This window comes from Wohlfahrtiimonas populi, from assembly GCF_002006795.1.
In the GTDB taxonomy this organism is placed as follows: domain Bacteria; phylum Pseudomonadota; class Gammaproteobacteria; order Cardiobacteriales; family Wohlfahrtiimonadaceae; genus Wohlfahrtiimonas; species Wohlfahrtiimonas populi.
Genome location: NZ_MVDN01000002.1, coordinates 115,343 through 230,685 on the forward strand (window position 1 = coordinate 115,343; position 115,343 = coordinate 230,685).

A 115,343-nucleotide genomic window follows, 5' to 3' on the forward strand; every position below is an offset into this window, starting at 1 on the left:
TTATGCCAATGAAATGGGTGCTGATTATATTGCAACAGGCCATTATGCTCGTACAGCGCTCAAAGATGGACAAGCATATCTATTAAAGGGCTTAGATAACAATAAAGATCAAAGCTACTTTTTGCATTTGCTGAGCCAAGCACAGATTAAGAATGCACTCTTCCCTGTTGGACATTTAGAAAAACCTCAAGTCCGTGAATTGGCTTTAAAGCATAAGCTCATCACTTATGACAAAAAAGATTCCACGGGTATTTGCTTCATTGGCGAACGTGATTTTAATGAATTCATTGGTCAATACATTGTATCTAAACCTGGTGATATGATCACTATAGATGGTGAAAAAATTGGTGAACACCAAGGCTTATCATTTTACACAATTGGTCAACGTAAAGGTTTGCATATTGGTGGCGTGAAAAACTCATCAGGTGAACCATGGTTTGTTGTGGAAAAAGATATTGAGCATAATCGTGTAATTGTGGCTCAAGGCGAGCATGAAGCTTTGTATAAGCAATCATTAACAGCACGTGATGTTCATTGGATCAATACCAATATTGATTTAGAGAATATCAATCAAAATCTCACAGCAAAAATCCGCTATCGCCAACAAGATGAAGCTTGCTCCATCCAATTTTTAGAAGATGGCCGCATTTCTGTTGATTTTAAAGATCCACAACGCGCAGTTACACCAGGACAGTCTATTGTGTTTTATCACGATAATATTTGTTTAGGCGGTGCAATCATTGAGCGATAAATTACCACTCAATCAAATAAAAAACCAAGTGAATTCACTTGGTTTTTTTATTTACTCTTATCAAAATCCTCGATATCGATTATTGCTCAAACTATTTGTTTGATATCCATAAATAGCATCTCGCCACATACTATCTGTATCTTGCCCAAAATTACCTAGCCCTTTGAGTTCAAATTGTAAATAAGCTTTCCATTCTTTATTTTTATCTGTTAAGTTATTGCGATAATAACGTGCCGCCACACGAGTTGCAACACAACAATCACTATATTCAAAGCCAACAAATGAATCATTCAATCTGTGCTCTTCCAAAGCATAATTGTAACGACCCACAATCGCCCAATTGCTACTAATTGCCCAGTAAGATGTGATATCTAAATGATGCGTAATATTATCATTACTATAATTTGGGTCTCGGTAATAACGCTGACCAATGTTAATAATTTTACGATCTTCTGGCTGATATCTTAAGTCATAAGATAAACGTGTTGTTTTTTTACTACTTGGAGACCATTGCCATGTCACACGACCAGAAAAATCTTCTGTTAATTGCACATTACTTTCAATAAACCATTCTGAGCTACGATTTCTATCACAATGTTCTGCAACATTAGAAGCCCCTGCATACTGGCTATAGCATTCAGATTTTGTTGGTAGATCTTTTTCAGTTGTAATACGAGGATCATCAATGTAATAGATCTGACCAGCTGAAAATCTAAAATGCTCTACGCCTGTTTCTTCATTAATAAAACGTGTTGTTAAAGCTGTTGTAATTTGATTCGCATTACTTTGACGATCTGCACCTGTGAATTGATTCGTTGCAAATAAACTATCAAAACTTGGCGTCACAGAACCTGTATCAAAAATTGGGATATCAGATTGATTACGATAAGGCACATATAAATAGAACAATCTTGGCTCTAGGGTTTGAACAAAATTACCACCGCCAAACATGCTGCTGAAACTTGTATTTCGTTCAAATGTTATGCCTGTATCAATGCTGAATATAGGTAAGCTTCTATGCAATGTATCTGGCTGATTTGGGTGTTTGTAACCTGCAAAATCTTGATACTTTAAATCATAATGTGTGAAACGATATGCTAATCTTGGCTCAAAGAATCCCCATGAATTTTCAGCTCTAAAACCAACATAGGGCATTAAATCTATACGTACACCTGATTTTGGTCGATCAGGTAATTGACGTGTTACATTCGTTGTAAAGTTTACTGCCTCACCATAAAAACCGTAGAAAATACCATTATCTGTCATCCAATTACCATTGAATAATAATTGTGGCATACGTGCATATGGATCATTAGGAATCACATCACGATCCAACACTTGAAAGTGTTGAAACCTTAGTATCGATTGCCAATTATCGTTTGAATACGTTAATTCACCTATACGCTCCAAGTTTGTTTTACTCAATAACCCTACTGCATCTTGAATGTCTTCCGCATATTGATCATCTGATACTTGCTGAAAAAGAACGCGACCACGTAATTTTGGCATTAAATTTAATTGCTGCTCAAAGTATACAGACCAACGAGTAGAATCATCTTTTTTATAATTAGGATTACCTGATGAAAGCTCCGTGTTATAACGATTATTCTCATCCTTTCTAAATACATTATCATGTGGTAATAATTCTAAACGCAATGTTGATGACTGCCATTTACTCAAATATCGTGCTTCTGCACCTAAAATTAACCCTCGTTTGGTGTAAAAGCCTGGAATCAATGTCATATCAAAATTAGGTGCAATATTTACATAATACGGTGCTCGAACCGATAATCCTCCACTTTTATCCATCGAAACAACCGGGAACAAAAAGCCTGTTTGTCTACGATCATCAATGGGAAATGAGAAATATGGGGAATATAAAACTGGCACACCAAACACAGATAATTTAGAATGACGAGCAACGCCACGGCCACTTTCCTCATCTAAATGCAATTCATCCGAAGATAACTGCCATACTTCTGTACCGACTGGACAAGTTGAATATGTTACTTGCTCAAAATCTGACGTGCCATCATTTTGGCGATTAATTGCGTAGCGTGCTTTACCTTGTGCTTCAATCTGGTGCATGTAATAAGTAACATCTCCACCTTCATATTCACGATTATTTAAATATGATGTAAAACTACTTGATTCTATGACCGCTGAATCTGAAGAATAACGAATATTTTGATCTTTCCCTTGAAGAATATTTTTCTCACGATCCAAGACCAAATGATCCGCATCAATACGAGCATTACCATAGTAAGCAACGATATCTTCTTTAATATTAGAAAACTGTTCATTACTATCAGCATATTTACCTGATAAATAAACAGTTTCACTATCCATCATATTGGATGACGGCTGAATATATTCAGCCAGCGGGCTAATTCTACATGCACCAAAAGCACCTGATGGTGGTGATTTTGCCATCACTGGTGCTTGAGCTAAACCTAAAATAAGCGCAATGTAGATTTTTTTTCGTTGGCTGATATTTTTCATGCTGCCTTGACCTTAAATTTAGAAATCCATCAATGCAACAATATCGTGGCCATTGATTTTATCGCGACCTTTTAATTCTGTAAGTTCAACTAAAAATGCACATCCAACGACTTCACCGCCCAATTTTTCTACGAGTTTAATCGTTGCTGCTATTGTTCCACCTGTTGCTAAAAGATCATCACAAATCAAAATTTTTTCACCAGGTTGAATTGCATCTTTATGTAACTCAATCAATGCAGTACCATACTCCAATGCATATTCCACACATTCAGTTTCACGTGGTAACTTGCCTTTTTTACGCGCTGGCACGAAACCAACATTCAAAGCATAAGCAACTGGGCAACCCACAATAAAACCACGAGCCTCAGGCCCTACAATTTTTTGCACATCTTTAGCTTTGGCAAACTCAACAATTTGATTCGTTGCATAGCTATAAGCTTCACCATTGCCTAATAATGGCGAAATATCTCTAAAGATAACGCCAGGTAATGGATGATCAGGAATACTGATAATATAATCTTTTAAATTCATGGTTAAAAACCTATGTTATTAGCCTGGAGGCCAGCTCAATTGACGACCTGCTAAAATATGCATATGAATGTGATTAACAGTTTGACCACCATCTTCATTACAGTTCATCACTAAGCGATAACCTTTTTCATCAAAGCCTAGTTCTTTAGCAATCTTCTTAGCTGTTAAAAATAATTTTCCCACTAAAGCAGCATCAGCTTCTTCAATATCATTCACTGTTGGAATTTCTTTTTTTGGAATGACTAAAATGTGTTCTGGTGCTTGCGGGCTAATGTCACGAAATGCCAACACTTCATCATCTTCATATACAATGTTTGCTGGAATTTCTTTATTGATAATTTTTGTAAAAATTGTACTCATTATCGCATCCTAAAATCGCTGTCTTGCTCTAAAAGCATGAGAAAGTGTACTGCTATCTAAATACTCTAATTCACCGCCCATTGGAACACCATGTGCGATTCTTGTCACTTGAACGTTATAAGGCTTAGCGATTTCATCAATATAAAATGCTGTTGCTTCCCCTTCTACTGTTGGATTTGTGGCAAGAATAAGTTCTTTGATAACACCTTGTGATAATCGCGCTTCCAATAAATCCAAACCAACGTCTTCTGGACCAATGCCATCCAATGGTGATAAATTGCCCATCAATACAAAATACAAGCCTTTGTATTCCACAGATTGAGATAAAGCAAAAACATCCGCAGGATTTTCAACCACACACAATAATGATTCATCGCGTGTTGGATCGCTGCAAACTAAACAAATATCCTCATCTGTTAAATTGCGACATTGAGTGCATTTACGAATATCCGTCATTGCACCATCAATTGCTGTACTTAATTTCTGCGCACCATTTGGATTACGCTCAAGCAAATAAAGCGCCATTCTTAGCGCTGTTTTTTGCCCAACACCTGGCAGGATTCTTAAAGAATCCACCAGATTTTTAAGCGCTTTTGGATAAAGCGAACTATTCATTAGAAACCTGGTAATTTCATACCAGCAGGCAATTCAAAACCACCTGTTACAGATTTCATTCTTTCTTGAGAAGTTGATTCTACTTTTGCTAAAGCATCATTAAATGCTGCACCAATTAAATCTTCCAACATTTCTTTATCATCTGATAATAAAGAATCATCGATTTCGATCTTACGAACAACATGACGGCATGACATTTCAATTTTCACTAAACCAGCACCAGATTCACCCCTTACATTGATATCAGCCAATGCTTCTTGTGCTTTCATCATATCTTCTTGCATTTTCTGGGCTTTTTTCATCATCCCAGCGATACCGCCTTTCATCATAATTGATAGTTCCTTCACTCAAAATTTATATTATACACTATTCATCCGCTAGCATTAGCGTTGAATCGATTACTGTTGCCTGACATTCATTCACTAACAATTGAACCACTGGCTCATTCTTAATTTGTGCCAAAGCATTAACTTTTTTAGCTTGTAACTCTTTGTCTGCTCTATGATTAAAGTCATCTTCAACCATCTCTGTTTCTACGGCTAGTATTCTACATTGAATCTCTTGATTTAATGCTTTACCAACTGCATCTGCAATATTTTTTTCGGCATCTGGAATATTGAACGCGTGATCTGACACAGAACGCTTCAACGTTAAAACATTATTACTGAAAGAATCAAATACCAAGTTACGCACGATCCCCAAGCTTAAGCCAATAATATCCAAATTACGCACAACTTCCAGCCATTCTTCATTATTATTTAAAGTCATGGATATTGCAGGCTCAGCAATGACCTCAATATTTTCTATGGTCGCTTCATCCGCTATCACAGGCGTAGATTCATTTATTTCAGCATCAATCCATGGTGGAATAATATCTTCCTCTACCATTTCTTGTACAACTGTTTGAGCTTGTTGTACAACAGGCTCTGCAATATTAAGCTTTTCAGCCACTAGCGCAACTTCAACTATTTCTTCAACAATTGGCGCTGGCGTAGCTATTGAGGGCTCAGGTTCAGATTGAACTTCATTCAAAATATTAGCAAAAGATGGTTGTGCAGCTGAATGAGATTGCGCAACTGGAGTTTGTACCGTTGAAATTTCTTGCGACACAGGTGCTTGAGTCGTAACTCTTGGCGCGATTTTTCTAGCAGGCGCTGAATGATTACCATTTGGCGTAAATAATAACATGCGTAGCAATGTCATCTCTAAGCCCATCAAAGGCTCAGGATGAATTTCTAAATCTTTACGGCCATGCAAGGCAATTTGATAATACAATTGCAAATCTTCAGCTGACATTTGTTCAGCCAAATCAATCCACTCTTCTTGATGTGTATCATCCAAATCTATAAAGCTATGATCAATCTGCAATAATGTTAATTGGTGGAAAGTATCGATCAATGCTTCCAACAAAGCAAAAGGATCAGCCCCCGAAGAAATCACTTGTTTCGATGCTTGCAATAAAGCTGTTTGATCTAAATTTGCTAAAGCTTTTAAAATCAGCAATACATATTGATCATCGATCAAACCCAACATTGTTTGAATTGGTTCAAATTGCAAATCACCATTGGTATAAGCAATGCCTTGATCCAATAATGACAAGCTATCACGCATACTGCCAGCGCCAGATTTAGCAATTAATTCTAGGCCTTTTGGCGAATAACTAATTTGCTCTGCATCCATGATCATAGACAAATGATCTTTGATCTCTGTCGCAGGGATTTTTTTCAAATGAAAACGCAAGCAACGAGATAAAACCGTCACAGGTAATTTTTGTGGATCTGTTGTTGCTAGAATAAATTTGACATGTTCAGGTGGCTCTTCCAAGGTTTTCAATAGCGCATTGAAGCTACTATTAGATAACATGTGTACTTCATCTATCAGATAAACTTTATAACGACCACGAGTAGGTGCATATTGCACATTATCTAGAATTTCACGAGTATCTTCGACTTTAGTACGCGATGCCGCATCAATTTCAATTAAATCAACAAAGCGACCTTGATCAACTTCTTGGCAAATACTGCAAACGCCACAAGGATGAGAACTAATGCCCTCTTCGCAGTTTAAAGATTTTGCTAAAATTCTTGCAAGCGTAGTTTTACCAACACCGCGAGTACCAGTGAGTAAAAATGCGTGATGAAGACGATTATTATCCAACCCATTTGTTAAGGCGGTGACAACATGCTTTTGCCCGACAACTTCGTGAAAGTTTTTTGGACGCCATTTTCGCGCCAAGGCTTGTGTTGCCATATTGGATGAACTCCTTTTTACCTGCCTAAAATGGAGATGACCTACACCAGCAGACCCTCTGCACGCAAACCTAATACGTGTGCTGCTTCCTTCCGGACCTGACACGGTGCGTAATAATTCACTGCGAGGAAACCAATGTAGGTCACCATAATAATTTTTGGAGGCTGAACCCAGAATCGAACTGGGATCCACGGTTTTGCAAACCGACGCATTACCACTATGCTATTCAGCCTATTTGGAGCGGGAAACGAGACTCGAACTCGCGACCCCAACCTTGGCAAGGTTGTGCTCTACCAACTGAGCTATTCCCGCTTTGCAAATCAGAAGCGTATTATAGGCAATTTAACTGAATGGTCAAGGTCAATTATTGCTCAATTCTAATTTAAACACTTCTGAAGCTTTATTCAGTATCCATTCAGCGTTTTATTCGCTAGAATCGACCTTAGTTTTTGCAAGACCACAATAATAGAATAAATTAACAACGAAAGAAAGAGAATATGAAACGATATTAAGATAATTTTTTCAGGCATTATTCTACCTAATTATAATATTGAGCAGGTTAAAGCTGATATTCAGAAAATTTTAAAGCTCTCTGATGCACAAACAAGCGCTTTCTTCTCAGGCAAACCCATTATATTAAAAATGATCTCCCCTTTGAGCAAGCCCATTCTATTAAAACTGCATTGGAAGCTAAAGGTCTCTTAATTAATATAGAAGAGTATTTCTATTACCCAGAACCTGAAATAATCCCACCAATACAAAACACTCAACCCATCTCACAGAAAAGATCGATTGCACCTAAACAACGTTTTAATCAGAATACAGATCATTATCCACGTAATGTTTATCTTGGCGAAGAAGCACCGCCTTTCTTTAGCTTTTCATTTGAAGGCCGTTATGGACGTTTGAATTTTATCAATGCATTGTGGGCAAATTATGGCGTTACCTTATTACTAGTATTTATATGTGCTTATATTAGTGGATTCATGAACTCACCAATTCTCACAATGTTTAGCATTGGTATTGTGATCATTATTATGCAATTTTTTTACATTCGATCATTTTCATTACGTTTTCATGATTTAAATAAGTCTGGCTGGCTAGGATTATTAGCTTTATTAGCCTTCATTCCTGCCATTGGCGGATTAATCGTCTTAGTTTTAACCATATATCTCATGGCATCCGCAGGCACGATTGGTGATAACGATTATGGCGAACAACCAGAAAAAGGGCACATTATAGGTTTAATCATTACTTGCATCTCTCCCATTGCCTTAGTTGCCATTTTAATTGCCTTCGCCATCCCCGCTTATCAAGAATACACTCAGCGTACTTATGCATCTGAAGGCTTAGCATTGGCCTCTAGCGCTCAATCTGCTGTTATAGATTATTATAGAGAGCACAACCAATATCCCACTTCTAATCAGCAAACAGGGTTACCTGAAGCACGCAACATCCAAAACCATGCTGTCTCAGCTATTGAAGTTAATAGAAACGGCAATATCACTATCCAATTCAATGATAAATTGCAATATGACACAATTATCGTGACTCCACATATAAGTGCTGATAGTGTTCAATGGCGATGCAATCAAGGGACTTTAAGCCAAAGATATCGCCCTCTGAAATGTAGAAAATTCGACTAATATTTATTACACGTGCAAAAATAATCCAACTTAGCCTATACCAAAGAGCTCATTGTGATTATAATGCTCACAATATTTAACATTCCGTATTTTTATGAGGTGCATTATGGGATCATTTAGCATTTGGCATTGGATCGTAGTTTTAGTAGTTGTATTGGCTGTATTTGGCACAGCAAAATTACGTAACATCGGTGGCGACTTAGGAACTGCATTGAAAGGTTTCAAAGACGCAATGAAAGAAGATGAGAAAAAAGAAGAGCAAAAAGTTGAAACTGTAGAGCACAAAGCTGAAAGCAGCGAAGCAGAAACGGTTGCCAAAGAAAGCAAAAAAGACAACGCTTAATCATCTTATTGAATCACAAATAATGTTTGGTATTAGCTTTGGCGAATTCGCCATCATCTTTGTCGTCGCTTTGGTTGTCATTGGCCCACAAAAGTTGCCTGAAACAATCCGCACAGTTGGCTCGTTGATTAATAAAATCCGTTCTTTCACTAACCAAGTGAAAGATGATGTCTCGAAAGAATTTCAAGTGGATGACTTGAAGCAATCTTTCATGGATACAAGAGACAATTTTACGAATCAAATTAAAGATACAGCACATTTAGATGAAGTGAAAAAATCTCTTCAGGAAGCGCGCAACGCGACAGAAAACTCCATTAGAGATTCTCAGCAAGCTTTGGATCACAGCATTCAACCTAATGTTAAGATTCAATCCAATAAAGCTGATATTGAACACAAAGAACATAATCATGAAACTCATGCTGATCTAGCTGATTACTATGATTATCATGATGATAATGTGATGACAGAACCGCCCAAAAACTACAGCGCTTCCGTACACTATCATGCACATTCGATTCAACCTGAAAGCATCGAAGCTTTACAGAGAATCTGCCAAGCTCGTCAATTCGAATTATTCTCTCAAAACGAAGAAGAGAAGCTATTGACTTACCAATTAAAGTATTCAAAACCTCGTGAATTAAAGAGCTTATCCAACATTATGGATAATTATTACGACACTTTAGTTGAACTCAACCATCAATAATCTTATGCAACCTACCGATACTATTTTTTCTGAGAAAAGAAAAAAGACAGATTTCGTTTTCAATGAAGAAGTTGTCAATGTTTTCTCAGACATGATCAAGCGCTCTGCGCCTGGTTATCCTATGATTATTGAGCAAATTGGTCGCTTTGCACCTTTATTTGCAGAAGATAATTCTAAAATCTATGATCTTGGCTGTTCGTTAGGCGCTATCTCTAATGCGCTTCGCCATTCGATTAAAACTGAAAATACAGAAATCATTGCGATTGATAATTCAGCGCCTATGATCGAAAAAGCCACTCAGTTCTTTAAATTACAAGATCAAGTACATGATGGCTTAATTCCCATTCATTTGAAACAAGCTGATATCACACAAGTGAACTTTGAACCTGCATCGATTGTTGTTTTAAATTTAACTCTACAATTTATTGAACCTGATGAGCGCTTAGCACTTTTATCTAAAATTCGTCAAAGTTTGTTGCCAACAGGCGCACTATTCTTATCTGAGAAAACCTATTTTCATGATCAAGAAGAGCAAACTGTGTTGGATGACATGCATTTAGCATTCAAACGTGCCAATGGTTATTCTGAATTAGAAATCGCCCAAAAACGTGAAGCGATTGAAAATGTAATGCGCATTGATTCTTTTGAAATTCATAAAGAGCGCCTACATCAAGCTGGATTCACACGTGTTTATCAATGGTTCCAATGCCTTAATTTTATCTCTATTGTTGCCCTACCTTAATATATTATGATTGATTACTCTACCATTTCTGATTTTTATCGCAACACTGACTTAAGTGCATGGGCACAAAAGCTCGATACTTGGTTACCACAGCATATTGCAGAGAATATTCATGGCAATTTTGATGAATGGCAAGCAATTTTAGATCAATTACCTAGAGTCGAAAATCTCAGCATTGATCTAATCAATGGTGCAATCTTAAAAGGCCACACAGATGAAGCAGCTTTAGAAGCATCGCTTCGCAAATTAATGCCTTGGCGCAAAGGTCCTTGGCAATTTTGTGATACTTTTATCAATACAGAATGGCATTCTGATTGGAAATGGGAGCGCGTTGCACCGCACATTGATTTGAAATATAAAAATGTCTTAGATGTTGGCTGTGGCAATGGCTATTATGGCTACAGAATGTTGGGCGCTGGTGCAAAATCTGTGCTTGGCATTGATCCAAACTTCCTATTTTTATCTCAATTTAAAGCATTTAAACATTACGCACCTGAATTACCCATTTGGCAATTACCCATTGGTTTAGAAGCAATCACAGAAGAACTAGAATTCTTCGATGTTGTATTTTCTATGGGCGTGCTTTATCACCGCCGATCACCCATTGATCATTTAAGTGAGTTAAAAAAACTGCTCAATAAAAAAGGCACTTTAGTTCTAGAAACAATGGTGATTGAAGGCGATGAAAACACTTGCTTAATTCCTCACGATCGCTATGCACAAATGCGCAACACTTGGTTTATTCCATCCGTTAAAATGCTAGAAATTTTCTTAAAGCGTGTTGGCTTTAAAAATATTCGTTGCGTGGATTTAAACCAAACATCCATTGAAGAACAACGCAAAACTGATTGGATGACTTATCAATCATTGGAAGATTTCTTAGATCCCAATGATCACAATAAAACGATTGAAGGCTATCCTGCACCACTGCGCGCTGTGATTATTGCTGAGCAGTGATGCAATCTCTCATTAACCCACTTCAGGATTCACCCAGTTTTCCTCAGGTTTTTCTTCCTTAAGTGCGTTAATGATATTATCAACCGCGCATTTTGCCATAGCATAACGAGTTTCCACTGTTGCTGAGCCTACATGAGGCGAAAGTAAAACGTTATCTAGCTTCAACAATGGGGAATCCATTGGCAATGGTTCAACTTCGTACACATCCAAACCTGCCGCCCTGATAGTTTTTGCCTGCAAAGCTTGAATCAACGCAGCTTCATCAATCACTCGGCCACGCGCACCATTGATTAAAATGGCTGTAGGCTTCATGAGTGCTAATTTTTCTGCAGTAATTAATCGATCTGTTTCTTTCACCAAAGGCACAATCACAACAACAAAATCAGATTGCTTCAATAACTCATCTAGATCACAACGTTTAGCTTTATATTCAGATTCTACATCTGCATGATATGAACGATTGTAATACAGCACATTCATATCAAATCCACAATGAGCACGCTTTGCAATAGCCTTGGCAATCCTTCCCATTCCAATAATACCAATGGTTTTGCCATAAACATCTGTACCATAATATTCAGGCGCTATCCCTTTTTTCTATTGCCCATTATGAATGTATTGAGACAATTCCGCTGTTCTTCTTGCTGTCGCCATCAATAATGTAAAAATCAGATCTGCTGTACCTTCTGTTAATACAGTAGGCGTATTCATCAAGCGAACTTTTCGTTGGCTTAAAGCATCTAAATCATAATTATCAAATCCAACAGATATTGTGGATGCTGCTTTTAAATTGGGCGCCTTTGCCAAAAATGCTTCATCGATACGAGTTGCCATATTAGCACCAATCATACCATCCGCATTTTTCATAGCATCCATAAACGCTTCAGGATTGGCATCGGGACTTTTATCAAAAATCGTCAGATTAAAGGTTTGCTCTAATCTCTCTTGTTGATCTTGCGGAATAGAACTGTACAGTACAACATTTTTCTTCATGCTGAATCCTCATAATACTCATTAATGGGAATGACTTAACATCAAGGCTAAGCATTCAAGCATAACGAACACCATGAAAATGCACAACTATTACTATGACAAATAGAAAAGCCTTTAATTATTGCTAATTAAAGGCTTAAAATTTTGGAGCGGGAAACGAGACTCGAACTCGCGACCCCAACCTTGGCAAGGTTGTGCTCTACCAACTGAGCTATTCCCGCAGAAAGTGAAGTAATTATAGCGAGATATTTTTAATCGTCAAGTGTAAATCCTAAACAATTTACATTTTATGTGAGACAATTTCACGTTCGTCATTCACTTCAATTTGGAAAGGTGCAGTTTTGAAACATCTCTCTTTAAAGACATTTACTATAAATATTCTATTCATTCTACTTCTAACATTATTCAGTGCGCAAGTTCTTCAAGCCCAGAGTTTTTCTAATTCACTCATACAAAATAAAGAAGCATCGCCTAGCCTTGTTGCTGCACAGCAAGATTTCCTACCCCCTTTTGAAGTGTTCAAACCTCAAATATTTAAAAATAGTGATAATGAAATTTCATTAATCTGGGAAGTGAACTCAGATTACTATTTATATAAAGATAAAATCTTTGTAAAACCTTTAAATCAAGGCGTCAAAATCAAAGAGATTATTTGGCCTGAAGCCATCATGCATGAAGATGAATTCTTTGGGCTACAGCCAATTTACGATCACAGTGCTGAGATGGTGATTGAATTTGAAAAGCCTCTCACTGATATTCATACATTACATTTAAACATTGAAGCACAAGGCTGTGCGAAAGCTGGCTTATGCTTTGCACCCTATGATTGGGATCAATCTGTTGTTATGAATCCTGATATTGACAAAGCCGATCAACTCATCACAGAAGAAACTAGCATTGAATCAGATGATCATTTATTGAATGAACATGATCGCTTAGGGGCATTTTTAAAAGAACAAAAATACTTAGCATTGCCATTGTTCTTTTTATTGGGTGTTTTATTAACGTTCACACCTTGCGTGTTACCAATGTTACCGATTTTATCCGGCATTTTAACTGGTGAAAAAAATCTCACTAAATCTCGTGGCTTTTTGATTTCCTTATCTTATGTCCTTGCAATGGGCGTTGTTTACACAATTCTCGGTATGATTGCAGCTATGTTAGGTAGTGGATTGGCCGCAGCATTCCAAAACAAATACGTTTTAATTGGCTTTGCCCTGCTTTTTGTTGTGTTATCTGCAAGTATGTTTGGCATGTATCAATTACAAACACCAAGATTCATTCAAAATTATCTCAATAAATTTGCCAACAAATCTAAAAATGGAACATATGCAGGTGNGCGTGTTACCAATGTTACCGATTTTATCCGGCATTTTAACTGGTGAAAAAAATCTCACTAAATCTCGTGGCTTTTTGATTTCCTTATCTTATGTCCTTGCAATGGGCGTTGTTTACACAATTCTCGGTATGATTGCAGCTATGTTAGGTAGTGGATTGGCCGCAGCATTCCAAAACAAATACGTTTTAATTGGCTTTGCCCTGCTTTTTGTTGTGTTATCTGCAAGTATGTTTGGCATGTATCAATTACAAACACCAAGATTCATTCAAAATTATCTCAATAAATTTGCCAACAAATCTAAAAATGGAACATATGCAGGTGCTGCAATTATGGGCGCATTATCAGCATTGATCGTTGGCCCTTGCGTGACTGCGCCATTAATTGGCATTATTACCTTAATTTCACAAACACAAGATTATGTCTTAGGTGGCTTTGCTTTATTCACTATGAGCATGGGCATGGGCGTACCTTTATTAATCTTAGGCGTTTCTTCAGGTTACTTATTACCTAAAGTTGGCCCTTGGATGAATGCCATTACGGAATTCTTTGGCTTCATTATGTTAGCAATTGCTGCTTATTTCTTGGGCCGAATCTTGCCATATTTCTGGGAAAATGCCTTATATGCGATTCTTGCCCTTTCATTGACTATTTGGTTTGTGATCAAGATTTTCAAATCCAAGCAATTACCTCAATTCTTTTTAGTCCCTGCATTGATCGCATTAGGCTTTGCTGGATTTTATGGCTATGAAAGTTTCCAAGTGAAAGAACGCCCTGAATTCATCAATGTTGTTGGTCTCAATGGTTTAAACGAAGCACTACAAAATAATGAAGGCAGAGTTTCAATGTTGGAATTCAATGCTGAATGGTGTGTTTCTTGTAAAGAACTCGAAAAATACACATTCAGTGATCCAGAAGTAAAAGAGCGTTTAGCAAAACTCAACTTCTTAATTGTGGATGTCACAGAAAATAATAAGATTGATCAGCAAATTCAGAAGCACTTTGGAATCTTCGGGCCACCTGCGATCTTATTCTTTGATAAGGATGGCAATGAAATCCCTGAATATCGCGTGATGGGCTATGTGCCTGCTGATAAATTCCGTGATCATTTGGACTATATTTTGTCCAAACATCCATCCAACTAAAATATTATAAAAATTAAGGGTTTTACCCTAGATTGATTAATTAAGCTCATCTATAATGATGAGTTTAATCATCTCTATCTACCTAGTTAAAAGCACATTTAACTTCGCATGAACAAATCTATTACCAACATCTATCGTTTTTTCTTCACTTACGATTTCACTATGGGCTTGTATAAAGGCATTGGTGTCTTTTTGCCTGTATTAATTGTGTATTTATTAGGTGGCGAGTCTAAAAACTTAGTGACTGTTGGTTATGCTAGCTTAACCATCGGCATTGCGGATCAAATTGGCTCATTCAAACATAAGCGCAATGAACTCTTAGTCACATTAGTGGGTACATTGCTCATAGCATTTTACTTTGCACAGTTTGATGGTTTTTCTCTACTCTTTATCATTTCTCTATCCATTGTTGTATTTTTCAGTAATTTCATCAGTTGCTTTGGCGTAAAAGCCAATACCATTGGTTTTACCTTCATATTCATCGCGATGATTACTGGGCGAAACACATACGAATTTACTGAATATGTCATCGACTTTGCCTTTGGTTCGATCTTCTATGTCATTTATGCCTTAATCTTTGCCAAATATTTTGCGGATTATATTTTAAGACAAACACTATCAGCCTGTTATACAAGGCTCTCCAAGTATCTTCGTGCATTATCAGAATGCTATCGTCAAAATAGTGATTTGGATAAAAAATTTGCTAACTTGATTGAGTCACAAACCTTCTTGGTATCTGATCTTCAACAAGTGCGTGATTTGCTATTTCGTGCACCGAATCGTCATGACCCAAAAATTATTAAAATGGCAGGTGAATTAACACTATTAACGGATATTTATGATCGCTTAGTTGCGCCTTATCAGGACTTCACCACGATTCGTCAATCTTACGAAAACTCTGATATTCAGATTTTCTTCCGTGATCTTTATTCCAAAGCTGCCAATAACTTAGATGAAATGGCAATGTTTACATTGGGTGGCGGTGAAATGATTCGCCGTTTAGGCTTTAAAGCGGAATTGCGTGCATTAGAATACGAATTAGAAATCCTAAAGAATCAAAACTTAGATGGCTCTGATTTGGATGCTTATCATGTATTAGCCGCACATTACCGTAAAGCTTGGGTAATGAATCGCCAATTGGATAAAATCAGACAGTTATTATTAGACCAAACAGAAGCTCCTGCTTTGGGTGATAATTTCAAAAAACATATTTCCCATAGTTATTGGTCTTGGAGCATTTTCAAAGAGAATCTATCGCTCTCTTCCGATTACATGCGCTTCTCTATTCGCACAGCCACAGCAATGTTCTGTACATTAACGTTTATTAACTTGGTATTGGAACAAAAACAGATTCTCGGCCATAGCTTTTGGATTGCCTTTACCATTATGACATTGATGCGACCAGGTTTTAGCATCACAAAAGAGCGCAGTCGTGATCGTATCATGGGCACAATTATGGGCTGTGTTTTAGTTGGTATCATCATCTCTTTCCATCCGCCAATCTCATATATCATTCTCTATATCTTTATTGGGGTGATTTTAAGTAATGCTTTGGGCGGCATTGACTATAAATTATCGGTGATGTTCACAACGCTATATGTGCTTTTAACCTTAAACGTTGGTATTGATACATCAGGTTTAGCATTGGCTGCTGAACGTATTTTAGATACTGCAATCGGTGCGGTGATTGCTATTGTATTCACCATCTACTTTTTACCCTCTTGGGAAAAACGAGAGGCCCCAAGATTAGCTGAACGCATTCGCTTCCATACTTATGATTTACTAGAAACATTGGAAAATGCTTGGATTAAACGCACAGCTGATTCATCGGACTTTTATGTCAAATTGAAAGACACACAAGCACTGATTATTCAGCTATCCAACTCATTAACACGTATGCAAAAAGAGCCACAAAAATTCCATGGTGATTTCCATTACTACAATGAATTTATGATTCGCCAACAATCTGTATTGTCACAATTGGCGATTCTAGGTTATTCATTGGATCAATTAGCTAAAGACCCAAAAGACATTCCTGAGTTTGCAGAATTGATCATGTTGACGAAAATGCGTTTAGATCCATCCATTCCAAGCAGTGAAAATACTAAACCATTCACTGGACAAGAGCTGAAACCATTAATTTGGATGGTGGAAGCGAATACTTAAAGCTGACACACATCAATAAAAGATTGATTCACACGATTTAACTGCATAAAAATCAATCACTTTTTATGATAAAAAAGGCTTATTTGCCTCTTTTTTTGTATTTCTCTTGATCTACATTAAATCATCAATATTCCATAAAGCCTGAATTTGACTAAAATTCAGGAGTTATCACGATCAGTTTTCATCTGCTATAACCTAAAGATTTAAATATCTTTAAATCACAATAAAAAAGCCTGCAATGCAGGCTTTTTAGATTCGATATTGAAACTATGGATTAGTTCAATGTGCAACCTACTGAGAACAATACAGCAGCAATACGTACAGATGATTGAATTGCTTGTGTTGTTACTTGGTGATCACGTAAGTTTTTCTCATGTGAATCCATACACATACCACAACCATTCACCGCTGATACAGCCATTGAAGCCAATTCAAACGTTACTTTATCAACGCCTGGGTTTGCCATGCTATTCATACGTAAACGCGCTGGGATTGTTGCGTATTCTTTGTTGCTTGTTAAGTGAACAAAGCGATAGTAGATGTTGTTCATGCTCATGATGCTGAATGCAACTTTAGCCCCATTCAACTCTTCTTCTGTCAAAATTGGTGCTGCAAAAGCTTCAATATTCTCAATTAACACTTTTGACTTTGTGCTCAAAGCTACTGCTACAGCAATTGCAGCGATCTGCTTTTCAGTCAAACCTTCTGAGCCTGCTTCGCTTAATACGTTGCTCAAGTTCAAACGCATATCTTTAGCATAATCTGGTAACATCGCTTTTAATGCATCAACTGACATATATAACTCCTTAATAGATAAAAACAGTATTTTTGACTAATTCCTAAAACGTGCAGCTATTATTAATAATTTTTATGGAAAAGTCATATTGATAATCTTGATCGAGATGATAAATAACTTCAAATATCAACAATACCTCAAATAGGATTGTCTTAACAGCTTCTTTGCATATAATAAACGAGGATTATTCAAGGCTTGAAAAATTACTTTCTGGCAACATGTTGTTAGAAGAGGTTATCAAACTAAAGCCGAATTTATAAATTTTAGTAATTTGTTTAACAAACTAAGGAGTGGAGCATGAGTCAAATCGACAGTTTACAATCCAAAGCAACGCTGAAAGTTGGTGATAAAGAGTTCCTATATCACTCAATCCCTAAAGCGGCTGAAACATTGGGGGATGTTTCTAAGCTACCTAAATCAATGAAGGTACTTTTAGAAAACTTACTTCGCTACGAAGATAACAAAACTGTTAACTTACAAGACATCGAAGCAATTCGTGATTGGTTGAAAGATCGTAAATCTGATCGTGAAATCCAATATCGCCCTGCTCGTGTATTGATGCAAGACTTCACAGGCGTTCCAGCAGTTGTAGACTTAGCTGCAATGCGTGATGCGATGATCAAAGCAGGCGAAAACCCAGAAAACATCAACCCTTTGTCACCAGTTGACTTGGTCATCGATCACTCAGTAATGATCGATAACTTTGGTAACAACCAAGCGTTCACAGCGAACGTTGATTTAGAAATGGAACGTAACGGCGAGCGTTATGCATTCTTACGTTGGGGTCAAAAAGCATTTGATAACTTTAGCGTAGTTCCTCCTGGCACAGGTATCTGTCACCAAGTTAACTTGGAATTCTTAGCAAAAACAGCTTGGGTTTCTAAAGTTGATGGTAAAGAATGGGTAATTCCAGATACATGCGTAGGTACAGACTCACATACACCAATGGTAAACGGTTTATCTGTTTTAGGTTGGGGTGTTGGTGGTATTGAAGCTGAAGCTGCAATCTTGGGTCAACCAATTTCAATGTTGATTCCTGAAGTTGTAGGTTTCAAATTGACTGGTAAATTACGTAGCCACGTAACAGCAACAGACTTAGTATTAACAATTACACAAATGCTTCGTAAAAAAGGCGTTGTAGGTAAATTCGTTGAATACTTTGGTGATGGCTTAGCAGAATTACCATTGGCTGACCGTGCAACAATCTCTAACATGTCACCAGAATACGGTGCAACAGTTGGTTTCTTCCCAGTGGATCAAATCACGTTAGATTACATGCGTTTAACTGGCCGTTCAGACGATACAGTTGCTCGTGTAGAAGCTTATGCTAAAGCACAAGGTTTATGGCGTAACGCTGGTGATGAGCCAGTATTTACAGACGTATTAGAGTTGGATTTAGGTACAGTTGAAACAAGTATCGCAGGCCCAAGCCGTCCACAAGATCGCGTAATCTTGGCTGACTTACCAGCAACAAGCAAAAAATTCATCGCTGATGGCGTTGAAAACCCAGAATTAGCAGTAAACATCACTTTAGATGGCAAAGCAGAACAATTACACCACGGTGACGTTGTATTCGCAGCAATCACATCTTGTACAAATACATCAAACCCAAGTGTAATGATGGCAGCTGGTTTAGTTGCTAAGAAAGCTGTTGAATTAGGTTTGAAACGTAAGCCATGGGTGAAAACTTCATTGGCACCAGGATCTAAAGTTGCAAGTGAATACTTAGAAAAAGCTGGCTTGATGAAACATCTTGAAGCAGTTGGTTTCTTCTTGACTGGTTATGGTTGTACAGCTTGTATCGGTAACTCTGGTCCATTGATTCCTGAAGTTGCAAAAGCAATTGATGAAAACAATATGACAGTTTCAGGTGTATTGTCTGGTAACCGTAACTTCGAAGGCCGTATCCATCCACAAATTCGTGCGAGCTGGTTGGCTTCTCCTCCATTAGTTGTTGCATACGCGATCGCAGGTTCTACAAACATTGATTTGACAAAAGATCCTATCGCTCAAGATGCAAACGGTAAAGATGTATTCTTGAAAGACATCTGGCCATCCAACGAAGAGATCGCTAAAGAAGTATTGATGATCACTAGCGGTATGTTCCAAAAAGGTTATGAAGGCGTATTTGATGGCGATGAACAATGGCAATCAATCGCTGTAACAGATAGCGAAACTTATGAGTGGGATAAAAAATCTACTTATGTTCAACATCCTCCTTATTTCGAACACATCGATCAACCAATCCAAGCTTTGAAAGCAATTGATAAAGCACGCGTATTGGCTGTATTTGGTGACTCAATCACAACGGATCATATCTCACCAGCAGGTTCAATTAAGAAAGATTCACCAGCAGGCCGTTACTTGATCGAACACGGTGTTGCACCAGAAGACTTCAACTCATATGGTTCTCGTCGTGGTAACCACGAAGTGATGATGCGCGGTACGTTTGCTAATATCCGTATCCGTAACAAGATGATCCCTGGCATCGAAGGTGGTTTGACTAAGTACTTACCATCTGGCGAAGTAATGGCGATCTATGACGCTGCTATGAAGTATAAAGAAGATCAAACACCATTGATTATCTTAGCAGGTAAAGAGTACGGTTCAGGTTCAAGCCGTGACTGGGCAGCAAAAGGTCCTAACTTATTAGGCGTTAAAGCTGTAATCGCAGAAAGCTATGAGCGTATTCACCGCTCTAACTTGATCGGTATGGGCATTTTGGCACTTCAATATAAAAACGGTGACAATGCTGAATCATTAGGTTTAGATGGTACTGAAAGCTTCCACATCGAGTTCAATGATGACATCAAACCTCATCAAGACATCGAAGTAGTTGCAACTAACCCAGCAACAGGTAAAGAAACTAAATTCACTGTATTGTGCCGTATTGATACATTGAACGAAGTGGATTACTTCAAAGCTGGCGGTATCTTGCACTATGTATTGCGTGACTTGATCGCTAAAAGCAAAGCAGCTAAATAATCAATTTTAGCTAACCAACAAAAAACCCATCTTAATGATGGGTTTTTTATTACTACAAAATAATTTTCAATTACTGAGCAACATAGCCCCCATCAACGAGCACAGAAGTCCCATTCACAAAGCTTGCACCATCACTTGCTAAGAACAGCACAACGCTTGCCACTTCTTCTGCTCTACCTAATCTACCAATCGGATGATCTTTAATAAGTTGTTGTTTGACTTCATCACCTAAATGCTTGAGTAATGGTGTATCAATGTAACCTGGGCACACAGCATTCACACGAATGCCTTGAGATGCATAATCAATCGCCAATGTTTGTGTTAAGAGCTTCACGCCACCTTTTGATGCTGCATAAGCTGTCACACCATGTTTGCCAACCCAACTATGAATCGAACCACAATTTACAATGATGCCCTTTTTATTTTCTTTCAACCAATGTTCGATCGCAAATTTATTCAATACATAAACAGCTGTTAGGTTGATATCTATTGTACGTTTCCATGCATCAATGGCTAATTGTGCGACTGGTGCATCTGCTGCGATGCCAGCATTGGCAAATACAATATCCAAGCCACCAAATTTATCAATCGCATATTGTACTAATGCTCTATTCTCTTCTTCATTGCGTACATCAATTTTGAAAAATACAGTTTGATAACCTTTGCGATTAAAATCATCACTCACAGCTTGTCCATTATCTTGCAAATCAGCGATCACAACCTTTGCACCTTCTTGGCAAAATGCTTCAACTGTTGCATAGCCAATGCCACTTGCGCCGCCTGTAATGATGACAACTTTGTTTTCAAAGCTCATAGAATTATCTCCTTATTATTCTGATTTTAGGTGTAAATAATGAATGATCTGGTTCCGACTACCACGCCAGATTAATGTCTTATCTGCTTCTGATTCTATAAATTGACCATCTATCAATACATCAATATAACTCAAAAGCACTTTTTGCTCATCCGTTAAATCTTGCAATCGATAGCCTGTCCAAACCCAAACATCTTTATTAGGGCATTCATTTTTCACACGTTGCAATAATTTTAAAATCGCTGGCAAATTATCAGGCAATAAAGGATCTCCACCTGATAATGATAAGCCTTGGCGCTTAATGTTTGTATCTTGTAAATCCTGAATAATTGTATCTTCCAAAGATTCATCATAAGGCTTACCTGAATTAACCTTCCAAGTGCGTTTGTTATAGCAACCTTGGCATTGATGAATACAGCCAGACACAAACAACGTGCATCGTGTGCCTGGCCCATTCACAACATCCACAGAGTAATATTTATGATAATTCATTACAAATGCTTCACTCTGCGCTTCACTTCCTCTTGTTTACCTTGATTAAATGGCCTTGCATCTGGGCTTCCTAGATAACCACAAACTCGGCGCGTGACTGAAACTCGATCGGGATTAGAATTTCCACAATTGGGGCATGTAAAGCCTTTGCTTTCACAAGAGAATTCGCCTGTAAAGCCACAATCGTAACATTCATCAATCGGCGTATTTGTGCCGTAATATGGCACGCGTGAATAGCTATAATCCCAAACATCCTCAATCGCCTTTAAGTTATGCTGTAAATTAGGATATTCGCCATAACAGATGAAGCCACCATTCGCAAAAGCTGGATATTTTTCCTCAAAATCCAACTTTTCATAAGGATTCACACTTTTTTCTACATCTAAATGGAAGCTATTTGTGTAATAACCTTTGTCCGTCACACCATCAATCACACCAAATTCTGCCGCATCCAATCGGCAGAAACGATCACATAGATTTTCGCTTGGCGTGCTGTATAAACTAAAGCCATAACCTGTTTCCGCTTTCCACTCATCTACTTTTTTGCGGAGATATTGAATCACTTCAACACCTTTGGCTTGTTTCATTGCATCATCAAAAGGATGGGTTGCTGTGCCATATAATGCTTGTAACATTTCATGTACACCAATATAGCCGAGTGAAATGGAAGCTCTGCCATTTTTAAAAATTTGAGCAATGCTATCATCTGCTTTCAAACGAACACCACAAGCGCCTTCCATATACAAAATAGGCGCAACACGCGCTTTGACTGTATCCAATCGTGCAATTCGTGTTAACAATGCTTGCTTACAAATATCTAAACGTTGATCCAATAACTGCCAAAATTTAGCTTCATCATTCCCTGCTTCAATTGCAATTCTTGGTAAGTTCAAACTGATCACGCCGAGATTGTTGCGCCCTTCATGTTGCTCAATGCCATTTTCTTCATAACGACTTAAAAAGCTTCGGCATCCCATTGGCGTTTTGAACGAACCTGTGACTTTCACCACTTGCTCGTAATTCAGAATATCTGGGTACATTCGTTTCGAAGCACATTCAACCGCCAATTGCTTAATATCATAATTGGGATCGCCAGATTTATGATTGATCCCATCTTTAATCGCAAAAACCAATTTCGGGAAAATCGCCGTTTTAGCTTTTTTACCCAAACCTTTCATACGCACTTTTAAAATGGAATGTTGAATTAGACGAGATTCCTCACTTGTACCTAAACCAAAGCCAAATGTAACAAACGGCGTTTGTCCATTCGCTGTGTGCAATGTATTCACTTCATATTCTAAAGATTGAAATGCATCGTAACATTCCTTTTCAATGCGCTCTTTAGCATAAGCTTCTCGGTTTTGAATACCCCAATCATCCGCAATTTTCAAATGCTTTTGATAGCTGATAGTCACATAAGGTGCGAGCACTTCATCAATACGATTAATGGTTGTGCCACCATAAATATGGCTTGCCACTTGTGCGATGATTTGCGCTGTCACAGCTGTTGCAGTTGTGATGGATTTAGGTTGTTCTATTTCCGCATTGCCCATTTTAAAGCCTTGGCTCAGCATCCCTTCTAAATCCACCAACATGCAGTTAAACATTGGGAAAAATGGCGCATAATCCAAATCATGGTAATGAATTTCACCGCGCTCATGGGCAAGGCTTACTTCTTTAGGCAACATATAACGAATGGCATAATGCTTTGTAATGATTCCTGCTAACAGATCACGTTGCGTTGGGATCACTTTACTATCTTTATTGGCATTTTCATTCAAAATTGCCGCATTGGTTTGATCCACTAAGCCTTTAATGTCTTGGTTTAATCGGCTCTTTTGCTCGCGAATTTTATCGCGATCATGGCGATATTCTATGTAACAGCGCGCCATCTCTTTATATGGGCCAGACATCAAAGCATTTTCAACCGCATTTTGTATTTTCTCTATCGCGATCGTTTGCTGATCTGTCACTGCTTTTGTTACTAGTTGTGTGGCATGTTGGCAATATGCTTCATCATTCACATTGGAAGCTATCGCTGATTTGTATATTGCATCATAAATTCGTTGTTGATCAAATGGCATTTGGCAGCCATCACGTTTTATTACAATCGTCATGTTGTTCACTCCAAAACTCAAACTTACAGAAAGGAATAGAACAACATGATAGGAAACCCAACCATAAAAAACAGTCAAAAAATGTTAGTACGTAAAGCTAAAAAGCCATTGAAATCACAGCAAACATAGCCAATATGAATCCTCGCTTGCATTTACAAGATGAGAATATTCTTATCTATATTCTTGTTCTGTTTGACTCTTATCAACTGACGAATAGTTAGTTGGTGATGATCCTGTCATATTTTTAAAAAAGGTAGAAAATGCACTATCATTGCCAAAACCTAATGTTAATGCGATATCCATCATACTTCTCTGCTCGCTCAGTAATTCTATGGCACGAAAGAGTCGCCATTGCTGTCGCCATGATTGATAATTTAAACCTGTTTCCTTCAAAAATATGCGTGTAATGGTTCGTTCACTCGCCCCAATGTGCTTAGCTAATTCTGACAATGGCGGTGCATAAGTTAATAGATCAAATTTCTGGATACGATAATCTTTCGGTAACTCTAAATAATGTTCTTCACGATCTGCTAATTTCAATTCATCCCACAACACCAATAACCAATGCGCACCTCGAGAAGGCAATTGCCAATCTGTTGCCCAATCAGATTGCGCAATTTCTTCCAGAATACATTTTAATAATGGTGAACAGCTCCATGTTGCAGGCTCTTTTGGTAAATTAGGAAAAGCTTTGGTATCAATATAAATGGAGCGATAGCCCACAACTTCTGTGAAAAATACGCAATGAGGTTGATTTGGTGGTAACCACACAACCNTCCAGAATACATTTTAATAATGGTGAACAGCTCCATGTTGCAGGCTCTTTTGGTAAATTAGGAAAAGCTTTGGTATCAATATAAATGGAGCGATAGCCCACAACTTCTGTGAAAAATACGCAATGAGGTTGATTTGGTGGTAACCACACAACCTTTTGTGGTGGAATGACAGAGAGTTTTTGATTGATAACAACACGCATACTGCCTTGCTGTGCAAAGAGTAATTGCCCTTTATTGTGCTGATGCTCACCAGAGTTATGCTTCGCCAATTCAGATGAAATACCAATGATGGGCATTGCCATTGTATCTGGATCAAAAATTGCATCCGCTTCTATCCATGCCATTGTATTGTCCTGTAATTTTTGATTATTTAAATAATACATATCATGTTTTAGAAACTAATGATCTTTTATTCAAATCAATCACAATAACTTTTATTGAATCTATCTTCGGCCATTCATGTGCAATACTGTGCCAATATTCTTGTAAAGCTCCTTCTAATTCACTTAAAGTAACTTGCTTGCCATTTATCTTCCATGTCTTCTCAATATTCTGTGCAACTAAAAGAAATATGCCACAACCTGCCGTTTCTTCTCGTAAATAATCTCCGATTAGTTGGTTCCTCAATCTTTCACATAGATCATTTCCACTCCATTGTTTATCTAAAATTTTAAGCTCAACAGGAACGGAAGTAATATTTGGCTTATCAAATCTTATATCGGGGCGCTGACCATTAGCAATTTCATATTCTTGTGAAATTGTATATTTTCCTAGGGATTCTTTACCTAATTGCCCTGCAATTAAAATTCTCATTTTCGTTTCATTCTCAACTGCTTGCCACGCAAAAAATGGACTATCATCACCATTTTCCAACCAATCTTTTAATGTATGTATTTTTATGAGTGCTAAATCAAATAACTCTTTATGATTTTTAGGATCTATAATTGCCGATCGCTCTAATTCTAATACTTGATCAATGCTAAAAGGATCAAAATTACCACAAGATATAGCAATTCTATATGTAACCTGATGCATCCAAATCGCTCTACTTTGACTAGATTCTTGATTAGCTAATTCTTTGATAGCATGGTAGCTTTCAGAATCTGCTATTTCACTCAAATACTGAAAAATTAGATATCGAGAATCTTGAGCATTATCTCTTAAAGTTGGTGAATAAACATCGCCATTAGAACGATCAATGTCAGCTTCTGTTTTTATATATCGATGAATAATTAGATACAGTTGTTTTAAATATTTAGCAGTCCTTATTATTCCTCTACCTGCACGTCCATTAATTGCAAATTGATCTGCTCTGCCATGATTCATTAGGTTAGTAATAAATATTTGAGCTGCAAGCTCAACCTCTTCTGTTGGTAATTCTCCTAGCCACTTCTCTAAAAGCTTAATCCCCTGCTCAGGGTTACTATCCACTAATAACGCATACCAAAAAGCTTGATCTTCAATTTCATCTTTAACAAGCCTTCCAAATGCTAAGTCTGAAAATTGTTCAGGTTTGATCTCACCATTTAATAAGATTCCCAAAGTGTATTTGCGTGTATTACCTAATAAAGGTATTTGATTTCCTAATATATAATTTAATATTTCTAAAGCTAAATCTGCGTGTAACCACTGAGCAGTATAAAGTACATTACTTAATAAATTTTCTTCAGAATTTTGTAATGCCCAAATAGTTTCTTTCATTACAGCTTTAACCGTAGCTTTGGGAAATACTTGATACATTCTTTCAAACCATGTGGGAAAACCATTTATTTCCCAAGTAATATATCGAAGTGCATTTTCTACTTCATCTGCATTTAAATTATTTGGAAAACTCTTATCTTCTCTAGATTCAATTTCTAATCCTGTTAATCCAAATACCAATTTAGTAGGAATACTACCTTTCTCAATATTTTCCTCAGAATTTAATTTTGGTTTATACATCCTCCAAAACTTAGTAACAGAATCATAATATTTATACGCTACTATTTCTCCAAACTCAGAAATTAAAGACTTCCAATTAGTATATGCCATTCCCCATGAAGTATGAGAATTCGCTGTTACTTTACACTCATACATTAATAAAATGTGATCATCTATTAACTCTCCACTTAAACGATTAGGATCATTACATAAAGATTTAACCCATTCCTTTTTTGCTAGTTTTTCTTGGTGATTTTGTTCAATAAACTTTTGTTTTTGTGCCTCGTATTCTGCTTCTAATTCTATAGTTTCATGACTCTTTTTCATTGTTGGTGGGTTAAGCCAAATATTGAGCCTTTCTTCTAACATAGGATATTCGGTAGATATATCTTTGAGCTGTTGTACCATCCATATAGGATTGTCATTCTGAGAATAAATCTTAAACGCTCGGTTAAATGCTATCAATTTATCATCCATTAATTGCTTAGTTTGAACATAACCAACTAATCTTTCAAAATCATTGATGCCAAAAGACCAAAAACATCCCATCCAAGAAATCGACCAATCATCCCCTATACTAGCATTCTGATAATTTCTAACTGTTTCAATTGATTGCCAATATAATTGATCATTTAATTCTTGCCACATTGGGATGATCCGTTCTAATTCATGTTTTTCATCAGAAATGGAATATTCATAGCTTTCAACAAAATCTTGTTTATACTCCAAAGCCCTTACATGAATTAAAACAGCAATTACTTGTGGATCAAGCATAAGAATACTTTTCAACTTCAACAGGTGAATTACTGTCTTCAGTGTTATTTTCACTAACCATGAATATTTTTCAGAAATATAACAATATTCATTTTGATAAAATGGCTTTGTAAACAATAAAGTTACTAGACCTTTCAGTAGTTGAAAAGATGAAATTTCATCGCATTCTTCTAAAAATCTCACCAAAATTTGCATTAATCCACTTGGCTCATATTTTTTAGGCCGATTTGCTTTCTCTAATGAAGTTAGCAATAGTTGGATAATTTTGGCATCGGGTTCAACATGAGCTATTAATTCAACTAAAACTCTATGATCTAGCTCAACAGTAAATTCATTCAATTTATGCCATATTTCAATTTGCCCCTCTGAATCACTGCAATCCATAATTGCTCGTACACATACTGCTCTTGTATGAACATCATTATTAATGTCTAATGCTATGGGAAATAAAGAAGATAAACATTTGGTCATCTTTCCTTTCCAAACCAAACGAGCTAAGAAGAAAATAACATCTTTATTGCTAGAATATTGCTGAATTAATATATCTGTTTTATTTTCTATATCTTTAGACGCAATTCGGGCAATATCATCGTTATGAATCATGCCATGATATCCTTGGCTACTTGCAATTTTATCAACTAATTTCTCAAGAAATTTTTCTCTATCATCCAGGGTTAATTGAAAAAAATCACCGCCCTCAAAAGCTATTTCAGGCTGTATTTGTAAAATTTTAGATCTTAGTTTTTCATCATAAGGAATTAGCCAAGGCAAAATTGGGCGTAATAAAGGTGTAATAATCTGCTCTCTAAATTGCTCACGAATAAACAATGACTCGATTCCAAACCTATTATCTGCATTTAGTAATTTCTTGAACCATTGTGCAGTTAAAAATTCACGTATTTCTCTATGGCGAAATCTAACTGCTCCATAAATTACATCATTAAAAATTGCTGAATTGACCAAATGATCAATACTATCTTTATCCCATTCTGGTAATAATTCAGATGCATCAATGCATTCATTATTATTTGGAGAATTAGGCACTCTGATATTAGATTTACCTGTTAATGTAACCATTGATGCTATACGCTGAACACCTTCTTCTAATTTATCTCGACTTAGCGCCGCTTGTATGGTTCTATCTTCGTTATGTTTATTCAACAAACAACTATAAATATTATGCTGAATGACTTCTGTACGTGACCCAAGCTTTTTATCATCTTTCCATTTTTCAGTCATAGTTTCTAAATCAAACGGGCGCTCTGCTAAGCTAATGAGATTATATTTTTGTATTTCATCTAAAAATAATTTTATATTTTCAACTGACCTCACTGAACAAAATTGTTCAATTTGTGATCTATTTAATGGGCATAACGTATAAACTTTTAATGAACTTTTTATTCGTTCAATATTTAAGTTTTTTTGTGAATAAAATAAGTTTTGATCCTGTAAATTATTCTGATTATCTTCCTGTAGAGAAGTAGATTCTATTTCACCCAATTGATCATTATTATCATTTTTTGGAACAGAATATAGTAAGTTATAATTCAATAGTTCTTCTTCTTCTCTAAATCTCCAACTATATGGACGACTAGAAATATAGATATGACAACGGTGCGCACCTAATTTTATTTTTCTTGAAAACCTTCGTATTGCATCATGAAACTGCTCCGAATTTTTTAAACGAGCTTCATCTACTGAATCTAAGAAAAACCAAGCTTCATCTGTAGATTGTAGCCATTCATCAAATGAATCTTCATCACCAACTAAAAAAAACTCTATAAAGTCTTTATCTAAAATTTTTTCTATCCTAATGAAAAAAGAAAATTTGCCTTCTGCCTCTAATTTTTTTGCTTGTTGTATAAACTCAGTAGTTTTACCTGCACCCGCTTCGGCTAATATGACTGTTCTGTATTCTAATAATAAGGATTCCCACTGTAATTTATCACTATAAATAGATTCTGATTGATACTCAAAATGCTCATCTGTTTTATTACGTGGTAAAAGAGAAAATTGCCTATCAAGCTGAATATAGTTCGTCATATATAAATAACCATTCCTAAGTTAGTACTACAGTTTTTTTGATTATTTAATCACAACTCACCCTTTTATCAAGCCATCGCCCACAAATAACAGTAATTATCATTTGCATTTAGTAATGATATACAGCAAGATATCACCACATTTAAAAGGGAGAATACGTTATGCAAGTTCATAGAACTGTTGTGCGAGTCGCTCGCAAAGAATTCTTAACACCAAATTATCTTCGCATTGTATTGAAATGCGATGACATTGAACATTATAAAGATGTATCTTTGGGCGTAAACAATAAATTGTTCATTCCGCCACAAGGCAATGCAACTGTAGAAATGCCTATTTACAATGAAGAAACTCGTAAATGGGACATTGAAAATGAAGCCAATCGCCCTGTTGTACGCACTTATACGCACCGCGATATTGATCTAGATGCTAAAGAATTAGTTGTTGATTTTGCAGTTCATGAAGGTGATTCGGTTGCTTGCCAATGGGCAATGAATGCAAAAGCTGATGATCAAGTGGGCTTAGCCATGAAAATGAATCATCGTGATGTATTAGTAGAAGCAGATCATTATTTGTTTGTAACAGATATGACAGGAATTCCTGCGGTATCAGCATTGGTTGCACAAGTACCAAGCCATGCAAAAGTGACAGTGATCACAGAAGTGATGACCAAAGAAGATGTATTGCCTGAGCATTACCAAACAGCGGCGGATTTAGATTTGCATTGGTTGATCAACGCTCATCCTGAAACAGGTAGTGATTTGTATGATTTAACCAAAACAATGGTGGATTTAATGCCTGCATCGCACTTTGTTCACATCACTGCTGAATTCACAACGGTGAAAAAGCTACGCGATTACTTACGTAAAGAGAAAGAGTGGACATCACGCGAATTCTACGCTTGTGCTTATTGGCAGATTGGCAAAAAAGAACACGAAGAACGCGAAAAACGCATGGATTAAGATAGTTTAATTTCTATCATTCTACTTTCAAATATCCTCACTTTTTAGGTGAGGATATTTTTTATGCTAGTATTATAAGAAAACTTGTCTGAATTTATAATAATATTGTCTTAGATTATAAATTAAGCAAAACTAAGAAAGATTATCATTATTGCTTTCAAATAATGGTAATTTTTATGAAACAGACCTTATCTCTTCCCTTGCTGATTGCATTAATGATGTTTCCGCAAATTGTGGAAACTATTTATAGTCCAGCACTCACAGATATTGCAACAGCCTTTAATGTGAGCCAAAGCGACGCAGGACAAACATTATCCCTTTACTTTATTGCCTTTGCATTTGGCGTTGTGATTTGGGGTTATAGCTGTGATTGGTTAGGCAGAAAGCCAACAGTATTAATCGCTCTATTCCTTTATGGCATTGCTTGTGTTGCAGCAATTTTTGCAACGAGTTTTGATCTATTATTGATGTGTAGAATGCTTATGGCATTTTCAGCAGCAATTGGTTCTATTGGAACACAAACCATCATGCGTGATCGCTTATCAGGCGAAACATTGCGCTATGTATTTTCCATCATGGGCATTGCCTTAGCGATTAGCCCAATCGTTGGGATGTTATTAGGTGCATTGATGGTGAGCTTTTCTGGCTATCATGGCGTGTTCATTTTATTGATACTTATGGCTATTGTACTATTGGCTTGGGTTGCGCTCATTTTGCCTGAAACAAAACCTGAACATATCAGCAAACCACCATTTTTCGCGACATTGAAAGAAATGTTATGTGATCCTTTCATTTTGAAAAATGCATGTTTAATCGGCTTCTTGAATATTGCCCTATTCGCTTACTATCAATTAGCACCGTTTATGTTTGAACAATTAGGATTGAATCATACATTATTTGGTTTAAGCGGCATTTTATTAGGTTTAGGCTCATTTTTAGGTGCCTTTTTGAATAAACGTTGGATTCAAAAATATGCATTCAGCAGTGAAAAACTAGTCACAATTGCGAGCATTATTTTATTAATCAGCAGCACTTTAGTGTTAATTTTCCAAAGCCAATGGTTTTTCGTTTTGCCAATGGTTGGCGTTGTGATGGCTTATAGCATTGCAATCCCAAATATTTTGGCAAAAGCTTTGATGAACTATGGTGATAAGCTCGGTACAGCTGGCGCAATTTTGGGATTAATGTATTACTTAATCATCGGCATTGGTTTGATGTTAGTGGCTTATGCGCAACATTTAGGATTGAGTTTAATGATTTTGAGTGTTTTGGTTTTCATCACTCAACGCATTAAAGCATAGATATCTTTCATCTTTCCTGAAGAATTTCTCAGTAAGGTTTATAATTATCGCTATTTATTGATAATTCTATTCTTTGATGAAAGGTCAAATGTCTTACTATCGTTACTCAGAACCCAAAATCGGCCGTATGAACCAACTAAAAATCACCCAGAAAACTTCTGCGGGTGTAGTTTTAGATGGTGATATTTTACTGCCAACCAAATCCATTCCAAGAAGTATCCCTGCAAATATCGGGGATATTTTGGAAGTGTTTGTGTATATCAATGCACAAGGAAAATTAACTGCAACCACACAAAAACCATTCACAGAAGTTGGCAAATTTGCTGATCTTCAAGTAGTTGAAATTTCAGATTATGGCATTTTCTTGGATTGGGGTTTACCAAAAGACTTGATGCTGCCTTACAATGAAGAAGTAGGCACTTTAGCTATTGAAGATTTTGCGATCGTTTATACATATATGGATGATCGTTCACAGCGCATTACAGCTACAATGAAGTATGACAAATACTTGGATCAAATCCCACATAGCTACAAAGAAGGCGATGAAGTGATGCTTTTGATCGAAAGCAGAACGCCATTAGGCTTAAACGTCATTGTGAATCATGCTCATCGTGGTTTGGTATTTAAAAGCGACATCAACTATGATGCACAAATTGGTAGCGAAGTGACTGGTTACATCAAAAATGTTCGTGAAGATGGCAAATTAGACATCCTATTGCAACCTGTGATCAAAACAGCAGAAGATCGCAACAGTTTAGAATCTAAAATTTTAGAAGCTTTAAAAATCAATAATGGCTCATTGCCAATGAGTGATAAGAGCGCACCTGAAGAAATTCAGCGCCGTTTTGGTGTAAGCAAATCATCTTTCAAACGAGCAATTGGTGGTTTATTTAAAGCTCAAAAAATCAGAATTTTGAAAGATAAAATTGAATTAAACGATTAAGTAAGATCAAAAATATTTACTTCAAAATATCCTCTCATTCTTAAAAATGTAGAGGATATTTTTATATGAGGATTAATAACATTATGGAAAATTTAACTGTTAAAAAAAATACCAATGAAATAATTGTGAAGTATTTAGACCAAACATTAAAATATTTCGTAGTACCAACATCATGGTTATGTCTTCTATATATTTTTATATTGTCTGTTAATAATAAATATTACAATGAGTTAAACATACCTCTTAAAGTACTGGAATACTCTTTATACGATCAACTTTTTGATGCTGGAAAGTTTTTAATATCAGCTTATCTCATATTAGGTCTTATTTTATTTTCGAGTAGTTATATTATATATAGAGTCATAACTCTATGGTATGCGAAACTAAAAACTACTAGCAATATTTATATATATATAATTACTTGTTCCTTTCTTCCATTTATTATATTTTTCCCTAAAGAAAATGAAACCATTGATTATATATATATTATTGAGTCTTTAGGACTTACTTTTTTCTTAGCTATTTTATTTAAGCTAGCAGATCTTGCGCAAAAACAACCTATTATTTCTATAACTACTTTTATCAAAAATTTAAAAATAGCTGATTTTGTCAATGTTTCTTCTAAAATAGATAAAAGAAAGATTAAAGACAATGATACAAACATAGTAATTAAAGACCCTGTTTTGTCTGCTCTAATAAGATTTTATTTAATCACAACAGTAATAGCGATATTGGCGCTAATCTCTTTAAAGACAGGGCAAGTGCTAGCAATGCAAAGTGTTGAAAGTACTAGAAATAGTATTCTTACACAAAATCAGAAGTATAAGGATAATCTTGTCGAAGTAAATATTGATAATAAAAATGTAGAAGCATATTTTATGGGCTGTGGTTCCAATAAATGCATAGGACTTCAACTATTGAGTGAAAAAAATGGTAATCAAGATATAAAAAAAATCAAAACACATGTATTTGATATAGATAAATACACTAAAATTTATACTCCAGAACAATAAATTTATTATTTCATATCCTCTCATTTTTAAAAATGCAGAGGATATTTTTTTATTCAAACTTTATTCGTAATTTCCATTACACTGATCAATCTTAACTCGATCATTATTGATCACCGCATTTGGAATAAATCATGAATCAAGAACTCAGAGGGCATACGCTCGCCCTGCTCACTATTCTGTTATGGGGCACAACTTTCGTTTCCACTAAAATCCTCTTACACAATGATTTATCACCGATGGAGATTTTGCTCACGCGTTTTGTGATGGGCACATGCTTCTTAATGCTACTGTTTCCAAAGCGATTAAAAGGCACAACATTAAAGCAAGAAGCATATTTTGCAGTCGCAGGTTTATGCGGCATTACGCTCTATTACTTATTTGAAAATAACGCGCTCATTTATACATTGGCATCCAATGCCGCATTGATCGCATCCACATCACCATTCTTCACTGTATTGCTCGCGCGTTTTTTCTTAAAAGATGAAACCATTCGCCCACAATTTTATTTCGGTATGGTTTTATCATTTGTTGGCGTTGGCTTAATGAGCTTTAGTGGTGCCACAGAATTACAGATCAATTTAAAAGGCGACTTTTTAGCATTATTGGCTGCAATCATCTGGTCGTTCTATTCTATATTCTCTAAGAAAATCAGCTCATTTGGCTATAACACAATCCAAACAACTCGCAGAACATTCATGTATGGCATTTTATTCATGTTGCCCATCATTCCATTTGCAAATGTTGATTTCAATATTAATCACTACCTCAGCACAACGGTGATTTTGAACTTAATGTTTTTGGGTTTAGGTGCTTCTGCCATCTGCTTTGTTACATGGAATTTAGCGTTAAAATCATTAGGTGCAATCAAAGCAAGTTTATACATTAATGCTGTGCCGATGGTCACTGTGATTTTATCTATGATCGTATTGCATGAAAGGCTCACTTGGATGTCTGGCACAGGGATTGCACTAGTTTTAGGCGGATTATCAGTATCGCAATTTAAAAAGCGTAGCAAAGTGATTATTCACAGCGATTCACATCAAAAGTAGATTGTTTTGTCACTTTTCAGTATAGTTCACACATTATTTGATTGAATTATATTGAGAATCATCGTGGCTATCCAAAACTTTTCTGAACTTTCCTTACCAATCGCACAATTAGATAACCTAAAAGACTTAGGTTACTTAACAATGACGCCGATTCAAGCCGTTGCATTGCCTGCAATTTTGAATGGCAAAGACATTGTGGCACAAGCAAAAACAGGGAGCGGAAAAACGGCAGCTTTCGGCATTGGTTTATTGGAAACAATTGATGCAACACAATTCTCTACACAAAGTTTAGTCTTGTGCCCTACGCGTGAATTGGCAGATCAAGTGAGCAAAGAATTGCGCCGTTTAGCACGTTATATTCCTAACTTAAAGATCTCTAGCATTTGTGGCGGTGTTCCTGTTGCTAGACAAGTGCATTCCATGAGCCAACATCCACCGCACATTGCGGTTGGTACGCCAGGCAGAATTTTGGATCACTTAAAGCGCAATACATTGAGCCTTAAAAATATCAAAATGTTTGTCTTAGATGAAGCAGATCGTATGCTTGATATGGGCTTTGCGGATGAAATGGATGCCATTATTAGTTATGCACCTAGAAAACGTCAAACTTTGCTATTTTCAGCAACTTATCCTGAAAACATTCAAGCCATCAGCTCACGCATTCAACATAATCCTGTGATGGTTAAAATTGAAGAAACGAAAGCGGATGAACCAAAAATTGATCAATCTGTTGTATTGCATGATAACAACAGCGAAAAAGATGCATTAGTCGCCAAATTATTGTATCGCCATGAGNTATTTTCAGCAACTTATCCTGAAAACATTCAAGCCATCAGCTCACGCATTCAACATAATCCTGTGATGGTTAAAATTGAAGAAACGAAAGCGGATGAACCAAAAATTGATCAATCTGTTGTATTGCATGATAACAACAGCGAAAAAGATGCATTAGTCGCCAAATTATTGTATCGCCATGAGCCAGAATCCACTGTGATCTTCTGTAACACAATCGCCGCTTGTATCGAATTAGAAAACTATCTCTATTCACAAGACATTGATGTTTTATCTCTGCATGGTGATTTAGAGCAACGTGATCGTGACCAAGTATTATTGCGCTTCAGCAATCGCAGCTGCCGTGTTTTAGTGGCGACGGATGTTGCTGCACGTGGTTTAGACATTGCAGATTTATCCATGGTAATCAACTATGATTTACCATTTGATCCTGAAGTTTATGTGCATCGTATTGGTCGTACTGGCCGTGCAGGTAAAACTGGTATCGCTGCAAGTTTAGTGTTAGCTTCTAAATTACATCGCTTGGAAGAAGTAGAAACTTACATCGAAAAATCTATTCCTAAATATTCAGCGAATGATTTGAAAGATGTGAAGCCAATTTCATTGATCGCACCAATGGTGACAATTGAAATCAGCGAAGGTAAAAAATCTAAAATCAGCGCAGGCGATATTTTAGGCGCTTTAACATCCAAAGGTAAAATTGCAGGTAAAGATGTGGGCAAAATCAACTTATTGCCACTACAAGCTTACGTTGCAGTTTCACGTAAATATGCGAAAGAAGCTGTGGATCAAATCTGGAAATCCCCAATTAAGGGCATTCGTTGCCGCGCGAGAATTGTGGGCGAATAACTCACAAGGAGATAAATATGAACTATATTCTACAAGTTGATTTCCCTTATACTGGCCCTTGGGGTGATGAAATGACTGCTGCAATGCATGATTTGGCTCATTCTATCGCTGAAGAATCAGGCTTAATATGGAAAATTTGGACAGAAAATAAAGATGCCAATGAAGCTGGTGGTATTTATCTATTCAACAATATTGCGGATGCAGAACATTATTTAACAATGCACTCTGCACGCTTGAAATCATTTGGCATTCCACATGTGAATGGCAAAATATTTGCAGTGAATGAAGCTTTATCTAAGATTGATAAAGCACCATTGTAAGATACAGAAAGCCAGCAAACGCTGGCTTTTGTTTTATTCTGCTAAAGCAAAATCCACAGCTGCCATTGCATGGATTGTGGTTGTATCAAAAGTTGGCACGCTGAACTCAACATCACCAATCAGCATACAAATTTCTGTGCAACCTAGAATAATCCCTTCAGCACCTTCTGCAATTAATTGATTTGCGATCTCAATGTATTTTTGCTTAGAATCTTCTTTGATAATGCCACAGCATAATTCATTAAAAATCACTTCATGGATGGTTTTACGCTCATCTGATGCAGGCACAATCACATCAATGCCTTGATCTTGTAAGCGTGATTTATAAAAATCCTGCTCCATTGTGAATGCTGTACCAAGCAAACCTATTTTTTTAATATTTCTTGCTTTTATCGCAGTCGCTGTTGCGTCTGCAATGTGAATGAAAGGAATATTGATGGCATTTTCAATATGTTCTGAAACTTTATGCATTGTATTCGTACATAGAATAATACAAGATGCATCAGACTTTTCTAGTGCTTTTGCTTCATAAGCCAAGATATTCCCTGCTGCTTCCCAGTCACCTTTCTTTTGTAGCACGGCAATTTCTGCAAAATCTACACTCGTTAGAACAATCTTTGCCGAATGCAAACCACCTAAACGCTTTTGTATGGCACGATTGATCTGTTGATAATACAAATCAGTCGATTCCCAACTCATTCCGCCAATTAAACCAATTCTTTTCATCATTGCTCCTAATCCAGATTTTAAATATTTTTACCCTATCTTTGTATCACATTCCATGATCAACAAAATAGAGCCTGATTAATTTCATTTTATTCTTTAATTTCTGTATTGACAGAAAATACAAAAACAAATAATCTATGATCATACTAAATCATCAGGAGATAAAAATAATGATCATTCTCTTAGGTAGCACTGGCATGGTTGGCTCACACATCGCAGCAGCTTTAAAGCAACAAAATCTAGAATGTTGGTTACCCAATCGCATTGAACTCACACAATTGGATAAACTCAGAGATTTAATTAACCACGAATCGATTATTATCAATGCAATTGGTATTGCACCTGGCTTTGGGGAAACCAAGCACAAAGCCGTTTATGAAGTACAAAAAAATTTTTTGGATCGTTGTATAGAATTGGGGGTGAAGAAAATCATTTCACTCTCAGCACTCAGCCAATATCCTAATCCAACTGAAATTCCTTACCTCAAGTATAAATATGCATTGGATCAACATTTATTAGATAGCAATATCACAAGTTACATCGTGCGCCCTTCCTTAGTTTATGCAGAGAATGGCGCAAGCACGAAATTCTTTAAAAAGCTTTCTAAACTGCCGATTTTAGCTTTCCCAAAAAATCCCAATTATGCAGTTTCACCCATTCATATTGATGATTTAGTGAACTTCATCATGACCTTATTGCCGTTAAATTTACCTTCACAAATCTTTGAAGTAGGTACAGAAATTATCACATTGGGCAATTATTTAAAACGCTTCAATTCTAAACTCATCGTTCTGCCATTGCCTGAATGGATGATGGCAACCTCCATGAATGTGCTTGGTACAGTGATGCCATCCATCGCAGGTAAATACGCTTTTTCATTATTGCGTGCTGGTAGTGTCAATACACGCGATGATTACCAATCAATCATGGGGAAAAAAGCGAGGAAAATATGACAACACATAAAATCTATCGCATCAGCCAAATCACATTGGGCATTGTGTTCATCGCTTCAGGATTGATTCCACTGTTATTGAGCGATCCCGTTGCACGCTTGCAATTATTAGATCCTTTACCATTCCCAAAAAGTTGGCAAGAACCACTCTTTTATGGATTAGTTGCGATGGATGTCTTATTCGGAATCATTGCACTGCTTCGCCCTTCTCATTTTATTTGGGCAATGCTTTTTATCATTGTTTTGGGTTACACAATCATCATTACTGCTTTTGCACCTGAAATTTGGCGCGAGCCTTTTGGCACATTGTTGAAAAACCTTCCGATTCTCTCACTACTTTGGATCACTTATTCATTGGAGGAAAATCGCCATGTTTAATGCTTATTATGTCTTAAAATACTTCCACATCATTTCATCGTTATTAATGGTTGGCACAGGCTTTGGGAGCGCATTGTATGTGTTTTTAGCGAATCGCTCAGGCAGCTTACAAGCACAATATTTTGCCAATCGTACCGTTGTATTTTTGGATTGGGTAATCACAACACCAACTGTGATTATTCAGCCAATCACAGGCATTCTACTTGCCCATGTGATGAAAATGAGCTTATTATCCGATTGGTTTTTAAATATCTATTTGATGTACATCGTTGTCGGTGCAGCTTGGTTGCCTGTAGTTTGGCTACAAGTCAAAATGAAGCAAATGACAGATCAAGCCGTACATAATAACGAACCTTTAAACCCAAAATACAAACTCTATCAAAGAACTTGGGAAATTTTGGGTTACATTGGATTCAGTGGTGCTATGATTATATTCTTCTTAATGGTGACAAAAATGTCATTGATCTCATTTAGCTAGATAACGATTCACAACATCTGGTTGATCTGTATTAATAACATCAACACCTAATTCCCATAATTGTTGCCATGCATTTGCTGTATCTGGCGTTCCCCAAAATCGGAAAGGCTTACCCATTTGGTGCGCTGCATCAGCAACTGCTTTAATCTTTACTTGATCCTCTTTAGGAATTTCGCCGTTACCATCCCAAGAAGAGTAAGGCTTAAATGCCAAACTAATCATGCTCACTTTATCCCATGCTTTCTCATTATTCACAGGTTCTAGAGATTGATAATCCATTTGGATATAACTAGGTAGATTCACATAACTTTCGATTGGCGTACGATTGCCTGAAATCACAAATGTTACACCACTTTTTTCGATGGTTGGCTCATACTTTTTTAACACTGGTAATAACAAATCGAGAGATGTTTGTGCATCTGATTTCATATCTACCAAAAAATGGATTTTCTCTGTTTCCCCAATGCTTAGATCTACAGCTTGTTCTAAAGGCTGCAAATACAATGTTTCAATAGTTCTGCGTTTATCAATCACATCATCACCATGAGAGACGTATAGTGCACCATCTTGAACCACTAGATCCACTTCTATGGATTTTGCATTGCTACTGTATGCATACCAAAAAGGTACGACTTGCTGATAATCATTGTGTGAATGAATCATAGGTTGCTCTAAAATGGGTTCAGCAAACGCCAGACTATTCATCAATACACAACCTGCCAGTAATGTTAATTTTTTCATGTAAAGCATTCCATCGATCAAAGAAGGCGACACTATACAAAAGAAATATTACAATAAAATGACAGCTGATTTGAGAGAAACATTTATGATCATAATCCGACCTGAAACAAATCGAGACATTCCAGTTATTGAAGCACTGATATTGATTGCTTTTAAAGACCATCCTCATCAAGATCCACAAAAAGGCACAGTTGAACATTTAATTATTTACCAATTGCGCCAAACGAATGCATTAACCATTTCATTAGTTGCAACAGAGGATAATCAAGTTGTTGGGCACATTGCATTTTCGCCCATCACAATTGATGGCAAGGATCAAAATTGGTTTGTGCTGGCGCCTGTTTCAGTTTTGCCTTCACATCAAAATCAAGGCATTGGTAAAGCATTAATTCAGGCTGGCTTACAGCAATTAAAAGATCAAAATGCGAATGGTTGTGTTGTTTTAGGCGAGCCTGATTATTATCAGAAATTTGGCTTCCAAGCACAAAATGCATTAGTGGTTGATGGCGTTCCGCAAGAATATTTTATGGCAAAAACTTTATGTGCTGAAAAAATTCCACAAGGCAAGGTACAATTTCACCCTGCTTTTTCAGTTTAAAACTGTCTAATTTCTCATATGTGCAGGGCGCCATTCATCGAAGTTCAAGCGCCCTTGCCTATAATTTAACTAGTAATTATATTCTAAAGATTCAGGGTGCATTACAGTTTCAATCCCCATTTCTAATAACCCCTTTTGCAAGGCTCTATATATCAACAAAGTACTTGGAATTTCATAAAGTCTTCTTCCATTAACTGATTGATGCGAAAATACAGACACCAATTGCTCTTTAGATACATTGAAAGGAAAACTATATGAACGATCATAATTCCATTTCTTCAATAAACTATTGCGTACTTTTAACGATCTATAAATAATAGAAATAATCCATCCATCAAGTTCTTCAAGCTGCTTCTCATCATTTACTAAGGGATAAAAACTCATAATTCCTTTAAAATAAAGATGTTTTCTCCTACCTGATAAATAGTCATAAATTTGTTTCTTATCTAAATTGCCATATAAGTAGCGACGAATTTCACAAATAGCAGAAAGCAAATTACTATCTCTACCATTAGCTGGAATATGTTGTCCAGCTAATGATTGACATTTCAATGGCTGTATTAAATTTTTATAGAGTAAATAAGAAATTTGTTTTTTAATTTTCAGTAATGACCTTGATTTAATTGAAATTTTATCAACAGATAAGCTATAACCTAAAAAATCTAAATTAACTTTGGACTCAATTTCAGATGGAAATCCTGGTTTTGTTAATAAAGATATCCCTGATGATTTAGCAAGATTAATCTTAACTTTTGCTTCTTTAGAAAAATCATTTATTAAGTTTACAGCCTTGCAAATTTTATTGTAATCTGTCGACCAAACAATCGTATCATCTGCATATCGGGAAAATTTCAATCCTTCTCTCTCAAAATTTTGATCTAATTTCCAACAAGTCAAATTGGCTAAAAATAAACTAATAGATGTTCCTTGAGGTATTCCAGTTTTTCTCGATTTTAGAAAAGATTTAATAATAAAAATTTCTTCCGAACTAATATAAAATCCATTTTGATCGAACTGATTATATAAGAATGAATGTGAGATAGAACCAAAAAAATCAGAGAAGTCAAACTCTGCTACAAAAGTTCTTTCATTTCTTTTTAAATCTACTGATATATCTTGTATCGCAAAATGCACATTCCTATCATTTCTATATGCATATGAAAAAGAGCTAAATCTATGTTTATTTTTGGCTAACAATCTATTAAAAAATAGTTTAGAAATAGCAGCATCTTGAATTTGATAAATTGTAACATGACGTATCCCACCATCTACTTTAGGAATTTCTTTAATATAGGGCTTACCAGGAACATATGTTCTATTTTGAATTTTCATCGCAATAGCATGAGCTATACTTTTATAATGTTTCTTCACATAAAAAGGATTAAATTTTTTATCATGTGACCAATATTCTGGTGTATAAACTTGTTTTCTTTTGGCTGACTCACCCAATCTTTTTGAGTTACTCTCAGCAACTAAACTCACTCTATTATGATATTGGTGATATCTAACAATAAGCTTTTCAGCTTCATTTTTAATAGCTTCTTCAATTTGTTTTTGTAGTGTCATTTTCATCACAAAAGGGCTAGTATTTAAAGTTTAAACACTAGCCCAATCACGGTTAAACTCAGGTAAAAGTAAGTTATCACATGGTTGAGTGCCTTTTGACTGACACCCCCATCCCATTACATTGTAATGAGGGCTAATACTATACGGCATTAGGATAAAGCTAACCGTTACTATCTATTGATAGATATGCCCACTATATCAAATTTAAATAATATATCAATGAGCCTCTTACTTTCTCATATGCGCAGGGCGCCATTCATCAAAGTTCAATCGCCCTTCTAAGCCATCAATGATCTCTGTTGGTGACATAAAACCGCTGACTTTTCGACCATCTTCCAAGAAAATGGATGGCGTTCCATAAACGTTTAATTCTTTAGAAAACTTTCTGGCTTCATCAATCACAAGAAAGTCACATGATCGTGCTTTGAATTTCAACTCCAACATCGCAACATCCATCAAAAACTGTTGCTGATCTTTCGCTGCGCACCAAATGGATTCCAATACAGGATTAGAATCTCTTGTTAATGGAAATGGCGCATAGCGAACTGTAATGCCATTATCCGTAAATTCATTCAAATTTTGATGCAATTTACGACAATATGGGCAAAATACATCCGTAAATACGGTAATGGTATATCTTTCATTTTCTGCAGGATAAATCACCAACAATTCAGTATCTATCTTATCCAAGACAGTTTTATTCGGTGAGTTTTCGATAGCTTGATATGTGATTTTATCTTCGCTCACAGCTAATGAGATCGTCAATAAACTCATGAAGCATATCGCCATCCATCGCATCATTTCTTATCACCTTTAAAGCCTAATAAGAATTTCCCTACGCCTGATCCCGCTTTTAAAATATTCTTTAGGCCTTTGGATGAAAATACCAAAACTTGATCACCCAAGGTGATTAATGAATGCAATAATTCAGCACTTTCTTTTGTGCGTGCTTGAAAGGTTTCGCTCTCTTTTTTGAAATCTGGATCATTCAATAGATCATTGAGCATTGCTTCTGTTGGCTTTAATTCATGCTCAATGCGTTCACGCGCGATGATTCTAAATAGCTCCCAAACATCGCCTGATGTTTCAAAATAATCTTTGCGATCATTCAAAATGTGCGTGCGCTTCACTAAGCCTAAGCGCTCTAATTCTTTGATGCTATTGCTGGCATTCGAGCGTGCAATGCCAAGCAATTCACAAATCATTTCCGCTGTTAAACATTCACCACGAATAAACAATAACGCATGAATTTGAGCAACCGTGCGATTTACGCCCCAACGATTGCCCATTTCACCCCAATGCAGAATGAATGCTAATTCTTTCTCAGTTAATGTTTTTAATTCACTCATGCTTCCTTTTTTAACAGCCAATTACGGAAGCTTTCATTATAGCGAAGGTTCTCAATTTTCTGAAATTTGATACTTCACAAAAGTCACAGCATCATTTTCTAGCAATAGCGCGATCACTAAATCATCCAATGTGATTGTGCCTTGTGCTGAATCTTCATACTCTTCAAAAGTTTCTTCTGTATAACGATCACCAAATTGCGCTTTCAATGCTTCGCCATTCATGCCCATTTGGATATTGTGTGGCAATTCACCTTGATATTCAGAACGAACTGCGATGAATTCCAAGAATAAACGCTCAGGATAACCTTCCAAAAACTTCACAGATAAACCGTGATCATCATTATATAAAGCTTCAGGCACGAAGATATGATCATGAGATAAACCAGTCACAGCTTTTGCCAATGCTTCCACTTCTTTTGTACTCAATTCATTATGAATATTAGCCACTGTATTCACAACAAAATCCGCAGGCAATTCAGCTTTTTGATATTCCACAGGATCATTTAAGAACTGAATTTGATGTTCTTCAATGAATGAATCTTGTAGGATTGGCGCATTGTGCTTCATCGCTTTTTCGATTTTATAATAATCCAATAATTGCGCCCACAAGAATGGCTCATCCGCTTCTTCTTGTTCATATAAGAATTCAGGGCGAATCGCTTCTAAAATCTCTACACAAGCTTCGTGATATTCTTCATCACTGATCTGTTCATCATCAAAGCATTCATCATCTGTTAATGCCCAGTTGCTTTCCAGCCAACCTGAATAATCATCGCTCATAAATGCATTGGCGTGATTATCACCTTCCACAGTAATTGTGCCCAGGTTATGTTTACCGAAGAATAAGCCATTCACTTGCAAATCGCCTGAGATATAAATTTCATTACCACCAGCGCGAATATGATCAGCTTCTAAATTACCGTCCACAATCAATCCCATAATTGCCAAATCATCCGTTGCCTCAATGATTCTGCCAACTTTCACATCACCAATGATGAAATAACCTAAAGACCATGTTGGCAACTCACCTAAGCGCAATACAGGCAATTGAACATCACCTTCGTGGAAGAAAATCGTGTTATCCAAAAATTCATCGCTTTTAGTTGCTAACCAGCTCTTTTCAGGTAAACGATCCAAAATATCTTTCACTTGTGCGATAGAGAAATTAACGCCTTCGATTGTGATTGTTTCTGCTTGACTCAACATATTGATTTGCCCAATGATCATATTAAATAGAAATTACTCTCATCAATATAGTATTTTTTTTCCCAATTTTATATAGTTGTCATGAAACTACGTTACGATAACGCACCTTACTCTGATTAAAGAACTAAAAAACATGTCAAATAATAAAAAAATCTTAGTGATTAGTGATACACACGGGCTAGTCATGCCATTGAAGGAAATTTTTGAACAACATGCAGATATTACTGAAATCTTCCATTGCGGTGATTCAGAATTGATGAGTTTTGATCCTATTCTCAAAAATGTGCACATTGTGCGTGGCAACTGCGATTATGATCGCACTTTACCCAATGAGCTTTTCATTAAGATTGGGCAACACAAAATCTATATGACACACGGTCACATGCATGGCGTGAAAGCATCCCTAGATAAGCTTAATGATCGCGCAAAAGAAATGGGCGCTGAAATTGCATTGTATGGTCATTCCCACATTGCTAAAGCGAATATGATGAATGATATATTGATGGTTAATCCTGGTAGTTTGGCTTATCCACGCAGTCGCAAAGAGAAAACTTATGCCATCATCACTTTGAATAAAGATCAAAAGCATCAAGTGGATTTTTATCACGCAGGCACGAATGATTTATTAAACTTGGCCAGTGACTAATTTTAAGAATGTTTGTAAATTCTGATGACCTTGCAANCAATGAGCTTTTCATTAAGATTGGGCAACACAAAATCTATATGACACACGGTCACATGCATGGCGTGAAAGCATCCCTAGATAAGCTTAATGATCGCGCAAAAGAAATGGGCGCTGAAATTGCATTGTATGGTCATTCCCACATTGCTAAAGCGAATATGATGAATGATATATTGATGGTTAATCCTGGTAGTTTGGCTTATCCACGCAGTCGCAAAGAGAAAACTTATGCCATCATCACTTTGAATAAAGATCAAAAGCATCAAGTGGATTTTTATCACGCAGGCACGAATGATTTATTAAACTTGGCCAGTGACTAATTTTAAGAATGTTTGTAAATTCTGATGACCTTGCAATGTGAATTGTTCCTCTAACATTGTGAGGCTTTGAATTTTATCAATCCTAAAATGGCGAAAATCTTCACGCAAAGTGCACCACGCAACGAGCGTCCATTTCGTGCTCCAAAAGAAGATCCCTAATGGATAAACAATGCGCCTTTCAATCGCTGTTTGATTGAGCTTTTGGTAATCCATTTCAATGGGATGACGATTTTGGATTGCAAGATTAATCGCTGTAATGTGATCACCCAATAAGCCACACTCATAAGAAAATGGCGTATGAATCTGCATGCCTTCTATCCGCTGTTTCAACGTTTTTGGGATCACATGATTGATTTTAGATAATGCATGCTCGGCTGATTTGGCAACATTGCCACCGAGCGCCATTGCCATTTTAATGCCAATCACAAGGCTTGTGATTTCATCTGCATCGAACATCAATGGAGGCAGATCATACTCTTTACGCAGAATATAGCCAACGCCTGCTGCGCTATCAATCGGTACGCCGCTACTGATCAAATCTTGAATATCACGATAGATCGTTCGCTCTGAAACTTCCAGTTTCTCACTCAACCATAACGCAGTCGTTAATTGGCGACTACGTAAATGTTGAATGATTTCAAATAATCGATCAGCACGGCGCATAATATTGGCTCAATAAAAATTATGTAACAATATTACTACAATTTATTCAGCTTTGGAGCAAAGGCCAATGTAATTACCTTCGCTATCTTCAAAGCCTGCGATAAAGTTATTGTTACAAATTTCTGTCACAGGGAAAACTTCTTGACCGCCTAATTCAATAATTCTCTTCAACTGTGCTGTTACTGATTCACAGTTCAAATAAACCACAACTGTGCCAGCACCGGGTTTGTGATCTTTATAACATGGGCTATGCACTAAAGTGCCACCAACATTACCTTCTTGATATGGGAAAATTGCCATTTGCATCGCATCAACAGCTCTTTTTTCAAATGTCATGTTGAAAGCTTTACTATAAAAATCGCATGCACGATCAAAATCTCGCGTAACAATTTCAAACCAAGCGATTGGGCTATTGAATGACATAATACTCTCCTTAAAATTCATAAATATCACTTCTCATGAAGTTAAAAAGAGTATAACGAAGTGCTCCTGACACCATTATGTCAGGAGTGATTGCAATATAATTATTTAGCCAATTTTGCCATCAACATGGATTTGACTGAATCGTGCCATTCATTGTGTAGAATGCTTAGAACCATCGTATCTCTGAATCTACCATCGAGCATCAATGTATCTTGGCGAAGAATGCCATCTTCTTTTGCCCCTACACTTTTCATTGCAGCGACGCTCACAGCATTTGTGGCATCTGCTTTAAAACCAACGCGCAATACATTCATCACTTCAAAAGCATGTTGTAGCAATAAGAATTTACACTGTTTATTAATGCCAGTGCCACGAAATGCTTTGCCATACCAAGTAAAACCAATCTCTAAGTTACGATTACGTTCGCTAATATTATAATAACGAGTGCTACCAATACACTGCTCTGATTTTTTATCAATCACCACAAAAGGATATTCTGTACCTTCTGCTTTTTTCGTTAAAGCATAATTCATATATTCACGAAGATTATCTTCACCTGCTGCACTTCTTGGTGAAAAATGCCAAGTTTCAGGTTCATTCAATGAATATGGCAAAAACAATTCAAAATCTTCTGCTGTTAATGGACGCAATAAAACGTGCTCGTTTTCTAAAATAAAATCCTTCATATGGCCTCTTCTTTAACCACTATGCTTCGCTAACTTAATAAATTTTTGAATGTGCGCATTTGTTTGATCTGCTTGGCGATAACCCACATAAATATGTTTAAAAATCCCAGCCCCTAAACTGATTGGGTAAATTGGCAACTTTTCTCGATATTTATCAATGAGCCATCTTGGCATTGCTGTCACACCACGATTGGCAGCCACCATTTGCAAGATAATTTCTGTATCTTCTAGTTGTTTATGTTGCTTTGGCATACATTGCGCTGGGATTAGAAATTGCTGAAAAATATCCAAGCGAGCTGTTTCTACAGGATATGTAAATAGAGTTTCATCTAACAACTCCTGTGGCACAATGTAATCTTGCCCGCGCAAAGGATGATTTTCACCCACAACCAATACCAATTCATACCCAAAAACAGGTTTAAAAATAATCTGCGTCATCGTCCATGGATCTGGTGTAATCAAAAGATCAATATCATAGTTAAACAATGCTGCCATGCCACCAAATTTGAAGCGTTGCTTTACATCCACATCAACACCTGGCGATTCTTGTAAAAATGGATTCACAATGCTGAGCAACCATTGATAACAAGGATGGCATTCCATGCCAATGTGCAATGTGCCTTTTTCATGATTGGCATAGCGTTTGAGATTTTCATCCACTCGTTCCAATTGTGGTAATAAACGATTGGCTTGATCTTGTAGATATTGCCCTGCTTCTGTAAGGCGAAGCTTTCGCCCTTCTTTGATCCAAAGCTCAGTATTCAACTGCCCTTCTAGTTTTTTAATCGTGTGACTTAATGCTGATTGTGTCAAATTCAGCGCATCTGCCGCCGCTGTTAATGAGCCTTGCCTTTCAATCTCACGCAATATATTTAAATGGATTCTCTCAATCATATTGACCCTTTAATTATTATCCAATCACATATTCAATTATGAATAAATTTCATATCAACTAAAGAATATAACATTTATATTCATTATTTATACAGCTATGAATATAAAAAAATCCTGCATGTTGAATGCAGGATTTCTAATGTAAATATTAACTATGACTATTGTGCAGCTTCTGTTGCTGCTTCAGCGGCTTCTACAGCTTCACCTAATTCAACTCCATACTCTGAATCATCATATTGATACGTTTCATCTTCAAACATCACTTCATTGCGGCATGTTGCAGGTAACACTTTTTCAGGTAAATTCGTTTGGTAACAGTACCAATTCACAGAACCTGATTCGGTTGGTTCTCCTTGTAGAATCAAATAACCTTCATCTTGAACATTATAGTTATAAGAAATATAAACTTGCCCACCGCCCGTTACAGCAATACCATTGACAGCTTGACCCGTGATTAACTCAGGATCAGCCAATCCTGCTTCTTCATTATCTGTTGGCCATTCGCCTTGTGCTGCAAAATATTCAGTAGATGCAATTTTGGCAGCAGTTGATAATGCCATACCTTCAGCAACATAAGTGCGCTTTGTATAATCTTGATAAGCCGGCAATGCAAAAGAAGATAATGCCCCCACTAAACCAATCGCGCCTTGCCCTGTAAACATAGAATAGCCATAAAATGGTGAAATATCATAATCCAATGACACCACAAACCACTCTTTATCCATCGCTGTATGTAAGCCGATGCGAGAAGTTGGATTAAACTTCATAGAAGATGGGGATGGCATAGAGAATGGATCAAATTTTTGTCCCAAGAGATCATAATTATTGCGCATAAACTTCACATAATCACGATACCAAGCTTCTTCAGCGCCTTTAATCTCAGCTGTATAGCTCATCAATAAACCAGATGAGCGAATGCCTTGATCTTCCAACCATTTCGATACAGATACTTTAGCTTTGTTACGCTCTGCCAATGAATATGGCAATGTGTTTAATACAATCCAATTTTGCTCTTCATTCCAATATAAGTAAAAATTCGCATCCCAAGCACGAACGCCATAAATTGCAGAAATCATTTCTGCAAACCAAGGTTGTAGCATCCCATATTGAAGCGCTGTATTTGTCATAACATCAGGATGAGGGTCAGTTTTGCTTAACTTTTGCATTAAATCTAATAAAGGATTCTTCAATTTAAGTTCATGAATGCCCTTATTCACTGTATGCGTTGCATAATCTTTCGATTCCAATTGTTTAATCAATTGTTGGAAAGCTTCTTTATTTTGCACACCAATCGCAAAGTTTGAGCCTGTTTCATCTTCATAAGCCACAGCTTGCGGGCCCATAATATCTAATAAATCTAACGCATTGAAAGATAAACGCGCTTCCGATTGCTTGGCAAATTCTTGTAACTGCGCATCATCAACTACTTTATTTTTCTTTAATAATTCAATCACTGTTTGTTTCGATGGCAATGCTACAACTGCTAAAGATTGAGGTTTGCCTACCGTTTTAAAATCTAAAGGCTGTGCAAAGTCCTTCAATGCTGCAATCTTTTGCGTATTGGTTTTAGTGATGAATTTAGCTTGCCCTTGCTGATTGGCTGTTGTGCCTACGCCAAATGCCAAGCCTTCAGTATTTTGAATGAATTCAGCGGCAGTTGGTACATCCTTTTGTGCCAACATTGCAATCATATCTCGGCTGCCTGTCACATCTGCCCACACAAAAAAGTTTTGCCCTGTTAAATCAATTTGATTTTCATAAGCGTACATACGATGCTCTTTTGTGGATTTTAAAGCATCTACTGTTTGCTTTAACTGAGCTTCCGATTGTGCTTTTTGTGCAATGGAAATGAATAAACGTTTTTCTTTTGCATCCAAATACATAGAAGCCACAGGTGGGAATGAATAAAAGCCATTTTGGTTTTTAATACCAATATCCTGCTTCAATAGCTTCACCAATGCTTCATCGAGCTCTTTAGCTGATGAAAACTGTACAGGCACAACGATCAAAGCTTGTGTCGCGGGTGAGATCATCTTATTCATATCTGTTGCCATGATTTCAATCGGGCCATCCACTGCGGTATAAATCAGTGATGTCAATTGCCCTAAATCCAATGGCAATTGCTCTAATGGCACTGATAAGTGCTGTTTTAATGCTTCATTCACCAAGCTTGGATCTTGCAATACTTTCTTCAAATGCAACATCATGCGTTCGTTCACATCATTGGTCATGACTTTATCTGATGCTTTATTTTTGATATTAAAAGCCATGCCAAATTGTGTTGGTAAACGCACATAACCCACAGTATTATCTGTCAACTTATCGCGTAAAAATGCTTCTCTTGATATTTTTTTATCTAATTTTGGTACTTTAACTTCTGATTGCTGAGCGACTGCAAATGTTAATGCAGAAAATGATAATCCCGCAACGGCCATAGAAACTTTCAAAGTTTTTATCATGATGATTTTACCTAAATTGGTTTATTTAACTAATACTAAACGATGATTTTGCTCGATCGCGATTTTTAATTCTTCTATGCGATCAATGTCCAAACGAACAGTACAATTACACTGCTCTAAATACTCAGTTGTCACATCTGTGATGCCAAAATCATGGAGCAATTTCTGAACATCATTGGTGACATCATAATCATACAAAAATGTCATAGCTTCCATGATTTGTTTTTCTATAATCTGTACTGATTCTAAAGTGACTTTTGCAGATTTCTGATAGTTGGAAACTAATCCGCCTGTACCTAATTTAACACCACCAAAATAACGAACACTCGCCACTAAAATATTCGTCAAATCAAAAGCTTCAATTTGCCCAAAAATCGGGCGACCTGCTGTGCCACCCGGTTCACCATCATCACTGAAGCGATAATGATCGTAACGTTCACCTAAACGATAAGCATAGCAAACATGATTGGCATTCGGGTGCTCCGCACGTAAACGCGCTAGGATGCTTTTAATTTCCTGTTCATCATAAACGGGAAAAGCAAACCCGAGAAATTTACTTTTTTGCTCTGTAAATTCTGAGTTTGCTTCCGTTTGAATCTCTTTATAGATTTCTGCCATGCGCTATCTGATTTTCAGTGATGCCAAACCAATTAAAACTAACACAACGGTTAAAATCCAAAAACGTACGATTACACGTGGTTCTGGCCAACCTTTCAATTCAAAATGATGATGAATCGGCGCCATTTTAAATACGCGCTTTTTAAACATTTTGTATGAGCCCACTTGGATCACAACCGACAATGTTTCCACCACAAATAAACCACTCATGATGAAGAATACTAACTCTTGACGAACCACAACAGCAATCACACCCAATGCACCACCCAAAGCCAATGCACCAACATCGCCCATGAATACTTGTGCTGGATAAGTGTTAAACCATAAAAAGCCTAAACCTGCCCCAAAAATAGCCGCACAAATGATCGCCATCTCGCCTGCACCTTTCACATAAGGAATGGCTAAATAACGAGCAAATTCAATATTACCTGCAACATAAGCAAAGATAGCCAAAGCTGCTGCCACTAAAACTGTTGGCATGATCGCTAAACCATCCAAACCGTCCGTTAAGTTCACCGCATTACTTGCACCCACAATCACTAAATATACAAATGGGATGAATAAAACGCCGAGTGGAATGAACCAATCTTTAAAATATGGAATCAATAAATCTGTGCCTTTGGGTCCTGCTGTCACATATAAAACAATCGCAGCCAAAGCACCACCAATGGTTAAATAGAGATATTTCTCTTTTGCACGTAAACCTAAAGATTGTTTCTTCACAACTTTACGATAATCATCTAAGAAGCCCACATAGCCAAAGCCCCACAAAATGCCCATCACAACCCAAACATTTACATTGCTTAAATCCGCCCACAATAAAACTGCAACAGAGATACTCGCAATGATTAAGATACCGCCCATCGTTGGCGTACCTTTTTTAGATAAATGAGATTGTGGGCCATCTTCACGCACAAACTGACCAATTTGCTTTTGTTGAAAACGGCGAATAAATCCTGGGCCGAAACAAAGTGCAAAAGCTAATGCGGTTAAAACAGCACAAATACCACGCATTGAAATGTATTGGAAAACACGCAATGCGCTCCAATGTTCTTCTGCTAAATAACTGAGTAAAGCATATAACATGTGTTTGATCCTTTATTGTTTCATCATTGCTTCAGCAACAACAAACATTTTCATTGAGTTAGAGCCTTTCACCAAGATTGCCACCGACTCATTTTGAATGGCCTTCAAATTTTCTTGCAAGGTTGCAATGATATCATCATGACTTGTGAAATGGCGACCACCTTCACCAAAAGCTTCTGCACTTTTTTGAGATAACTCACCCAAAGCCAATAACTGATCAAAGCCTTTAACTTTCGCATATCGACCGCAATCTTCATGCATTGAAACCGCCAAATCACCTAATTCACGCATATCACCTAGTACTAACCAAGTATGATCCGCAATGCCTTCCAAAGCATCAATCCCAGCTTTCAATGAAGCAGGATTACCATTGTAAGCATCATTAATTAAAATATGATTCGGAGATAATTGAATTTTTTCCAAGCGACCTTTTACGCAGTGTAAATTCTCTAAGCCTTGCTTAATCTCAGCTAAAGTTACACCCACAGAATAAGTTGCTGCTGCTGCTGCACATGCATTCAAAATATTATGAACGCCAACCAATGGCAAATTCACATGAATAGATTCACCATGAATAACTAATTCGAAAGATTGCTTTTGAATATTTTTTGCCATTACATCGGCATCATTACGAATGCCAAATGTCATAATCTTATGATCTGTATTGATGCCTAACCAATATTTTGCATAATCATCATCAGCATTGATGATTGCGATGCCATCTTTCGCTAAACCTTCAAAGATTTCACCTTTAGCTTTTGCAACGCCTTCAATGCTACCAAAGCCTTCTAAATGGCAAGGGCCAGCATTATTCACGATGGCAACATTTGGTTGCACAATTTTAGTGAGATAACGAATCTCTTCAAAATGATTGGCACCCATTTCAATCACAGCATATTCATGCTGATCTGTTAATTTGAGCACAGTTAAAGGGCAACCCACATGATTATTGTAATTGCCTTCTGTTGCCAATGTTTGCCCTTTTTCTCTCAAAATAGAGGCAATCATCTCTTTCAATGTGGTTTTACCATTGGAGCCTGTTAAAGCAATCGCTGTGCCTTTCCACTGTTTTTTCCACTCTTTCGCTAAAATACCCAAAGCTTTTTGACTATCTTTCACCACGATCTGGCTAATGTTCACAGATGGCGTATAGCGCTCTACAATTGCACCAATCGCACCTTGTGCTTCAATGCTATCGAGAAAATTATGAGCATCATGTTTATCACCTTTCCATGCAAAGAAAAGTTGCCCAGCTTGAATGGAACGAGTATCTGTCGATGCACCATAGAAAATTGCATCTTCACCTTTTAACTCGCCATTTAAAATTTTTGCTGCATCTGATAATTTCATAAATTACTTTGACTATCCTTTATGAATGAATGCTGACACAACTTCAGCATCAGAGAAATGATGTTTGGTTTTACCAATGATTTGGTAATCTTCATGCCCTTTACCTGCGATCAAAATAATATCGCCTGCTTGAGCTTTCGCCAATGTATTCACAATGGCTTCTTTACGATCTAAAATTCGTTCAATATTCTGCTCTGGATTTTTGAATCCTGTGAAGATTTCATCTGCAATAAACTTTTCATCTTCTGTTCTTGGATTATCATTCGTGACAATCACATGATCTGCATATTCTTCTGCGATCTCCGCCATTAATGGACGTTTACCACGATCACGGTCACCACCGCAACCAAAAATACAGTATAAATCACCATTGGAAATATGTTTTTTCAATGCTTTCAATGCTTGTAGTAAAGCATTTGGCTTATGAGCATAATCGATCACAGCGACTGCACCATTCGGTAACTGTAACGCTTCCATTCGACCTTTCACCAATGTGATTTCAGGCAAAATTCTGCTGATTTTATCCATTGGCAAGCCCATCGCCAATAAATTCCCAACCATTGCCACCAGGTTATAAGCATTGAAATGACCAAATAATGGGCTTTCAATTGCATAACTTTGACCATGATAAGTTACAACAAAACGCAAACCTTGTGCATGTAGATCAATGTCGCTGATTTTCAAATAGTTTACGTGATCACATTCTCCTTCACCGAATGGAAACAATGGGCGATCATTTTTAGCAGACAGATAATCAAACAGATCTTTACCCACAGCATCTGAAATATTGAGTACAGAAGCTTTCGATGCATATTCTTTAAATAAACGTTCTTTCGCTTCACGATAAGCCTCTACCGTATTGTGATAATCCAAATGATCACGCGCTAAATTCAAAAAAGTTGAAACTTCGAACGACAAGCCATTCACACGTTTTTGATCCAATGCATGTGAAGTGACTTCTAATACAATATCAATCTCGTTATGTGCAGGATAAGCTTTCACAATTTGGTCAATCGAGCGATACAGCGCTAAAAAATCAGGCGTTGTGTGTGTATTTTCTTTTAAATCATGCAATGGGCCAATACCATTAGTACCAATCATGCCCACATGACGACCAAACTTCTGTAATGCTTGTGCGGTAAACATTGCCACAGATGTTTTGCCTTCTGTGCCTGTAATGCCGATCAATGTTGCCATTTTCAATGATTCACGATAGAAAATGGGTGCAGTTACATGCATTAACTCTAATGCATTGGAAATTTTAAATGTAGGAATATCTGTTGGAATATTATCGTAATTGCCCTCATAGAAAATAACAGCAACACCTTTTTCTCTCAATGCATCTATATAATCCAAGCCGTGATTATGTTCGCCTTGTAAAGCAAAAAACAGATCACCTTTTTCTGCATAACGACTATCCGATGATAATCCTTTGATCACAATATCCTGTAATGCTTTGGCTAAATCTAAATTTGAAAATAACTGAGAGAGTTTCATAATATTCCTCTATCTAAAGTTCACTAGTTGGAGATCAATTGCAGTTTTGGCAATTCTGTCAATCCATCTGGTTTGATGTTCAAAATACGCAGTGTATCACCCATGATCGCAGAGAAAACAGGCCCTGCAACCGCACCACCATAATATTGCCCTTTCGATGGCTCATCAATCATAACAACCACAACATAACGTGGATTCGAAACAGGACCAAAGCCTGCATAGAAAGCTCTATGTTTTGAGCTACTATAACGGCCATTTTCGATTTTACGCGCTGTTCCTGATTTACCTGCAACGCGATAATTGGCAACTTTTGCTTTAGTTGTTGGGTTATCTGTGATCACGCGCTCCAACATATGCACCATTGACTCATTCACATGCTTAGAGAAAATACGCTGTGGCTCTTTATCAGAAATTTTAGGGGAATTTTTCACAATTTTCAAAGGTTGCAATACACCATCATTGGCAAACACTGAGAACATTTGCGTCAATTGTGCAACATTTACACTAATACCATAACCAAATGATTTGGTCGCATGTTCAAATTGATTACGCTGCCATGGCTTCACGCTGCCTAAACGACCGGATTGCTCGCCTTTAATGCCCAAAGATGTTCGTGTACCAATGCCAAGATTTTGATATAAATTCCATAGAACTTCTGGTGGCATTGATAAAGCAATTTTTGCCACACCAATGTTACTGGATTTCACCAATACAGTGATTAAGTTCATGCTATTGGATTTAGATACGTCTTTAATCGCATTGCCATTCACTTTAAATTGATAGCCTGTTTCCACAATGGATTCAGGTTTCCATTTGCGCGATTCCAGCCCTAAAGCCACAACAAATGGTTTAATCGTAGAACCTGGCTCAAAGGCATCTGAAATTGCACGGTTTTTCATCAATTCAGGAATACGATGTTGCAAGTTATTTGGGTTGCCTGAAGGCTGGCTCACTAACGCTAAAACTTCACCTGTCCAAGCATCCACAACCATCACTGCACCACTTTTGGCATTGTGCTCGATAATGGCACTTTTCAATGCTTGATAAGCTGCCAATTGAACGCGACGATCAATGGTTAACACCAAATCATTCCCTGCTACAGCTGGCTCAACGATACGCAACTGATCAATTACACGATTTTTCGTATCACGAATGACTTGCTTGCGCCCCATTTTACCCTTGAGATGCTCATCAAAAGTTAATTCTATGCCCTCGATCCCAACATCTTCAGAGTTCGTAAAGCCTAACAATTGTGCTGTCATTTCTGCATCAGGATAGAAACGTTTATATTCCGTTTCAATGAAAACACCTGGCAAATTGAGTTTAGCTAATTCATTGGTTTCATGCGGTGGCATTTGGCGCTTTAACCATACAAAACGTGATTGTTCACGTTTTCTGATGAGCTCATTTAAATGACCTTCATCCATGTTCAATGCTTTGGCTAATGCTGAAAAATATTCGGTATAATCTAATAGAATATAAGGATCTGCCCAAACAGAATAAACTTCTGTGGAAACGGCCAATGATTCTTCATTGCGATCCATAATGATACCGCGCACTGCTGGCATTTCTACAGTACGAATGACACGGTTATTACCTTGTGTTTGTAAAAACTTCTGTTCAACGATCTGTAAACCAAATGCACTGACTAAAAGTAGCAATCCCAAAACGTAAAAAATACCCAACACGATAACGCGTCGAGTATTTTTGACAGATGACTGTACTTTCTCGGGTTTAGTTTTAGCCATAACAATTATTGAACATAACGCTCATTATCGTTACTTGTACTAACTAAAGCAGAGTTACCTTGTTCAACTACGTAAACGATGCTGTCTTGCTTTGGCAAAACCATTCCCATACGCTCACGAATGTTGTGATCTAGTAAGACAGATGTAATCAACATACTTTCTTCTAATTTAAGTTTATTCCACTCAGCATTTAACTCATTTTGATGACTCAATGCTTTCTCGTATTGGTTCGCTAAATGACGCTGTTCTTGAGTTGTTTTAATTTTAAACATCCCAATACCTGTTGCAATCATTCCCAATGTTATAATCATTATAGTTGTTTTCACGGTAATTTCTCCGCAATTCTCATTATTGCACTTCTTGCTCTTGGATTATTAAGTGATTCTTCGTCACTCGCTTTAACTGGTTTACTTATTAATTTTAATGTTGGTGCTTCTACAAACTGCGCCACAGGTAAATCTGGCATCAAATCTTTAGGCTTCGCGTAGTTGTTCATGAAGTTTTTCACGATGCGATCTTCCAATGAATGGAAACTGATCACAACTAAACGACCACCTGGCTTTAAGATTGAATAAGCTGCTTCAAGCGTTTTAGATAATTCTGTCAGCTCTTCATTCACAGCGATTCTAATTGCCTGAAACACACGTGTTGCAGGATGCTTATGTTTATCTTTAAAGGGTACAGCTTCTGCAATAATTGCCGCCAACTGATGAGTGGTAGTAATTGGAGCAATTTCCCTGCTTTTTATGATCTGATTCGCAATTCTGCCTGGAAATTTTTCCTCGCCAAATTCACGAAACACGCTTGCCATTGTTTCAAAGCTACTTTCCGCCACCCAATCTGCCGCGCTCATACCTGCTTCTGGGTTCATACGCATATCTAAAGGGCCATCTTTCATAAAGCTGAACCCACGATCTGCATCATCCAATTGTGGTGATGAAACACCGATGTCTAGCAATACGCCATCCACTTGCTCCACACCTGCCTTGGCAACAGCATCTCTAATTTCACTCATGCAACCTGCGTAAAAAGTGAAATTAGGTTGATTTGCGAATCGTTCTTCGGCACACTGCTTCGCCGTTGGATCTCTATCAATGCTGATCAAGCGTCCTGTTTCTAATCTTTTTAAGATTTGAGAAGAATGACCACCACGGCCAAATGTCCCATCAACATAGATACCTGTTGATTGAATATTTAGTGCGTCAATCGCCTCGTTTAAAAGGACAGAAATGTGTTGGAAATCTGACATGGCAATATAAAAATCCAAATATAGTATTCGTGATGTACTTTTTACCACTTTCCCCCACTTTTTTCCACTTTTATTTAAAAACAGCTCAATTATTATTATTTTTATGCTATGAAAAATAAAATAACCCTATGATTTTTGAAAATCACAGGGTTAAAAATAACATCAAACCATTGATATTATTGAAATTTATTCAAGCCAGCATAATCGGTGGGAAAATTTCCCACAAAACCCCAAATTTTTCTTCACATGCTTATCCACAGAAATTGTAGACAATAAAAAAGGGAGCTAAGCTCCCTTTTGAATCTAAAATTTAATCACTATTAGTTAAACCAATTTAAGAATAACAACAAAATTAAAATCTCGCCTGTAGGGCGAGATTATTAGAAAAATAGTTTTAAACCTATTCTGCTATATTTTATAGTGATTTATTTTGGTTGAACTGGTTGGCTTACACTTGGCATCACAGCAACTGTTTCAACTAATTCATAACGAATATTTGGCGCATCCGCTGGAGGATTATCAATCTTCGTTGTTTTAACTTTCAACAATGTAGATTCACCTTCTGTGAATTCAAATCCTTGAATGTTAGCAAAGAAGTTTTCCCACTCTGGTTGATCAAATGAACTTTTCACCTGTAAACATTCCATTGGACCAACGCCCATGCATTCTGCTGTTTGACCTTTCACAATCAAAAAGACTTCGTCATCACCCAAAACACTCACTGGTTGTGCTTGGCTCATGCTCAATGTTAATCCTAAACCTAAAATTGTCGCAATTACTGTTGATTTCATATAACCATTCCTCTTCGTTGTTTAGATAATGATATTTTACTCTTTTTCTGCTGCTTCAATTTCTTTGCCTAAAAAATATGAAATAGTCGTACGAATCACCACAATACCCGCTAAAACTAAAATATCATCCAATGTTGGATTCATAATCGTTTCGATGATATCTGAAGCAATCAGTACTTCTAAGCTTAATAATATATAGGAACCCAAGTAAATCTTAATTTTATTATTTTTATGCGCTATATCCAGTTGACTATTGCCTTTGCATTCATTGAGCGCAAAGCCAAACAATGCTTTGATCGCGCCCACCAATAGAATCAATACCGAAAATATATTTAATATTAAAACAATGTAATGCGTTGCTTCTGCCAACATTTTTGATCCTTTATATATATAAATTTAATCCCATTTATCTTTTGCGTGTAGCAATGAAACAACATAATGAGCCAATACAGATCATAATCACGCCCTGCCAAAACCCTAAAGATAATGTGGCATTTAACACCATTGCTGCAAAAAATGCAGAAAATATCGGAATAAAATATGATGCTGTTGCCAATACCATGACATTGCCATGCAAAATCCCAACATTCCATGCTGCATAACCAAAGCCCAAAGCAGAAGCGGCTAACAATAAATAGAGTGTAGATTTCCAAGTAAAGTTGAATTCATTCACGCCCACAAAGGCATATTGAATCCACAATGTTATGGCAACCAAGATAAAGAACAGTGTGATACCATTTTTACCTTCAGCATATTTAGCTGTCACAACACAATAAGCAGACCAAATAATCGCCCCGACAAATGCCAAAATATAACTCATTGGGTTTTCTTGAATATTGGCAAACATCAAATAGAAGTTCAATCCACTTTCATCGCCCAAAACCCATGTAATACCAACCATTGAGATGATAAATCCTGGAATCACCAACCAAGTGGTTTTCTGCTGATTAAATAGAATACTCGCGATGATTGTTAATGTTGGCCAAAGATAATTGATCATTCCAACTTCTATTGCTTGCCGACCGTTATTTGCATAACCAATGGACAATGCTAAACAGATTTCATAGGCGACAAATAGAATAGCACCAATGATGAGATATTTTTTAGGAAAGTGGCGAATTATGGGAAAACCCACTGAAAATAGCAAAAAGACAGAGGCAACTGTATACATTAAAGCAGCACCGCCCACTGTGCCGAAATTTTTACTCACAACACGAATCAAAGCCACAATAAAGCTCCACAGTACAATGGCAATTAATCCTATGAATGTTGCTTTGGTTTTGGTCATGGTTTAGCTCAGAATGATAATCGTTAACTGATCGAATCTATCATGATCGTGATTTATTCCCAAGTTTTGGTCTAAGTTTTCAGCATAGCTTATAATCATACATCTATAAATTTTTCATAATATTTCCTTATATTTAAAAATTATTAGGTTGGATGTCTCCAAGGCAGCTAGCAAATTTATATTATGAGCATCAAGCTGCATAATGAAAATCTCCCAAGTAAAAATATCTAGATTTGACAGCATAGGTGATAGGTGATCCTGAATAATGTTGGTAAAAATGAAAAGCTATTCACAAACCACTCATGAATAGCTTTTGATTTTAATATTTTTTCTTAATTTTTAGATAAGATTACTAAATAATATAGTATCCAATTTCTTCGTTATTACTCATACAGTTCTTCTTCAATTTCAATTTCTTTCGGTATTTGTTCATAAAAAAACAGATCATCTCCTAAAACTAATATATTTATAGATTTATTGTTAATAAAAGAAAGATGAATCCCCATATTTACTCTTCCTCTTTTAGAATAAATAAAATTACAATCATCCAAAGGAATATTTATAAATTTGCAAAAAAAACTATCATTCGATAAGTTCTCTATAATAAGCTTTCCAGAATCCCCCATATCAATAGCATTTAATTCGGTATCTTTAATTTGTATACTTTCGCCATCTGAAGCACAAGTTACTATTATTTTTTCATTATTATCAAATACCATTTGGAGCGCTTGTATATTATCTCGAACGTCGTTATAAAAATAAACTAACCCATAAATTTTTACAATTCTATGACTGATCATTTTTTTAAAATACAATATATTGCTAAACATATTTTAATTATTTCCTTTTAATGCAGCTTTTACAGAACTATTATTTATACCATTTTCTAGAATGGTAACAACTTCTCCATTTGGTTTAGTCACAACAACATCTTTACCTTTAATCATGAATAATACATTTCCTCTTGTATTATTAGGCCCCTGTCCTTGAAACGTTCCTTTAATAACTCTCTCTGGCTCTTTTCCTATATTTTTAATGATATTCATTACTATTTCTCTATCCTTAGCATTCGATGGATCTAATCCAAAATCGGAGACATGCTTACCAAGTTTTTTTCCTAATTGTCCATCATTCACTTTGAAAATAATAGGATTGCCATCAATAACCGTCTGAATTACTTTCCTATTATGAGTAGTAATGTACGATCCACCATGACCTGCTGCAGCTTTACCTGTTACTGTTACTTCATAAACAGCATCTTTAGCCTTATCTACTACCCTAAATTTTTGACCAACACCTAATGTTAATACACTTAATAATCCCCATAATCGATTTGTATCATCACCCGTCAAACTTTTTCCATTAATAAGGATTTCAAAGGCATCACGCTCACCTACAAGTGGAAGCATCGTTACTCCCTCTAGTAATAACTTTTCCGCTGTAGATAATTCTCTACCAAACATGGCTACGTTCTTGCGAATATTGCTCTGGAAGTGAGCTAATTTACATTTGAAAGTTCTCAAATAAAAGTGTCTCGTTTAGCTTAACCAGAACATAAAAATACCCCAAAAGTTGCATCCAATTTTTGGGGTACTATTTACAGACTATTTATTAATGGCTAGTTCCTTTGATAAATAATAAGTCAAGTCCAAATATAACTGCTATCTTCACAGACCCAAACTATCCCAACAGGGCACTTTACCCAGAACCACATACCAATATCATCTAAATCATCATTGCTATCTTCCGAATTATATGCTGGCAAAGATGATTTAATTAACGAAATTAAATCATCTATAGGAAGATCTATAATTTCCTCTGTTCCATTCTTAACAAATTTTATTTTATTATCTAAAAACGCTTTTTTTAAAAATGTTAAAAATAAACATTCCCTAAATTGAACTCCATCAATAGATAATAATTCTGGAATTAATATCCCATTATTATTCAAATCGACATATATATGTTGCCAAAATGTACTTAAGGAATAACCAAATGCTAACTTTATTGTCATCTCATATAAAGTATTTTTATCTATATTAATCAAATTTAAACTCCACTCTTTTGCCAGAATTAATATTTGGATGAATAACATCTATAGTCCACTTTCCTGTAGATTTTGTTACATTCCTCAATGTTACTTGGCTCCCATCCACAAGTTCTAAATTGTGTATAGTTGCATTTCCAGTATTAGGGCGAGGTAAAGGCATTTTATCTACACCCAAACTCATAAATATTTTTTGAATTTTAGCCTCTGACACTCCTGAGAAAATCTGTGTACTACAGGATATTATCGAGGAAGCTCATCATAAATTTTTAACATTATTTTTTTAAAATCCTTCAATTCTTCTTCAGTTATTCCAGTAACTATTGAAAACTCCTGTATATCAATTTCAATTGATACATCTGAAAATAACTCAGCAAAAACTCCTCTCAAAATAAAAAGCTCATCTTTTGAAAAACCAATTGTAATTTCATCTTCTCCAATTGTTTTTAATTTCATATAACACCTATAACTATCTAATATCATTATCAAAATAAGACTTTCCATTTTTTGGTCTAAACGCAGTACCTTTATCTTTACTTCTAGGATCAAAAATTATAAGAGTACCACTAGCATCATCCCAAAAAGCAACTCTATCACGTTCCAGTTTTTTTATTATACTAGAAGGGTTTTCAATTATATTATTAATATGCCTTTGAAAATCATCAATTGTTTTAATACCTAAATCTTCAAACTCTTTTCCATTAATGACATGCTTTTGAAATGCATGACCATTAGCTATATTAGGTATATATTGCACAGTTTTTTGTATAAATGTATTAGCATCTCTAATTCGACAATGTTTTAATCAAGCCATTTTGAATACTTTCTGAATCTACTTGGGCATTTTTCCTCTCATTCTCCAAATCTGCTATTATAATCAGTACAAAATTTTCCAGAGCAATCACCACAGTTCAGTGTGAACTCCATCTTTAACTGAGGATAATACGCTCAAGGCTTTAGATATTTTTGAAAAAGAGTGGGCGAATAAATATCCTAAAATAGCGAAGTCTTGACATAATCATTAGGCTAACATCCGCTCTATTTTTGACTATCCAGAAGAGATTCGTAGAGCTGTTTATACCAATGCGATAGAATCGCTCAATAGCACGGAGAAACGAAAGATATTTTCATCCGATGATTCAGCAAAAAGGCGATCTATTTAGCAGTCGAAAGTGCTTCTCAAAAATAGACGATGCCGATCAAAAATTGGCGATCGGCAATGAATTGGCTTATGATTCACTTTGATAATCAAGTGACTGATTATTTGTAACAAACTTAACTTACACAAAATATATTACAGGCTCAAACACCTTGATTTTACAGATTTGAGAGACATTATTTAATTCTTCAGCAAAATTTAATAAACCTGCTTTATGTTTGATAATTGGATTGTTAGTATGACAGCATGAGCATAACCTCTTTAAGTTTTGAATTAAGGATTAGATATCCACATCAAAACTGGTTATGCTCAATTTTTCAAGTGCTATGTACGATCAAATCGGAACTAATACACTTAATAAACAAATTTTATCTATTAATGCTCTTATATTTTAATTTATTTTCATTAATATATCTAAACCAATTATCGTACATATATTGCCTCCCAAAACATTTTCCATCATATGACTCATACCCAATAAAGCTTTTTAATGATTCTGGATAATCAAAATTTGCATAAATCAATTCAATTATTTTCATAGGATCATTATATTTTTCTTGATTACTATATAGCCAAAATAATATTAAATATAACAATTTATTATAATCTATGTCAGTATCTTCTTTAGAAGATAATAAACATAAATTGTGTAAGAAACTATAATCATCCTCATTCTGATAAGTAAGCAATAAAATTTGATCATTCTCATCATCTAAACAATATTTATCATATGCAATTGCATTAATAACATCACTATTTATAATGTGATTTTTTATCCCCCAAAGCAATTCTTTCCAAGATATAGTATCAAGAGCATTCACCATAAAATCATATGTTATATTAATTTTAGGCGTAATTAAGCTTTGGTCAAAAATAATATTTTTCATATAAACTATCTTCCTACTTTTTGATTCGGTCTTCCTGTAATTTTGCCATTTTTTATATACCTTTGATGAGTAACTGCTTTTGTTACTGGATCATATAAATATTCAAAAATACCTGCTACACCATCAAGCTCCCCTTTAGCTTGTAATAAAATATATTCTTTGCCATCTCCACCTTTTACTAAGTAGGTTGAACCTTTTTCTAATTCTTTTTTTGACAACATAGCAGCAGCTCTATGTGGGCTATCTTTTTAGTTTTAAAATGTTCTGGCTTTTTGAGGGCTTTACCAGCAAATAAGTCATAACTTAACTTGCCACCTATATCAAACTGACCTTTAAAACCTATAGCAGCGCCAACTAACTCTTTACCTAATAGCCATTTGGAGGATGGACCTGAGACATAACCACCATCTAGAGCAACATAAAATTGATGCGCTGGCTTGTAGTACCATGCCAAGTCATTTCTTAAATAGAAGCCTTTTTCTGCCATCAAAGTCATATCACCATCAAAACCGCGAACAGTATAACGGCCACCAATAGAAATTCGATCTTGTGATGTCAAAGGTGTTCGACTCCACTGTCCATGGAATGCGCTGTTATAGTAAAAATTTTGCTGCCCAATATTAAAAGGAACGCCTAAATTCAGGTCTAAAAGGAAAATTTTGACACGAGAAGTGCCTTCACCAAAATCTTGTTCTGGTGCTCTCAAAGCATGAGCTGCACCTGTACCTCGTTTATAAGATAAACCTAAATCTAAAACTGATCGACCAATATGCTCTCTATGATCTAAACCAAGCTGCCAACCAACAACTTTACGCCGTTGTATAGTCAATTCCGCATCATCAATGTAACTGCGCGATGATCTCTGCCAACCTTTTAATGATGCAGTTGTTTTACGATAACTATCTCTATACAACAAACGAGAAATACTGATATCAGCAGCTTTACTGTCACCATTATAATTATAGATTTGGAAGCTGCCTGCTACTGCTTGATTATAATGATATTTACTCGCATTCACTGTAAACATCCAATCTTTATAGGGCACAGAAAAATGGAAGGCATAACCATTAGTACCACCAATCACTTTTTTACCACTGCTATCTGATCCTCGGCTTTTATGCCCAAGATCACGATTTAAACTGAGATAAATTAATTCGCTGTAACCAAATATGCTATCCCCTGAAAAAGTAATGCTACCTTGATTTTTACCAGTTTCTCTACTGCCTGAATCATCCACACTCAACGTCAAACGATAAGGTACAGCCCTTTGCTGCCATGTCACTATCAAATCACTTTCATTGGGCTCATCTCCAGGCTCAATTTCCATCGTTGCCGTTGCAGTAGGCACTCTTTCTAGATTTTCTAAACCTTGCTCAATGTCTCGAAGATTCAATAAATCTCCAGATTCCATGGGAAACACATTGGTTGTTAGAACCACCCTATGCGCTCGAGTTTCTGCTAAATTATCTGAGTTAACACGGATTGCACGAAGCTTACCTGCCATCAACGTCAAGTTCAGTTCTCGTTGTGTTAAATCTTGGGGCTCCACCAATACTCTTGTTGTGACATAACCTGCACTGATCATATTATTCTGTGCTTTAGCCATAATGAGATTGATTCCATTCAAACCAATACAATCACCCGGTGAGAATTTTAATGCATTCAACGCTTGCTTAAAGTATGGTTGGAATGTTTGCTCCCATTCACCTTTTAAATGAATGTTATCAATAGGAAAGCAAACACTCTCTTCTAAATCAGATAACACAGGCTGTTTTTCAGGCACTGCTTTTTGAGGAGAATCAGACAAAGCATCCACTTGAGGATTAATCTGATTTCTCAATTGCTCATTGCGCTGCTCATTTCTGATAATGTCCGCACTGAAATCATTAAACTGAGCCATTGCAATGGGAGTTGTTAGTACAATCCCCAATATTATTTTTACTTTCATATCTTTTATCGGTTTAAATTTTTGTCGAAATTTTATACCATTTTTAAAAAAAGCCAGCCGTTATAAATTAATCATTCTTTTTATGATGTAGTAACTGCTAGTATCAATAGTCTGTTGAACATTTGAAATAAAAAGATAATATGAAATAAGTTTTTAAAATTTTATGTCTGTTAAGGAATCTATTATCATCAATTTATGGTTATCTTTAATTGACTGTCGACATTATAAATGTCATTCCGAACCTAAGATTTATGAGTGCAAGTTATAACAGCAGCGTTAAAACATAAAATATTATCTGTAAAAATGGATTTTTTGCAATTAATTGCAATGCAAATATTCTTTATGTTGGTATAAACAAAAAGCTAGCCGATAGGCTAGCTTTACCATATAAGGTGGCGGAGGTGGTGGGATTCGAACTCACGAACGGTTTAACCCGTTGCCGGTTTTCAAGACCGGTGCCTTCAACCACTCGGCCACACCTCCAAAAGAGAAATGAATTATATACAATTCACCGTTAAACGCAACCCCTTATTTACCATTTGCTAAAAAATCACTCAAATCAGCTTAATCTAATTGATAACGCTCGATTAAAGCTAAATGTGGCTCCACTGCTTTACCCGCTTCTTTTGCCAAATAATACCAAACCATCTGATGATTCCAAGATTTGGTTAAATCATGCATAGTTTGGTCTATTTCTTTAGTAGAAATATTTTGTGGCGCAGTTAACACAAAGTAGATACCTGCTAATGATTCATCATTATTTTCGCTATCTGTCACTGTGTAATCTTCTGGGCTACGAACCCAAATACGCCAACCTTTTTCATCCAACTGCGCTTTGAATTGATCGAATAATTCATCACCTGGAAATGCGCCATCCACAAACCAAGATGTACCAAAATTACCTTTCTCTAAAGTATGCAATTTTCTAAACACAGGAATGAAACGTTCGTTTTCATCTTCTGGACGCTCGACTAAATGCTCCGCATCGAAAACGACCCAATCATTGCATAACTGCTCTTTCATGCTGGGTGCAGATGGCTCTAAAATACGCGCAGTCACAGGGCCATTGCATTGTGCTAATGCATCATAAGGACCATCTTCTGTGAATGTTCTGATATAAACTAAGCCCCAATCTTCTTCAATCACACCTGATTCAGAAACCAAATTGATCTCCAACTCAGCTGCAACATTACGTGCTTCATCCCAATTTTCTGCCGCACATAAATAGCTCATCACATCCCACAATTGATTGCGTGGATCTTCATCCATATTCGCTAACGTGCGTTTCCACTTAGCTGCATTGGCAAAATCTTTTTGCTCCACAAATACATAAACCAATACAGAAATTGGCCCACGATAATCAGGATACAATTCATACATTCTGAAAGATAATGCTTTTGCTTGATCTAAATTCTTTTCATTTAAAGCGCGCTGAATTTTTGACCATAATGCAATGCCAGATTCAGGTTCAAATAACGCAATGAAACGATCCAATTCAGCAACTTTCTGCCCATTGATTAACAAACTCAGTAATGTATAGGCCAATTGACTATCTGTGCGATCTTTCTCCACAAATGCCCATAGATATTCCATTGCTTCTTGGTCTGCATTCAATGCTTTCAATGCATCAATCAAAGAAGATAAAACGTCTTGGTCTTCTGGTAATGCTTTTGCTGCCAATTGCAACCAATCGATCTCTTTTTCAGGATCACGATCTTCTTGCCCATTCAACCATTCCAACAATTCATTCGCTGGCACTGGTAATTCTGCTTGGCCAAATGTTGCAATTTTCTCTGCATATTGATCAATGATCGTTTGAATACCATCTTGCTTACGCAATTTTGGCAAGGTTGCTTGCATCATTTTCAACGCTTGATTTGCACACCAAACACTACCACGTGCTAATGCCAAATCAATCTGATCCATAGCCATATCAATGATTCTGCGATAAGTGCCTACAGAATCATAATAATTCAACGCTTGCTGAATGATGCTACTTAAACTCCATGTATTGAATTCCGCATCTTTCTTTGCGATTGTCACTGCTGCTGCAATCCAAGTTTGATAGCTCATTGGAGAAATAGAACTCCATGCTGGCAATGCTTCTCTCGATTCTTCAATTTTGCCCAATAGCGCCAATAAATGTGCACGATTAACGCTATCCGTTTCTACGTGCTTGCGCCATTGATAGTTTTTCTCAGAATTTTTAATGTTCTGTAAAAATAACTCATAAGCTTTTTCATATTCGCCTAATTTCACATAAGCCATCACTTTACGTGAGCTTAATGAGCCAAATAGCTCTTCGCCAGCAGCTAAGATCTTCTGCTCTTGTTGATCCAAATAACCTAAAGCTTCATGGTATCTTTGATCATCAATCAAAGCTTCAGCATATTCACAACTCAAGCATTGGAAGCAGTTCCATTTTGGTGAAATGCGTTCTAATGTTTCTTCAGCAACTGCCAAACGTTCTTCTACCCAACCTGGGCCATCCATATTCGCATAACATTCTGCTAAATCTTGCGTCACACAGATTGATTGCGGGCATTCCATCGTTTCTTCACGGTGTGCGAATTCAAAGAATTCCACAGCATCCTTCAACGCAACTTCACCTTGCACCAAGCTACCCACGCGATTACGCATTTCCCAATGGCGGAAATAAACTTCCAGCCATGGATTTTGTAAACTTCTGCTCAATGCTAACGCTTCTGGCATTGCCGCTTCCACTTTACCAATATTCAATTCTGCAACATCGTCACTCAATTTATCAATCAACTGCGCTGTTTGGTTTTGTCCTGCTTCGTCCAATTCTTCTTGCAGCTTATTTACCCAGCCCCAAATCATATCCATATAATTTCCCCTACTTTTACTTTTGCTCTATTAATAAAAATTCGATCACTGATGAGATATTTTTCAAAGCCTCATTCAGATTCAAATCTTTTTGCATTTCCTGCCCTGCCATCAAAGTTTTAAACCCCTTTAATAACTTCAATGCTCGCTCGCTGGCAGCAATTTCTTCTCTGTTTTGTATCAATGCTTGAATAGCACTGTTATTCAAATTGATGTACAGCTTCAATGGATTTTTAGATTCAATCTTCTGCGTAAAGTGTCTTGCCAATCTCAAAGCTGCTTGCGAGATCTTTTTATCCTCTTGATCCTCTTCAATGCGTTTTTTCAATTCAGCTTCTCGATCCACCACCACGATCATTGGCAACTCTTCAGGCGAAAAATAGGCTGGCACAACTTCTTCACCATTGGCTAAGTTTTCTGTCAAAAACGTTTGAACATCCGCTTCCACTTTACCCAATCTGAATAGATATTCATTACCACGATCAGTGCCAATTTCCACCAATGGCGTTTTACTTAATTCTGTGAATTTACGCAAAAATGGCACCACAGCATAACGATCACCCATTGCAACTGGTACTTGTAACGCTCTGAATAACATCTCTTCAAAACCAGCATTACCACCAAGCATCACGTGAATGCCTTTGTCAGTGACTAAATCTTTCGCTAATAATTCACCTTGTGATGTTGGAATTTTTAAATGATTCTTCAAAATCATGAATAAACGCTCATCACACAATGCCGCACCCAATAATGCTTCATTGTGACGCTTCATGATTCTGCGCCATGCTTCAGGCTGTTTTTTCGCAATATTTTCTAAACCTGTAATGATCGCTTCATTCAATGCATATTGAATGGCATCATAATTGGCATCTTTTTGTAAATCTTCACGGCTTGCCGTTGGCACCAAACGATTCGACTCAATCACACCACCGATGAATCCTGCCCAAGCTGGCAATAGATCACGTGCATTATCATCCAATAACATTCCACGTAAAAATATGGAAAGATTACGATTATCGCTTGTACCATACGTTGCGCCATCTTGAATCCACAATAAGCCAACCGCATCACTTTTGCCATCAGGCTGAATCGGTAAAGTGCAAATAGGTTCAAAGAATTTCTCGAAGCGAGATGCAAAAGCAAGGTTTTGACGGAGCAATTGTGTTGGATGTAATGCGACTTCTTCATCTCTGCGCCATGGTGGAGCTTCTTCATTAATCGCAATTGTTTGCTCATTGATATAAATAGGCTCGCGCAACAACACACAATAACGACCCAAAATATTATTCAACACTTCTTCTTGCGCTAAAAATGCATAATCACTTTTTAAAGATAATGTAATTTCTGTGCCAACATGATCCAACTCTGCTTGGGTGACAGAATACTCTTCTGCATTTTTAGAGTGATAAACCCAAGCTTCATTCGAAGTTTGATATGATTTTGTTTTAAAAGCAACTTCATCAGCAAGTACAAACGCAGATAAGAAGCCTAAACCAAACATGCCAATTAAACCTGTTTCATCATCCTGCTCACGCAATGTGCGTGTATAACCAATACCAACAGTTGCTAAAAATGAATGAATCTCTTGCTCTGTTAAACCTGCACCTGTATCGATGATTTTAAGTTTATTTTCTCTAGGCAAGCCAACAACGTGAATCTTGCCTTGGGCATTTTTAAAGGATGAATCTTCTAAACGGCGACGCACAATGGAATCATGTGCATTTTGCACCAATTCTCGCACTGCAACCATCGGCGTTGAGTATAAATGCTTACTTAAAATCTGCATCAACCCTTCTAAATCAACGCCTGCTTTATGTTGTTGACCTTTTCGATTCAACTCAATGACATCAGCCATTCATCATCCCTTCAAAACTATAAAAATCCGTACATATTCACGCGCATCATTGATATTGTCAATCGTCATGATCAATTTTAAATAAGTTTATCTACATCCTTCCCGAAGGGAAGGATGCTGCAGTGATATAGTTTTTATGACACCAATTTCACTATTCATTAAGCGATTGTCTATCAAAGAAAAAAACTAAAAAAAAGAGCTTAGGATTACTAAGCTCTTTTATATATCCATTCAATCTTATGGAATGCGTAGCATTGTGCCCACTGGCACTCGCAATTGATTAGCAGGCAATCCATTCGCTCTACGAAGATTATCAGCAGAAACCTTGTAACGTTTTGCAACATCATCTAAAGATTCACCACGCAACACTTTATGTTGCTTGCCTTGTTGCACACGGTTATTCGCTTGCTTCACAGGCTGAGGGTTGCCCTTTGCTTCTAACTCTAATGTTGGGAAAACTACTTGTGGCTGGCTTTCCAAATTCACACGCGGTGCACTTGTACTTGAATTCACTTTCGGTGGATTGGGTGTAGCAGTCATGACTGGTTTACCTGTTGGCACTGTTGGCGTGACTTTTCTAGGTGCCGCCACTGTACTGTAAACCAACTCTGTTGCAGGGCGTTTCTTAAAGTAAGCACGAATGCCCTTCATCATATCATCCGCTAAACGATTCTGATGTGAAGCCATTTTGAGCTTCTTTTCATCATTAGCATTGGAAATGAATCCTGTTTCCACTAATACAGATGGGATATCTGGTGCTTTCAATACCGCAAAGTTAGCACGCTCTACATTCTGCTTATGCAATTTTGTATCGTGCTGCAAGTAACCTAAAATTTGTTTACCCAATTCATTGGAAGCTTCAATTGTTGCATCTTGGGAGATATCCAATAGCATTGATGCAATGGCATTATCTTTATCAGACATTTTCACACCTGCAACGATGTCCGATCTGTTTTCTTTCTCTGCCAATAAACGCGCAGCTTCACTGGAAGCACCTTTTGTGGACAGAATATAAACAGAAGCACCCCAAGCAGAGCGATTCAATGCGGCATCAGCATGGATGGATACGAACATATCCGCTTTTTGACGACGAGCGATCAATACACGCTCACGTAATGGAATGAAGCGATCACTATCACGCGTCATAATTGCTCGCATGCCAGGTTCACGATTAATGCGATCCCTCAATGCTTTACCAATTGCCAAAACAACATCTTTTTCTTTAGTTTTACCGGCACCAATCGCACCAGGATCTTTGCCTCCGTGACCAGGATCAATCACAACTAGCATATTCTTTTTAGGTACTTGTTTTGCAACTTGCACGCTAGATTGCTCTGAAACAACTGAAGATGAACCTGCCGCAAATGCGCTATCTTTAGAAACAGCTGTGCCACCTTGGCTGATTAAAATCACCAATTCGTAGCCTTTTTTACCTTTCACTAATGCAGTAGAACCTGGCACTGATTTCACTAAATCCACAACAACACGCAAATCCGTACCTTGTTGTGTACCCAAGCGAACACCGCTCACATTCACACCTTGAATTGGCAAAGATTGCACCTTTTGGCGCAATTGCGCCTGTGGGATATCCACCACCAATCTTGGTGGGCTTTCCAAGCGGAAGCTTGTAAAACTTGTGCGTTCATTCAAAGGAAAGACAATTCTTAAGTTGCCATCTGGCGTTGTTGAACTTGTGCCCTTGCCCACTAATGTCACTGCATGCACAAAGCCTAAGCTCAGCACAAACAGCACGCACACACAAAATGTGCGCAATGTTTTAGATAATGAATCAGTCATAATTACTTTAAGATTCCTTGATATCTTTTCTTCAATGCGATGGTTTCAGCATGATCAGGGTAAACGACTTTTAAACGATCAAAGAGAGACTTCGCTTCTTTAATGTTTTTTTCTTCAATCAACAATGCAATGTAATGCGCAATCACATCTGGCTGTTTTAAGCGGTTAAACGCAGGCCATAAATATTTACGTGCTTCGACATAATTTTTTTCTTGGAAATAGCCCCAACCTACACTATCTAAAATTGCAGGCTCATCGGGTGCCAATTTAACGGCTTTCTTTAAATATTCCATTGCATAAGCGCGTTCTTTTGCATCTTTTGCAATTTCCAACATCACATAGCCATAACCATTTAAAGCCAATGCATCTTCTGGGTTTTTCTGAATCCAAGTGAGCATTAACTCTTGCATCTTGTCATACTGTTTCATCTCTTGATAAGCCACAGACTTATAATAAGTGTAGATGAACAACTCATAATTTGTCACAACATCTAAAATTTCAGCATACGGCAACAACAACTGATAATCATAGGATTTCTCTAACATATCCAACTGTTGGTTATAGAGATATTCTGTACGATCTGGGAATTTAGTGCGCAATTCATCAAAGATTGCTAAAAATGTCGCGTATGATTTTTTACGAAGTGCCATATCGGCTTCTGCAATCAAGCGAACCACTTGCACATCAATCACATTAATATTTGGCAACATGTCATACAATTCGCCAAATCGCCCTGTTGTGCGGGCAAAATCAGCCAATCTAAAAATCACATTAACGTAATCGCCTTTTAGCTGAATCACTTTATCTACATTTTCTTTAGCGATCTCATTATTACGTAATGCAAAATTTAATAGTGCTAAATGACCATAAATTCGTGCATCTTCAGGGTATTTTTTAACGAGTTGATCACCATAAGCTAATGCTTCTTTAAAATAAAATTCATTGATCAATGCTTGTAGATATTCAATTTTAATGTCAGCTTTGGTGCTTTTTTCTGCTGCTTTTTTAAGAATCTCCAAACCTTTTGCAGGTTCATTCAATAACGAATAAGCATACATCAACAATGAGTAATTCACTGCATTCTCTTGATCTTTCACAATCACTTCATTCAAGTACTGAATCGCTTCACTGTAATGACCATTGTCCACGAGCAAACTTGCCAATAATGGCGTCACTTCTGCGGAGTAATTATTTGCTTTCGCAATTTTTTGATAGATATCTAAAAACGCTTTAGGTTCAATTTGATTTTTTAATTCACGATACAAAAAGTGAAAACCATTATCATTGGCTTCTTTTTTGTAAAGACCTGCAATTTTATTCATCACATTGGCAGCTTTATCATGGCTATTTAAACGTGCATACATGATCGCTTCAAATAATAACACTTCGATATTATCTGGCTCATCCACCAAGATTTGGTCTAGATATGATAACGCTTTAACGTAGTCTGCTTGGCCATACGCTAAATTAAATTGTTGTCTCAATACATACGGAATTTTCTGATTTTTTGTAATTTTTTCTAAATAACCCGTTGCAGATTCTAAGTCATTGCGCTGCACAGCCAATTCACCCAATAAAAAATTGAGCATTGCGCTATCTTTCTCAGGGGCTTGTGCATGTGTTACGCCCAGCATAACACTTAAACTCATCACAAGACTTAATGTCATTTTTTTTATCATAACAGCGTATATCCTTTCAGAGATTTCTGCGTAATTCTACACTAAAAAATAGCCTTATTCTTCTATATGTCGATTTCTTTACGTTTTAGCTATAGCATTCTGCAAAATAAGTGGATATGATCAAAGGAATCTTATAAAAAATTAACACAACATCAGGGGGATGAAATGACGAATAGAGTTGCGCTTTTTTTATCTGGCTCAGGCTATTTAGATGGCAGTGAAATCACGGAAGCGACAAGCTTAGTGATTGCTTTGTCTAAATATAATGTTGCTGTTGATTTTTTTGCACCCGATCGCTCTCAATCAGATGTTGTAAATCATTTGAGCAATGAAGCAACGAATGAATCACGCAATATCTTAACGGAATCAGCTCGCATTGCTCGTGGTCAAATTAAGCCTTTAAACGAGTTTAATTCCGAGTTATACGATGCAGTTATTTTGCCTGGTGGATTTGGTGCAGTTAAAAACTTTACAACCTTCTTAGAAGATGGCATTAATGGTAGTTTACACAGCGACATTAAAACAGCCTTATTAAATACGATTGCCCACCAAAAATGGATTGTTGGAATTTGTGCAGCACCTTTAGTCATTGCTATCGCAATGCGTGATGCAAAACAGACCAATGCAGCGTTAACTTTTGGGCACAGCAGTGGCGCAACCGATTTCATTCCAGCATTGAATGCATGGGGAATCAAACACATTGACACAAAAATCAATGAGTATTATTTAGACAAAGAACACAAGATCATCACAAGTGGTGCATATATGTTCCACGATGCAAAACCTTATGATATATATCTATGTGCAGACTTTGTTATTGAAACATTATTAAAACAGTTAAGTAATCATTAGAGTTGGAAAAAATTAACGCATGAAACGTTTGAATATTGGTATTTTAGGCTTTGGTACAGTTGCAACAGGAGTTGCTGATTTAATTAGAGAAAACCACGCGGAAATTAGTCGTCGTACAGGTTATGAATTTTCTATTAAAAATATTTTTGTACGTTCTTTAGATCGTGCAAACCCACACAATCTTCCTTTAACAACAGAAATTAACGAGATTATTATGAATCCCGAAATTGATGTTGTGGTTGAACTAATGGGCGGTATTGAACCAAGCTTGACCTATATTAAAACTGCATTAGAACAAAACAAACATGTGATCACAGCGAACAAAGCATTGATCGCAACTCATGGTAACGAACTATTTAAATTAGCGTCTGAAAAAGGCTTGATGTTGATGTTTGAAGCATCAGTTGCCGGCGGCATTCCTGTGATCAAGAGCTTACGTGAAAGCTTGATTGGTAACAAAATTGAATCATTGGCTGGCATCATCAATGGTACAGGCAATTACATCTTGACTGAAATGAAAGAGAAAGGTCGTTCATTTTCGGATGCTTTAGCTGATGCTCAAGCATTAGGTTATGCAGAATCTGATCCTACTTTTGACGTAGAAGGCATTGATGCTGCCCACAAATTAACAATTTTGGCATCCATTGCATTTGGGATTCCATTACAGTTCGATAAAGTATTCATCGAAGGCATTTCTAAATTAGAAAGCGATGACATTAAATACGCTGATCAATTAGGCTATACGATTAAGCATTTAGGTATCGCAAAGAATTTAAGCGAAGGCATCGAAATTCGCGTTCACCCAACCTTAATTCCTAAAAAAGAGCTCATCTCCAACGTTAATGGTGTGATGAATGCTGTTTTAGTGAAAGGTAATGCTGTTGGCCCTGTATTAAGCTATGGTGCTGGTGCAGGCGGACATCCAACCGCATCTTCTGTTTTATCAGACTTGGCTGATATTTCTAGAATGTTAGACGCTGATAAAGAACATTATGTTCCTTATTTAGCTTTCCAAAACCAAGCGCTATCCAATGCGCCAATCCTGCCACAAGCAGAGATTTATACTGCCTATTATTTAAGAATAAAAGCAGTGGACCAACCTGGTGTGCTTTCCGATATTACCCATATCTTAGCTCATCATGATATTAGTATTGAGTTGATGATCCAGACAAAATCTGTTGAAGACAACCTAGCTAATATCATAATGACCACTCATGAAACAAAAGAGAAAGCAATTCTTGATTCAATTCGTCAGATTGAGGCCTTAACAAATGTTACAGGTGATACGACATTATTAAGAATAGAGTCCTTTAGTTCATAAATGACTTTTTAAAACGATACAAAAACGAAAAACAGAGGTTAATCGTGAAATCTTCAGGTGCAGAAATCATTATAAAATCCCTCATGGAGGAGAACGTTGAATACATCTTTGGCTACCCTGGTGGAGCAGTTCTCCCTCTATATGACGCAATTTATCAACAAGATGAAATTAAACACGTCCTCGTCCGTCACGAGCAAGCAGCCGCACATGCTGCCGATGGTTACGCGCGAGTTACAGGAAAGCCTGGTGTTGTATTACTAACATCTGGCCCTGGTTTAACGAATGCTGTCACAGGGATTGCTACAGCCCATATGGATTCCATTCCTATGGTTGTTTTTTCAGGACAGGTTGCCACAAGCTTAATTGGTAACGATGCATTCCAAGAAGTAGATACTATTGGGATCACTCGTCCGTGCGTTAAACACAACTTTCTAGTGAAAGATGTTGAAGAGCTTGCCTACACTATTAAAAAAGCCTTCCACATTGCGACAACTGGTCGCCCTGGCCCTGTTGTCATTGACGTACCAAAAGATGTCCAAGTTGCACTGGCAAAATATAGCTATCCTAAGAAAATTGCGCTTCGCTCTTATAACCCAATTGTTAAAGGCCATTCTGGACAAATCCGTAAAGCTTATAACTTATTCATGGGCGCAAAACGTCCAATGGTTTATACAGGCGGCGGCGTAATTTTAGGTGATGCTTGTGATGAGTTAACTGAATTAGTTAAAGCGTTGAATGTTCCAATCACAAATACATTAATGGGATTAGGTGCTTACCCTGCTTCAGATAAACAGTTCGTAGGTATGCTTGGCATGCACGGAACATACGAAGCAAATATGGCAATGCACGAATGTGATGTATTATTTGCAATTGGTGCACGTTTTGATGACCGAATTACTGGTGTATTGGAACACTTCTGCCCACACGCAAAAATCATTCACGTGGATGTTGATCCATCTTCGATTGGTAAAAATATTGCAGCTGATATTCCATTAGTGGGTCAAGTGAAACCAATTCTCCAAGAGTTCTTACAATTGGTGAAAGAAGGTGAAAAACAGTTGAATCCAGACTCATTAGCAAAATGGTGGGAAACGATTGCTAAATGGCGCACAATGGATTCATTGGGCTACGATTTAACACCAGGCATCATCCAACCACAGCAAGTGATTGAGACATTATATAAAGTAACAAAAGGCCAAGCCATTGTTACAACGGATGTTGGTCAACACCAAATGTGGGCTGCACAATATTATAAATTTGATAGCCCAAGACAGTGGATCAACTCTGGTGGTTTAGGCACCATGGGATTTGGTTTACCTGCTGCAATGGGCGCAAAATTGGGTGCTCCTGAGAAAGATGTTGCATGTATCACAGGCGATGGCAGTATCCAGATGATGCTCCAAGAAATGTCTACAATGCTTCAATACTCAACACCTGTGAAAATTTTGAACTTAAATAATGGATACCTTGGAATGGTTCGTCAGTGGCAAGAGTTCTTCTTTAAGAAGCGCTATTGCATGAGCTATTTTGAGTCACTACCTGATTTTATTGGTTTAGCCAAAGCCTACGGGCATGACGGGATTCAAATTAGAGATCCAAAAGATCTAGAACCCGCACTTATCGAAGCCTTTAAGCAAAAAGATAAGACTTTATTTTTAGACATCATTATTGACTCCGATGCCAATGTATTCCCAATGATCCCTGCTGGTAAAGGTCATCACGAGATGATTTTACGCGGCCGAGACAAGATGGAGAATACAACGGTTGATGGATTGAGCCAGGTATAAGGAGATCATAAATGAGCACTAATCAACAAGCTATGCGTCATATCATTTCGATATTGATGGAAAACGAAGCTGGCGCTTTGTCTCGTGTTGTGAACCTTTTCTCAGCACGCGGTTATAACATCGAGAGTTTGTCTGTTGCACCGACAGAAGACAATTCTATCTCACGCTTAACATTGGTGACTTTTGCCAATGCTGCTGTGGTAGAACAAATTGTCAAACAACTCAATAAATTGATTGATGTTATCAAATTGGTGGATCTCACGGATGGCTCACACATTGAGCGCGAGATCATGCTAATCAAAGTGAAAGCAGAAAATGAACCTGCTCGTGCTGAACTGTATCGTTTGAACGATATGTTCAGAGGTCGATTACTCGACGTTACAGAGCAAAGTTATACAATCGAAATGACAGGAACAGCGGATAAACTCTGTGCATTTATCACAGCCGTTGAAACCCTTGGCATCATTGAAATTGTACGTTCTGGCGCTCTCGGATTAGTTCGTGGCGCAAAAGGCTTGACAATTAATTAACAAATTGATTATTACTAAATAACGTTTATACAAGTTTTAAAGGAATACATATGAATATTTATTATGACAAAGATGCAGACTTATCATTAATCAAGAACAAAACTGTTGCAATCATTGGTTATGGCTCACAAGGCCATGCGCATGCGCAAAACCTTAAGGATTCTGGTATTAATGTAATCGTTGGTCTTCGCCAAAACGGTGCATCTTGGTCTAAAGCAGTGAATGCTGGTCACAACGTAATGACAGTTGCAGATGCAACTAAAAAAGCTGACGTTGTAATGATCTTGTTACCAGATGAAAACCAACCAGAAGTTTACTCAAATGAAATTGAGCCAAACATCAAAAATGGTGCAGCATTAGCATTTGCTCACGGTTTCAACGTTCACTACAACCAAATCGTACCTCGTAAAGATTTAGACGTAATCATGGTTGCACCAAAAGGTCCTGGTCACACTGTACGTTCTGAATATGTGAAAGGTGCAGGTGTTCCTACATTGATCGCGATTTACCAAGATAACTCAGGCCGTGCAAAAGATATCGCATTGGCTTATGCATCAGCTAATGGTGGTGGTCGTGCTGGCGTAATCGAAACTGATTTCCGTGAAGAAACAGAAACTGACTTATTCGGTGAACAAGCAGTATTATGTGGCGGTGCAGTTGAATTGGTTAAAGCTGGTTTTGAAGTATTGACAGAAGCTGGTTATGCACCAGAAATGGCTTACTTCGAATGCTTACATGAGTTAAAATTGATTGTTGACTTGATGTACGAAGGCGGTATTGAAAACATGAACTACTCCATCTCTAACAACGCTGAATATGGCGAATATGTGACAGGTGAAGAAGTGATTACTGCTGAATCCAAAGAAGCGATGCGTAAAGCATTGAAGCGCATTCAAACTGGTGAATACGCAAAAATGTTCATCTTGGAAGGTAAAACAAATTATCCTTCAATGACAGCGCGTCGTCGTTTAACATCAGAACATCCGATTGAACAAACAGGTCGTAAATTGCGTGCTATGATGCCATGGATTGCGCAAAACCGTTTAGTAGATCAGTCTAAGAACTAAGATCAGAAGATCAAAAGAAGACTGGAAACAGTCTTCTTTTTTAGAAGTTAAAAAGGAAAAAGTTATGTCTAATATTTGGACACCCGATAGTTGGAGAAAATTCCCAGCGGCACAAATGCCAAATTACCCTGATGCTGCAAAATTAAAAGAAGTGGAAGATCGCTTACATCAAGCGCCACCTTTAGTATTTGCAGGTGAGGCTCGCACACTCAAACAATCTCTCGCAGAAGCAGCTTATGGTCGCGCGTTTTTGTTACAAGGTGGCGATTGCGCGGAAAGTTTCTCAGAGTTTAACGCAACTAATATCAGAGATAGCTTTCGTGTATTGTTACAAATGGCTGTGGTTTTAACATTTGCAGCAAGTAGTCCAGTGATTAAAGTTGGCCGTATGGCGGGTCAATTTGCAAAGCCTCGCTCAGAAGATTTAGAAACAATCAATGGCATCACTTTACCAAGCTACCGTGGTGATATCGTTAATGGTATCGATTTTACAGCTGAAGCACGCATTCCTGATCCTGAGCGTTTATGGAAAGCTTATGGCCAATCAGGTTTAACGTTGAACTTAATTCGTGCATTTGCATCGGGTGGTTATGCTGACTTGCATCGTGTGCAAGGTTGGACAATGGATTTCTTAGATTCATCACCACAAGCTGCAAAATATGCTGATTTAGCCAACCGCATTCAAGATGCATTGAACTTCATGACAGCGTGTGGCATTCGCCCTGATTCTGTTCGTGCATTGAAAGAAGTGGATTTCTATACTTCTCATGAAATGTTACTATTGGGCTATGAAGAAGCTATGACGCGCGTGGATTCCACAACAGGCGATTGGTACGATACTTCTGCTCACTTTATCTGGATTGGGGAAAGAACTCGCCAATTAGATGGTGCACACATTGAATTTGCTCGTGGTATTTCCAACCCAATTGGCGTAAAAGTTAGCCAAAAAATGTCTGGTGATGAATTGATTCGTTTAATCGATGCATTGAACCCTAACAATGAAGCGGGTCGATTAACATTGATCACGCGTATGGGTGACAAGAACTTATTGGAATACTTACCTGCGCTGCTTCGCCGCGTTAAAGAAGAAGGTCGCAATGTTGTATGGATTTGTGATGCGATGCATGGCAATACCATTAAAACAGAAAATGGCTATAAAACTCGCCCATTTGATCGTATTTTGGCTGAAGTTACAGCATTCTTTGACGCACATAATGCTGAAAAAACACATGCTGGCGGTGTTCACTTTGAAATGACTGGTAAAGATGTCACTGAATGCACAGGCGGCTCACAAAACATCACGGATGAAGATTTATCTAGCCGTTATCACACACATTGTGATCCTCGTTTAAATGCTGCACAAAGTCTTGAATTAGCGTTCTTGACAGCAGAAAAACTGAACGAACATAAGAAAATCATGGCTGATTATTCTACAAAATAATCTGTTCTTTTTAGTTTTTAAATGGGCATGCTAGAATATGCCCATTTCGTCAACTCTAGGAGCTGAGTTTTGAACCCTAATTTTTTAAGTTTTGAAGCACCAATATTAGAACTAGATGCTAAAATCGAAGCATTAGAAAGCGCAGCATCACAAGCAGGTGCAGACGTTACTCAAGCGTTATCTCAATTGCAGAAACAAAGAAAAAGTGAAATTAAATCTATTTTCTCTAAGTTGACGCCATCACAGATTTCACAAGTATCACGTCATCCTTTGCGTCCTTATACATTTGATTACATCAAATATTTAGCATCAGATTTCCAAGAATTACATGGTGATCGTGCTTATGCAGATGATAAATCAATCGTTGGTGGTTTAGCTCGTATTGATGGTCGTCCTGTAATGATTATTGGCCATCAACAAGGCCGTGATACTAAAGAAAAAATTGCACGTAACTTTGGTATGCCACGCCCTGAAGGTTATCGTAAAGCATTGCGCTTAATGAAATTAGCAGAACGTTTCAATGTGCCAATCGTAACTTTTGTTGATACTCCAGGTGCTTACCCAGGTATCGGTGCTGAAGAGCGTGGACAAAGTGAAGCAATCGCTCGTAACTTATTAGAAATGAGCAAATTAAAAGTACCTACAATTTGCACAATCATTGGTCAAGGTGGTTCTGGTGGTGCATTAGCAATCGCTGTAGGCGATCGTGTAATGATGCTTCAATACTCAACATACTCTGTAATTTCACCAGAAGGTTGCGCATCTATTCTTTGGAAAAGTGCTGAAAAATCTATGGAAGCAGCCAATGCAATGGGTATCACAGCAGATCGTTTATCTGAATTAGAATTGATCGATCAGATCATTCCTGAACCAGAAGGCGGTGCTCATAGAGATCACGAAGCTGTTGCTTTATCCATTAAAGCTCAGATCGTTAAATACTTAGATGAGTTAGAACTATTACCAGTGGATCAACGTTTAGAACAACGTTATGATCGCATTATGAAATTTGGACGTTTTAAAGGTTAATTCCTTTATGAAAGACAATTCTATGCTAGCTGAGCGACTTTTGTCGCTCATTGAGCGCATTGAGCCGCTTATCCCTCAAACAGCATCTGCTGTTGATTTTGAAGCGTATTCAGCATTTCGTTGGATGCCTGATCAAAAATGGCACCCTGCTCATCTTATCCCTATTCAACAGTTTGCGGCAGTTTGGTTCACTGAACTCATTGGCGTTGATGAAAAAATCGCTACCCTCCGACAAAATACGGAGCAATTTTTACATCAATTACCTGCAAATAACGTTTTATTAACGGGATCACGAGGCACAGGAAAATCATCTTTAATTAAAGCAACGCTCACGGAGTTTGCTAAAGATGGCCTCAAAATGGTGGAGATTGATCGTGATGCCCTCACAGATCTCAACCAGCTCATTTCTCTTTTAAGCCAAGCGCCTTATCAATTCATCATTTTCTGTGATGATCTCTCGTTCGAATCAGACGATTCTTCTTACAAATCCCTTAAAGCTCTATTAGATGGTTCCTTAATGAATCCACCTGATAATATTCTCTTTTATGCAACATCTAATCGCCGTCATTTATTACCTGAATATATGAGTGATAATCAAAATGCTAAGATGGATGGAAAAGGCGAAATTCATTTAGGTGAAGCGATTGAAGAAAAAATCTCACTGTCCGAACGCTTTGGTATTTGGCTAACATTTTATAGCTTCTCTCAGAAAGAGTATTTGGATGTCATTCAAAATTGGATTGCAATCTTAGACTCAACTATAGAGTTCACTCAAGAAATTGAACAGGAAGCCTTACAATTTGCATTATTACGTGGCTCTAGAAGTGGACGTGTTGCTATGCAATTTGCCAAAAGCTGTGTTGGCGCCCACCAATTAAAAAATTTAAACAAGGAATAAACTATGTCAACTTATATGGCAAAAGAAATCAAAGAGATCCCAGAGGTCATTGCCAAACAAGGAGAAAGTAATGCTCCTATGTTGATTAAACTTGCAGAATTTTTACGTAAATCCCCACCAACTGGCGTTACATTATTAGGTCGTGGTAGTTCTAAAAATGCTTGTTATTATGCAAAATATATTTTTGAAACAGCATTAAATATCCCTGTTTCTATGGCTTCACCCTCTATTGCATCTGTTTATGATCGCACTTTAAATTTTGAGAACCAATTATTGTTTGTGTGTTCACAATCTGGTGCAAGCCCTGATTTAATCAAATATACAGAGAATGCCAAAGCAGGTGGTGCAACAATCATTGCTTTAGTGAATGATGAAACTTCGCCCATTGCTAAATTAGCTGATTTCTTATTTGGCTTAAAAGCAGGCAAAGAGCACAGCGTTGCAGCTACTAAGTCATACATTGCAACGTTATATGCATTCGCATCCATCTATGCAATGTTCTGTGGCAAAAACGATCTAGCAGATGAACTGTATCACTTACCAGAAGTTATGGATCAAGTAGTCAATTCCACTTGGGATGAATTTGCAGAGGCAATGCTGACCACTGATAACCTATTCTGCCTAGGTCGTAGTTATAACTACAGCACAGCACGTGAAATCTCATTAAAATTCAATGAAACTTGCCAAGTATTTGCGAAAGATTATTCTGCATCAGAATTCTTCCATGGTCCATTGGCTTTGATTGAGCGTGGTATTCCTATTCTGCATTTCTTGATGAATGATGAAACTCACAAAGTATCATTGGAAACTAATGAAAAGCTCATTGATTTAGGTGCTAATGTTTACACAGTAGACAGTAAAGCATTTGATGAAAAAACACTTATTGTACCAACATCATCCCCTATCATTCAGCCTTTAATCCAAACAACAGTGATGTATAGCATCATTGAACAAATTTCTATCAAAAAAGGCTTGAACCCTGATACGCCACCATTTTTAAACAAAGTGACTAAAACCGTTTAATCATGAAATCTATCTATGCACCAGGCATTTATGATGGTGAACAATACCATCATAATGCTTGGTTAAATATCCAAGACAATACTGTTCTCAGCGTCACTGATGCTGCACTTTTTTCTGATCAATTAATTTATGAATCTGGCACATTAGTGCCTGGCTTTATTGATCTACAAGTGAATGGTGGCGGTGGAATTTTATTGAATAATGATCCAACAGTACAAGGATTAAAAACCATTATTCAAGTGCATAGATCGCTGGGCACTCATGAATTACTGGCAACATTAATTACAAGTGACGATGCAACCATTCATCAAACCTTGGATTCCGTTGAAACTGCAATTGAGCAAAATATGCAAGGCTTATTGGGTATTCACTTAGAAGGCCCAATGATTAATAGCCTAAAACGTGGCATTCACTTTGATAAAGATATCCATGTTTTAAATGATCAATTACTGAAAAATATTCAATCTCGCAACTTAGGCAAAGTTCTCGTAACATTAGCGCCTGAAACTGTAGATCCTCATATCATTACTGAGCTCAAAGATACTGGTATTATTGTATTTGCTGGCCATAGTAATGCGACCGCTGAAGAAGCACAAAAAGGCTTACAAGCTGGCATTTCTGGCTTCACGCATATGTTTAATGCAATGCCAGCCATGTTATCTAGAGAGCCATCCATTTTAGGTATTGCAATTTCTGATCGAAATAGTTGGGGAACGATTATTCACGATGGCATTCATGTGGATCCTATTATGGTGAAAATTGCCATTGAAGCAAAACACATTAACAATATTATTCTCGTGACCGATGCAATGGCAACTTTAGGCAGCGATATTGACTCATTTGAATTCAATGGCCATACAATCTATAAAGAAAATAATAAACTTGTGAATCATGAAAGGAAATTAGCAGGCGCGCACGTAGATTTATTCACAAGCCTTAATAACACAATGAATATTGGCTATTCTTTTGAGCAATCATTGCAGATGATTACACAAAACCCTGCTAAAGCACTTAATCTATATCCAACTGTTGGTTCACTAAAAAATGGCGCAAAAGCTAATATAAATTGGATAAATGGTGCTATTATTAAACCTGTCGTATAACTTTTGGTAGCAAATCATCATGAGCGGTTTAATTTTTATCTTTGTCTGTATTACAGTTGGTAAAATTCTTTCCAGATTAACTAATCCTCAGGAACTGATTCGCTCACTCAATTTATTGGTTGTCAGAGTTGCGCTACCTGCGCTTATTCTAGATAAAATCCATACAATTAATTTAGCTGGTGATGCATTTTTCCCAATTGCAACGCCATGGATTGGATTTATTGTCGCAGTTGCTAGTATCTATTTTATTAAGTTATTCGTGCCAATGTCTAAAATTACAACAGGTTGTTTGATCTTGTTGTGTGGTACAAGCAATACATCCTTTGTTGGTTTCCCTTTGGTTCATGCATTATTAGGTGAAGAAGCTTTAAATACAGCAATCATCGTAGATCAATCCAACCTTATCGTGCTATTCACACTTGGTATTCTAGTTGCTAACTTGTATTCAGGCAAAAGCGTTGATGTGAAGCAAATGCTGATACGAATCCTAGTTTATCCTCCAGTGGTTGCACTAATTTTAGGTATATTGCTTCGCCCATTTGCTTACCCTGAAGCAGTACAATATACATTATCAACTTTTGGTTCACTACTAACACCATTAACAATGTTATCGATTGGCTGTAGCTTAAGCTTACCTCGTGATAAGAGTATGATTAAGTTTATTTCTATTGGCTTAACTATCAAATTAATTTTAATGCCATTAGTGATCTCCTTGTTGGCAATGTTTGTTTTCACTACTTTGACACCATTGACTGCTGCAGTATCTATCATGCAAGTAGGTATGGCACCAATGGTTATGGCGGTGATCATTGCTGCTGATAAAAATCTTAATCCTGAGCTGGCCAATTTCTTAACAAGTATCGGGATTCCCATCTCATTTATCACAGCAGTTCTTTGGAATATTCTGTTACCCTTTGCACAAGCAACTGCACATTAAATCATAACCCATTGAGATATTTGCTATAATTTCAGTTCGATTCATCTGTCTGAAAGTGGTTATCTAAGTATGTTGATTGACTGGCTCACGCTCTATTACACAAAAAATATTGGCTCTAAACGATTAATGCAATTGGTTGCACATTTTGATTCTGCAACGAATGCTGTTAACGCCTCTAATGCTGAATGGCGTAAAGCTGGCATGACAGATACAGTCATTGCATCACGTGAAGATATTGCGAGAAAAAAAGCAGAAGCTGCGATTAATTGGATGGAAAGTAGTGATCAGCATCACATCATTGTTGTCACTGATGATTTATATCCTGAATTATTGCGCGTATCAGATGATCCGCCTGCCCTTTTATTTTTAAAAGGTGATCCTTCAATTCTATCTCGCCCACAATTGGGCATCGTTGGTACGCGCCATCCAACCAAAGAAGGTGAACAAAATGCTTACCACTTCGCTAAAGAATTAGGTGATTATGGTTTTGTGATCACAAGCGGATTGGCAATGGGCATTGATAAATCAGCTCATGAAGGCACGTTAATCAGCCAATCTCCAACAATTGCAGTTTTAGGCACAGGATTGAATGAAATTTACCCTAAGAATCACGTGCAATTGGCTGATAAAATCGTCGCGCAAGGTGGCTGCTTAGTGAGTGAATTCCCATTACATACACCAGCCATTCCTAATAATTTTCCTAAAAGAAACCGCATCATTGCTGGTCTATCCTTAGGTGTTTTGGTTGTGGAAGCTGCTGACAAATCAGGCTCGCTTATTACCGCACGCTTAGCCAATGAATCTAGCCGAGAAGTATTTGCAATCCCTAGCTCTATTCACAATCCACAATCTAAAGGTTGCCACAAGCTTATTCGTGAAGGCGCTAAATTAGTGGAATCCACTTTTGATATTTTCTCTGAACTAAAACATTGGTTACCGAATGAGAATCAAGCAGCCATTCAACATCCCTTACCTTCTTCTAAACAATCCATCACAATGATTGCCGTTGATCCACCTGAAGATCCTTTAGAAAAACAGATTTTTGATCAATTAACACAGCCATTATCCATCGATGATATTGTCACACAAACTGATTTAGAAGCACATATTGTGATGCAGGCAATTTCCATGATGGAAATTGAAGGTTATATCATTCGCCAAGATGGCCAATATTTCATACAAAACCACCAATCTTCTTAAATTTCACACAAGGAATTCTGCATGAAAAAGCTTTTACTCTCCTTTGTTATCGCATCTAGCTTAGCAGCGTCTGCATTAGCTGAATTGAATGTTGTGACATCATTTTCCATACTAGAAGATATTGCGCACAACATTGGCAAAGATAAAGTTAAAATCACATCTATGGTGAAGCGCAACCAGGATCCCCATGGTTATGATCCATCATTCTCTGATATCCAAAATTTGTACAAAGCCGACTTATTAATTGTGAATGGGCTAAATTTTGAAAACTGGCTCAATCGTGCTACTCAACAAGCCAATTTCAAAGGCGAAATTATCACTGTCAGCAAAGGTGTAAATGTTATTCATTTGGAAGATGATCATGACCATAATCACGATGAAGAAAACCACAACGATCACGGACATGATCATGGTGATGTTGATCCACACATTTGGCAAAATCCATTGAATGGTATCATCATGGCTGAAAATATTACTCAAGCGTTCATTGCCAAAGATCCTGACAATAAAGCTTTCTACGAGAAGAATTTTGAGACATATAGCCAGCAGTTACGTGATTTAGATAATAACATCATGGAAAAGTTACAAAACAACCCAAGCCAACCGCTAAAAGGCATTGTATTGCACGATAGCTTCAGATATTTCACAGAACGTTATCCTATGCAGTTCTTCCCTATTTTAGATGCTCACAGTATCAGCGAGCCTTCAGTTAAAACATTCGCTGGCATTAAAACATTGATCAATGATAATCAAATTCCTGTTATTTTTGCGGAATCTATGGAGCAAAACCGTTTCATTACAACGGTTGTGAATGATTATAATATTGTGAATGGTGGGCAATTAATCTCTGACACAATTTTAGACTTTGGCAAAGCATGTGATTCTTACATTGGCATTCTAGAATGCAATGTTAAAACCATTAACCAAGCCTTTGAAACTGTACGATCAAATCAATAAATCTTGATCACTTTCCAAATTTAATAGATATTGCTTGCGGTGCAAGCCGCCAGCATATCCTGTTAATGAACCATCACTGCCGATCACACGATGACATGGCACAATAATACCTATCTTGTTCTTACCATTGGCACTAGAAACTGCACGGATCGCTTTTTCATTGCCCAATTGAATAGATTCATCTTTATAGCTAATGGTTCGGCCATAAGGAATTGTGAGCAATGCATTCCAAACAGATTGCTGAAACTCTGTGCCAAGCATCAATAATTCCATCGTAAACTCTTTACGCTCTTTATTAAAATACTCTGTGAGCTCTTTTCGAGTTTGTGCCAATACCGCTGTTTCCTCAGCTTTTGGCTTTAATTTTGCAGCTTTGCCAACAGACTCCACAACTTCTGATAAAGCATCATCCACAAACTCTAATGCACACAATTTACCAAATGCATCGCAAGCAACCACTTGCCCAATTGGCGTATCAATCAAAGCATAATATAAATTCATAGCACAGTGCCTTTATCACAAATTGTTTCGATAATATTAGAGATAAGTGATCATTTAAGCAATCTCGAAGAATTCACAAAAAATAATTTTATTAATTTTCAATTGGTTAAAATAAATTCAATCTTAAAATATTTTTAGATATATCTAAATATTTTACAACCGAATAAATTTATGTTTTAATTGCTCTCAAGATATACATACAGATATATCTGAATAAATTAAAAGGAGATAATTATGAAACATCATCATAAAGATCATTACTCACATGAGCAACATGGGAATCATGATAAACACTGTTCACATGGGCAACATCGCCATCATGAAGAACATCGTGGTGGTAAACGATTAAAACGCTTATTTGAACGTGGTGATCTACAACTACTATTATTGCTTCAACTCAAAACCAAAAATTCTCATGGTTATGAGTTAATTAAGTCAATCAATGACTTAACATCTGGTTTATATGAACCAAGCCCTGGTGTGCTTTATCCAACGTTATCTATGCTAGAAGATCAGGAATTGATTGTACAAGATGCAAATGAAACTAATCGAAAAGTATATATGATTACACCATTAGGCTTAGAACATCTACAGCAACATGAAGCAAAAATTACATTGATCAAAGAGCGTTTAGTATCAACGCAACATGCTCAAGATAATGTTCACATTTCTAACGAATTGGAAGATGCCATTCGCCGCTTTAAAATGCTAATGCGCCACCAAATTCGTCAGGATCAGATCTCTCAAGATCAATTAAACAAAATTGTTGCTATCATTAATCAGGCAAACTTAGAAATTGAAAAAGCTTACCAAGCTATTGCTCCAAACCATGAGTAATTAGTTATAAGATTTTTCCGTAAGCATTAACGTTACTCAATGCATTCTACTTTATAGAAACTATGGAGAAATCTATGTCAGATTCACGATTCAATCGTTACAAATTACCACCAAAAGCCATGCACCTTTTGGTACCTCTTTTCTTATCATTCACGATGTCCTGCATCGTTTCATGCATCAGCGTTTTGAGAAGCGTTGGCTTCGCTGATTTCCATATCAATACTTGGTGCGCTTCGTGGATGATTTCTTGGGCTATTGCTTTCCCATCTGTATTGATACTTTTGCCCATTGTTCGCAAATTTTCATTAATGCTTATTAGGGTAGAAACTTCTGCCACTAAATGAGCTTCTTTATAAACTGCAACTACAATATTCAAGTGCAAAAAAAGAGATAACGATTGTTATCTCTTTTTTATCATCTGTTGTTATGCTTTTCTTAGAGAAAAATAATCCCTGAAAGTTATTTGCCACTTTTAATCAAGTTAAGTAACTCTTCAGCTGGAACATAACCACCAATCATTTGACCATTTTCTAAAATGATATTTGGCGTGCCTGTGATGCCAAAAGAAATACCCAATTGATATTGCGCTTCTACTGGGCTTTCGCCTTCACATTTTACTTTAGCATCCACTTGGCGTTTGCTCATAGCTGCATCCACTGCTGCTTTAGGATCTTTTGCACACCAAACACTTTCCATACGCTCTTTTGTCGCAATCGCAGGGAATGCCATATAACGCACTTCAACACCTTCTTTTAGGTATTTTGGAATATCATCATGCAATTTTTTGCAATATGGACAGTTCACATCTGTAAATACAGTGATCGTATGTTTTTTAGCACCTTCTGGTGAGTAAATGATCATATCCTTAGGATTCATTTTTTCTAATGCCATCGTGCGGATTTTATTCTGACGATTTTCTGTTAAATTTACACGATCTACTAAATCTGTGATTTGACCTTCAAACAAATAACGACCATCTTCAGATAAATACAAAGGTAAATTCACACCTTCAATGTATAACTCATTGATACCTTTTACACCACTTGGAGATACTTTTTCTACTTTCATTCCACCTAGAATAGACTCAATGTGGGATAAATCTGTTTTTGCCACTGAAATACTAGTTGTTGCCAACATAAATCCCAATGCAACTGCAATTTTTTTCATACTTACCTCTTTCTCAATCATCCTCGTGGATGATGCTCTTGGTGGATTGATTTCAAGCGCTCTTTTGCAATATGAGTATAAATTTGCGTAGTTGATAAACTTGAATGTCCTAATAATAATTGTACAACACGCAAATCAGCCCCATGATTTACTAAATGTGTTGCAAATGCATGTCTTAATGTATGCGGAGATATTGTAGACGAAATACCAACTCTTTGGGCTGTTTTTTTGATCACATACCAAAATGCTTGGCGTGTCATCGTATCGCCACGATTGGATAAAAACAGCCATTCTGTGCTATTACCTTTAGATAACTCGCCGCGTGCTCCATCTAAATATTTCTCTAGCCATTCAATGCCTACTTCGCCAATTGGCACTAATCGCTCTTTGTTACCTTTGCCCACTAAGCGCACAACGCCAGCTTGTAAATTAACTTGTGACATTGTTAAAGAGATTAATTCAGTCACACGTAAACCACAGGAATACAATAATTCCATCATGGCTCGATCACGCAATCCCAATGGCGTTGCCAAATCATGGCTATTCAATAATGCTTCTACATCATCTTCACTCAATGATTCAGGCAATGTTGCGGTAAATTTTGGCACAATGAGTTTACGTGCAGGATTATCTTCTCGGATTTGTGACACAATCAGAAAATCATAAAAATGCTTAAAGGCGGAAACAAAGCGCGCAATGCTGCGTGGGCTAATTTTCTCAGAGAGTTTCAGCTGAATATATTCTTGTAATATTTCTGTATCAGCTTGCTCTAGCTGAGCATCTTGCTCAGCTAGGTATGATTCTAATTTTTGTAGATCTGATAAATAAGATTGCAACGTCAGTGGCTGCAATCCTTCTTGATAGTATAAAGTTTCTTCGAATTGACTCAGTAAACTCATACAGCTTCAAAAGCCATGAGCTTACGCTCAACTAACTTAGAACCCAAAATCAAAATACCATTGATTACTAAATAAACTGCGCCTGCAACAGCATAGTAAGTTAAGTAATCATATGTTCTGCCTGTGATTTCCATTGTTCTACCCATAATATCCATCAAAGTAATGGTAGAAACTAATGCAGAACCTTTAGATAGCAGAACCACTTCATTAGAATAACTTGGCAATGCTCTACGCAATGCCAATGAGAACATCATTTTTACCACTTGAAAGCGCTTTAAGCCCAATGCCGCAGATGCTTGCCATAAACCTGGTGCAATGTTCATAATCGCGCCATGGAATAATTGCACTGTATAAGCTGCTGAATTTAGTGCCAATGCAAATACTGCACAAAACCAAGCATGATCAAACCAAGTACCACGCAAAAATTCAAATTGCTTTGGTGCATAGTAAACCAAGAAAATCTGAATGAATAATGGCGTACCAGTTAAGAAAATAACTAAAGCTTTGATTAAATAAGCTAAAGGATTTTTCTTCTCTTTATAAATTAATCCTACAACTAATACCAAAGCTAAAATGAAACCAATAATCAATGATGCGAATGTTACGCCTAAACTGACTGGGATTCCGCCCATGATGAATAAAACATCTTCTTTCATGTTATCCCCTTATGCTCTTTCGTGACGCGTTAAAAAGAGCTGGAACCCTTTTTGAATCTGTTGGCTTAATAAACTGATGGATAAATAGATCAATGAAGCAATGATCAACCAAGTGAAGAAATCACCCGTTGCATTTGCAGCTGTTTGCCCTGCTGACATTAAATCTGATACGCCGATTGTATAAACCAATGCCGTATCTTTCAATAATACTAACCATTGATTGCCTAAGCCTGGCAATGCATGGCGCCACATTTGTGGCATGATGATGGAGAAAAATGCGCTCACCTTGGAAATACCTAAAGCATCACACGATTCCCATTGTGACCTTGGTACTGCTTGCAATGCACCACGCAATGTTTGCGATGCATACGATGCAAAAATTAAAGACAATGCGCCAGCACCCAAAGCAAATACTGAAATTTCTGGCACATCATCCATTAATAGCATTAAGCCATAAGGCACACCAAATGCTACGAATACAATCACTAATAATTCAGGCAATGCTCGAATGATGTTCACAATAATCGATACAGGATAACGAATAAACTTCCATCGGCTTAACTCTAATAAAGCTAAAACTATGGCTAAAACTAAACCAATCCCTAAGGATAATAATGAAAGCTCTAAGGTAGTCACTGCACCTTTTAATAAGCTTGTAAAAAAACCACTTTGTGAAAACAACGAATCGAGCATGAATGTGCCTAACTATTAATTAAAAAAGAACTACTTGAACCATTTCTCATAAATTGTTTGATAACGGCCATCTTCTTTAATTTTCTTCAATGCACCATTAATTTCTGCCAACAATTCTGTATTTTTTGGCAATACAGCAATCGCTAAGCCATTACCAAAGTATTCAGGATCATTCACTTGCTCGCCAACAATTTCCAATTTGTCATTACGCTTAATGAATTCAGCTACAACAACTTCATCACCGAATACAACGTTTACACGGCCAATTTCCAAATCGCTCATTGCGTTAGGATATTGTGGGTAATTTTTGATGTTAGCATCTGTAAATTTGCTCTTAATGTATTGCTGATGTGTTGAACCATTCAAAACGCCGATGTCTTTAGTTTTGAAATCATCTGCTGATTTGAACTGACCTGCCATTGCAACAAATACAGATGGATTCAAATAGTAAGGATCAGAGAAAGTTACGTGCTTTTGGCGCTCTTCTGTGATATCCATTGAAGAGATGATTGCATCAAAACGCTTCAAACGTAAGTTTGGAATCAATGAGTCAAAGCTTTGAGCAACATACACACATTTCTTTTGTAATTCTGCACAAATTGCGTTTGCAACATCAATATCGAAACCAGTAACTTCACCTGATTCTGTTTTGAATTCAAATGGTGGATACTCAGGATTTGTACCAAAACGAATCGTATCTTCTTTTGCAAATGCCATACCGCCAACACATAAACTTGCGAGCGTTAGGAAAACTTTCAACTTTTTCATATCTCTTTCCTTCAGTATTTTTTAATGGGATAAATAATCTTTGAACTCTTGTGTTACAGGATTGTCAAAATGATCACGGCTCCCTACTTCTACCGTTTGACCATTTTCTAAATATACAATATCAGTTGCAATTTTTTTTGCAAAATCAACATCATGAGTCACCACAACTTGTGTAATTCCTGTCGTTGATAATTCATTAATGATTTCTGCAACTTGTGAAGTAATTTCTGGATCTAATGCAGCAGTTGGCTCATCAAACAATAAAACTTCTGGTGACATCATCAATGCACGTGCAATTGCAACACGTTGTTGTTGTCCACCTGATAATTTCAATGGAAAACGCTCACCTAAACCTGATAATTTCAACCGATCTAGCATTTTATCTGCTTGTACAATCGCTTCTGCCTTGCTCATCTTATTGAGCTGTGTTGGTGCATAAATCAAGTTTTCCATCACAGTTTTGTGTGGCCAAAGATGATATTGCTGAAATACCATGCCAACTTTTTGGCGCAATGAACGAATATCATCATCTGCAATTTTCTTTGTAAAATCAAAGTTAAAATCAGCAATGGATAACCCGCCAACTTTTGGCATTTCTAATAAATTCATAATGCGCACTAAAGAGCTTTTACCCGCACCACTTGGACCAAGAAGTACTAACACACTGCCCTTCTTCGCCATTAGATTAATATTCTTTAATACAATATGATTACCATAACCATATTCGATATTCTTTAATTCAATCATCGCTCGCCTAAAGTGCCTATCATCAAAATGTCACAAATTTTGTAATTATAGCACCCTAATCCAATTCCTTAAATGCAATACATATATAAATTTATATTGAATTGGCTATAATGTTTTTCTTCTTATTTCTTTCAGCTGATAAAGACCATGCAATCGTATAATTTTTTAGAGCAAAACAATCAACGCATCGCACTTATGGGAATGAGCGGTGTTGGCAAAACAACGTTATCCAATCTATTACCTAAAAATGAATGGTTCCATTATTCGATTGATTACCGAATTGGTACGCGATACTTGCATGAAGAAATTACAGATTTATTAAAAATTGAAGCGATGAAAAGCCCAGCATTGGCTAAATTATTGAGAAACGATTCAATTTTTATTTCACCCAATGTTACTTTCGATAATTTAAGTGCCATTTCTATGTTTATTGGCATGGTGGGCGCATTGGATAAAGGAGGATTACCTTTAGATGAATTTTTAGCACGCTTACAAGCGCATCGCACAGCAGAAATCAAAGCAATGGAAGATACAAAAGCTTTCATTAATCGTGCGACAAATATTTATGGTTATCCTAATTTTATTTGTGACTTTAGTGGCAGCGTATGTGAATTGGATGCGCCTGAAGTGATTCAAGATGTTGCTGATGAATGCTTATTGGTTTATTTAAAAGCAACTGATGGCATGATGTCCACATTGATTGAGCGTGCGCAAAAATATCCAAAGCCGCTCTATTATCAAGCAGACTTCTTACACAATGCGATTAAAAATTATTGTGAAGAACAAAGCTTATCTTCTTGGGCTGAAATCAATCCTGATCATTTTGCTGTTTGGGTATTCCCACACTTAGTGGCGCATCGCATTGTTCGTTATGATGCAATTGCAGCAAAACATGGCATTACATTATCGGCAGAAGATACATTGAACATTACAAGTGCTGAAGAGTTTTTAAACCTCATTCACACAACATTGCAGAAAAAAGAAGGAAAATAATGTCACAGAATGATGAATCTCAACACATTGGCACATCGAATCTTCGTAAAGAAGATGATGGCTTTTTAGCTGTTAAAAAATATGATGTGAATGAATTTACGCTTATCAATGGTGAAACTTATGAAGGTGCAATCGCCCTTTATAAAGGCAAAGTTTATACAGACATTATGCCTGCAAACTTTGATGAGATTACAGAAACACATTTTCGCAAATGGTTATCTTTAAAGCCTGAAATGATTTTGATTGGCACAGGTTCTTCGCACTTTTTCTTAAAGCCTGAGCAAGTTGCTTATTTTTATGCAAAAGGTGTGGGCATTGAAACCATGCGCACAGATTCAGCATGTAGAACTTATAGCGTAATCGCTGGCGAAATGCGCAATGGCTTAGCGATTTTGTTTCCAATTATGGAATAGCATGAGTGCAATAAATGTGGTACCTTCCGCAAGAATTTATGTACTAATATCTCCTCAAAGCAACCAAGCAATAATTATCCGAACTGGTCCTGCAGAACAGAACCTTACTGTTGGATGGAATTTAAAGTCTGATAAATTCACCCAAGGGCAATGGCTAAAAGGCAAAATATACATAGAAAAATGTGACATTTCACCTGATGGTCAACATTGGATTTATTTTGCTTATAAGCATCATGCATATACAGTCATAGCTAGAACACCATATCTCAAAGCATTACACTATTTTGAAAACGAAACGACATATGGTGGCGGTGGATATTTTCATGATGACCAAAATGTTTCATTATCTATATATCCAATAGAAGCTAAAGACATTCAGTCTAAAAATTTTATCATTAACAAGCAGCCTACCAATGATAATCCTCTTCACAATATTTCTATCTTAGCCGCCCACTTAAAAAAGAACGGATGGAATTGTCTTAGTCTGAAGCCATGGGATGAAGGTAGTATTTTTCAAAAAAATATTGATTTACAGTGGCAATTCACAATGACAAAAATTCCTTATGACTCAGTACGTTCTGATGGTGGAAAGAAATATTTTGCATATACCCTAGAACATCTCCCAAGTCATAGTATTATTGCCACAGATGATTGGGATTGGGCAGATTATGATACGTTGAATGGTCGCATGATTTGGGCGGAATTTGGCAAAATAATGGCAGGTAAACTTCGTGTTTCCAAAACAAATACTGATCTTACTGACATCAAATGTTTATTAGATATGAATGATATGACTTTTGAACCAATAATGGCGCCATACTAATCAACAAAAAATCTCGCCTTTTGGCGAGATTTTTATTTGTAACTTAATATTACAACCAACCCTTTTTCTTAAAGAGTAAATATGGTGCGATGCCTGATAAGAACATACCTGCAATCGATAGCGGATATGAATATGGGAAATTCAATTCTGGCATTACTGAGAAGTTCATACCGTAAATACTTGCGATCAATGTTGGCGGCAAAAACACCACAGAAGCAATGGAGAATATTTTGATGATTCTACTTTGTTCCAATGAAATTTGGCCCATTGCCGCTTCCAATAAGAAGTTGATCTTATCAAAGAGGAACGATGTATGGCCTGTCAACGATTCTAAATCTCGGAGAATTTCACGCACATCTTCATTCTGTGCATCATTTAATAAACGACCGCGCACCAAGAATGATAATGAACGGCGCGTATCCATCAAAGATAAACGTGCTTTACCATTAATATCTTCTTCTCTTGCAATACATACAAGAATTTCGCCCATTTTGGCTTTAGATTCTTGTTCTGCTTCTTTCATCTCTTGTTTGATTTCTTTCTTCAGCTTCTTCAATTCAGAACTTGAAGCATTATCACCGCCACTGCTTTGTTTTGTATAATCCAAAACATCTCGACTCACATGTTCTAAGCGCGAATAAATGCCTTCAAGCGCATCTGCCACGTGTTCTACTGCTGTTTCATGCAATCCTACTAAGATATCCATTGCGTTAACGACATTATCCATATCATTTACGGTTGGATGACGTGCACGCAAACGATACAAACGGAATGAACTTAAATCTTCATCGCGGATCGTAAATAAACAACCAGCGAAGATTGAGAATGCTACGGTGACATTCGTTGCACTGTCTTCAAAGTCATTCAAAAAGAAACTATGAATGTGAATACCATCATCATCTTCATAGAATCGTGCTGATGCTTCGATATCTTTAATCTCTGCCTTTTCAGGCAATTCAAATTTGTAATGATTTTCTACTAACAAACGCTCTTCTTCTGTGGGATCGATTAAATCAATCCAGATCATCTCTTTAATGATGTCTTTTTGCTCTTCGATTTTAATTTGTTGTAAACGCCCATTATGAAGGATAAATCCTGTGATCACGCTTTCTCCTTTATTGACGTTGCTGCCAAGAATAAATTTAGTTGCTAATTATAACCTGCAATTCATAAATAGTGTCATCAATATTCGACTGCATAATTATAGGCTATAGATCTCATTTTTGACATAAATCATAAATAATCATGTGCTAGTAATAATCATTATCAAGAATGATATTATGTATACATTATAACCAATTGAGTATAAAACCATGGCAACCACGACTTTAGATCAATTAGCCATCAACCAAATAGCACTCATCACCAAATTGAACACAACCAATGCTAATTATCGCAATAAGCTTTTAGCAATGGGTATTACACCTGGTTGCAAAGTAAGTATCGTGCGTGCAGCACCATTGGGTGATCCTATTCAAATCACGATTCGTGGCTTTCAATTGTGCTTAAGAAAAACCGAAGCTGCCAGCATTCAAGTAGAACTCGAGGATTAATCATGCAAACCAAAACCATTGCACTTTTAGGTAATCCCAACTGTGGTAAAACTACTTTATTCAATGCATTGACAGGCAGCAATCAAAAAGTAGCCAACTGGCCAGGCGTTACTGTTGATAAGAAAACAGGTAAATTCAACGTTGAGAATAAAGAAATCACGGTCGTTGATCTTCCTGGCACATATTCATTTGAAAATAGCTTCACCAATACATCGCAAGATGAACTCATTGTTCGCCATTATTTATTAGATAATAACGATAGCATCATTGTGAATGTAATCGATGCATCCAATCTACAGCGCTGCTTATATCTCACATTCCAATTATTAGATCTTAAGCGCCCAATGATCATCGTTTTAAACATGATGGATGTCGCAAAGCTTGAAGGCTATGAGATTTATCATGCGTTATTACAAGAAACTTTGCATTGCCCTGTTGGCGCCATCAGCGCCAGTAAAAATGAAGGGATTCAAGAACTCAAAAAAGTGATCGCTGCGTATGATCCCAAATTATATTTAGATCATCAGCCACATAAAACTTTAGATCCTGTCATTACCAATATCATCGAAACACAGTTAGAAACAGTTTCTGAGCACAGCATTTTGAACCAAATGAATGGTTGGTTATTGATTGAAGCCATCAAAGGTGATTATGTCAGTGAAAAATTCACACCTGCTGATCTTGCAGCGCTAGAAACATCACGCAAAGAGATTGCACAACTTGCTGATAGTGAATTAGACATTGCTTTAGCAAGCTCTCGTTATGAAGCCATTGATCAACTCTCGAAAGAAGTGATTAAAACTGTTGGCATTGCAAGCTCACAACTCACTTATAAAATTGATCGTTGGGCTTTAGGCAGAATCACAGGGATTCCTATTTTCCTTTTAGTGATGTTTTTAATGTTCGCCATTGCCATCAACATTGGCTCTGCATTCATTGATTTCTTTGACATACTGTTTGGCGCAATCTTTGTGGATGGCTTAGCCCATTTATTGGGTAATATCAATGCGCCTGAATGGCTCACAGCCTTTTTAGCCAACGGTATCGGCGAAGGGATTAAAACTGTTGCTACATTCATTCCTGTATTAGCCATGATGTTTCTATGCTTATCTGTACTAGAGGATTCAGGTTATATGGCACGAGCTGCAATGGTGGTTGATCGCGGCATGCGATCCATAGGTTTACCCGGCAAAGCATTTGTACCAATGTTAGTGGGATTTGGTTGTAACATCCCTGCCATTATGGGCACACGTACATTAGAAAATCACCGTGATCGCTTAATGTCCATCATGATGATTCCTTTCATGTCTTGTGGTGCTCGCTTGCCTGTTTATGCACTGTTTGCTGCGATTTTCTTCCCTGATAATGTGGGTTTAATTGTTTATTTACTCTATTTGCTCGGTATTGTTGTGGCAATTTTGACAGGCTTCGCATTAAAATTTTCCATATTAAAAGGGCCAAATACGCCATTCATTATGGAATTACCCGCTTATCATTTACCCACATTGAAAGGCACATTGCTCTCCACTTGGGAACGTTTGAAAAGCTTTATTTATAAAGCAGGTAAAGCAATTATCCTCGTCGTTGCGATTCTTGGCATTTTAAACAATATTGGTACAGATGGCAGTTTTGGCAATGCAGATACTGATAAATCTGTATTATCCAGCATTGGTAAAACGATTACGCCAGCATTTGAACCAATGGGCATCACAGAAGAAAACTGGCCTGCAACTGTTGGTGTTTTCACAGGTATTTTCGCTAAAGAATCTGTAATTGGCACATTGAATGCTCTCTATTCAGAAGGCAGTAAAGATGAAGATTTTAACTTCTGGGATAAAGTAAAAGAAGCCTTTGCAACGATTCCAGAAAATTTAGCACAAATTCCTGCATTATTAATTGATCCTTTAAAAATCAATGAGCAAACGGCTGATGGTGATATTTCTGCCGTGCAAGAAGCCAATGAAGTGGATGATGTAACTGTGACTAAAATTCAAAACTACTTCACATCAGATGCAGCTGTGATCTCCTATTTAATCTTTATTTTGTTATATACACCTTGTGTTGCAGCATTAGGCTCTGTTTATCGCGAAGCAGGCACAAAATGGACAGTTTTAGTGGCAAGTTGGACATTCATCATTGGCTGGATTCTAGCAACAGCTTATTACCAAGCACATTTGCTCTCATTAGGCTCCAGCACAGCAATTATTTGGCTCATTGTTTTAGGTTTGGCTTTATTTGGCTTATTTATGTTATTGCGCTGGATGGGCAAAATGGATATTTTCTCCCAAAGCCAATCCATTATTGCGCAAAGCCACGTGAAAAATAGTTCTGATAAGCATTGCTGCCAATGATTTTAATCAATATTAAGGATTACATTATTCAACATAAAGAAGTGACATTGCCACAATTGGCAATGCACTTCCAAGTACCTGAATCTGCCATGGAAAATATGGTGGAAATTTGGGTGCAGAAAAATGTTATCGAAAAGCTCACTTTAACCTGCAGCACTTTCAGTGATCATTCTGGTTGTGGTGGCTGCTCTGATCATTGCCAAACTCAGCTAATCCAACAAATGGGCAAAAACAAACAGGTTCTCTATAGACCAATTTGATTGGATATCCTATGATCATATCTCGCTCCCACAGAGCGAAGTTTATATTTTGAATATCATTGGGGGAGAAAATGTCACAATCACCAACTAAAGTTTATCGCGCAAAATCCATTATTACAGATAAATTCCAAGTGGAAGTTACAGCCCGCGATCATGCACTCTATTTTGATGAGCCATCGCCAATTAGCAATAATGCGGGCATGACGCCATTGGAAGGTTTATTAGGTGCAATCGGCGCTTGTAAATCCATTGTGGCCAAAGTGACTGCAAAGAAAATGGGTATTGACTATCGCTCACTAGAAATCATTGTGGAAGGTGATTTTGATTCACGTGGTTACCAAGGTGATCCTGAATTTGATATTGGCTTTAGTGATATTCATACTATATATCAAATTGATTCAGATGCTTCTGAAGAAAAGCTCAAACAACTCATGGAATTTGTGGATACTCATTGCCCTGCTGCTGCAACAATTAAAGATAGTGCGCCAATGAAATCAACTTTAAAACGCCTATAAATGCAAAAAGCAGATCATCGATCTGCTTTTTTATTCTCTTTGAGAACCTAAATACTTTTAATCTTCCTTCTTACGCTTCTTTTGAATGATCTCTTGTGGATTAGAATCTAGTCGTAATGCTGTGAGCTTTCCACCCCAAGCACAACCTGTATCAATACACATTGTATTATTTTCATTATGCAGTCCGAGTGATCCCCAATGACCAAAAATAACCTGAGTGTTCTTAAAGCAATTAGGAAAACGAAACCATGGCGTCAATCCTACAGTTTCTTTCATAGGGGTTTTTGCATCAAAATCTAAACTGACATCATCATGCAAGTAACGCATTCTCGTTAGAATATTAACGATGGCACGAATACGATCAACACCTGTGAAATCTTCCTGCCAGTTATTTGGATAATTACCGAACATCCTTGGTAAAAACTCAGCATATTGTTCATCATCCTGCAAAACTTCTTCTGCTTCTTTTGCTAAACTCAATGCTTGTGGAATCGTCCAATTGGGATATAAGCCTGCATGGCAAATTGCAATATCCAATTCTGGGATATGGCGCATCAAAGGTTGTTCACGAATGAATTGTATATACTCATTCACACGCTCACTTTTCAAAATTTCATCATAAGTATCAAAGCGCTTTAAACGAATTAAACCTGCTTGAAAAACTAAGAATGCTAAATCATGATTCCCTAACACAGGGAATATGGATTCTTTATGATCCATTAAATATGATAAAACTTTCTCGGATTTTGGCCCACGATTAATCAAATCGCCCACAAGATAAAGCTTATCTTTATCATGATCAAAATTAATTTTTTCCAATAACTTTTTAAATTCACGATAGCAACCATGTAAGTCGCCTATAGCATAAATAGCCATAATCTACTTGTTATTCCTGTTATTCATATACTCATGTAAGCGCTGAATGCTATTGTATTGCGCATGAATCGCCCAAGCATAACTGGAAGCTAACTCTTCCATGCCACTTTGCCCAAGCGCCCCAACATATTCTTTTAAACCTAAACCATCTGTTTGCGCAACCACAGTTTGTGCTTGCTCGTAATATTCTAGCGCTTTCTCAAAATTATTTTGCGTCACATAAAAATAGATTAAATCAAACAGTGCAGACAATGAGAAATAGTGCAATTGCTCAGGTGATTTCGTTAAACTCTGATTCACATTTTTCAAAGCACTGAGATAAATCGCTTCTGCCTCATTTGCTCTATCCATTTGTAACAATACCCAACCAAGCATTGATTCCGTTCTTGCTAAGTTATAATAGTCAATCGGCTGCGTTGTAATATGCAATTCATACTTTTGATCTAAAATACGTTTAGCTTTCTCAAGTTCATTGAAGTCCATATAAAATAGCGCTAAATTTTCCATCGCTAATACAGTACGAATATCGCCAAAACCAAGGTATTTCAAATCACTATTTAAAGCATAATTGTAATAATATTCTGCTTGGCTTGATAAACCTCGAGTTTCATAAGTCCAAGCCAATACACGTAATGTTGCACTATAATCGGCTGTAAAAGGATATTTCTTACGAATAGCGATTGCACTTTCTAATAAACTTGTGACTGTTTGTACATCTTTATTTTGAATGTCATATGTCCAAACTAAGGCTTCTAAAACATCTGCATAGATCAATTCATTTTTGGGATCATTTTCCACCAACATTTTGGCTTCTGTCAGAATTGTACGGGCTGCTAGTTTATCTTTTTCTAAATTGGCAACTTTTAAGAGTAATTCTAAATACTCTTTATTCGTTCTTACGCCAGTATATTCATTGATGGCACGATCATAATATTCACGCGCAGCATAGTTATCATTTTGCTCAATGAACCAATCACCAATAAATACAGTATTACGCAAACGCTGTTCAGGCGTTTCAGATTGCTCGATTAAACTGTTTAAAGCTACGCTTCCTTCCTCAGACATTGCAATAGGACCACAAGCTCCCATGGTGAGCATTCCCCATAACCCTATTGATTTTAAATGTTCTTTCATGAAAAGCGCCTACAATTGTTGTGCAAATGATACAGATTTTCTATTTTACAACAAAACATATTATCAAAAAATTTAAAATCGTGATGGATTAAAGATTTTATTCTTGGGATAATCGGTAATTGTTTTTAATCAGTGTAAGGAAGCCGTAATGAGCGACGAAATTTTATATAGTGAATATCAAGATGTATTAGTAGGTGTAAATCCTTCTGAAGCTCAAGGAATGCTGATTTCTTACATTTGTGCCGAACCTAATGAGGCAATTTTGTTATGGATCAAAGAATTGTCCCGTTTAACAAATGATGGTATTAAAGAAGGGGATCTTTTAGTTGCCCTTTACAAAGAGACAGCGCAAGCATTGAATGATTTGGATTTCACATTTTCACCCCTATTACCAGAAGGTGATGTTTACCAAAGAATCGAAGCACTTCAACAATGTGCTGAAGGTATTATTTATGGTATTGGCATCAATCATTTGAAATTAGAAGGTGATGCTTATGAATTCATGAATGATCTGATTGAATTCACTCACACAACTTTCGAGCCTGAAGATGAAGTCAATGACGAAGAAACGGAACAGGATTTCGAAGAGATCTTAGAATTTGTTCGCATGGGAATTTTATTGGTCTATCATGAAACATTGAATCAAGGAAAGCGTGAATGAGCAAATGGCTAACGACCCTTAAAAACACAAAAATTATTCCGTTAATTTCAGTCAATGATGTTGATCAAGCCAAACAAATGATGCAATTATTGGCTGAGGCCAATATTCTTGTTGCTGAAATTGGCTTCAATCAGCCGACTTCCAGTGAAATCTTAACTGCGCTAAAAAATGAGTTTCCTGAAGCTCTTTTTTTAGCAGGTGGAATCATTCAGCAAGAAAGTGCAGCATTGGCAATTGAATCAGGCGCGGATATTTTAATCACGCCTAGCATCAATCCCAACATTTTAAAATTTGCACAAGATAAAGAGTGCCCGATCATCCCTGGCGTAAATACACCTTTATCCTTAGAAATGGCTTTGGCTAATAATATTTCATTGGTGAAGTTCTTCCCTGCTGAAGCTTCTGGTGGCGTTAAGTTGATCAAAGCACTCAATAGTGTTTATCCTGATATCACTTACATTCCAACAGGTGGCATTGACGACTCCAACATTGATGAATATTTCGCACATAAAAATGTGATTGCCTGTGGCATTGGCTTTATCTCTGAAACAAAGCAAATCCAAAAAGGCAATTGGCGCTTATTGAAAACTCGCATCAAAACCATTCAATCTATTTTGAAGTACACATAATATGTTTTTATTACTGATCTCCATTGCAACCACTCAGTTGGTTGCTTTAGCTTCTCCTGGCCCTGATTTTTTCTTTGTATCTCAAGTTGCTGCAAGTTCAACTCGTAGGCAGAGCTTCCGTGCAGTTTGTGGGATTACTGCGGGTGTTTTTGTGTGGGCTTTTGCTGCTATTTTAGGATTAAATATTATTCTAAAACAGTTCCCGATATTGCACCGTGGCATTATGATTTTAGGTGGTGCTTACTTACTGTATTTAGCCTATTTATTAACGAAATCTGCAATTTCAGCACACAAAGCTAAAAATACACCATCAGAACCGAAATTACCTACGGTTCGCAGTAAATTCTTTTTGAAANCAAAAAGGCAATTGGCGCTTATTGAAAACTCGCATCAAAACCATTCAATCTATTTTGAAGTACACATAATATGTTTTTATTACTGATCTCCATTGCAACCACTCAGTTGGTTGCTTTAGCTTCTCCTGGCCCTGATTTTTTCTTTGTATCTCAAGTTGCTGCAAGTTCAACTCGTAGGCAGAGCTTCCGTGCAGTTTGTGGGATTACTGCGGGTGTTTTTGTGTGGGCTTTTGCTGCTATTTTAGGATTAAATATTATTCTAAAACAGTTCCCGATATTGCACCGTGGCATTATGATTTTAGGTGGTGCTTACTTACTGTATTTAGCCTATTTATTAACGAAATCTGCAATTTCAGCACACAAAGCTAAAAATACACCATCAGAACCGAAATTACCTACGGTTCGCAGTAAATTCTTTTTGAAAGGTTTACTGACCAATCTATCGAATACCAAAGCATTGATCTATTTTGTGAGCGTATTCTCTGCCATTGTCACAGGCTCTGTAGATATCAGCACAAAAGGCATCATCTTAGGCTTAATCGTAGTGGAAACATTCTTGTGGTTTTTATTTGTGGCTTATGTTTTCTCATTACCAAAAGTGAAAGCAAAATACCAAGAATATACACAATATGTGGATGGCGCCGCTGGTTTATGCTTCCTATTTTTTGGTGCTTTTTTAGTTTATACAGGATTATTGGGTAACCTAAATATTTAGCGTTAATCACATACAAAATATTATCTAAGTGCTAGAATGAAGATTATCCCATCAGCTAGCGATTGATAATGGAACGAAAAATCACTTTAATCACAGGCGGACAAAGATCTGGCAAAAGTAGTTTTGCTGAGCGTTATGCACTCTCTTTGTCTGATTCTCCTGTTTATATGGCCACTTCTCGTGTTTGGGATGACGATTACTTACAACGTATTCAGCGCCATCAAAAAGATCGTGGTGATCAATGGCAAAATATCGAAGAAGAAAAGCATCTTAGCCAACATTCATTGAATCACTCTGTGATTGTCATCGATTGTGTCACTTTATGGACAACCAACTTCTTCTTTGATCAATCCGAAGATTCGCTCGATGATATCTTCCAAGCAGTGCTCGCAGAGTTTCAGAAATTTACTCAAAATAATAACCATTATATTTTTGTCACCAACGAAATTGGATTGGGCGGCATATCTATTGATCCCATACAACGAAGATTTACAGATTTATTAGGTTGGATCAATCAAGCCATTGCCAAACAAGCAGACAATGTGACCTTCATGGTCTCAGGCTTGCCCATGCAACTGAAAGGAAAACTATGAGAACTTACCACATCGAAACATTGGATGAAATCTTTCGAAAAACAGCGCAAGATCGCATTGATAGCTTAGCAAAACCTGTGGGTTCTTTAGGAAAATTGGAAGGGGTTGCACGCAAAGTTGCCACCATTCAAAATACATTGAACCCTCAATTAAAGAATCCTCATCATATTTTATTTATTGCTGATCATGGCATCGTGGCAGAAAATGTGAGCCCAAGCCCTAAAGAAATTACATGGCAACAAGCACTCAACATTACTCAAGATGGTGCGGGCATTAACATCTTTACAAAACAGCACAATTTTAATTTAATCATTGTGGATGCAGGGACTGATTATGATTTCCCAAAAGATATCAGCATCATTGATCGCAAAGTTCGTAAAGGCACACGAAATTTTCTACATGAAGCAGCGTTAACACCTGATGAAGTTAATTTTGCTTTAACATACGGTGAAGAAGTTGTGGATTTAGTTGCCAAAAATGATTGCAACATTTTATCCATTGGCGAATTGGGCATTGGCAATACTTCAGTAGCATCTATCTGGATGTCATTATTAACAAACATTCCATTACAACAATGTGTTGGCGCAGGCTCTGGTTTAAGTGAAGAATTCACATTACGCAAATATGACATTTTGCAGCAATCAGTAGATCGCTATACAGGCCCATTAACACCTATGACGATTATGTCAGAATTTGGTGGATTGGAAATGATCATGGCTGTTGGCGCAATGCTTCGTGCCGCTGAACTTAAAATGACGATCATCATTGATGGTTTCTTAATGAGTAACTCTTTATTAATGGCATCCAAAATTAATCCAGAAGTTGAGCAATATGCTGTTTTCAGCCATAAAAGTGAAGAAAGAGGTCATATCTTACTCTTGGAATATTTAGGCGTAGAACCACTTTTAAGCCTAAATTTCTGCTTAGGTGAAGGTACTGGTGCAGTTTGTGCTTATCCTTTGATTGAATCAAGCGTGCGCATGATGAATCAGATGAAAAGCTTTGAAGAAAGCCGAATTTCTCACATTAATAAGTTCTAATGTTAATCACGGCTTTGATGTTTTTCACACGCTTGCCATTGTGGCGCTGGTTTACTGTACCGAGCGAAAATTTTCAGCGCGTGATTTATTATTGGCCATTTGCGGGCTGGCTCACAGCAAGTGTAATGTCATTAACCTTATTAGTGACGAACTCTTTTTTGCCATTATCTGTTGTGATTGTTTTAACCATCATGAGCCGTGTGATTTTAACAGGTGCATTGCATGAAGATGGTTTAGGTGATTTCTTAGATGGCTTTGGTGGTGGTCACTCTAAAGAGAAAATTCTCGCCATCATGAAGGATAGTCATGCTGGTACTTATGCTATTTTAGGGCTCATTCTCTATTTCCTATTAACATACAATATTATGATCAATATTGAACCGAGCTTGTTAATCATGTTTATGTTGATTGCTGACCCTTTTTGTAAAATGATGAGTAGTTTTATTACAGCGCGTTTACCTTACGCAAGAACCGTAGACGCTAGTAAAATACAAGCCATCTATAGTCAGCCAACGTCAAAAGAAATTGCAATATCGTTATTTTTTGGTTTATTGCCTTTATTAATATTGATTTGGCTCTTGCCTAGTTTTACGTATATTTTTGCAATCATTACACCAATCGTACTGTTTCTCATACTCACACAATGGATGAAGCATAAGATCCAAGGTTATACAGGTGATTGCGCTGGTGCATTATTTCTATTATTAGAAATCTCCATGATGCTCACATTCTTAGCGATTCATACTGTTCTATGAAACTCATCCTGATTCGCCATACTTCACTCAACATTGCATCTGGTATTTGTTACGGGCAAACAGACATTGATGTCAGCAATTCATTCATTAATGAAGCTACAGCAGTTAAAGCCCAATTAGTTGATTATAAATTGGATGCCATTTATACAAGCCCATTACAGCGCTGTGTTAAATTGGCTAATTTTTGTGGCTTTCCTAATGCTATTCAAGAACCCAAACTAATGGAGTTAAACTTTGGTGACTGGGAAGGCAAACTGTGGGATGACATTGATGATCCTAATTTGAAAAATTGGTTCAATGATTGGCTTAATGTGCCTGCAACTAATGGTGAATCATTCATGATGCAGTATCAACGTTACGTTGAATTTGTCAATGAACTTAAAACAAAGCATGCTGATCAAACAGTCGCCCTATTCACGCATGGCGGAATTTTACATTGTGCTCGTATTCATGCGAGGATTGATAGCTTTGATAATACTTTTGACCATAAACCTAAATATGGCGAAATCTTAGCACTTAACGTCTAAAATTTAATAGAAAATTATGAGAATCAAAATCTAAAGAGCGTACATCTGATCGTATTGGCAACACATCTTGCTTGAGAGAAATATCAGAATGATTTTGGCTCACTTCATGATTTGAAAAAATAGCCATCGCGGGTGTTAACGCAATACCAACTGTTAATAATGAACCGATTTTTAAAAAACTACGACGAGATTTATCTACATAATTCATATCAGCATCCATTCTTAAATATCCAATAACTTTAACCGCTATACCGAACCTTCTTTTTCTATGACTAAAATCCTTGCTTCACCTTGAGGATGTGCAACATGCTCTGTACCAACAGTCGCATGAAAAATATCACCCGCATTCAATAATACAATTTTAATAGCATCATCATCTTTATAGTGCATTTCAACAATGCCATCTAATACAACAAAAACTTCTTCACCATCATTAATATGCCATTTATAGGGTTGGTCAGTCCAATGTAATCTAACAGTTGTCCCTTCTAAATTTGCAATATCCAAAGCGCCCCAAGCGCGTTCCGCAGTGAAAGTTTTACCATTAATGATTTTCATTTTCTTGCCCTATTCTTGATCTTTCACTTGTGACAAATATAACTCTTTTTGTTTTCGTGTTAATTGCTTAAAAGCATATTCTTGTTTCATGGCTTCGCTTTTAGTCGCAAAACTTTCATGATGCAATAACAGCAAAGGCCTGCGTTTGGCAAGCCTTGTATATTTTGCGCCAATGCCATCATTATGCTCTTTTAAACGCCTTTCAACATCAATTGTGTAACCAGCATAGAATGTATCATCATCGCATTGTAAAACGTAAAAACAATGTAGAACGTCGTCTGCATCAGTCATTATTGATTGCGGCTTTCCCAGCGCTTTTTAGCGAGTAAACGCATATCTACCACGATATCTGTTTCATCGACAATCTCTTCGCCAATGATCTTTTCAATAATATCTTCCAAGGTAATCACACCTAGCCAACTACCGAATTCATCATAAATGAATGCCAAATGTTGTTTGTGATCCAATAGTTTTCTAAACGCAGTTTTCACACTAGTTGTATCTGGCAATACTAAAGGCGGCTCAGCAAAATCTAAGACTGTTTTACCTGATTCCACCAAATCAATAAAGTCATGACGGAAAAACACACCCAATGGAGCTTCTTGATCATTGATGATCGGATAACGAGAGAATTGGTTTTGATCAATCAACTCTTTCAATTCATCACTGCTAATATTGGGATGAATTGAAGCAGTCACAACTCTTGGTGTCATAATAGATGTTAAATCCACTTCACCTAAATCTAAAATATTAGAAATGACTGATTGTTCCTTAGGTTCAATTTGCCCGAGTTCTTTTGCTAAAACTGATAAGGCTTTGATTTCCTGTTTAAGATTAGCATCTACTTTATTGTTGCCAATCAAACGCATGATTAAATCAGATAACCAAATAAAGGGTGCCAAAATGATGATCATAGGATTCAAAATGACTGGCAATGTCTTTGCCAATTCTCGCCAATATTTAGCACCTAACACTTTTGGAATGATTTCAGATAACACTAAAATCAATACTGTCATCACAGCAGAGGCAATTCCTAAATAAGCATTGCCATATAGTTTTGTAACTTGTGCACCAACACCAGCTGCGCCAGCTGTATGCGCAACAGTATTCAATGTCAAAATCGCGGCCAATGGGCGATCAATTTTATCTCTCAATTTTTTTAATTTTGGATATAAATCTGGTGCGTCCATTTTTTGCTGAGAAATAAAGCTCGGTGTTAATGATAATAACGCTGCTTCTAAAATAGAACAAATAAACGAAATTGTGATGGCAATTAAAACGATTACAAATAAAATTAACATTGATGTCTCATATTTAAAATATTACTGCACATTATATAACTTTTTAAAGTTTTCATCATTCTACTGATAAAAATACAGCAACAATATGTCAACTCATTACAACCAAATAAAGTTAACAATTAATTACAATTCTCTGATTAACAAAAAAATTAATGCTGATATAATCTGCCAAAATTTTTAACCACAAAATCATAAGAGATAATACTGATGAAAAAATTATTAAAAATATTTTTACTTATAGCAGCATTCGGATTCTTCAATACAGCACATGCTAAAATTCCACTATTCTTTGGCGACCAAGACTATTTCGAAAACATCGAATCTGTTCAACCGATTAAAGACGGCAAAGATACTTACAAATTTGGTTATCGTGTTTCTATCAAATGGTTCTTGGCAGGTATTTATGCAAAAGATGAAGGCTATGTGTTAACTAATGCCAACACATACATTCCATTGAATGAAGAAATGATTGCTGAATTACAAGCAATGGGCGAATTACCAAAAGAAATACCAACATATTCATTGCCAGTAGATTACTACTTAAAAGGCTATTCTTTATGGATCATTATCGCTGGCTTTGTAATCTTTGGTTTGATCAAAAGCCGTAAGAAAAAACCTGCTGAAGAAAACACAGTAGAGCCAACTGCTTAATCACACAATTTGTATTGTTTAAATAGCCCAAATCATTTGGGCTATTTTTTTGCATATTTTACGGCTTAATGTACGCAAAGCCTTCATGTTGCTTTCGTGCTAATTCAAAGACAGCCACCGAAACAATCACTACAAAATTAGGCAATTCACTCTCATCAATCTCAAAGCCTTTCATAGAATTTTGGCAAATATTCAATACAACATCTTGGTCCGTTAAATTATTCAAAGCTTGATGCTTTTCTGGCATCAAATAGCCTTTCACAGCTTCTGAGTTAGCAACTACAATGATTTTTGCATGCTTTGGATCAATTTCTTTCAGTAAATTATTCACATTAGCAATCACACGATCCCATTTATTAATCTCATCAATATGAAAAACCACTTTAAAAGTTTGTTGAGTCGACATTTAATTCTCTCTATTTATATTCAATTACACTCCAAAAGATTAGCATTAATTATCTATCTCTATCACAAATAAAAAAGCCATTTCAGTTTATGAAATGACTTTCTCAATAACGTTATGATTAATTAAAATTCACGACCATGTGGTTTTAAACGAATCCCTTTTTTCAAATGCTTCCAAGGAATATCCGCAGGATCAACTGTAAGTGGGCCAGGTGATTTTGCAATCAAAATCTCTTTTGCTATTGGTTGGAAGTCCGCTCTAAAATGCACTGAACTTTTCACCACAACAATTCCCATATCTTCTGGAATCACGCCTGCTTGCTTAAATAAATTACGATCCAACATTTGTGCTTTATCACTACATGCAACGATCTTTAAGCCATCAATCGCTAAACAAACAGTTGGACCAACACTGACTTTAACACCGTTCATCATAGGGCCATCATATTGGCAGCAGCCATCTGAAATATTTTCCACTTTAAATGTTGCAACCAATGGCGAATCCTCAGGTACTGAATCACAACCACCTAATGCTAATTCCACATTGTTACCAATACCTGCTTCAATCGCAATCGCAACTGATTTAGGATCCGTAATCAATCCCACAGCAGTATTGGTTGCCTTAGCTGCCAACAATGCTTTGATCAATCCCATCGTATTAGAATCACCGCCAGCACCTGGATTATCTTGTGTATCTGCAATGATCACAGGTTTTTTTGCATCTTTAGATAACTCAATCGCCTTTGCCACCGCTTCTTCTGGTGATAAAAATGCAACATCCCACAATGCTTCATCATCTAAAATTCGTTGATACAGGATATTCACTGCTGTATCGATATTCAGTTGATCAGTACCATAACCCCAAACTGTACCGCCACAACCTTCAAAGTCTGATGCAGGAAAACCTGTGGTTAAAGATATGGATGCAACATTTTTCTCTAATTGCTCCATGAACTCAATGGTACTTTTCGCAGGATCAATAAAAGTACATTGAGCATTGATGGATGTTAAAAATGGCCAGTGTTTATAAGATAAGTAGCGCTTTTCTCCGTTCAATAAAGCATGCATTTCAATGGCAGATCTGAGGCCTGAATCCGCCATATCCACATGAGGATAGGTCCGATAAGTTACTAGCACGCTTGCCGATTCCAACATTAAATCAGTGACGTTGGCATGCAAATCTAAACTTGCAACCAATGGCATATCATTGCCAATCAATGCTCGAACTCGTGCCAGTAACTCACCTTCCCCATCATCTAAATGCTCACAAACCATTGCACCATGTAGATCTAAATAAACACCTTGAAGAGCTGCTAAGTTACTTTGTACTGCATCAAGAATTTCTGAACAAATTCTCTCATAAGCATCTTCAGTAACATGTGCAGATGGAGCAGCTCCCGCCCAAAGCACTGGAATTAAATCATAACCATATTCTTCTGCTTGCTTCATGAAGCCACCCAAAGGAATGTTCATTTCCTTAATGGCATCCAATTCACTGCCTCTGCTCAATGGTGGATAGCCACCACCATGAACAAACTTTTCATAATCTGCTTTTGTCGGTGCAAAAGTGTTAGTTTCATGCTGAAAACCAGCAATTAAAATACTCATATCTTCACTCCTACGCCATTGCCAACGTCGTTTTTCTGTTCATTCTGTAATATGCCAACAATAAGCTGATTGACCCTAATACCAACAATACAGCCATCACAACCCAACCTGCCATTAAAGAACCTGTCATTGATTTTGCATAACCCATTAGGATTGGGCTCACTAATCCACCCAATAAACCAATAGTGTTGATCAATGCGATGCCACCTGCCGCTGCTGTACCTTCTAAATAGTGTGATGGAATCGCCCAGAACACTGTATATGCAGCCCACATACAACCTGTTGCTAAGCTAATTGCTGCCAAAGCTAAAACAAAGTTATGACCATAAACAACTGAGATAATCAAAGCGATTGCTGCTAACCAAATTGGAATGATGCAATGCCATTTTCTTTCTTGGTTCACATCTGAGCTTTTTGCTAAGAACCACATGAAAAGTGCTGCAACCACATAAGGAATTGCTGAATAGATACCAATTGTCGTCAAACTATCAATACCGCTACTTTTGATTAAGGTTGGCAACCAGAATGCTACTGCATAGATGCCACTAATGATGCAGAAGTATGCGAATGAAATTAAATACACCCAAGGATCTTTCAATACTGATTTAAAGCCGCTGTGAGATGTCTGTTTGATATCACCAATATCTTTTGCCAATGCATCTTTTTCTGCTTGAGTTAACCACTTCGCCTTACTTGGGTGATCATCCAAATAAAAGAACACTACAAAGCCTAAGAATACTGTTGGTAAACCTTCGATCAAGAATAACCACTGCCAACCTTCCATCACTGTACTATCTTTCATCACGTCCATGATCCATGCAGATACTGGACTACCGATAATTCCGCCAATTGGACCTGCCAACATCACGATAGACATAATACGTGCCATGCGAGCACCAGAGTACCAATAGGTTAAATAGAAAATCATTCCTGGCGCGAAACCTGCTTCAAATACACCCAATAAGAAACGTAATACATAGAAGCTTGTTTCTGATTTTACAAACAACATACTTGCAGATGTTAAGCCCCATAAAACCATGATGCGGAATATGGATTTACGTGCACCAATTTTTTCTAACAATAAATTGCTAGGGATTTCAAACATTACATAGCCTAAAAAGAATATCCCTGCTGCTACACCAAAAATCTCATCCGTTAATCCCAAACTACTTTGCATTTGTAATTTTGCAAAGCCAATATTAATGCGATCCAAATACGCAAAGAAATAACATAACAATAATAATGGAATGATCCGTAAAGTTATTT

Annotated in this window: 117 protein-coding genes, 4 tRNA genes, 1 other RNA gene and 3 pseudogenes (2 of these 125 running past the window's edge); 56 read left to right on the plus strand and 69 right to left on the minus strand. The window is 36.9% G+C overall.

The genetic code is table 11. From position 1 onward, the window contains the following. A protein-coding gene (mnmA, locus tag BZK16_RS03420; protein ID WP_077927503.1) for a tRNA 2-thiouridine(34) synthase MnmA crosses the window boundary here: on the plus strand, positions 1 to 751 show its 3' portion. It extends 347 nt beyond the left edge of the window; only the last 751 of its 1,098 coding nucleotides appear in the window; its start codon lies off the left edge, out of view; it ends in the stop codon at positions 749 to 751. A gap of 60 nt (positions 752 to 811) precedes the next feature. On the opposite strand, the gene BZK16_RS03425 is transcribed toward mnmA, so the two are convergent. The 9 genes from BZK16_RS03425 to BZK16_RS03465 all read right to left on the minus strand — a co-directional run bounded on the left by BZK16_RS03425 (position 812) and on the right by BZK16_RS03465 (position 7,321). Then, positions 812 to 3,253: an LPS-assembly protein LptD gene (locus BZK16_RS03425; RefSeq protein ID WP_233145176.1), complete on the minus strand. Its 2,442-nt coding sequence runs from the start codon at positions 3,251 to 3,253 to the stop codon at positions 812 to 814. Positions 3,254 to 3,271: 18 nt separating this feature from the next. Then, positions 3,272 to 3,784 carry an adenine phosphoribosyltransferase gene (locus BZK16_RS03430; protein WP_077927504.1) on the minus strand — a complete coding sequence of 171 codons (513 nt, stop codon included), beginning with the start codon at positions 3,782 to 3,784 and terminating at the stop codon, positions 3,272 to 3,274. Positions 3,785 to 3,802: 18 nt separating this feature from the next. Beyond that, entirely contained in the window at positions 3,803 to 4,144 is a 342-nt protein-coding gene (locus BZK16_RS03435) for a histidine triad nucleotide-binding protein (protein ID WP_077927505.1), read from the minus strand. A gap of 9 nt (positions 4,145 to 4,153) precedes the next feature. After that, positions 4,154 to 4,759 carry a recombination mediator RecR gene (gene recR / locus BZK16_RS03440; RefSeq protein ID WP_077927506.1) on the minus strand — a complete coding sequence of 202 codons (606 nt, stop codon included), beginning with the start codon at positions 4,757 to 4,759 and terminating at the stop codon, positions 4,154 to 4,156. Beyond that, entirely contained in the window at positions 4,759 to 5,088 is a 330-nt protein-coding gene (locus BZK16_RS03445) for a YbaB/EbfC family nucleoid-associated protein (protein WP_077927507.1), read from the minus strand. Before BZK16_RS03445 ends, recR begins: the two co-directional genes overlap by 1 nt. Positions 5,089 to 5,125: 37 nt before the next feature. Continuing rightward, positions 5,126 to 7,009: a DNA polymerase III subunit gamma/tau gene (dnaX, locus tag BZK16_RS03450; RefSeq protein WP_077927508.1), complete on the minus strand. Its 1,884-nt coding sequence runs from the start codon at positions 7,007 to 7,009 to the stop codon at positions 5,126 to 5,128. Positions 7,010 to 7,050: 41 nt separating this feature from the next. Next, positions 7,051 to 7,147, minus strand: an RNA gene (gene ffs / locus BZK16_RS03455) — signal recognition particle sRNA small type. Between the two features lie 20 nt (positions 7,148 to 7,167). Further along, positions 7,168 to 7,241 (minus strand) — tRNA-Cys (locus BZK16_RS03460). A gap of 4 nt (positions 7,242 to 7,245) precedes the next feature. After that, a tRNA-Gly gene (locus BZK16_RS03465) sits at positions 7,246 to 7,321 on the minus strand. 371 nt (positions 7,322 to 7,692) lie between these two features. On the opposite strand from BZK16_RS03465, the gene BZK16_RS03470 reads away from it, so the two are divergent. The 5 genes from BZK16_RS03470 (at position 7,693) to cmoB (ending at position 11,400) form a co-directional block, all read left to right on the plus strand. Beyond that, entirely contained in the window at positions 7,693 to 8,655 is a 963-nt protein-coding gene (locus tag BZK16_RS03470) for a pilin (RefSeq protein WP_077927509.1), read from the plus strand. 106 nt (positions 8,656 to 8,761) lie between these two features. Beyond that, entirely contained in the window at positions 8,762 to 8,998 is a 237-nt protein-coding gene (tatA, locus tag BZK16_RS03475) for a Sec-independent protein translocase subunit TatA (protein WP_077927510.1), read from the plus strand. After that, the gene (tatB, locus tag BZK16_RS03480; protein ID WP_233145177.1) at positions 8,967 to 9,701 is read left to right on the plus strand and encodes a Sec-independent protein translocase protein TatB; all 735 of its coding nucleotides are present in this window, start codon (positions 8,967 to 8,969) and stop codon (positions 9,699 to 9,701) included. Before tatA ends, tatB begins: the two co-directional genes overlap by 32 nt. A gap of 4 nt (positions 9,702 to 9,705) precedes the next feature. Then, a complete protein-coding gene (cmoA, locus tag BZK16_RS03485) occupies positions 9,706 to 10,443 on the plus strand; it encodes a carboxy-S-adenosyl-L-methionine synthase CmoA (RefSeq protein WP_077927681.1) in 738 nt (245 codons plus the stop codon). A gap of 6 nt (positions 10,444 to 10,449) precedes the next feature. Further along, positions 10,450 to 11,400: a tRNA 5-methoxyuridine(34)/uridine 5-oxyacetic acid(34) synthase CmoB gene (cmoB, locus tag BZK16_RS03490; protein WP_077927512.1), complete on the plus strand. Its 951-nt coding sequence runs from the start codon at positions 10,450 to 10,452 to the stop codon at positions 11,398 to 11,400. Positions 11,401 to 11,412: 12 nt separating this feature from the next. On the opposite strand, the pseudogene BZK16_RS14845 reads toward cmoB, so the two are convergent. Both BZK16_RS14845 and BZK16_RS03500 read right to left on the minus strand, forming a co-directional pair. Continuing rightward, positions 11,413 to 12,393 (minus strand): annotated as a pseudogene (locus BZK16_RS14845) (2-hydroxyacid dehydrogenase). 145 nt (positions 12,394 to 12,538) lie between these two features. Further along, positions 12,539 to 12,614, minus strand: a tRNA-Gly gene (locus BZK16_RS03500). A gap of 120 nt (positions 12,615 to 12,734) precedes the next feature. Here BZK16_RS03500 and BZK16_RS03505 point away from each other — a divergent pair. The 3 genes from BZK16_RS03505 to BZK16_RS03515 all read left to right on the plus strand — a co-directional run bounded on the left by BZK16_RS03505 (position 12,735) and on the right by BZK16_RS03515 (position 17,040). Beyond that, positions 12,735 to 13,778, plus strand: coding sequence for a cytochrome c biogenesis protein CcdA (locus BZK16_RS03505; RefSeq protein ID WP_143691129.1), 1,044 nt, complete (start codon positions 12,735 to 12,737; stop codon positions 13,776 to 13,778). Then, on the plus strand, positions 13,744 to 14,874 hold the full coding sequence (gene dsbD / locus BZK16_RS03510) for a protein-disulfide reductase DsbD (RefSeq protein ID WP_233145194.1): 1,131 nt from the start codon (positions 13,744 to 13,746) through the stop codon (positions 14,872 to 14,874). The genes BZK16_RS03505 and dsbD overlap by 35 nt, the downstream gene beginning before the upstream one ends. A 162-nt stretch (positions 14,875 to 15,036) precedes the next feature. Then, positions 15,037 to 17,040 (plus strand): FUSC family protein, encoded by a 2,004-nt coding sequence (locus tag BZK16_RS03515; protein WP_233145178.1) that lies wholly within the window; start codon positions 15,037 to 15,039, stop codon positions 17,038 to 17,040. A gap of 274 nt (positions 17,041 to 17,314) precedes the next feature. On the opposite strand, the gene BZK16_RS03520 is transcribed toward BZK16_RS03515, so the two are convergent. Beyond that, positions 17,315 to 17,836 (minus strand): carboxymuconolactone decarboxylase family protein, encoded by a 522-nt coding sequence (locus BZK16_RS03520; protein ID WP_077927516.1) that lies wholly within the window; start codon positions 17,834 to 17,836, stop codon positions 17,315 to 17,317. A 297-nt stretch (positions 17,837 to 18,133) separates the two neighbouring features. On the opposite strand from BZK16_RS03520, the gene acnA reads away from it, so the two are divergent. Further along, on the plus strand, positions 18,134 to 20,821 hold the full coding sequence (gene acnA / locus BZK16_RS03525; RefSeq protein WP_077927517.1) for an aconitate hydratase AcnA: 2,688 nt from the start codon (positions 18,134 to 18,136) through the stop codon (positions 20,819 to 20,821). 70 nt (positions 20,822 to 20,891) lie between these two features. Here acnA and BZK16_RS03530 read toward each other — a convergent pair whose 3' ends face one another. From BZK16_RS03530 to BZK16_RS03555, 6 genes are all read right to left on the minus strand, one after another. Next, positions 20,892 to 21,635, minus strand: a complete 744-nt coding sequence (locus tag BZK16_RS03530) for an SDR family NAD(P)-dependent oxidoreductase (protein WP_077927518.1) — start codon at positions 21,633 to 21,635, stop codon at positions 20,892 to 20,894. 15 nt (positions 21,636 to 21,650) lie between these two features. After that, positions 21,651 to 22,127: an anaerobic ribonucleoside-triphosphate reductase-activating protein gene (gene nrdG, locus BZK16_RS03535; RefSeq protein WP_077927519.1), complete on the minus strand. Its 477-nt coding sequence runs from the start codon at positions 22,125 to 22,127 to the stop codon at positions 21,651 to 21,653. Further along, positions 22,127 to 24,244 (minus strand): anaerobic ribonucleoside-triphosphate reductase, encoded by a 2,118-nt coding sequence (gene nrdD, locus BZK16_RS03540; protein ID WP_077927520.1) that lies wholly within the window; start codon positions 24,242 to 24,244, stop codon positions 22,127 to 22,129. The genes nrdG and nrdD overlap by 1 nt, the downstream gene beginning before the upstream one ends. 171 nt (positions 24,245 to 24,415) lie before the next feature. After that, a complete protein-coding gene (locus BZK16_RS03545) occupies positions 24,416 to 25,015 on the minus strand; it encodes an AraC family transcriptional regulator (RefSeq protein WP_077927521.1) in 600 nt (199 codons plus the stop codon). Beyond that, positions 24,942 to 25,403 carry an AraC family ligand binding domain-containing protein gene (locus BZK16_RS03550; RefSeq protein WP_077927522.1) on the minus strand — a complete coding sequence of 154 codons (462 nt, stop codon included), beginning with the start codon at positions 25,401 to 25,403 and terminating at the stop codon, positions 24,942 to 24,944. The genes BZK16_RS03545 and BZK16_RS03550 overlap by 74 nt, the downstream gene beginning before the upstream one ends. 1 nt (position 25,404) lies before the next feature. Continuing rightward, entirely contained in the window at positions 25,405 to 29,757 is a 4,353-nt protein-coding gene (locus tag BZK16_RS03555; RefSeq protein ID WP_077927523.1) for an NACHT domain-containing protein, read from the minus strand. A gap of 161 nt (positions 29,758 to 29,918) precedes the next feature. On the opposite strand from BZK16_RS03555, the gene BZK16_RS03560 reads away from it, so the two are divergent. The 8 genes and pseudogenes from BZK16_RS03560 to BZK16_RS03590 all read left to right on the plus strand — a co-directional run bounded on the left by BZK16_RS03560 (position 29,919) and on the right by BZK16_RS03590 (position 36,983). Beyond that, the gene (locus tag BZK16_RS03560) at positions 29,919 to 30,716 is read left to right on the plus strand and encodes a siderophore-interacting protein (RefSeq protein WP_077927524.1); all 798 of its coding nucleotides are present in this window, start codon (positions 29,919 to 29,921) and stop codon (positions 30,714 to 30,716) included. Between the two features lie 176 nt (positions 30,717 to 30,892). Further along, positions 30,893 to 32,017 carry a multidrug effflux MFS transporter gene (locus BZK16_RS03565; protein ID WP_077927525.1) on the plus strand — a complete coding sequence of 375 codons (1,125 nt, stop codon included), beginning with the start codon at positions 30,893 to 30,895 and terminating at the stop codon, positions 32,015 to 32,017. Positions 32,018 to 32,105: 88 nt separating this feature from the next. Then, positions 32,106 to 32,960: a CvfB family protein gene (locus tag BZK16_RS03570; RefSeq protein WP_077927526.1), complete on the plus strand. Its 855-nt coding sequence runs from the start codon at positions 32,106 to 32,108 to the stop codon at positions 32,958 to 32,960. Between the two features lie 83 nt (positions 32,961 to 33,043). After that, positions 33,044 to 33,973: a hypothetical protein gene (locus BZK16_RS03575; protein WP_143691130.1), complete on the plus strand. Its 930-nt coding sequence runs from the start codon at positions 33,044 to 33,046 to the stop codon at positions 33,971 to 33,973. 131 nt (positions 33,974 to 34,104) lie between these two features. Next, entirely contained in the window at positions 34,105 to 35,022 is a 918-nt protein-coding gene (locus BZK16_RS03580; protein WP_077927528.1) for a DMT family transporter, read from the plus strand. A 63-nt stretch (positions 35,023 to 35,085) separates the two neighbouring features. Next, a pseudogene (locus BZK16_RS14950) lies at positions 35,086 to 35,748 on the plus strand (DEAD/DEAH box helicase); the annotation flags it as partial. 135 nt (positions 35,749 to 35,883) lie between these two features. Then, entirely contained in the window at positions 35,884 to 36,663 is a 780-nt protein-coding gene (locus BZK16_RS14955; protein WP_456300679.1) for a helicase-related protein, read from the plus strand. Between the two features lie 17 nt (positions 36,664 to 36,680). Then, on the plus strand, positions 36,681 to 36,983 hold the full coding sequence (locus BZK16_RS03590) for a monooxygenase (protein WP_077927529.1): 303 nt from the start codon (positions 36,681 to 36,683) through the stop codon (positions 36,981 to 36,983). Positions 36,984 to 37,016: 33 nt separating this feature from the next. On the opposite strand, the gene BZK16_RS03595 is transcribed toward BZK16_RS03590, so the two are convergent. After that, a complete protein-coding gene (locus BZK16_RS03595; protein ID WP_077927530.1) occupies positions 37,017 to 37,709 on the minus strand; it encodes an aspartate/glutamate racemase family protein in 693 nt (230 codons plus the stop codon). A gap of 170 nt (positions 37,710 to 37,879) precedes the next feature. Here BZK16_RS03595 and BZK16_RS03600 point away from each other — a divergent pair, with 170 nt between their 5' ends. The 3 genes from BZK16_RS03600 to BZK16_RS03610 are packed head-to-tail and all read left to right on the plus strand — an operon-like array spanning position 37,880 to position 39,517. Next, complete coding sequence (locus tag BZK16_RS03600) at positions 37,880 to 38,662, plus strand: NAD-dependent epimerase/dehydratase family protein (protein WP_077927531.1); 783 nt, start codon at positions 37,880 to 37,882, stop codon at positions 38,660 to 38,662. Then, positions 38,659 to 39,039: a DoxX-like family protein gene (locus BZK16_RS03605; protein WP_077927532.1), complete on the plus strand. Its 381-nt coding sequence runs from the start codon at positions 38,659 to 38,661 to the stop codon at positions 39,037 to 39,039. The genes BZK16_RS03600 and BZK16_RS03605 overlap by 4 nt, the downstream gene beginning before the upstream one ends. Continuing rightward, the gene (locus BZK16_RS03610; RefSeq protein ID WP_077927533.1) at positions 39,032 to 39,517 is read left to right on the plus strand and encodes a DUF2269 family protein; all 486 of its coding nucleotides are present in this window, start codon (positions 39,032 to 39,034) and stop codon (positions 39,515 to 39,517) included. The genes BZK16_RS03605 and BZK16_RS03610 overlap by 8 nt, the downstream gene beginning before the upstream one ends. Here BZK16_RS03610 and BZK16_RS03615 read toward each other — a convergent pair. Next, positions 39,506 to 40,258, minus strand: a complete 753-nt coding sequence (locus BZK16_RS03615; protein WP_158076801.1) for a PI-PLC domain-containing protein — start codon at positions 40,256 to 40,258, stop codon at positions 39,506 to 39,508. The two genes, BZK16_RS03610 and BZK16_RS03615, sit on opposite strands and share 12 nt — an antisense overlap. An 85-nt stretch (positions 40,259 to 40,343) precedes the next feature. On the opposite strand from BZK16_RS03615, the gene BZK16_RS03620 reads away from it, so the two are divergent. After that, a complete protein-coding gene (locus BZK16_RS03620) occupies positions 40,344 to 40,856 on the plus strand; it encodes a GNAT family N-acetyltransferase (RefSeq protein WP_233145180.1) in 513 nt (170 codons plus the stop codon). A gap of 69 nt (positions 40,857 to 40,925) precedes the next feature. On the opposite strand, the gene BZK16_RS03625 is transcribed toward BZK16_RS03620, so the two are convergent. The 4 genes from BZK16_RS03625 to BZK16_RS03640 form a co-directional block, all read right to left on the minus strand. Then, entirely contained in the window at positions 40,926 to 42,422 is a 1,497-nt protein-coding gene (locus tag BZK16_RS03625; protein WP_077927535.1) for a reverse transcriptase domain-containing protein, read from the minus strand. A gap of 228 nt (positions 42,423 to 42,650) precedes the next feature. Continuing rightward, positions 42,651 to 43,223, minus strand: a complete 573-nt coding sequence (locus BZK16_RS03630) for a thioredoxin fold domain-containing protein (RefSeq protein WP_077927536.1) — start codon at positions 43,221 to 43,223, stop codon at positions 42,651 to 42,653. Beyond that, a complete protein-coding gene (locus BZK16_RS03635) occupies positions 43,220 to 43,771 on the minus strand; it encodes a GbsR/MarR family transcriptional regulator (RefSeq protein ID WP_077927537.1) in 552 nt (183 codons plus the stop codon). The genes BZK16_RS03630 and BZK16_RS03635 overlap by 4 nt, the downstream gene beginning before the upstream one ends. A gap of 51 nt (positions 43,772 to 43,822) precedes the next feature. After that, entirely contained in the window at positions 43,823 to 44,977 is a 1,155-nt protein-coding gene (locus BZK16_RS03640; RefSeq protein WP_143691132.1) for a hypothetical protein, read from the minus strand. Between the two features lie 133 nt (positions 44,978 to 45,110). Between BZK16_RS03640 and BZK16_RS03645 the strand changes: the two genes are divergently transcribed. Both BZK16_RS03645 and BZK16_RS03650 read left to right on the plus strand, forming a co-directional pair. Then, positions 45,111 to 45,623, plus strand: a complete 513-nt coding sequence (locus BZK16_RS03645; RefSeq protein WP_077927539.1) for a metallophosphoesterase — start codon at positions 45,111 to 45,113, stop codon at positions 45,621 to 45,623. A gap of 8 nt (positions 45,624 to 45,631) precedes the next feature. After that, positions 45,632 to 45,979, plus strand: coding sequence for a YfcE family phosphodiesterase (locus BZK16_RS03650; RefSeq protein ID WP_077927540.1), 348 nt, complete (start codon positions 45,632 to 45,634; stop codon positions 45,977 to 45,979). Here the strand turns inward: BZK16_RS03650 and BZK16_RS03655 are convergent. From BZK16_RS03655 to BZK16_RS03750, 20 genes are all read right to left on the minus strand, one after another. Then, entirely contained in the window at positions 45,959 to 46,642 is a 684-nt protein-coding gene (locus BZK16_RS03655) for a helix-turn-helix transcriptional regulator (protein ID WP_077927541.1), read from the minus strand. The genes BZK16_RS03650 and BZK16_RS03655 overlap by 21 nt on opposite strands. A gap of 42 nt (positions 46,643 to 46,684) precedes the next feature. Further along, positions 46,685 to 47,065, minus strand: coding sequence for a VOC family protein (locus tag BZK16_RS03660; RefSeq protein ID WP_158076802.1), 381 nt, complete (start codon positions 47,063 to 47,065; stop codon positions 46,685 to 46,687). Positions 47,066 to 47,166: 101 nt separating this feature from the next. Further along, the gene (locus BZK16_RS03665; protein ID WP_077927543.1) at positions 47,167 to 47,751 is read right to left on the minus strand and encodes a GNAT family N-acetyltransferase; all 585 of its coding nucleotides are present in this window, start codon (positions 47,749 to 47,751) and stop codon (positions 47,167 to 47,169) included. A gap of 12 nt (positions 47,752 to 47,763) precedes the next feature. After that, positions 47,764 to 48,645, minus strand: coding sequence for a LysR family transcriptional regulator (locus tag BZK16_RS03670; RefSeq protein ID WP_077927544.1), 882 nt, complete (start codon positions 48,643 to 48,645; stop codon positions 47,764 to 47,766). A gap of 158 nt (positions 48,646 to 48,803) precedes the next feature. Then, complete coding sequence (locus BZK16_RS14530; protein ID WP_077927545.1) at positions 48,804 to 51,104, minus strand: pilin; 2,301 nt, start codon at positions 51,102 to 51,104, stop codon at positions 48,804 to 48,806. Positions 51,105 to 51,125: 21 nt separating this feature from the next. Beyond that, entirely contained in the window at positions 51,126 to 51,722 is a 597-nt protein-coding gene (locus BZK16_RS03680) for an IMPACT family protein (protein WP_077927546.1), read from the minus strand. A 3-nt stretch (positions 51,723 to 51,725) separates the two neighbouring features. Continuing rightward, positions 51,726 to 52,808: a phospho-N-acetylmuramoyl-pentapeptide-transferase gene (gene mraY, locus BZK16_RS03685; protein ID WP_077927547.1), complete on the minus strand. Its 1,083-nt coding sequence runs from the start codon at positions 52,806 to 52,808 to the stop codon at positions 51,726 to 51,728. A 12-nt stretch (positions 52,809 to 52,820) separates the two neighbouring features. After that, positions 52,821 to 54,158 carry a UDP-N-acetylmuramoyl-tripeptide--D-alanyl-D-alanine ligase gene (locus tag BZK16_RS03690; RefSeq protein WP_077927548.1) on the minus strand — a complete coding sequence of 446 codons (1,338 nt, stop codon included), beginning with the start codon at positions 54,156 to 54,158 and terminating at the stop codon, positions 52,821 to 52,823. Between the two features lie 12 nt (positions 54,159 to 54,170). Beyond that, positions 54,171 to 55,655 (minus strand): UDP-N-acetylmuramoyl-L-alanyl-D-glutamate--2,6-diaminopimelate ligase, encoded by a 1,485-nt coding sequence (locus BZK16_RS03695; protein ID WP_077927549.1) that lies wholly within the window; start codon positions 55,653 to 55,655, stop codon positions 54,171 to 54,173. A gap of 23 nt (positions 55,656 to 55,678) precedes the next feature. Then, on the minus strand, positions 55,679 to 57,403 hold the full coding sequence (locus BZK16_RS03700) for a peptidoglycan D,D-transpeptidase FtsI family protein (RefSeq protein ID WP_077927550.1): 1,725 nt from the start codon (positions 57,401 to 57,403) through the stop codon (positions 55,679 to 55,681). Between the two features lie 5 nt (positions 57,404 to 57,408). After that, a complete protein-coding gene (ftsL, locus tag BZK16_RS03705; protein ID WP_233145182.1) occupies positions 57,409 to 57,729 on the minus strand; it encodes a cell division protein FtsL in 321 nt (106 codons plus the stop codon). Next, positions 57,726 to 58,652 carry a 16S rRNA (cytosine(1402)-N(4))-methyltransferase RsmH gene (gene rsmH, locus BZK16_RS03710; protein WP_077927552.1) on the minus strand — a complete coding sequence of 309 codons (927 nt, stop codon included), beginning with the start codon at positions 58,650 to 58,652 and terminating at the stop codon, positions 57,726 to 57,728. Before rsmH ends, ftsL begins: the two co-directional genes overlap by 4 nt. A gap of 425 nt (positions 58,653 to 59,077) precedes the next feature. Beyond that, positions 59,078 to 59,443 (minus strand): DUF4377 domain-containing protein, encoded by a 366-nt coding sequence (locus BZK16_RS03715; RefSeq protein ID WP_077927553.1) that lies wholly within the window; start codon positions 59,441 to 59,443, stop codon positions 59,078 to 59,080. 36 nt (positions 59,444 to 59,479) lie between these two features. Next, a complete protein-coding gene (locus BZK16_RS03720; RefSeq protein WP_077927554.1) occupies positions 59,480 to 59,815 on the minus strand; it encodes a DUF1622 domain-containing protein in 336 nt (111 codons plus the stop codon). A gap of 34 nt (positions 59,816 to 59,849) precedes the next feature. After that, entirely contained in the window at positions 59,850 to 60,731 is an 882-nt protein-coding gene (gene yddG / locus BZK16_RS03725) for an aromatic amino acid DMT transporter YddG (RefSeq protein WP_077927555.1), read from the minus strand. A gap of 383 nt (positions 60,732 to 61,114) precedes the next feature. Then, entirely contained in the window at positions 61,115 to 61,561 is a 447-nt protein-coding gene (locus tag BZK16_RS03730) for a hypothetical protein (RefSeq protein ID WP_077927556.1), read from the minus strand. Between the two features lie 3 nt (positions 61,562 to 61,564). Then, positions 61,565 to 62,194, minus strand: coding sequence for a hypothetical protein (locus tag BZK16_RS03735; protein WP_143691133.1), 630 nt, complete (start codon positions 62,192 to 62,194; stop codon positions 61,565 to 61,567). A 179-nt stretch (positions 62,195 to 62,373) separates the two neighbouring features. Then, positions 62,374 to 62,826: a DUF596 domain-containing protein gene (locus BZK16_RS03740; RefSeq protein ID WP_077927558.1), complete on the minus strand. Its 453-nt coding sequence runs from the start codon at positions 62,824 to 62,826 to the stop codon at positions 62,374 to 62,376. A 195-nt stretch (positions 62,827 to 63,021) separates the two neighbouring features. Next, positions 63,022 to 63,234: a hypothetical protein gene (locus tag BZK16_RS03745; protein ID WP_077927559.1), complete on the minus strand. Its 213-nt coding sequence runs from the start codon at positions 63,232 to 63,234 to the stop codon at positions 63,022 to 63,024. A gap of 13 nt (positions 63,235 to 63,247) precedes the next feature. Beyond that, the gene (locus BZK16_RS03750; RefSeq protein ID WP_077927560.1) at positions 63,248 to 63,535 is read right to left on the minus strand and encodes a hypothetical protein; all 288 of its coding nucleotides are present in this window, start codon (positions 63,533 to 63,535) and stop codon (positions 63,248 to 63,250) included. A gap of 175 nt (positions 63,536 to 63,710) precedes the next feature. On the opposite strand from BZK16_RS03750, the pseudogene BZK16_RS14535 reads away from it, so the two are divergent. Further along, a pseudogene (locus BZK16_RS14535) lies at positions 63,711 to 64,048 on the plus strand (transposase); the annotation flags it as partial. A gap of 257 nt (positions 64,049 to 64,305) precedes the next feature. Here BZK16_RS14535 and BZK16_RS03760 read toward each other — a convergent pair. The 8 genes from BZK16_RS03760 to BZK16_RS03795 all read right to left on the minus strand — a co-directional run bounded on the left by BZK16_RS03760 (position 64,306) and on the right by BZK16_RS03795 (position 74,950). Beyond that, positions 64,306 to 64,824 (minus strand): DUF2247 family protein, encoded by a 519-nt coding sequence (locus BZK16_RS03760; protein ID WP_077927561.1) that lies wholly within the window; start codon positions 64,822 to 64,824, stop codon positions 64,306 to 64,308. 5 nt (positions 64,825 to 64,829) lie between these two features. Beyond that, entirely contained in the window at positions 64,830 to 65,045 is a 216-nt protein-coding gene (locus BZK16_RS03765) for a hypothetical protein (protein ID WP_077927562.1), read from the minus strand. Next, complete coding sequence (locus BZK16_RS03770; protein ID WP_077927563.1) at positions 65,024 to 66,772, minus strand: ShlB/FhaC/HecB family hemolysin secretion/activation protein; 1,749 nt, start codon at positions 66,770 to 66,772, stop codon at positions 65,024 to 65,026. Before BZK16_RS03770 ends, BZK16_RS03765 begins: the two co-directional genes overlap by 22 nt. Positions 66,773 to 67,165: 393 nt before the next feature. Continuing rightward, positions 67,166 to 67,255, minus strand: a tRNA-Ser gene (locus BZK16_RS03775). An 81-nt stretch (positions 67,256 to 67,336) separates the two neighbouring features. Next, positions 67,337 to 69,619: a tetratricopeptide repeat protein gene (locus BZK16_RS03780; protein WP_077927564.1), complete on the minus strand. Its 2,283-nt coding sequence runs from the start codon at positions 69,617 to 69,619 to the stop codon at positions 67,337 to 67,339. A gap of 16 nt (positions 69,620 to 69,635) precedes the next feature. Then, on the minus strand, positions 69,636 to 71,474 hold the full coding sequence (locus BZK16_RS03785; protein ID WP_077927565.1) for an ATP-binding protein: 1,839 nt from the start codon (positions 71,472 to 71,474) through the stop codon (positions 69,636 to 69,638). A gap of 237 nt (positions 71,475 to 71,711) precedes the next feature. Beyond that, positions 71,712 to 73,271 (minus strand): N-acetylmuramoyl-L-alanine amidase, encoded by a 1,560-nt coding sequence (locus BZK16_RS03790; protein WP_077927566.1) that lies wholly within the window; start codon positions 73,269 to 73,271, stop codon positions 71,712 to 71,714. Between the two features lie 2 nt (positions 73,272 to 73,273). Continuing rightward, a complete protein-coding gene (locus tag BZK16_RS03795; protein WP_077927567.1) occupies positions 73,274 to 74,950 on the minus strand; it encodes a tetratricopeptide repeat protein in 1,677 nt (558 codons plus the stop codon). A 165-nt stretch (positions 74,951 to 75,115) separates the two neighbouring features. On the opposite strand from BZK16_RS03795, the gene elbB reads away from it, so the two are divergent. The 13 genes from elbB (at position 75,116) to BZK16_RS03860 (ending at position 89,092) form a co-directional block, all read left to right on the plus strand. Continuing rightward, positions 75,116 to 75,802 (plus strand): isoprenoid biosynthesis glyoxalase ElbB, encoded by a 687-nt coding sequence (gene elbB, locus BZK16_RS03800; protein WP_077927568.1) that lies wholly within the window; start codon positions 75,116 to 75,118, stop codon positions 75,800 to 75,802. A gap of 19 nt (positions 75,803 to 75,821) precedes the next feature. After that, positions 75,822 to 77,123, plus strand: coding sequence for a homoserine dehydrogenase (locus BZK16_RS03805; protein WP_077927569.1), 1,302 nt, complete (start codon positions 75,822 to 75,824; stop codon positions 77,121 to 77,123). A gap of 44 nt (positions 77,124 to 77,167) precedes the next feature. Next, entirely contained in the window at positions 77,168 to 78,910 is a 1,743-nt protein-coding gene (ilvB, locus tag BZK16_RS03810; protein ID WP_077927570.1) for a biosynthetic-type acetolactate synthase large subunit, read from the plus strand. Between the two features lie 32 nt (positions 78,911 to 78,942). Continuing rightward, the gene (gene ilvN / locus BZK16_RS03815) at positions 78,943 to 79,440 is read left to right on the plus strand and encodes an acetolactate synthase small subunit (protein ID WP_077925527.1); all 498 of its coding nucleotides are present in this window, start codon (positions 78,943 to 78,945) and stop codon (positions 79,438 to 79,440) included. A 50-nt stretch (positions 79,441 to 79,490) separates the two neighbouring features. After that, entirely contained in the window at positions 79,491 to 80,507 is a 1,017-nt protein-coding gene (gene ilvC / locus BZK16_RS03820) for a ketol-acid reductoisomerase (protein ID WP_077927571.1), read from the plus strand. A 64-nt stretch (positions 80,508 to 80,571) separates the two neighbouring features. After that, positions 80,572 to 81,948: a class II 3-deoxy-7-phosphoheptulonate synthase gene (locus BZK16_RS03825; RefSeq protein WP_077927572.1), complete on the plus strand. Its 1,377-nt coding sequence runs from the start codon at positions 80,572 to 80,574 to the stop codon at positions 81,946 to 81,948. A gap of 69 nt (positions 81,949 to 82,017) precedes the next feature. Beyond that, the gene (gene accA / locus BZK16_RS03830; protein WP_077927573.1) at positions 82,018 to 82,974 is read left to right on the plus strand and encodes an acetyl-CoA carboxylase carboxyl transferase subunit alpha; all 957 of its coding nucleotides are present in this window, start codon (positions 82,018 to 82,020) and stop codon (positions 82,972 to 82,974) included. A 7-nt stretch (positions 82,975 to 82,981) separates the two neighbouring features. Further along, positions 82,982 to 83,872 (plus strand): ATP-binding protein, encoded by an 891-nt coding sequence (locus BZK16_RS03835; protein WP_077927574.1) that lies wholly within the window; start codon positions 82,982 to 82,984, stop codon positions 83,870 to 83,872. 3 nt (positions 83,873 to 83,875) lie between these two features. After that, positions 83,876 to 84,895 (plus strand): SIS domain-containing protein, encoded by a 1,020-nt coding sequence (locus BZK16_RS03840; RefSeq protein ID WP_077927575.1) that lies wholly within the window; start codon positions 83,876 to 83,878, stop codon positions 84,893 to 84,895. Between the two features lie 2 nt (positions 84,896 to 84,897). Further along, positions 84,898 to 85,998 carry an N-acetylglucosamine-6-phosphate deacetylase gene (gene nagA, locus BZK16_RS03845; protein ID WP_233145183.1) on the plus strand — a complete coding sequence of 367 codons (1,101 nt, stop codon included), beginning with the start codon at positions 84,898 to 84,900 and terminating at the stop codon, positions 85,996 to 85,998. A gap of 19 nt (positions 85,999 to 86,017) precedes the next feature. Then, positions 86,018 to 86,935 (plus strand): AEC family transporter, encoded by a 918-nt coding sequence (locus BZK16_RS03850; protein WP_077927577.1) that lies wholly within the window; start codon positions 86,018 to 86,020, stop codon positions 86,933 to 86,935. Between the two features lie 69 nt (positions 86,936 to 87,004). Continuing rightward, positions 87,005 to 88,135 carry a DNA-processing protein DprA gene (gene dprA / locus BZK16_RS03855; RefSeq protein ID WP_077927578.1) on the plus strand — a complete coding sequence of 377 codons (1,131 nt, stop codon included), beginning with the start codon at positions 87,005 to 87,007 and terminating at the stop codon, positions 88,133 to 88,135. A gap of 21 nt (positions 88,136 to 88,156) precedes the next feature. Beyond that, positions 88,157 to 89,092, plus strand: coding sequence for a metal ABC transporter solute-binding protein, Zn/Mn family (locus BZK16_RS03860; protein WP_077927579.1), 936 nt, complete (start codon positions 88,157 to 88,159; stop codon positions 89,090 to 89,092). Here the strand turns inward: BZK16_RS03860 and BZK16_RS14690 are convergent. After that, positions 89,081 to 89,593, minus strand: coding sequence for a methylated-DNA--[protein]-cysteine S-methyltransferase (locus tag BZK16_RS14690; protein WP_077927580.1), 513 nt, complete (start codon positions 89,591 to 89,593; stop codon positions 89,081 to 89,083). The genes BZK16_RS03860 and BZK16_RS14690 overlap by 12 nt on opposite strands. 234 nt (positions 89,594 to 89,827) lie before the next feature. Here BZK16_RS14690 and BZK16_RS03870 point away from each other — a divergent pair, with 234 nt between their 5' ends. Both BZK16_RS03870 and BZK16_RS03875 read left to right on the plus strand, forming a co-directional pair. Beyond that, complete coding sequence (locus BZK16_RS03870) at positions 89,828 to 90,430, plus strand: PadR family transcriptional regulator (RefSeq protein WP_077927581.1); 603 nt, start codon at positions 89,828 to 89,830, stop codon at positions 90,428 to 90,430. Positions 90,431 to 90,504: 74 nt separating this feature from the next. Further along, entirely contained in the window at positions 90,505 to 90,774 is a 270-nt protein-coding gene (locus tag BZK16_RS03875; RefSeq protein ID WP_332881362.1) for a DUF2798 domain-containing protein, read from the plus strand. 115 nt (positions 90,775 to 90,889) lie between these two features. On the opposite strand, the gene BZK16_RS03880 is transcribed toward BZK16_RS03875, so the two are convergent. The 6 genes from BZK16_RS03880 to artP are packed head-to-tail and all read right to left on the minus strand — an operon-like array spanning position 90,890 to position 95,360. Then, positions 90,890 to 91,597: a DsbC family protein gene (locus BZK16_RS03880; RefSeq protein WP_077927583.1), complete on the minus strand. Its 708-nt coding sequence runs from the start codon at positions 91,595 to 91,597 to the stop codon at positions 90,890 to 90,892. Between the two features lie 17 nt (positions 91,598 to 91,614). After that, positions 91,615 to 92,496, minus strand: coding sequence for a site-specific tyrosine recombinase XerD (gene xerD / locus BZK16_RS03885; protein ID WP_077927584.1), 882 nt, complete (start codon positions 92,494 to 92,496; stop codon positions 91,615 to 91,617). Beyond that, on the minus strand, positions 92,493 to 93,152 hold the full coding sequence (locus BZK16_RS03890; protein ID WP_077927585.1) for an ABC transporter permease subunit: 660 nt from the start codon (positions 93,150 to 93,152) through the stop codon (positions 92,493 to 92,495). Before BZK16_RS03890 ends, xerD begins: the two co-directional genes overlap by 4 nt. 9 nt (positions 93,153 to 93,161) lie before the next feature. Further along, positions 93,162 to 93,845: an ABC transporter permease subunit gene (locus BZK16_RS03895; RefSeq protein WP_077927586.1), complete on the minus strand. Its 684-nt coding sequence runs from the start codon at positions 93,843 to 93,845 to the stop codon at positions 93,162 to 93,164. A gap of 30 nt (positions 93,846 to 93,875) precedes the next feature. Continuing rightward, positions 93,876 to 94,613, minus strand: coding sequence for a lysine/arginine/ornithine ABC transporter substrate-binding protein (locus BZK16_RS03900; RefSeq protein WP_077927587.1), 738 nt, complete (start codon positions 94,611 to 94,613; stop codon positions 93,876 to 93,878). Positions 94,614 to 94,634: 21 nt separating this feature from the next. After that, a complete protein-coding gene (artP, locus tag BZK16_RS03905; RefSeq protein WP_077927588.1) occupies positions 94,635 to 95,360 on the minus strand; it encodes an arginine ABC transporter ATP-binding protein ArtP in 726 nt (241 codons plus the stop codon). A 147-nt stretch (positions 95,361 to 95,507) separates the two neighbouring features. On the opposite strand from artP, the gene BZK16_RS03910 reads away from it, so the two are divergent. The 3 genes from BZK16_RS03910 to BZK16_RS03920 are packed head-to-tail and all read left to right on the plus strand — an operon-like array spanning position 95,508 to position 97,589. After that, entirely contained in the window at positions 95,508 to 96,353 is an 846-nt protein-coding gene (locus BZK16_RS03910) for a DEAD/DEAH box helicase family protein (protein WP_077927589.1), read from the plus strand. Beyond that, positions 96,353 to 96,766 (plus strand): Mth938-like domain-containing protein, encoded by a 414-nt coding sequence (locus BZK16_RS03915; protein ID WP_077927590.1) that lies wholly within the window; start codon positions 96,353 to 96,355, stop codon positions 96,764 to 96,766. The genes BZK16_RS03910 and BZK16_RS03915 overlap by 1 nt, the downstream gene beginning before the upstream one ends. A 1-nt stretch (position 96,767) precedes the next feature. Then, positions 96,768 to 97,589 carry a hypothetical protein gene (locus tag BZK16_RS03920; RefSeq protein ID WP_077927591.1) on the plus strand — a complete coding sequence of 274 codons (822 nt, stop codon included), beginning with the start codon at positions 96,768 to 96,770 and terminating at the stop codon, positions 97,587 to 97,589. 49 nt (positions 97,590 to 97,638) lie between these two features. On the opposite strand, the gene corA is transcribed toward BZK16_RS03920, so the two are convergent. Beyond that, entirely contained in the window at positions 97,639 to 98,694 is a 1,056-nt protein-coding gene (corA, locus tag BZK16_RS03925; RefSeq protein ID WP_077927592.1) for a magnesium/cobalt transporter CorA, read from the minus strand. Between the two features lie 208 nt (positions 98,695 to 98,902). Here corA and BZK16_RS03930 point away from each other — a divergent pair, with 208 nt between their 5' ends. From BZK16_RS03930 to BZK16_RS03945, 4 genes are all read left to right on the plus strand, one after another. Then, positions 98,903 to 99,142, plus strand: coding sequence for a FeoA family protein (locus BZK16_RS03930; RefSeq protein WP_198932431.1), 240 nt, complete (start codon positions 98,903 to 98,905; stop codon positions 99,140 to 99,142). A 2-nt stretch (positions 99,143 to 99,144) separates the two neighbouring features. After that, complete coding sequence (feoB, locus tag BZK16_RS03935) at positions 99,145 to 101,493, plus strand: Fe(2+) transporter permease subunit FeoB (protein WP_077927593.1); 2,349 nt, start codon at positions 99,145 to 99,147, stop codon at positions 101,491 to 101,493. Further along, complete coding sequence (locus BZK16_RS03940) at positions 101,490 to 101,753, plus strand: FeoC-like transcriptional regulator (RefSeq protein ID WP_077927594.1); 264 nt, start codon at positions 101,490 to 101,492, stop codon at positions 101,751 to 101,753. The genes feoB and BZK16_RS03940 overlap by 4 nt, the downstream gene beginning before the upstream one ends. A gap of 71 nt (positions 101,754 to 101,824) precedes the next feature. Next, entirely contained in the window at positions 101,825 to 102,268 is a 444-nt protein-coding gene (locus BZK16_RS03945; RefSeq protein WP_077927595.1) for an OsmC family protein, read from the plus strand. 57 nt (positions 102,269 to 102,325) lie between these two features. Here BZK16_RS03945 and BZK16_RS03950 read toward each other — a convergent pair whose 3' ends face one another. Next, positions 102,326 to 103,144 carry a symmetrical bis(5'-nucleosyl)-tetraphosphatase gene (locus BZK16_RS03950; protein WP_077927596.1) on the minus strand — a complete coding sequence of 273 codons (819 nt, stop codon included), beginning with the start codon at positions 103,142 to 103,144 and terminating at the stop codon, positions 102,326 to 102,328. Between the two features lie 3 nt (positions 103,145 to 103,147). After that, positions 103,148 to 104,278, minus strand: coding sequence for a tetratricopeptide repeat protein (locus BZK16_RS03955; RefSeq protein ID WP_233145184.1), 1,131 nt, complete (start codon positions 104,276 to 104,278; stop codon positions 103,148 to 103,150). A gap of 148 nt (positions 104,279 to 104,426) precedes the next feature. On the opposite strand from BZK16_RS03955, the gene BZK16_RS03960 reads away from it, so the two are divergent. From BZK16_RS03960 to cobC, 8 genes are all read left to right on the plus strand, one after another. Beyond that, positions 104,427 to 104,939 (plus strand): UPF0149 family protein, encoded by a 513-nt coding sequence (locus tag BZK16_RS03960; protein ID WP_077927597.1) that lies wholly within the window; start codon positions 104,427 to 104,429, stop codon positions 104,937 to 104,939. Further along, on the plus strand, positions 104,936 to 105,568 hold the full coding sequence (gene eda, locus BZK16_RS03965) for a bifunctional 4-hydroxy-2-oxoglutarate aldolase/2-dehydro-3-deoxy-phosphogluconate aldolase (protein ID WP_077927598.1): 633 nt from the start codon (positions 104,936 to 104,938) through the stop codon (positions 105,566 to 105,568). Before BZK16_RS03960 ends, eda begins: the two co-directional genes overlap by 4 nt. A gap of 1 nt (position 105,569) precedes the next feature. Continuing rightward, positions 105,570 to 106,010 (plus strand): LysE family transporter, encoded by a 441-nt coding sequence (locus tag BZK16_RS03970; protein ID WP_077927599.1) that lies wholly within the window; start codon positions 105,570 to 105,572, stop codon positions 106,008 to 106,010. After that, positions 105,995 to 106,639 (plus strand): LysE family transporter, encoded by a 645-nt coding sequence (locus BZK16_RS03975; RefSeq protein WP_077927600.1) that lies wholly within the window; start codon positions 105,995 to 105,997, stop codon positions 106,637 to 106,639. Before BZK16_RS03970 ends, BZK16_RS03975 begins: the two co-directional genes overlap by 16 nt. A 68-nt stretch (positions 106,640 to 106,707) precedes the next feature. Then, entirely contained in the window at positions 106,708 to 107,232 is a 525-nt protein-coding gene (cobU, locus tag BZK16_RS03980) for a bifunctional adenosylcobinamide kinase/adenosylcobinamide-phosphate guanylyltransferase (protein ID WP_077927601.1), read from the plus strand. Beyond that, positions 107,229 to 108,272 carry a nicotinate-nucleotide--dimethylbenzimidazole phosphoribosyltransferase gene (gene cobT / locus BZK16_RS03985; protein ID WP_077927602.1) on the plus strand — a complete coding sequence of 348 codons (1,044 nt, stop codon included), beginning with the start codon at positions 107,229 to 107,231 and terminating at the stop codon, positions 108,270 to 108,272. Before cobU ends, cobT begins: the two co-directional genes overlap by 4 nt. Next, the gene (gene cobS / locus BZK16_RS03990) at positions 108,272 to 109,027 is read left to right on the plus strand and encodes an adenosylcobinamide-GDP ribazoletransferase (protein ID WP_077927603.1); all 756 of its coding nucleotides are present in this window, start codon (positions 108,272 to 108,274) and stop codon (positions 109,025 to 109,027) included. The genes cobT and cobS overlap by 1 nt, the downstream gene beginning before the upstream one ends. Continuing rightward, entirely contained in the window at positions 109,024 to 109,554 is a 531-nt protein-coding gene (gene cobC, locus BZK16_RS03995; RefSeq protein WP_077927604.1) for an alpha-ribazole phosphatase, read from the plus strand. Before cobS ends, cobC begins: the two co-directional genes overlap by 4 nt. Here the strand turns inward: cobC and BZK16_RS04000 are convergent. From BZK16_RS04000 to BZK16_RS04015, 4 genes are read right to left on the minus strand one after another with little or no spacing between them, the layout of a single operon-like run. Then, a complete protein-coding gene (locus BZK16_RS04000) occupies positions 109,544 to 109,762 on the minus strand; it encodes a hypothetical protein (RefSeq protein WP_143691134.1) in 219 nt (72 codons plus the stop codon). The two genes, cobC and BZK16_RS04000, sit on opposite strands and share 11 nt — an antisense overlap. 38 nt (positions 109,763 to 109,800) lie before the next feature. Continuing rightward, positions 109,801 to 110,112: a cupin domain-containing protein gene (locus BZK16_RS04005; RefSeq protein ID WP_077927606.1), complete on the minus strand. Its 312-nt coding sequence runs from the start codon at positions 110,110 to 110,112 to the stop codon at positions 109,801 to 109,803. A 9-nt stretch (positions 110,113 to 110,121) separates the two neighbouring features. Further along, entirely contained in the window at positions 110,122 to 110,403 is a 282-nt protein-coding gene (locus BZK16_RS04010) for a GIY-YIG nuclease family protein (RefSeq protein ID WP_077927607.1), read from the minus strand. Continuing rightward, a complete protein-coding gene (locus BZK16_RS04015; protein WP_077927608.1) occupies positions 110,403 to 111,413 on the minus strand; it encodes a CNNM domain-containing protein in 1,011 nt (336 codons plus the stop codon). Before BZK16_RS04015 ends, BZK16_RS04010 begins: the two co-directional genes overlap by 1 nt. 207 nt (positions 111,414 to 111,620) lie before the next feature. Between BZK16_RS04015 and BZK16_RS04020 the strand changes: the two genes are divergently transcribed. After that, complete coding sequence (locus BZK16_RS04020; RefSeq protein WP_077927609.1) at positions 111,621 to 112,064, plus strand: hypothetical protein; 444 nt, start codon at positions 111,621 to 111,623, stop codon at positions 112,062 to 112,064. Positions 112,065 to 112,122: 58 nt separating this feature from the next. Here the strand turns inward: BZK16_RS04020 and BZK16_RS04025 are convergent, their stop codons facing one another. The 3 genes from BZK16_RS04025 to BZK16_RS04035 form a co-directional block, all read right to left on the minus strand. Further along, positions 112,123 to 112,470 (minus strand): DsrE family protein, encoded by a 348-nt coding sequence (locus BZK16_RS04025; RefSeq protein WP_077927610.1) that lies wholly within the window; start codon positions 112,468 to 112,470, stop codon positions 112,123 to 112,125. Positions 112,471 to 112,592: 122 nt separating this feature from the next. Continuing rightward, positions 112,593 to 114,077, minus strand: a complete 1,485-nt coding sequence (locus BZK16_RS04030; protein WP_077927611.1) for a M81 family metallopeptidase — start codon at positions 114,075 to 114,077, stop codon at positions 112,593 to 112,595. A 10-nt stretch (positions 114,078 to 114,087) separates the two neighbouring features. Continuing rightward, positions 114,088 to 115,343 carry the 3' portion of an MFS transporter gene (locus BZK16_RS04035; RefSeq protein WP_077927612.1) on the minus strand. It continues 64 nt past the right edge of the window, so 1,256 of the gene's 1,320 nt are visible here — the last part of the coding sequence; its start codon lies off the right edge, out of view; the stop codon is at positions 114,088 to 114,090.

Excerpts from the sequence above, each read along its gene's own strand:
- BZK16_RS03425 (WP_233145176.1), bottom strand. The coding sequence starts at position 3,253 with ATGAAAAATATCAGCCAACGAAAAAAAATCTACATTGCGCTTATTTTA.
- BZK16_RS03430 (WP_077927504.1), bottom strand. The coding sequence starts at position 3,784 with ATGAATTTAAAAGATTATATTATCAGTATTCCTGATCATCCATTACCT.
- BZK16_RS03435 (WP_077927505.1), bottom strand. The coding sequence starts at position 4,144 with ATGAGTACAATTTTTACAAAAATTATCAATAAAGAAATTCCAGCAAAC.
- recR (WP_077927506.1), bottom strand. The coding sequence starts at position 4,759 with ATGAATAGTTCGCTTTATCCAAAAGCGCTTAAAAATCTGGTGGATTCT.
- BZK16_RS03445 (WP_077927507.1), bottom strand. The coding sequence starts at position 5,088 with ATGATGAAAGGCGGTATCGCTGGGATGATGAAAAAAGCCCAGAAAATG.
- dnaX (WP_077927508.1), bottom strand. The coding sequence starts at position 7,009 with ATGGCAACACAAGCCTTGGCGCGAAAATGGCGTCCAAAAAACTTTCAC.
- tatA (WP_077927510.1), top strand. The coding sequence starts at position 8,762 with ATGGGATCATTTAGCATTTGGCATTGGATCGTAGTTTTAGTAGTTGTA.
- cmoA (WP_077927681.1), top strand. The coding sequence starts at position 9,706 with ATGCAACCTACCGATACTATTTTTTCTGAGAAAAGAAAAAAGACAGAT.
- cmoB (WP_077927512.1), top strand. The coding sequence starts at position 10,450 with ATGATTGATTACTCTACCATTTCTGATTTTTATCGCAACACTGACTTA.
- dsbD (WP_233145194.1), top strand. The coding sequence starts at position 13,744 with ATGTTACCGATTTTATCCGGCATTTTAACTGGTGAAAAAAATCTCACT.
- BZK16_RS03515 (WP_233145178.1), top strand. The coding sequence starts at position 15,037 with ATGGGCTTGTATAAAGGCATTGGTGTCTTTTTGCCTGTATTAATTGTG.
- BZK16_RS03520 (WP_077927516.1), bottom strand. The coding sequence starts at position 17,836 with ATGTCAGTTGATGCATTAAAAGCGATGTTACCAGATTATGCTAAAGAT.
- acnA (WP_077927517.1), top strand. The coding sequence starts at position 18,134 with ATGAGTCAAATCGACAGTTTACAATCCAAAGCAACGCTGAAAGTTGGT.
- BZK16_RS03530 (WP_077927518.1), bottom strand. The coding sequence starts at position 21,635 with ATGAGCTTTGAAAACAAAGTTGTCATCATTACAGGCGGCGCAAGTGGC.
- nrdG (WP_077927519.1), bottom strand. The coding sequence starts at position 22,127 with ATGAATTATCATAAATATTACTCTGTGGATGTTGTGAATGGGCCAGGC.
- nrdD (WP_077927520.1), bottom strand. The coding sequence starts at position 24,244 with ATGACGATTGTAATAAAACGTGATGGCTGCCAAATGCCATTTGATCAA.
- BZK16_RS03555 (WP_077927523.1), bottom strand. The coding sequence starts at position 29,757 with ATGACGAACTATATTCAGCTTGATAGGCAATTTTCTCTTTTACCACGT.
- BZK16_RS03560 (WP_077927524.1), top strand. The coding sequence starts at position 29,919 with ATGCAAGTTCATAGAACTGTTGTGCGAGTCGCTCGCAAAGAATTCTTA.
- BZK16_RS03565 (WP_077927525.1), top strand. The coding sequence starts at position 30,893 with ATGAAACAGACCTTATCTCTTCCCTTGCTGATTGCATTAATGATGTTT.
- BZK16_RS03570 (WP_077927526.1), top strand. The coding sequence starts at position 32,106 with ATGTCTTACTATCGTTACTCAGAACCCAAAATCGGCCGTATGAACCAA.
- BZK16_RS03575 (WP_143691130.1), top strand. The coding sequence starts at position 33,044 with ATGGAAAATTTAACTGTTAAAAAAAATACCAATGAAATAATTGTGAAG.
- BZK16_RS03580 (WP_077927528.1), top strand. The coding sequence starts at position 34,105 with ATGAATCAAGAACTCAGAGGGCATACGCTCGCCCTGCTCACTATTCTG.
- BZK16_RS14955 (WP_456300679.1), top strand. The coding sequence starts at position 35,884 with ATGGTTAAAATTGAAGAAACGAAAGCGGATGAACCAAAAATTGATCAA.
- BZK16_RS03590 (WP_077927529.1), top strand. The coding sequence starts at position 36,681 with ATGAACTATATTCTACAAGTTGATTTCCCTTATACTGGCCCTTGGGGT.
- BZK16_RS03595 (WP_077927530.1), bottom strand. The coding sequence starts at position 37,709 with ATGAAAAGAATTGGTTTAATTGGCGGAATGAGTTGGGAATCGACTGAT.
- BZK16_RS03600 (WP_077927531.1), top strand. The coding sequence starts at position 37,880 with ATGATCATTCTCTTAGGTAGCACTGGCATGGTTGGCTCACACATCGCA.
- BZK16_RS03605 (WP_077927532.1), top strand. The coding sequence starts at position 38,659 with ATGACAACACATAAAATCTATCGCATCAGCCAAATCACATTGGGCATT.
- BZK16_RS03610 (WP_077927533.1), top strand. The coding sequence starts at position 39,032 with ATGTTTAATGCTTATTATGTCTTAAAATACTTCCACATCATTTCATCG.
- BZK16_RS03615 (WP_158076801.1), bottom strand. The coding sequence starts at position 40,258 with ATGAAAAAATTAACATTACTGGCAGGTTGTGTATTGATGAATAGTCTG.
- BZK16_RS03620 (WP_233145180.1), top strand. The coding sequence starts at position 40,344 with ATGATCATAATCCGACCTGAAACAAATCGAGACATTCCAGTTATTGAA.
- BZK16_RS03625 (WP_077927535.1), bottom strand. The coding sequence starts at position 42,422 with ATGACACTACAAAAACAAATTGAAGAAGCTATTAAAAATGAAGCTGAA.
- BZK16_RS03630 (WP_077927536.1), bottom strand. The coding sequence starts at position 43,223 with ATGATGCGATGGATGGCGATATGCTTCATGAGTTTATTGACGATCTCA.
- BZK16_RS03635 (WP_077927537.1), bottom strand. The coding sequence starts at position 43,771 with ATGAGTGAATTAAAAACATTAACTGAGAAAGAATTAGCATTCATTCTG.
- BZK16_RS03640 (WP_143691132.1), bottom strand. The coding sequence starts at position 44,977 with ATGTTGAGTCAAGCAGAAACAATCACAATCGAAGGCGTTAATTTCTCT.
- BZK16_RS03645 (WP_077927539.1), top strand. The coding sequence starts at position 45,111 with ATGTCAAATAATAAAAAAATCTTAGTGATTAGTGATACACACGGGCTA.
- BZK16_RS03655 (WP_077927541.1), bottom strand. The coding sequence starts at position 46,642 with ATGCGCCGTGCTGATCGATTATTTGAAATCATTCAACATTTACGTAGT.
- BZK16_RS03660 (WP_158076802.1), bottom strand. The coding sequence starts at position 47,065 with ATGTCATTCAATAGCCCAATCGCTTGGTTTGAAATTGTTACGCGAGAT.
- BZK16_RS03665 (WP_077927543.1), bottom strand. The coding sequence starts at position 47,751 with ATGAAGGATTTTATTTTAGAAAACGAGCACGTTTTATTGCGTCCATTA.
- BZK16_RS03670 (WP_077927544.1), bottom strand. The coding sequence starts at position 48,645 with ATGATTGAGAGAATCCATTTAAATATATTGCGTGAGATTGAAAGGCAA.
- BZK16_RS14530 (WP_077927545.1), bottom strand. The coding sequence starts at position 51,104 with ATGATAAAAACTTTGAAAGTTTCTATGGCCGTTGCGGGATTATCATTT.
- BZK16_RS03680 (WP_077927546.1), bottom strand. The coding sequence starts at position 51,722 with ATGGCAGAAATCTATAAAGAGATTCAAACGGAAGCAAACTCAGAATTT.
- mraY (WP_077927547.1), bottom strand. The coding sequence starts at position 52,808 with ATGTTATATGCTTTACTCAGTTATTTAGCAGAAGAACATTGGAGCGCA.
- BZK16_RS03690 (WP_077927548.1), bottom strand. The coding sequence starts at position 54,158 with ATGAAATTATCAGATGCAGCAAAAATTTTAAATGGCGAGTTAAAAGGT.
- BZK16_RS03695 (WP_077927549.1), bottom strand. The coding sequence starts at position 55,655 with ATGAAACTCTCTCAGTTATTTTCAAATTTAGATTTAGCCAAAGCATTA.
- BZK16_RS03700 (WP_077927550.1), bottom strand. The coding sequence starts at position 57,403 with ATGGCTAAAACTAAACCCGAGAAAGTACAGTCATCTGTCAAAAATACT.
- rsmH (WP_077927552.1), bottom strand. The coding sequence starts at position 58,652 with ATGTCAGATTTCCAACACATTTCTGTCCTTTTAAACGAGGCGATTGAC.
- BZK16_RS03715 (WP_077927553.1), bottom strand. The coding sequence starts at position 59,443 with ATGAAATCAACAGTAATTGCGACAATTTTAGGTTTAGGATTAACATTG.
- BZK16_RS03720 (WP_077927554.1), bottom strand. The coding sequence starts at position 59,815 with ATGTTGGCAGAAGCAACGCATTACATTGTTTTAATATTAAATATATTT.
- yddG (WP_077927555.1), bottom strand. The coding sequence starts at position 60,731 with ATGACCAAAACCAAAGCAACATTCATAGGATTAATTGCCATTGTACTG.
- BZK16_RS03730 (WP_077927556.1), bottom strand. The coding sequence starts at position 61,561 with ATGTTTAGCAATATATTGTATTTTAAAAAAATGATCAGTCATAGAATT.
- BZK16_RS03735 (WP_143691133.1), bottom strand. The coding sequence starts at position 62,194 with ATGTTTGGTAGAGAATTATCTACAGCGGAAAAGTTATTACTAGAGGGA.
- BZK16_RS03740 (WP_077927558.1), bottom strand. The coding sequence starts at position 62,826 with ATGTTATTCATCCAAATATTAATTCTGGCAAAAGAGTGGAGTTTAAAT.
- BZK16_RS03745 (WP_077927559.1), bottom strand. The coding sequence starts at position 63,234 with ATGAAATTAAAAACAATTGGAGAAGATGAAATTACAATTGGTTTTTCA.
- BZK16_RS03760 (WP_077927561.1), bottom strand. The coding sequence starts at position 64,824 with ATGAAAAATATTATTTTTGACCAAAGCTTAATTACGCCTAAAATTAAT.
- BZK16_RS03765 (WP_077927562.1), bottom strand. The coding sequence starts at position 65,045 with ATGTTGTCAAAAAAAGAATTAGAAAAAGGTTCAACCTACTTAGTAAAA.
- BZK16_RS03770 (WP_077927563.1), bottom strand. The coding sequence starts at position 66,772 with ATGAAAGTAAAAATAATATTGGGGATTGTACTAACAACTCCCATTGCA.
- BZK16_RS03780 (WP_077927564.1), bottom strand. The coding sequence starts at position 69,619 with ATGGATATGATTTGGGGCTGGGTAAATAAGCTGCAAGAAGAATTGGAC.
- BZK16_RS03785 (WP_077927565.1), bottom strand. The coding sequence starts at position 71,474 with ATGGCTGATGTCATTGAGTTGAATCGAAAAGGTCAACAACATAAAGCA.
- BZK16_RS03790 (WP_077927566.1), bottom strand. The coding sequence starts at position 73,271 with ATGACTGATTCATTATCTAAAACATTGCGCACATTTTGTGTGTGCGTG.
- BZK16_RS03795 (WP_077927567.1), bottom strand. The coding sequence starts at position 74,950 with ATGATAAAAAAAATGACATTAAGTCTTGTGATGAGTTTAAGTGTTATG.
- elbB (WP_077927568.1), top strand. The coding sequence starts at position 75,116 with ATGACGAATAGAGTTGCGCTTTTTTTATCTGGCTCAGGCTATTTAGAT.
- BZK16_RS03805 (WP_077927569.1), top strand. The coding sequence starts at position 75,822 with ATGAAACGTTTGAATATTGGTATTTTAGGCTTTGGTACAGTTGCAACA.
- ilvN (WP_077925527.1), top strand. The coding sequence starts at position 78,943 with ATGCGTCATATCATTTCGATATTGATGGAAAACGAAGCTGGCGCTTTG.
- ilvC (WP_077927571.1), top strand. The coding sequence starts at position 79,491 with ATGAATATTTATTATGACAAAGATGCAGACTTATCATTAATCAAGAAC.
- BZK16_RS03825 (WP_077927572.1), top strand. The coding sequence starts at position 80,572 with ATGTCTAATATTTGGACACCCGATAGTTGGAGAAAATTCCCAGCGGCA.
- BZK16_RS03835 (WP_077927574.1), top strand. The coding sequence starts at position 82,982 with ATGAAAGACAATTCTATGCTAGCTGAGCGACTTTTGTCGCTCATTGAG.
- BZK16_RS03840 (WP_077927575.1), top strand. The coding sequence starts at position 83,876 with ATGTCAACTTATATGGCAAAAGAAATCAAAGAGATCCCAGAGGTCATT.
- nagA (WP_233145183.1), top strand. The coding sequence starts at position 84,898 with ATGAAATCTATCTATGCACCAGGCATTTATGATGGTGAACAATACCAT.
- BZK16_RS03850 (WP_077927577.1), top strand. The coding sequence starts at position 86,018 with ATGAGCGGTTTAATTTTTATCTTTGTCTGTATTACAGTTGGTAAAATT.
- dprA (WP_077927578.1), top strand. The coding sequence starts at position 87,005 with ATGTTGATTGACTGGCTCACGCTCTATTACACAAAAAATATTGGCTCT.
- BZK16_RS03860 (WP_077927579.1), top strand. The coding sequence starts at position 88,157 with ATGAAAAAGCTTTTACTCTCCTTTGTTATCGCATCTAGCTTAGCAGCG.
- BZK16_RS14690 (WP_077927580.1), bottom strand. The coding sequence starts at position 89,593 with ATGAATTTATATTATGCTTTGATTGATACGCCAATTGGGCAAGTGGTT.
- BZK16_RS03870 (WP_077927581.1), top strand. The coding sequence starts at position 89,828 with ATGAAACATCATCATAAAGATCATTACTCACATGAGCAACATGGGAAT.
- BZK16_RS03875 (WP_332881362.1), top strand. The coding sequence starts at position 90,505 with ATGTCAGATTCACGATTCAATCGTTACAAATTACCACCAAAAGCCATG.
- BZK16_RS03880 (WP_077927583.1), bottom strand. The coding sequence starts at position 91,597 with ATGAAAAAAATTGCAGTTGCATTGGGATTTATGTTGGCAACAACTAGT.
- xerD (WP_077927584.1), bottom strand. The coding sequence starts at position 92,496 with ATGAGTTTACTGAGTCAATTCGAAGAAACTTTATACTATCAAGAAGGA.
- BZK16_RS03890 (WP_077927585.1), bottom strand. The coding sequence starts at position 93,152 with ATGAAAGAAGATGTTTTATTCATCATGGGCGGAATCCCAGTCAGTTTA.
- BZK16_RS03895 (WP_077927586.1), bottom strand. The coding sequence starts at position 93,845 with ATGCTCGATTCGTTGTTTTCACAAAGTGGTTTTTTTACAAGCTTATTA.
- BZK16_RS03900 (WP_077927587.1), bottom strand. The coding sequence starts at position 94,613 with ATGAAAAAGTTGAAAGTTTTCCTAACGCTCGCAAGTTTATGTGTTGGC.
- artP (WP_077927588.1), bottom strand. The coding sequence starts at position 95,360 with ATGATTGAATTAAAGAATATCGAATATGGTTATGGTAATCATATTGTA.
- BZK16_RS03910 (WP_077927589.1), top strand. The coding sequence starts at position 95,508 with ATGCAATCGTATAATTTTTTAGAGCAAAACAATCAACGCATCGCACTT.
- BZK16_RS03915 (WP_077927590.1), top strand. The coding sequence starts at position 96,353 with ATGTCACAGAATGATGAATCTCAACACATTGGCACATCGAATCTTCGT.
- BZK16_RS03920 (WP_077927591.1), top strand. The coding sequence starts at position 96,768 with ATGAGTGCAATAAATGTGGTACCTTCCGCAAGAATTTATGTACTAATA.
- BZK16_RS03930 (WP_198932431.1), top strand. The coding sequence starts at position 98,903 with ATGGCAACCACGACTTTAGATCAATTAGCCATCAACCAAATAGCACTC.
- feoB (WP_077927593.1), top strand. The coding sequence starts at position 99,145 with ATGCAAACCAAAACCATTGCACTTTTAGGTAATCCCAACTGTGGTAAA.
- BZK16_RS03940 (WP_077927594.1), top strand. The coding sequence starts at position 101,490 with ATGATTTTAATCAATATTAAGGATTACATTATTCAACATAAAGAAGTG.
- BZK16_RS03945 (WP_077927595.1), top strand. The coding sequence starts at position 101,825 with ATGTCACAATCACCAACTAAAGTTTATCGCGCAAAATCCATTATTACA.
- BZK16_RS03950 (WP_077927596.1), bottom strand. The coding sequence starts at position 103,144 with ATGGCTATTTATGCTATAGGCGACTTACATGGTTGCTATCGTGAATTT.
- BZK16_RS03955 (WP_233145184.1), bottom strand. The coding sequence starts at position 104,278 with ATGAAAGAACATTTAAAATCAATAGGGTTATGGGGAATGCTCACCATG.
- BZK16_RS03960 (WP_077927597.1), top strand. The coding sequence starts at position 104,427 with ATGAGCGACGAAATTTTATATAGTGAATATCAAGATGTATTAGTAGGT.
- eda (WP_077927598.1), top strand. The coding sequence starts at position 104,936 with ATGAGCAAATGGCTAACGACCCTTAAAAACACAAAAATTATTCCGTTA.
- BZK16_RS03975 (WP_077927600.1), top strand. The coding sequence starts at position 105,995 with ATGTTTTTATTACTGATCTCCATTGCAACCACTCAGTTGGTTGCTTTA.
- cobU (WP_077927601.1), top strand. The coding sequence starts at position 106,708 with ATGGAACGAAAAATCACTTTAATCACAGGCGGACAAAGATCTGGCAAA.
- cobT (WP_077927602.1), top strand. The coding sequence starts at position 107,229 with ATGAGAACTTACCACATCGAAACATTGGATGAAATCTTTCGAAAAACA.
- cobS (WP_077927603.1), top strand. The coding sequence starts at position 108,272 with ATGTTAATCACGGCTTTGATGTTTTTCACACGCTTGCCATTGTGGCGC.
- cobC (WP_077927604.1), top strand. The coding sequence starts at position 109,024 with ATGAAACTCATCCTGATTCGCCATACTTCACTCAACATTGCATCTGGT.
- BZK16_RS04000 (WP_143691134.1), bottom strand. The coding sequence starts at position 109,762 with ATGAATTATGTAGATAAATCTCGTCGTAGTTTTTTAAAAATCGGTTCA.
- BZK16_RS04005 (WP_077927606.1), bottom strand. The coding sequence starts at position 110,112 with ATGAAAATCATTAATGGTAAAACTTTCACTGCGGAACGCGCTTGGGGC.
- BZK16_RS04010 (WP_077927607.1), bottom strand. The coding sequence starts at position 110,403 with ATGACTGATGCAGACGACGTTCTACATTGTTTTTACGTTTTACAATGC.
- BZK16_RS04015 (WP_077927608.1), bottom strand. The coding sequence starts at position 111,413 with ATGTTAATTTTATTTGTAATCGTTTTAATTGCCATCACAATTTCGTTT.
- BZK16_RS04020 (WP_077927609.1), top strand. The coding sequence starts at position 111,621 with ATGAAAAAATTATTAAAAATATTTTTACTTATAGCAGCATTCGGATTC.
- BZK16_RS04025 (WP_077927610.1), bottom strand. The coding sequence starts at position 112,470 with ATGTCGACTCAACAAACTTTTAAAGTGGTTTTTCATATTGATGAGATT.
- BZK16_RS04030 (WP_077927611.1), bottom strand. The coding sequence starts at position 114,077 with ATGAGTATTTTAATTGCTGGTTTTCAGCATGAAACTAACACTTTTGCA.